Source organism: Immundisolibacter sp. (assembly GCF_014359565.1).
GTDB lineage: Bacteria > Pseudomonadota > Gammaproteobacteria > Immundisolibacterales > Immundisolibacteraceae > Immundisolibacter.
Window position 1 is genome coordinate 114,048 of record NZ_JACIZD010000001.1, and the last position, 111,733, is coordinate 225,780.

The 111,733-nt window shown below is 68.8% G+C and carries 110 protein-coding genes, 1 tRNA gene, 1 other RNA gene and 1 pseudogene (2 of these 113 only partly in view); 48 read left to right on the forward strand and 65 right to left on the reverse strand.

All coding sequences use genetic code 11. The features are described 5' to 3' along the window. The 3 genes in view from H5U26_RS00520 to thiD are tightly spaced (at most 39 nt apart) and all read right to left on the reverse strand, a layout consistent with a single transcriptional unit that may run on beyond the window. Positions 1-6,431, reverse strand: partial view of a glucoamylase family protein gene (locus H5U26_RS00520; protein ID WP_366055856.1) — the 5' portion only. The gene continues 2,410 nt to the left of window position 1, outside the view; 6,431 of the gene's 8,841 nt are visible here — the first part of the coding sequence; it begins with the start codon at positions 6,429-6,431; its stop codon lies beyond the left edge, outside the window. A gap of 8 nt (positions 6,432-6,439) precedes the next feature. Continuing rightward, complete coding sequence (locus H5U26_RS00525; protein WP_290615638.1) at positions 6,440-6,613, reverse strand: hypothetical protein; 174 nt, start codon at positions 6,611-6,613, stop codon at positions 6,440-6,442. 39 nt (positions 6,614-6,652) lie between these two features. After that, positions 6,653-7,462: a bifunctional hydroxymethylpyrimidine kinase/phosphomethylpyrimidine kinase gene (gene thiD, locus H5U26_RS00530; RefSeq protein WP_290615639.1), complete on the reverse strand. Its 810-nt coding sequence runs from the start codon at positions 7,460-7,462 to the stop codon at positions 6,653-6,655. A gap of 109 nt (positions 7,463-7,571) precedes the next feature. Here thiD and H5U26_RS00535 point away from each other — a divergent pair, with 109 nt between their 5' ends. Further along, complete coding sequence (locus tag H5U26_RS00535; protein WP_290615640.1) at positions 7,572-7,964, forward strand: Rid family hydrolase; 393 nt, start codon at positions 7,572-7,574, stop codon at positions 7,962-7,964. Positions 7,965-8,199: 235 nt separating this feature from the next. Here the strand turns inward: H5U26_RS00535 and H5U26_RS00540 are convergent, their stop codons facing one another. From H5U26_RS00540 to purM, 3 genes are read right to left on the reverse strand one after another with little or no spacing between them, the layout of a single operon-like run. After that, complete coding sequence (locus tag H5U26_RS00540) at positions 8,200-8,925, reverse strand: DUF3108 domain-containing protein (protein WP_290615641.1); 726 nt, start codon at positions 8,923-8,925, stop codon at positions 8,200-8,202. Next, positions 8,918-9,586: a phosphoribosylglycinamide formyltransferase gene (purN, locus tag H5U26_RS00545; RefSeq protein WP_290615642.1), complete on the reverse strand. Its 669-nt coding sequence runs from the start codon at positions 9,584-9,586 to the stop codon at positions 8,918-8,920. The genes H5U26_RS00540 and purN overlap by 8 nt, the downstream gene beginning before the upstream one ends. Continuing rightward, positions 9,583-10,635 (reverse strand): phosphoribosylformylglycinamidine cyclo-ligase, encoded by a 1,053-nt coding sequence (gene purM, locus H5U26_RS00550; protein ID WP_366055869.1) that lies wholly within the window; start codon positions 10,633-10,635, stop codon positions 9,583-9,585. Before purM ends, purN begins: the two co-directional genes overlap by 4 nt. A gap of 80 nt (positions 10,636-10,715) precedes the next feature. Between purM and H5U26_RS00555 the strand changes: the two genes are divergently transcribed. From H5U26_RS00555 to mutY, 4 genes are read left to right on the forward strand one after another with little or no spacing between them, the layout of a single operon-like run. After that, positions 10,716-11,735 (forward strand): DUF2066 domain-containing protein, encoded by a 1,020-nt coding sequence (locus H5U26_RS00555; RefSeq protein WP_290615644.1) that lies wholly within the window; start codon positions 10,716-10,718, stop codon positions 11,733-11,735. Beyond that, on the forward strand, positions 11,732-12,799 hold the full coding sequence (locus tag H5U26_RS00560) for an AI-2E family transporter (RefSeq protein ID WP_290615645.1): 1,068 nt from the start codon (positions 11,732-11,734) through the stop codon (positions 12,797-12,799). Before H5U26_RS00555 ends, H5U26_RS00560 begins: the two co-directional genes overlap by 4 nt. Further along, positions 12,793-13,545, forward strand: coding sequence for a DnaA regulatory inactivator Hda (gene hda / locus H5U26_RS00565; protein ID WP_290615646.1), 753 nt, complete (start codon positions 12,793-12,795; stop codon positions 13,543-13,545). Before H5U26_RS00560 ends, hda begins: the two co-directional genes overlap by 7 nt. Beyond that, the gene (gene mutY / locus H5U26_RS00570; RefSeq protein WP_290615647.1) at positions 13,542-14,669 is read left to right on the forward strand and encodes an A/G-specific adenine glycosylase; all 1,128 of its coding nucleotides are present in this window, start codon (positions 13,542-13,544) and stop codon (positions 14,667-14,669) included. Before hda ends, mutY begins: the two co-directional genes overlap by 4 nt. A 93-nt stretch (positions 14,670-14,762) precedes the next feature. Here the strand turns inward: mutY and H5U26_RS00575 are convergent, their stop codons facing one another. From H5U26_RS00575 to ompR, 3 genes are read right to left on the reverse strand one after another with little or no spacing between them, the layout of a single operon-like run. Then, positions 14,763-15,647, reverse strand: a complete 885-nt coding sequence (locus H5U26_RS00575) for an alpha/beta hydrolase (protein ID WP_290615648.1) — start codon at positions 15,645-15,647, stop codon at positions 14,763-14,765. A 34-nt stretch (positions 15,648-15,681) separates the two neighbouring features. Then, positions 15,682-16,947, reverse strand: coding sequence for an ATP-binding protein (locus H5U26_RS00580; protein ID WP_290615649.1), 1,266 nt, complete (start codon positions 16,945-16,947; stop codon positions 15,682-15,684). Continuing rightward, positions 16,944-17,669, reverse strand: coding sequence for a two-component system response regulator OmpR (gene ompR / locus H5U26_RS00585; protein ID WP_290615650.1), 726 nt, complete (start codon positions 17,667-17,669; stop codon positions 16,944-16,946). Before ompR ends, H5U26_RS00580 begins: the two co-directional genes overlap by 4 nt. A gap of 188 nt (positions 17,670-17,857) precedes the next feature. Between ompR and H5U26_RS00590 the strand changes: the two genes are divergently transcribed. The 5 genes from H5U26_RS00590 (at position 17,858) to thiO (ending at position 21,367) form a co-directional block, all read left to right on the forward strand. Continuing rightward, a complete protein-coding gene (locus tag H5U26_RS00590; protein WP_290615651.1) occupies positions 17,858-18,397 on the forward strand; it encodes a hypothetical protein in 540 nt (179 codons plus the stop codon). Between the two features lie 68 nt (positions 18,398-18,465). After that, positions 18,466-18,906 carry a hypothetical protein gene (locus H5U26_RS00595; protein WP_290615652.1) on the forward strand — a complete coding sequence of 147 codons (441 nt, stop codon included), beginning with the start codon at positions 18,466-18,468 and terminating at the stop codon, positions 18,904-18,906. A gap of 17 nt (positions 18,907-18,923) precedes the next feature. Then, entirely contained in the window at positions 18,924-19,799 is an 876-nt protein-coding gene (locus H5U26_RS00600) for a sterol desaturase family protein (protein WP_290615653.1), read from the forward strand. A gap of 205 nt (positions 19,800-20,004) precedes the next feature. Next, entirely contained in the window at positions 20,005-20,274 is a 270-nt protein-coding gene (locus tag H5U26_RS00605; protein WP_290615654.1) for an oxidative damage protection protein, read from the forward strand. A 1-nt stretch (position 20,275) separates the two neighbouring features. Further along, positions 20,276-21,367, forward strand: a complete 1,092-nt coding sequence (gene thiO, locus H5U26_RS00610) for a glycine oxidase ThiO (RefSeq protein WP_290615655.1) — start codon at positions 20,276-20,278, stop codon at positions 21,365-21,367. 57 nt (positions 21,368-21,424) lie between these two features. On the opposite strand, the gene ppk1 is transcribed toward thiO, so the two are convergent. The 6 genes from ppk1 to H5U26_RS00640 all read right to left on the reverse strand — a co-directional run bounded on the left by ppk1 (position 21,425) and on the right by H5U26_RS00640 (position 28,936). After that, positions 21,425-23,491, reverse strand: coding sequence for a polyphosphate kinase 1 (gene ppk1, locus H5U26_RS00615; protein ID WP_290615656.1), 2,067 nt, complete (start codon positions 23,489-23,491; stop codon positions 21,425-21,427). A 135-nt stretch (positions 23,492-23,626) separates the two neighbouring features. Continuing rightward, a complete protein-coding gene (locus tag H5U26_RS00620; protein WP_290615657.1) occupies positions 23,627-25,138 on the reverse strand; it encodes a trehalose-6-phosphate synthase in 1,512 nt (503 codons plus the stop codon). Then, entirely contained in the window at positions 25,131-26,249 is a 1,119-nt protein-coding gene (locus tag H5U26_RS00625; protein WP_290615658.1) for a mechanosensitive ion channel family protein, read from the reverse strand. Before H5U26_RS00625 ends, H5U26_RS00620 begins: the two co-directional genes overlap by 8 nt. Continuing rightward, the gene (gene otsB / locus H5U26_RS00630; protein ID WP_290615659.1) at positions 26,246-27,040 is read right to left on the reverse strand and encodes a trehalose-phosphatase; all 795 of its coding nucleotides are present in this window, start codon (positions 27,038-27,040) and stop codon (positions 26,246-26,248) included. The genes H5U26_RS00625 and otsB overlap by 4 nt, the downstream gene beginning before the upstream one ends. Continuing rightward, positions 27,033-28,274 carry a glycosyltransferase gene (locus H5U26_RS00635; RefSeq protein ID WP_290615660.1) on the reverse strand — a complete coding sequence of 414 codons (1,242 nt, stop codon included), beginning with the start codon at positions 28,272-28,274 and terminating at the stop codon, positions 27,033-27,035. Before H5U26_RS00635 ends, otsB begins: the two co-directional genes overlap by 8 nt. Next, positions 28,271-28,936: a DUF5752 family protein gene (locus H5U26_RS00640; protein WP_290615661.1), complete on the reverse strand. Its 666-nt coding sequence runs from the start codon at positions 28,934-28,936 to the stop codon at positions 28,271-28,273. Before H5U26_RS00640 ends, H5U26_RS00635 begins: the two co-directional genes overlap by 4 nt. Positions 28,937-29,095: 159 nt before the next feature. Here H5U26_RS00640 and H5U26_RS00645 point away from each other — a divergent pair, with 159 nt between their 5' ends. Then, entirely contained in the window at positions 29,096-30,994 is a 1,899-nt protein-coding gene (locus H5U26_RS00645; RefSeq protein ID WP_290615662.1) for a potassium transporter Kup, read from the forward strand. 53 nt (positions 30,995-31,047) lie between these two features. Next, positions 31,048-31,449, forward strand: coding sequence for a peptide-methionine (R)-S-oxide reductase MsrB (gene msrB / locus H5U26_RS00650; protein WP_290615663.1), 402 nt, complete (start codon positions 31,048-31,050; stop codon positions 31,447-31,449). A 578-nt stretch (positions 31,450-32,027) separates the two neighbouring features. On the opposite strand, the gene H5U26_RS00655 is transcribed toward msrB, so the two are convergent. From H5U26_RS00655 to H5U26_RS00760, 22 genes are all read right to left on the reverse strand, one after another. After that, complete coding sequence (locus H5U26_RS00655; RefSeq protein ID WP_290615664.1) at positions 32,028-32,549, reverse strand: hypothetical protein; 522 nt, start codon at positions 32,547-32,549, stop codon at positions 32,028-32,030. Positions 32,550-32,861: 312 nt separating this feature from the next. Then, on the reverse strand, positions 32,862-33,188 hold the full coding sequence (locus H5U26_RS00660) for a hypothetical protein (RefSeq protein WP_290615665.1): 327 nt from the start codon (positions 33,186-33,188) through the stop codon (positions 32,862-32,864). Between the two features lie 114 nt (positions 33,189-33,302). Continuing rightward, complete coding sequence (locus tag H5U26_RS00665) at positions 33,303-33,572, reverse strand: hypothetical protein (protein WP_290615666.1); 270 nt, start codon at positions 33,570-33,572, stop codon at positions 33,303-33,305. Between the two features lies 1 nt (position 33,573). After that, the gene (locus tag H5U26_RS00670; protein ID WP_290615667.1) at positions 33,574-33,918 is read right to left on the reverse strand and encodes a hypothetical protein; all 345 of its coding nucleotides are present in this window, start codon (positions 33,916-33,918) and stop codon (positions 33,574-33,576) included. Positions 33,919-33,920: 2 nt separating this feature from the next. Further along, the gene (locus H5U26_RS00675; RefSeq protein WP_290615668.1) at positions 33,921-34,169 is read right to left on the reverse strand and encodes a hypothetical protein; all 249 of its coding nucleotides are present in this window, start codon (positions 34,167-34,169) and stop codon (positions 33,921-33,923) included. After that, positions 34,166-36,289 (reverse strand): lytic transglycosylase domain-containing protein, encoded by a 2,124-nt coding sequence (locus H5U26_RS00680; protein ID WP_290615669.1) that lies wholly within the window; start codon positions 36,287-36,289, stop codon positions 34,166-34,168. Before H5U26_RS00680 ends, H5U26_RS00675 begins: the two co-directional genes overlap by 4 nt. Positions 36,290-36,315: 26 nt before the next feature. Beyond that, complete coding sequence (locus tag H5U26_RS00685; protein WP_290615670.1) at positions 36,316-37,767, reverse strand: hypothetical protein; 1,452 nt, start codon at positions 37,765-37,767, stop codon at positions 36,316-36,318. Next, positions 37,764-37,976 (reverse strand): hypothetical protein, encoded by a 213-nt coding sequence (locus tag H5U26_RS00690; RefSeq protein WP_290615671.1) that lies wholly within the window; start codon positions 37,974-37,976, stop codon positions 37,764-37,766. The genes H5U26_RS00685 and H5U26_RS00690 overlap by 4 nt, the downstream gene beginning before the upstream one ends. Further along, entirely contained in the window at positions 37,973-38,779 is an 807-nt protein-coding gene (locus tag H5U26_RS00695; protein WP_290615672.1) for a hypothetical protein, read from the reverse strand. The genes H5U26_RS00690 and H5U26_RS00695 overlap by 4 nt, the downstream gene beginning before the upstream one ends. Continuing rightward, positions 38,776-39,096, reverse strand: a complete 321-nt coding sequence (locus H5U26_RS00700; protein WP_290615673.1) for a hypothetical protein — start codon at positions 39,094-39,096, stop codon at positions 38,776-38,778. The genes H5U26_RS00695 and H5U26_RS00700 overlap by 4 nt, the downstream gene beginning before the upstream one ends. Before the next feature lie 350 nt (positions 39,097-39,446). Continuing rightward, positions 39,447-40,034, reverse strand: a complete 588-nt coding sequence (locus H5U26_RS00705; protein WP_290615674.1) for a hypothetical protein — start codon at positions 40,032-40,034, stop codon at positions 39,447-39,449. Then, positions 40,031-40,399 (reverse strand): hypothetical protein, encoded by a 369-nt coding sequence (locus tag H5U26_RS00710; RefSeq protein ID WP_290615675.1) that lies wholly within the window; start codon positions 40,397-40,399, stop codon positions 40,031-40,033. Before H5U26_RS00710 ends, H5U26_RS00705 begins: the two co-directional genes overlap by 4 nt. Further along, complete coding sequence (locus tag H5U26_RS00715; RefSeq protein WP_290615676.1) at positions 40,396-40,977, reverse strand: hypothetical protein; 582 nt, start codon at positions 40,975-40,977, stop codon at positions 40,396-40,398. Before H5U26_RS00715 ends, H5U26_RS00710 begins: the two co-directional genes overlap by 4 nt. A 49-nt stretch (positions 40,978-41,026) precedes the next feature. Continuing rightward, positions 41,027-42,523 (reverse strand): DEAD/DEAH box helicase, encoded by a 1,497-nt coding sequence (locus tag H5U26_RS00720; protein ID WP_290615677.1) that lies wholly within the window; start codon positions 42,521-42,523, stop codon positions 41,027-41,029. Beyond that, positions 42,520-43,626 (reverse strand): hypothetical protein, encoded by a 1,107-nt coding sequence (locus H5U26_RS00725; protein WP_290615678.1) that lies wholly within the window; start codon positions 43,624-43,626, stop codon positions 42,520-42,522. Before H5U26_RS00725 ends, H5U26_RS00720 begins: the two co-directional genes overlap by 4 nt. A gap of 196 nt (positions 43,627-43,822) precedes the next feature. Beyond that, positions 43,823-44,431 (reverse strand): hypothetical protein, encoded by a 609-nt coding sequence (locus H5U26_RS00730; RefSeq protein WP_290615679.1) that lies wholly within the window; start codon positions 44,429-44,431, stop codon positions 43,823-43,825. Next, positions 44,428-44,652, reverse strand: coding sequence for a hypothetical protein (locus tag H5U26_RS00735; RefSeq protein ID WP_290615680.1), 225 nt, complete (start codon positions 44,650-44,652; stop codon positions 44,428-44,430). Before H5U26_RS00735 ends, H5U26_RS00730 begins: the two co-directional genes overlap by 4 nt. Next, entirely contained in the window at positions 44,652-45,716 is a 1,065-nt protein-coding gene (locus tag H5U26_RS00740) for a ParB/RepB/Spo0J family partition protein (protein ID WP_290615681.1), read from the reverse strand. Before H5U26_RS00740 ends, H5U26_RS00735 begins: the two co-directional genes overlap by 1 nt. A 211-nt stretch (positions 45,717-45,927) precedes the next feature. Further along, positions 45,928-46,176, reverse strand: coding sequence for a hypothetical protein (locus H5U26_RS00745; protein ID WP_290615682.1), 249 nt, complete (start codon positions 46,174-46,176; stop codon positions 45,928-45,930). Between the two features lie 108 nt (positions 46,177-46,284). Then, entirely contained in the window at positions 46,285-47,175 is an 891-nt protein-coding gene (locus tag H5U26_RS00750; RefSeq protein ID WP_290615683.1) for a hypothetical protein, read from the reverse strand. A 97-nt stretch (positions 47,176-47,272) separates the two neighbouring features. Continuing rightward, positions 47,273-47,932, reverse strand: a complete 660-nt coding sequence (locus H5U26_RS00755) for a hypothetical protein (RefSeq protein ID WP_290615684.1) — start codon at positions 47,930-47,932, stop codon at positions 47,273-47,275. A gap of 103 nt (positions 47,933-48,035) precedes the next feature. Continuing rightward, positions 48,036-49,247, reverse strand: coding sequence for an integrase arm-type DNA-binding domain-containing protein (locus H5U26_RS00760; protein ID WP_290615685.1), 1,212 nt, complete (start codon positions 49,245-49,247; stop codon positions 48,036-48,038). Positions 49,248-49,466: 219 nt separating this feature from the next. Here H5U26_RS00760 and H5U26_RS00765 point away from each other — a divergent pair, with 219 nt between their 5' ends. Then, entirely contained in the window at positions 49,467-49,964 is a 498-nt protein-coding gene (locus tag H5U26_RS00765) for a hypothetical protein (protein WP_290615686.1), read from the forward strand. Between the two features lie 64 nt (positions 49,965-50,028). Here the strand turns inward: H5U26_RS00765 and H5U26_RS00770 are convergent. The 6 genes from H5U26_RS00770 to hcaB form a co-directional block, all read right to left on the reverse strand. Continuing rightward, positions 50,029-50,105, reverse strand: a tRNA-Ile gene (locus H5U26_RS00770). 62 nt (positions 50,106-50,167) lie between these two features. Continuing rightward, positions 50,168-52,027 (reverse strand): RNA polymerase sigma factor RpoD, encoded by a 1,860-nt coding sequence (rpoD, locus tag H5U26_RS00775; RefSeq protein WP_290615687.1) that lies wholly within the window; start codon positions 52,025-52,027, stop codon positions 50,168-50,170. Positions 52,028-52,078: 51 nt separating this feature from the next. Continuing rightward, a complete protein-coding gene (gene dnaG / locus H5U26_RS00780; protein ID WP_290615688.1) occupies positions 52,079-53,815 on the reverse strand; it encodes a DNA primase in 1,737 nt (578 codons plus the stop codon). A gap of 85 nt (positions 53,816-53,900) precedes the next feature. Next, positions 53,901-54,377 (reverse strand): aromatic-ring-hydroxylating dioxygenase subunit beta, encoded by a 477-nt coding sequence (locus H5U26_RS00785; protein ID WP_290615689.1) that lies wholly within the window; start codon positions 54,375-54,377, stop codon positions 53,901-53,903. Between the two features lie 3 nt (positions 54,378-54,380). Continuing rightward, positions 54,381-55,568 (reverse strand): aromatic ring-hydroxylating dioxygenase subunit alpha, encoded by a 1,188-nt coding sequence (locus tag H5U26_RS00790; RefSeq protein ID WP_290615690.1) that lies wholly within the window; start codon positions 55,566-55,568, stop codon positions 54,381-54,383. Between the two features lie 80 nt (positions 55,569-55,648). Beyond that, the gene (gene hcaB / locus H5U26_RS00795) at positions 55,649-56,464 is read right to left on the reverse strand and encodes a 3-(cis-5,6-dihydroxycyclohexa-1,3-dien-1-yl)propanoate dehydrogenase (protein ID WP_290615691.1); all 816 of its coding nucleotides are present in this window, start codon (positions 56,462-56,464) and stop codon (positions 55,649-55,651) included. 205 nt (positions 56,465-56,669) lie between these two features. Here hcaB and H5U26_RS00800 point away from each other — a divergent pair, with 205 nt between their 5' ends. The 4 genes from H5U26_RS00800 to H5U26_RS00815 are packed head-to-tail and all read left to right on the forward strand — an operon-like array spanning position 56,670 to position 60,371. After that, on the forward strand, positions 56,670-57,995 hold the full coding sequence (locus H5U26_RS00800) for an aromatic ring-hydroxylating dioxygenase subunit alpha (RefSeq protein WP_290615692.1): 1,326 nt from the start codon (positions 56,670-56,672) through the stop codon (positions 57,993-57,995). Between the two features lie 45 nt (positions 57,996-58,040). Then, on the forward strand, positions 58,041-58,529 hold the full coding sequence (locus tag H5U26_RS00805) for an aromatic-ring-hydroxylating dioxygenase subunit beta (RefSeq protein WP_290615693.1): 489 nt from the start codon (positions 58,041-58,043) through the stop codon (positions 58,527-58,529). A 29-nt stretch (positions 58,530-58,558) separates the two neighbouring features. Next, on the forward strand, positions 58,559-59,452 hold the full coding sequence (locus H5U26_RS00810; protein ID WP_290615694.1) for an ABC transporter substrate-binding protein: 894 nt from the start codon (positions 58,559-58,561) through the stop codon (positions 59,450-59,452). Positions 59,453-59,480: 28 nt separating this feature from the next. Continuing rightward, positions 59,481-60,371: an NAD(P)-dependent oxidoreductase gene (locus tag H5U26_RS00815; RefSeq protein WP_290615695.1), complete on the forward strand. Its 891-nt coding sequence runs from the start codon at positions 59,481-59,483 to the stop codon at positions 60,369-60,371. A 42-nt stretch (positions 60,372-60,413) separates the two neighbouring features. Here H5U26_RS00815 and rfaE2 read toward each other — a convergent pair whose 3' ends face one another. The 4 genes from rfaE2 to H5U26_RS00835 are packed head-to-tail and all read right to left on the reverse strand — an operon-like array spanning position 60,414 to position 63,447. Then, positions 60,414-60,914 carry a D-glycero-beta-D-manno-heptose 1-phosphate adenylyltransferase gene (gene rfaE2 / locus H5U26_RS00820; RefSeq protein WP_290615696.1) on the reverse strand — a complete coding sequence of 167 codons (501 nt, stop codon included), beginning with the start codon at positions 60,912-60,914 and terminating at the stop codon, positions 60,414-60,416. After that, positions 60,911-61,492 carry a phosphoheptose isomerase gene (locus H5U26_RS00825; RefSeq protein WP_290615697.1) on the reverse strand — a complete coding sequence of 194 codons (582 nt, stop codon included), beginning with the start codon at positions 61,490-61,492 and terminating at the stop codon, positions 60,911-60,913. The genes rfaE2 and H5U26_RS00825 overlap by 4 nt, the downstream gene beginning before the upstream one ends. An 18-nt stretch (positions 61,493-61,510) precedes the next feature. Continuing rightward, the gene (locus H5U26_RS00830; protein WP_290615698.1) at positions 61,511-61,885 is read right to left on the reverse strand and encodes a YraN family protein; all 375 of its coding nucleotides are present in this window, start codon (positions 61,883-61,885) and stop codon (positions 61,511-61,513) included. After that, positions 61,882-63,447: a penicillin-binding protein activator gene (locus tag H5U26_RS00835; protein WP_290615699.1), complete on the reverse strand. Its 1,566-nt coding sequence runs from the start codon at positions 63,445-63,447 to the stop codon at positions 61,882-61,884. Before H5U26_RS00835 ends, H5U26_RS00830 begins: the two co-directional genes overlap by 4 nt. A gap of 32 nt (positions 63,448-63,479) precedes the next feature. Between H5U26_RS00835 and rsmI the strand changes: the two are divergent. After that, positions 63,480-64,307: pseudogene (gene rsmI / locus H5U26_RS14870) on the forward strand (16S rRNA (cytidine(1402)-2'-O)-methyltransferase); the annotation flags it as partial. A 43-nt stretch (positions 64,308-64,350) separates the two neighbouring features. After that, positions 64,351-64,729, forward strand: an RNA gene (gene rnpB, locus H5U26_RS00845) — RNase P RNA component class A. A 20-nt stretch (positions 64,730-64,749) separates the two neighbouring features. On the opposite strand, the gene H5U26_RS00850 is transcribed toward rnpB, so the two are convergent. Then, positions 64,750-65,889, reverse strand: coding sequence for a PilT/PilU family type 4a pilus ATPase (locus H5U26_RS00850; RefSeq protein WP_290615701.1), 1,140 nt, complete (start codon positions 65,887-65,889; stop codon positions 64,750-64,752). Between the two features lie 214 nt (positions 65,890-66,103). Here H5U26_RS00850 and mraZ point away from each other — a divergent pair, with 214 nt between their 5' ends. The 17 genes from mraZ to lpxC all read left to right on the forward strand — a co-directional run bounded on the left by mraZ (position 66,104) and on the right by lpxC (position 84,715). Beyond that, positions 66,104-66,562, forward strand: coding sequence for a division/cell wall cluster transcriptional repressor MraZ (gene mraZ / locus H5U26_RS00855; protein ID WP_290615702.1), 459 nt, complete (start codon positions 66,104-66,106; stop codon positions 66,560-66,562). Continuing rightward, positions 66,562-67,500, forward strand: coding sequence for a 16S rRNA (cytosine(1402)-N(4))-methyltransferase RsmH (gene rsmH / locus H5U26_RS00860; protein ID WP_290615703.1), 939 nt, complete (start codon positions 66,562-66,564; stop codon positions 67,498-67,500). Before mraZ ends, rsmH begins: the two co-directional genes overlap by 1 nt. After that, entirely contained in the window at positions 67,493-67,768 is a 276-nt protein-coding gene (gene ftsL, locus H5U26_RS00865) for a cell division protein FtsL (protein WP_290615704.1), read from the forward strand. The genes rsmH and ftsL overlap by 8 nt, the downstream gene beginning before the upstream one ends. After that, positions 67,765-69,498: a penicillin-binding protein 2 gene (locus tag H5U26_RS00870; protein WP_290615705.1), complete on the forward strand. Its 1,734-nt coding sequence runs from the start codon at positions 67,765-67,767 to the stop codon at positions 69,496-69,498. The genes ftsL and H5U26_RS00870 overlap by 4 nt, the downstream gene beginning before the upstream one ends. Continuing rightward, positions 69,498-70,985 (forward strand): UDP-N-acetylmuramoyl-L-alanyl-D-glutamate--2,6-diaminopimelate ligase, encoded by a 1,488-nt coding sequence (locus tag H5U26_RS00875; protein ID WP_290615706.1) that lies wholly within the window; start codon positions 69,498-69,500, stop codon positions 70,983-70,985. The genes H5U26_RS00870 and H5U26_RS00875 overlap by 1 nt, the downstream gene beginning before the upstream one ends. Continuing rightward, a complete protein-coding gene (gene murF, locus H5U26_RS00880) occupies positions 70,985-72,334 on the forward strand; it encodes a UDP-N-acetylmuramoyl-tripeptide--D-alanyl-D-alanine ligase (protein ID WP_290615707.1) in 1,350 nt (449 codons plus the stop codon). The genes H5U26_RS00875 and murF overlap by 1 nt, the downstream gene beginning before the upstream one ends. Further along, the gene (mraY, locus tag H5U26_RS00885; protein ID WP_290615708.1) at positions 72,334-73,416 is read left to right on the forward strand and encodes a phospho-N-acetylmuramoyl-pentapeptide-transferase; all 1,083 of its coding nucleotides are present in this window, start codon (positions 72,334-72,336) and stop codon (positions 73,414-73,416) included. The genes murF and mraY overlap by 1 nt, the downstream gene beginning before the upstream one ends. 4 nt (positions 73,417-73,420) lie before the next feature. Continuing rightward, a complete protein-coding gene (gene murD / locus H5U26_RS00890; RefSeq protein WP_290615709.1) occupies positions 73,421-74,809 on the forward strand; it encodes a UDP-N-acetylmuramoyl-L-alanine--D-glutamate ligase in 1,389 nt (462 codons plus the stop codon). Further along, positions 74,802-76,010 carry a putative lipid II flippase FtsW gene (ftsW, locus tag H5U26_RS00895; protein ID WP_290615710.1) on the forward strand — a complete coding sequence of 403 codons (1,209 nt, stop codon included), beginning with the start codon at positions 74,802-74,804 and terminating at the stop codon, positions 76,008-76,010. The genes murD and ftsW overlap by 8 nt, the downstream gene beginning before the upstream one ends. Beyond that, entirely contained in the window at positions 76,010-77,080 is a 1,071-nt protein-coding gene (gene murG / locus H5U26_RS00900) for an undecaprenyldiphospho-muramoylpentapeptide beta-N-acetylglucosaminyltransferase (RefSeq protein WP_290615711.1), read from the forward strand. The genes ftsW and murG overlap by 1 nt, the downstream gene beginning before the upstream one ends. Then, the gene (gene murC, locus H5U26_RS00905; RefSeq protein WP_290615713.1) at positions 77,073-78,470 is read left to right on the forward strand and encodes a UDP-N-acetylmuramate--L-alanine ligase; all 1,398 of its coding nucleotides are present in this window, start codon (positions 77,073-77,075) and stop codon (positions 78,468-78,470) included. Before murG ends, murC begins: the two co-directional genes overlap by 8 nt. Further along, positions 78,467-79,360 carry a UDP-N-acetylmuramate dehydrogenase gene (murB, locus tag H5U26_RS00910; protein ID WP_290615715.1) on the forward strand — a complete coding sequence of 298 codons (894 nt, stop codon included), beginning with the start codon at positions 78,467-78,469 and terminating at the stop codon, positions 79,358-79,360. Before murC ends, murB begins: the two co-directional genes overlap by 4 nt. Then, entirely contained in the window at positions 79,360-80,331 is a 972-nt protein-coding gene (locus tag H5U26_RS00915) for a D-alanine--D-alanine ligase (RefSeq protein ID WP_290615717.1), read from the forward strand. The genes murB and H5U26_RS00915 overlap by 1 nt, the downstream gene beginning before the upstream one ends. Then, a complete protein-coding gene (locus H5U26_RS00920) occupies positions 80,324-81,205 on the forward strand; it encodes a cell division protein FtsQ/DivIB (RefSeq protein WP_290615719.1) in 882 nt (293 codons plus the stop codon). The genes H5U26_RS00915 and H5U26_RS00920 overlap by 8 nt, the downstream gene beginning before the upstream one ends. After that, positions 81,202-82,437, forward strand: a complete 1,236-nt coding sequence (gene ftsA, locus H5U26_RS00925) for a cell division protein FtsA (RefSeq protein WP_290615721.1) — start codon at positions 81,202-81,204, stop codon at positions 82,435-82,437. The genes H5U26_RS00920 and ftsA overlap by 4 nt, the downstream gene beginning before the upstream one ends. Positions 82,438-82,553: 116 nt before the next feature. Next, positions 82,554-83,711, forward strand: coding sequence for a cell division protein FtsZ (gene ftsZ / locus H5U26_RS00930; protein ID WP_290615723.1), 1,158 nt, complete (start codon positions 82,554-82,556; stop codon positions 83,709-83,711). 92 nt (positions 83,712-83,803) lie between these two features. Next, positions 83,804-84,715, forward strand: coding sequence for a UDP-3-O-acyl-N-acetylglucosamine deacetylase (lpxC, locus tag H5U26_RS00935; protein ID WP_290615725.1), 912 nt, complete (start codon positions 83,804-83,806; stop codon positions 84,713-84,715). Positions 84,716-84,758: 43 nt separating this feature from the next. Here the strand turns inward: lpxC and H5U26_RS00940 are convergent, their stop codons facing one another. Further along, the gene (locus tag H5U26_RS00940) at positions 84,759-85,436 is read right to left on the reverse strand and encodes a DsbA family protein (protein WP_290615727.1); all 678 of its coding nucleotides are present in this window, start codon (positions 85,434-85,436) and stop codon (positions 84,759-84,761) included. A gap of 155 nt (positions 85,437-85,591) precedes the next feature. Between H5U26_RS00940 and infA the strand changes: the two genes are divergently transcribed. Next, positions 85,592-85,810 carry a translation initiation factor IF-1 gene (gene infA / locus H5U26_RS00945; RefSeq protein ID WP_068804272.1) on the forward strand — a complete coding sequence of 73 codons (219 nt, stop codon included), beginning with the start codon at positions 85,592-85,594 and terminating at the stop codon, positions 85,808-85,810. Between the two features lie 90 nt (positions 85,811-85,900). On the opposite strand, the gene clpA is transcribed toward infA, so the two are convergent. Further along, entirely contained in the window at positions 85,901-88,183 is a 2,283-nt protein-coding gene (gene clpA / locus H5U26_RS00950; protein ID WP_290615730.1) for an ATP-dependent Clp protease ATP-binding subunit ClpA, read from the reverse strand. Between the two features lies 1 nt (position 88,184). Beyond that, positions 88,185-88,505: an ATP-dependent Clp protease adapter ClpS gene (gene clpS / locus H5U26_RS00955; RefSeq protein WP_323759353.1), complete on the reverse strand. Its 321-nt coding sequence runs from the start codon at positions 88,503-88,505 to the stop codon at positions 88,185-88,187. Between the two features lie 258 nt (positions 88,506-88,763). Between clpS and H5U26_RS00960 the strand changes: the two genes are divergently transcribed. Continuing rightward, positions 88,764-89,927 (forward strand): aspartate aminotransferase family protein, encoded by a 1,164-nt coding sequence (locus H5U26_RS00960; RefSeq protein ID WP_290615732.1) that lies wholly within the window; start codon positions 88,764-88,766, stop codon positions 89,925-89,927. An 11-nt stretch (positions 89,928-89,938) separates the two neighbouring features. Next, on the forward strand, positions 89,939-90,841 hold the full coding sequence (gene argF / locus H5U26_RS00965) for an ornithine carbamoyltransferase (RefSeq protein WP_290615734.1): 903 nt from the start codon (positions 89,939-89,941) through the stop codon (positions 90,839-90,841). A gap of 99 nt (positions 90,842-90,940) precedes the next feature. Here the strand turns inward: argF and moaC are convergent, their stop codons facing one another. Both moaC and H5U26_RS00975 read right to left on the reverse strand, forming a co-directional pair. Continuing rightward, positions 90,941-91,432 (reverse strand): cyclic pyranopterin monophosphate synthase MoaC, encoded by a 492-nt coding sequence (gene moaC / locus H5U26_RS00970; protein ID WP_290615736.1) that lies wholly within the window; start codon positions 91,430-91,432, stop codon positions 90,941-90,943. Then, positions 91,425-91,934 carry a molybdopterin-binding protein gene (locus H5U26_RS00975; protein ID WP_290615738.1) on the reverse strand — a complete coding sequence of 170 codons (510 nt, stop codon included), beginning with the start codon at positions 91,932-91,934 and terminating at the stop codon, positions 91,425-91,427. Before H5U26_RS00975 ends, moaC begins: the two co-directional genes overlap by 8 nt. Before the next feature lie 66 nt (positions 91,935-92,000). Between H5U26_RS00975 and H5U26_RS00980 the strand changes: the two genes are divergently transcribed. Next, entirely contained in the window at positions 92,001-92,234 is a 234-nt protein-coding gene (locus tag H5U26_RS00980) for a MoaD/ThiS family protein (protein WP_068804285.1), read from the forward strand. 1 nt (position 92,235) lies between these two features. Further along, positions 92,236-92,676, forward strand: a complete 441-nt coding sequence (locus tag H5U26_RS00985; RefSeq protein WP_290615740.1) for a molybdenum cofactor biosynthesis protein MoaE — start codon at positions 92,236-92,238, stop codon at positions 92,674-92,676. Positions 92,677-92,690: 14 nt separating this feature from the next. Here H5U26_RS00985 and ppa read toward each other — a convergent pair whose 3' ends face one another. The 3 genes from ppa to H5U26_RS01000 all read right to left on the reverse strand — a co-directional run bounded on the left by ppa (position 92,691) and on the right by H5U26_RS01000 (position 96,773). Then, positions 92,691-93,239 (reverse strand): inorganic diphosphatase, encoded by a 549-nt coding sequence (gene ppa / locus H5U26_RS00990; protein WP_290615742.1) that lies wholly within the window; start codon positions 93,237-93,239, stop codon positions 92,691-92,693. A 150-nt stretch (positions 93,240-93,389) separates the two neighbouring features. Continuing rightward, positions 93,390-95,423 (reverse strand): sodium-translocating pyrophosphatase, encoded by a 2,034-nt coding sequence (locus H5U26_RS00995; protein ID WP_290615744.1) that lies wholly within the window; start codon positions 95,421-95,423, stop codon positions 93,390-93,392. Between the two features lie 99 nt (positions 95,424-95,522). After that, positions 95,523-96,773, reverse strand: a complete 1,251-nt coding sequence (locus H5U26_RS01000; protein ID WP_290615746.1) for a 6-phosphofructokinase — start codon at positions 96,771-96,773, stop codon at positions 95,523-95,525. A 160-nt stretch (positions 96,774-96,933) separates the two neighbouring features. Between H5U26_RS01000 and H5U26_RS01005 the strand changes: the two genes are divergently transcribed. The 3 genes from H5U26_RS01005 to aroE are packed head-to-tail and all read left to right on the forward strand — an operon-like array spanning position 96,934 to position 99,404. After that, a complete protein-coding gene (locus H5U26_RS01005) occupies positions 96,934-97,584 on the forward strand; it encodes an adenylate kinase (protein ID WP_290615748.1) in 651 nt (216 codons plus the stop codon). A 7-nt stretch (positions 97,585-97,591) separates the two neighbouring features. Beyond that, entirely contained in the window at positions 97,592-98,590 is a 999-nt protein-coding gene (gene hemB, locus H5U26_RS01010) for a porphobilinogen synthase (RefSeq protein ID WP_290615750.1), read from the forward strand. 1 nt (position 98,591) lies between these two features. After that, positions 98,592-99,404: a shikimate dehydrogenase gene (gene aroE, locus H5U26_RS01015; protein WP_290615752.1), complete on the forward strand. Its 813-nt coding sequence runs from the start codon at positions 98,592-98,594 to the stop codon at positions 99,402-99,404. 71 nt (positions 99,405-99,475) lie between these two features. On the opposite strand, the gene raiA is transcribed toward aroE, so the two are convergent. Beyond that, positions 99,476-99,823 carry a ribosome-associated translation inhibitor RaiA gene (raiA, locus tag H5U26_RS01020; protein ID WP_068804300.1) on the reverse strand — a complete coding sequence of 116 codons (348 nt, stop codon included), beginning with the start codon at positions 99,821-99,823 and terminating at the stop codon, positions 99,476-99,478. Positions 99,824-99,997: 174 nt separating this feature from the next. Between raiA and H5U26_RS01025 the strand changes: the two genes are divergently transcribed. From H5U26_RS01025 to H5U26_RS01040, 4 genes are read left to right on the forward strand one after another with little or no spacing between them, the layout of a single operon-like run. Next, entirely contained in the window at positions 99,998-100,666 is a 669-nt protein-coding gene (locus tag H5U26_RS01025; protein WP_290615755.1) for a CoA pyrophosphatase, read from the forward strand. Continuing rightward, positions 100,653-101,636 carry a helical backbone metal receptor gene (locus tag H5U26_RS01030; protein ID WP_290615757.1) on the forward strand — a complete coding sequence of 328 codons (984 nt, stop codon included), beginning with the start codon at positions 100,653-100,655 and terminating at the stop codon, positions 101,634-101,636. The genes H5U26_RS01025 and H5U26_RS01030 overlap by 14 nt, the downstream gene beginning before the upstream one ends. 1 nt (position 101,637) lies before the next feature. Further along, complete coding sequence (gene gor / locus H5U26_RS01035; RefSeq protein WP_290615759.1) at positions 101,638-102,987, forward strand: glutathione-disulfide reductase; 1,350 nt, start codon at positions 101,638-101,640, stop codon at positions 102,985-102,987. Positions 102,988-102,989: 2 nt separating this feature from the next. After that, positions 102,990-103,520, forward strand: a complete 531-nt coding sequence (locus H5U26_RS01040) for a gamma carbonic anhydrase family protein (protein ID WP_290615761.1) — start codon at positions 102,990-102,992, stop codon at positions 103,518-103,520. Between the two features lie 210 nt (positions 103,521-103,730). Here the strand turns inward: H5U26_RS01040 and phoU are convergent, their stop codons facing one another. From phoU to phoB, 8 genes are all read right to left on the reverse strand, one after another. Further along, a complete protein-coding gene (phoU, locus tag H5U26_RS01045; RefSeq protein WP_290615763.1) occupies positions 103,731-104,474 on the reverse strand; it encodes a phosphate signaling complex protein PhoU in 744 nt (247 codons plus the stop codon). Between the two features lie 15 nt (positions 104,475-104,489). After that, positions 104,490-105,302, reverse strand: a complete 813-nt coding sequence (gene pstB, locus H5U26_RS01050; protein ID WP_290615765.1) for a phosphate ABC transporter ATP-binding protein PstB — start codon at positions 105,300-105,302, stop codon at positions 104,490-104,492. 11 nt (positions 105,303-105,313) lie between these two features. Continuing rightward, positions 105,314-106,237, reverse strand: coding sequence for a phosphate ABC transporter permease PstA (pstA, locus tag H5U26_RS01055; RefSeq protein ID WP_366055870.1), 924 nt, complete (start codon positions 106,235-106,237; stop codon positions 105,314-105,316). Continuing rightward, positions 106,234-107,160 carry a phosphate ABC transporter permease subunit PstC gene (gene pstC, locus H5U26_RS01060; protein ID WP_290615769.1) on the reverse strand — a complete coding sequence of 309 codons (927 nt, stop codon included), beginning with the start codon at positions 107,158-107,160 and terminating at the stop codon, positions 106,234-106,236. Before pstC ends, pstA begins: the two co-directional genes overlap by 4 nt. Positions 107,161-107,321: 161 nt before the next feature. After that, the gene (locus tag H5U26_RS01065; protein WP_290615771.1) at positions 107,322-108,338 is read right to left on the reverse strand and encodes a PstS family phosphate ABC transporter substrate-binding protein; all 1,017 of its coding nucleotides are present in this window, start codon (positions 108,336-108,338) and stop codon (positions 107,322-107,324) included. An 87-nt stretch (positions 108,339-108,425) separates the two neighbouring features. Beyond that, the gene (locus H5U26_RS01070; protein WP_290615773.1) at positions 108,426-109,697 is read right to left on the reverse strand and encodes a putative porin; all 1,272 of its coding nucleotides are present in this window, start codon (positions 109,695-109,697) and stop codon (positions 108,426-108,428) included. Positions 109,698-109,837: 140 nt separating this feature from the next. After that, entirely contained in the window at positions 109,838-111,166 is a 1,329-nt protein-coding gene (phoR, locus tag H5U26_RS01075; RefSeq protein ID WP_290615775.1) for a phosphate regulon sensor histidine kinase PhoR, read from the reverse strand. A gap of 4 nt (positions 111,167-111,170) precedes the next feature. Further along, positions 111,171-111,733, reverse strand: partial view of a phosphate regulon transcriptional regulator PhoB gene (gene phoB / locus H5U26_RS01080; protein ID WP_290615777.1) — the 3' portion only. The gene runs 127 nt beyond the window's last position; 563 of the gene's 690 nt are visible here — the last part of the coding sequence; the start codon falls outside the window, past its right edge; its stop codon occupies positions 111,171-111,173.

Below are 111,733 nucleotides of genomic sequence, written 5' to 3' on the forward strand. Positions count from 1 at the left end.
TCGCGCCCGTCGGGCGTGAAGCCGCCGAGGCCATTGGCCAGGATCAGATCGCGCCGGGTGAGCGCGGGGTCGATGGGGGCGCCGGTTTCCGGCCGTGGCGCCCGGCTGGGCACCAGGCGCGGCGGTCGCGGCTCCACCGGCCCGCGCCGGCCGAGCTGTTCGGCCAGGCTGCCGCGGTCGTCGGCGATCACCGCGCGCGCCACCGCCTGGAACAGGATGCGATCCTCGGCGGAGATCTGTTCCGCCGAGCGCACGAAGATGCCGCCCGGCCGGTCGATCACGCTGGCCTCGGTGCCAGACGCGATCAAGCCCATGATCTGGTCGTGCAATTGCTGCCGGTAACCGGCGTGATCCTCGTTCCAGATCACCAGGTCCACCGCCAGCCCCTTCTGGCGCCAATAGGCATGGGCCTGCACCAGTTGCCGCACCAACTCCATATTGGCCGCATCGCCGATCTGCAGCAGCACGATCGGCAGATCGCCGGATATGGCATAGCCCCACAGCCCGGACTGGCCGCGGCGATTGCGGATCAGCACCGCGGGGTCGGCGCGCAGGACGTCGTCGGCGTAGATGACGGCGCTCGCCAGGCGCGCATACAGCTGCGCATCGGCTTCGCTGGCATTGAGCTGGCGCAGCACCACTTGGCTGTGGGTCCAGCTGAGCTCGAACACGCGGTCGGCCAGATACCGGTCCTGGTATTTGTCCACCAGGCCGAGCGCCCAGTCGCGGCTTTCGGCAACACCGGACACGATGTCCACGGTCACCGACTGTTCCGGCTCCAGGCTCACCACGCGGCGGATGGCGACGATCGGGTCCAGCACCGAACCGGCGCTGCCGGACAGCGCGCCGGACTCGCTCATTGCCAGCGGCGCGGCCGGGCTGCGCGTGCGGCCGATGAAGCGCAGGCGGTCGGTTTCGAAAGACGGGGCGCTCGCCTGCTCGCCGCGCACCACCATCAGGTGCAACATCCAGGGCGGCCGTTCGTCGTGGGCGCGGGGCCGGCGCGTGCACAGGATGGCGCGCCGCTCGGGCAGCAGCTCGGTCTGTACGAACAGGTTGCTGAACGCCGGGTGCAGGGCGTCGGCAGCCGCCGGCGCGATCACCACCTCGGCGTAGCTGGTCAGCTCGATCTGCCGACTCTGGCGCGAGCGGTTGGTGATGCGCACCCGGCGCAGCTCGATATCGTCCTCGGGCGAGACCACGATGTCGGTATGGGTCTCGATCTGCCCGCGCTCCGCGCCGCTGCCGACGGCGTCGCGACGGCGAAACTCGGCGCGGCCCTCGGAGAAAATCGCCTCGAAGCGCTGCGCGCGCTTGCCGGTCGGCTGATGGGTGGTCGACCAGAACGCCCCACTGGCGAGATCGCGCAGGTAACAGAAGCTGCCCCAGTTGTCGCAGGTGCCATCCTCGCGCCAGCGGGTGACGGCCAGGTCCTGCCAGCGGCTGTAGCCACCGCCAGCGTTGCTGACCATGACGTGGTAGCGGCCGTTCGAGAGCAGCTGCACCTGTGGCAGCGGCGTGTCGGCGGTGCCAAACACGCGTATCGGTACCTCCGCAGTGACTGCGGTGGAGCGCACCTCGGACAGCTGCGCCGTGTGCGGAAACAGCGCCGTGGCCTGCGGAACCCGCTCCTGGAGCAGCAGCAACACCGCCCGGAACATCGGTTCCGACACGAAGCGCCGCTGCATCGGCCGCTCGAGCAGCAGGTAGGCCAGTGCCAGCAGGCTCATGCCCTGGTGATGGGCCATGAACGAGCGCACGAGTGTGCTCGACTGCCCGCGCCGCTGGCGGGCCGGCGTGTAGTCGATGGCCTCGAAGAAGCCGAACCGGCCCAGCGTCCCTTCGGCGGCCAGGCGCTGCAGATTCACGCAGGCCGCCTCGGGCGCCACCATCAGCGCCATCACCGAGGCATAGGGCGCGATCACCAGATCCTCGGCCAGGCCGCGCTTGAGTCCCAGGCCCGGCACGCCAAAGGCGCGGTACTGGTAATTGAGCTGGGCGTCGACCGTGTTGTAGCCGGATTCCGACATGCCCCAGGCCACGCCGCGCTGCTTGCCGTACTCGATCTGTCTGGCCACCGCCGCCTGGCAGGTCTGGTCGAGCAGCGAGTTCTCGTAGCTCGGCATCACCAGCAGTGGCATCAGGTACTCGAACATCGAGCCGCTCCAGGACAGCAGCGTCGGTGCGCCGGTGGTGCCCGTGAGCAGGCGTCCCAGGGCGAACCAGCTGTCCTGCGGCAACTGGCCCTGGGCGATGGCGACGAAACTGGACAGGCGCGCTTCGGACGCCAGCAGATCGTAGTAGCCCGAATCCAGCCGGCGCTCATCGACGTCGTAGCCGATGGTCAGCAGGTTGCGCGCCTTGTCGAACAGGAAGTCGTAGTCGAGATGCGCGAATTCGCCGGCCTGCGCTGCCAGGGCTTCGAGGGTGGCGATACGCTCGCGGGCGCGCTCGCTGCCTTGCCTGACGCAGCCGAGCGCCGCCGTGAGCGCCTCGCGCTGCGCAGCCTCGGGCGCAGCGGCGATGCGCGCCGCGAGGCGCCCATCCAGGGTGGCGAGTTCGCGCAGGGTCGGGATGGCGGTGAGGTCCGGGCACGGCTCATCCGCCGCCCCGGCCACAGCGGGCGCCGTCGCCGCTGGCAGTTCCGGCAGCGCCAGCCAGGGCGCAAGGAACATCAGATCGTCCTGCGCCGCCCGGCACTGCCCGGCCAGCGCTTCGGCCCAGATGCGCGCTTCATCGTCGGGCGCAGCCTCGCCACTGCCGGCGCTGGCGAGCGCAGCAGCGCGGGTTGCCAGGCCTTCGAGACTGGACCGCAGCGCCGCCAGGGATCCCGGCGGGGCGGCGCAGAGGGAGTCCAGTTCCCTGCGTAACCCAGCCAGCTGCCGGGCGGCGGCAGCCGTTGCGTCCGCGACGATCTCCAGCGTGTCGCGCAGGCCCTCGAACAGCCGCGCCGGCAGGAGCCGGTCATCGGCCAGCGCCAGCAGGCCCGGGCGCAGGGTCAGCAAATGACCGGCGAGGTTGCCGCTGTCGACGGACGAGACGTACCTTGGGTGCAGCGGCTGCAAGGTCCGCATGTCGTACCAGTTATAAAAATGTCCCCGGTACCGCTCGAGGCCATCCAGCGTGCGCAGGGTATTGCCGGTGCGCAGGATCAGTTGTCCGGCCGTGAGGTAGCCGAAGTCGTAGGCGGACAGGTTCGCCAGCAGGGCGAGGCCGATGTTGGTCGGCGAGGTGCGGTGCGCGACCGGATCGGCGCGGTTGTCCTGCACGTTGTCGGGCGGCAGCCAGTGGTCCTCCGGGCCGACGAAGGTGTCGAAGAAGGCCCAGGTCCGCCGCGCCAGCGCGCGCAGAAAGCGGGTTTGATCCGCTGTCAGGGCCGCCTCGCGGCGCACCCGCGGGCGGCTGATCCACCAGGCGATGGCCGGTGATGCCAGCCACAGCAGCAGGATCGGCGTTGCCGCGATCGATGCCGCCGGGCGGGTGGCCAGCAGCAGGCCGGCACTGGCCAGCGCGATGGCGGGGGCGACCCACATGGCGCGCACGCTGGCGGCCAGATCGCTGCCACCGGACCGCGCCAGTTGGCGATCGACCTCGCTGGACGGGTTCCATTCCAGCAGCCGTCGGTGCGTGACCAGCATCCGCCACAGCGTGCGGGCGATGGCGTCCAGGCTGAACACCGCCTCATACGGCAGGCAGGCGAGCTCGAACGCCACCTGCGCCAGGCGCCGCGCCGCCGACCGCCCAACGGCGGCCAGATGTTGCCGCCACAGAACCTCGTCCGGCTTGCGGAATAGATCGAGCAGCGTGGCGCACAGCGTCGGCAGCGCCAGGATGGCGATCACCGCCAGGCTCCAGAAGCCCGGCGACCCCAGCGCCCAGCCCGGCAACAGCAGCAGCGTCAGGGCCGCCGGAACCAGGCTGCGGCGCAGGTTGTCCTGCAGCTTCCACTGCGACAGCGCCGACAGCGGATTGCGCTCCCGTGGCGCGCCGGGCGGGCCGGGCACGCGTCGGCGCAACCAGCCCGCCAGTTGCCAATCGCCGCGAATCCAGCGCCGGCGGCGGCTCACGTCCAGGCTGTAGCGGGCCGGATAATCCTCGTAGAGCTGCACGTCGCTGAGCAGCCCTGAGCGCGCGTAACAGCCCTCCAGCAGGTCATGACTCAGGATCCGGTCGTCCGGAAAGCGCCCGCCCAAGGCCTGCTCGAAGGCGTCGACGTCGTAGATGCCCTTGCCTATGAACGAGCCCTCCCCGAACAGGTCCTGGTAGACATCCGAGACGGCGCGCGTGTAGGGATCGATGCCCGCCTCGCCACTGAACAGCTGCGCATAGCGCGAGCGATTCGCCCCCGGCAGGCTGGCGGCCACGCGCGGTTGCAGGATGCCGTAACCGGCCATCACCCGGCGTTTTGCCGCGTCGTAGCGGGGGCGGTTCAGCGGATGCGCCATGGCGCCGACCAATTGCCGCGCCGCATCGCGCGGCAATTGGGTATCCGTGTCCAAGGTGATCACGTACTGCACGGCGCCCAACTCGGCCGTGTCCCCGGCCACCAGTACAAAGGCGTCGCCGGCGCTGCCCCAGCTGGCGCCGCGCAGCAATGCGTTCAGGTCCGCGAGCTTGCCGCGCTTGCGCTCATAGCCCATCCAGCAGCCTTCCCGCGGATTCCAGCGTCGCGGACGGTGGAACAGGAAGAACTGGTCGCCGCACGGCTGATCGCCGCCTCGCGCGTATTTCTGGTTCAGCGCCGCAATCCGCTGCTCGGCCAGTTGCAGCAGCGCTTGGTCCTCGGGAAGTGTTTCCTGCGGCGCGTCCGCAAAATCGGTCAGCAGGCCGAAGTGCAGGTGTTGGTCGCGATTGGCCAGAAACCGCACTTCCAGTGCTTCGACCAGCTCCTCGATGCCGGCGGTGCTGGTGAGCAGGGTCGGCACCACCACCAGCGTGCGCACCTGCGGCGGGATGCCTTCGGAGAAGTCCATGCGGGGCAGTGGCTGCGGCGTCACCAGCAGGCTGGAGCACCAGTTCACCAGCGCCCCGGCCAACTGACTGGCCGCCAGCACCGCCAGCACGCCCAGCGCCGCCCCTGCCCAGCGGGGTATTTCGGCAATCGGCATGCCCATCAGCAGCACAGCCGTGACGAGCGCCGTGAGCAGGACGATCCCGCCCAGATAAACCGGCAGCGGCGCGCGGCCGAGCGCCCGGCACGCCGCCAGCGGCGAGCGGCGCACCTGCACCGCGCGCTCGAGCTGTGGCCGGCCCGCGTCGATCAGGTAGTAACCGACGTGCGAGGCGCGGGCATCGGCGCCGGCTGGCGTCTTTACCGCCGCGGTGCGCGCCAGCTCGATGGCTTGGCGCGCCACCTCGCCCTCGTCCATGGCGCTCTTTTTTGCCATCGCCTCGACGGCGTGGCGGTAGCGGTCGCGGGTAGCAAAATCCATGCTGCGGTAGACATCGGCCGGATCGTGGCGCAGCGTCTGATCGATGACGCTCAGGTTCTCGACGAAATCGCGCCATTCCAACGCACCCAGCACCCGCAGACTGCCGATGCTGTTGCTGATGGACACCTGGTCGGCGGCCTGTTGCTGGTTCTCCGACTGCACCAGCTGGGCGATGGTCAGGCCCGCTTCCGCCAGGCGCTGTTCGATCCAGCTCAGCGGCAGGGCCAGGGCCGGACCGCGTCCCTGCAGGCGGCGTGCGAGCTCGGCGACGAAGGTGCCGACCATCGGCGGATCCGAGCGCGCCATGTCGGCCACCACCAGGATCAGGCTCTTGGGATCCTGCTCGGCGGCCTGCGTCATGCGGTCCGCCCAGACATCGGCCAGGTCGCGCTCGGCCCAGCCGGCGCCGATCCGCACCGCGATGCGGCGCAGGTTCTCGATCACGGCCAGCCGCAACATGATCGGGATCGCCCACAACTCGCCGATGCGCAGCGCGGTGACGGTCTGGTAGGCGGCTACGAAGCGGCTGAGGCTTTGCGCGTCCACCCGGCCGTCGCCGTGGGCGATCGTTTCCAGGGCGATGTCGTAGACCCGCGGATGTCCCGCCGCCGAGGCCTGAGCGAGGTGCGGCAGCTCGCGTATGTAACCTTTGGGCAGGTGCCTCCGCGCGGTACGGATCTGTTCTTCGACCAGATGGAAGTTGTCGAGCAGCCATTCCCCGGCCGGTGTGATCTGGCGCCCTTGCGAGACCGCCGCGGTCAGCAGATTGCACACCCCGACCAGCGCCGTCTCGTTTTCCGCCAGACGATCGAGCAGCCGGTCCGCTGCGCGCCCCGCCCCCAGCCGATGCGAGCGCGCCAGCACCAGGCCGTGCTCGGCCATCTGATCGGCGCTGAACAACTCCGATCGCAAGGGCGGTTCGAGGCTCGCCAACGGCCGGGGCCAGCCATTGCGGCCCGGCTCGGTCCCGGTACGCCGCGAATGACCGGTGAAGTTCATGCCAGTGTTCAATGCCGGGAAAGCCTTTGCTGAAGTGCGATCTGCACGACGCCTATCGCATCGGGCACGCAGGCCATCCATTCAGTGATCGCCCGCAGGGCGCCCAGCTTGCCCTCTTTTGCCACCGCGCACCGTGCCGCAGCGAACCTACGTTTGCCCGGCGCCGCGAAATTGCGCGGCATAGGGAAAAAACCACAGCCGGCAACGCCGGGCCCGCGGAGTCAGACCTGCCAGGCGTGAAAGTGTTGCACCGGGCCGTGACCGTGGCCGACATCGAGGGAATCCGCGGCGGCAATGGCGGCGGTCAGATAGGCCTTGGCGTCGGCCACCGCCTGCGGCATCGCCAGGCCGTGGGCGAGTCCGGCCGCGATGGCCGCCGACAGCGTGCAGCCGGTGCCGTGTGTATTCGCGGTGGGGATGCGCCGCCCGGGGAATTGGACGAACTCCCGGCCGTCGTAGAGCAGGTCGGTGCAGTCCTCGCCGGGCAGGTGACCGCCCTTTAGCAGCACCCAGGCCGGGCCGAGTGCGCGCAGCGCGCGCGCTGCCTCGCGCATGGCCGGCAAATCCGCGGGCGGCGGGGCGTCCAGCAGGGCGCCGGCCTCCGGCAGGTTCGGCGTGATGATGGTCGCCAGCGGCAGCAGTTCGCGACGCAGTCGCTCCACGGCCGAGTCGGCCAGCAGGGCGGCGCCGCTCTTGGCCACCATCACCGGGTCCAGCACGATCAGCGGCGGCCGCCAGCGGCGCAGGCAGTCGGCCACCGCGGCCACTACGTCGGCGGCGCCCAGCATGCCAAGCTTGACCGCATCGACGCGGATGTCCTCGAACACGGCGTCGATCTGCGCCGCGATGAAGGCGGGCGGCAGCGGTTGGATGGCACTCACGCCGCGGGTGTTCTGCGCTGTCAGGCCGCTGAGCGCCGCCATGCCGTACACGCCCAGCGCGGCGAAGGTTTTGAGGTCAGCCTGAATGCCGGCGCCGCCGGACGGGTCGGAACCGGCGATGCTCAGCACGTTGGGGATGGCGCACGGCATGGGGCAGGACTGGCGGGCTTACGAAGGTGGTCGCAGTATAGGACCCGCCTTTTCAGACCGGCATGGCGCCTGCGCGCCGGCACTGCACAATGACCCGAGGAGAACCACCATGAACAACCGCACCGTTCCCGCGCCGCCGCACTTTGCGGACAAGTTCGGCTACTCGCAGGCGCGCCGCGTCGGTGATTTCATCGCCGTGTCCGGCACGCCAGGGCGGGATGCCAGCGGCGCCGTGGTCGGCGAGGGCGATGCCTACGCGCAGGCGCGCCAGGCGCTCGAGAACGTCAAGCGCAGCGTGGAGACGCTCGGCGGGCGGCTCGACCAGGTGGTGCGCACGCGGATTTACCTGACCGACATGAGCCACATCTGGGACATCGGGCGGGCGCATCTGGAGTTTTTCGGCGGCATCGACCCGGCCACCTCGCTGGTGAAAGTGACCGGTTTTTTCGACCCGAAGATTCTGGTCGAGGTGGACTGCGACGCGGTGGTTGTCGCCGGCTGAGGGGGTCGGGTCGTGGACCAGTTCCTCACCCAACTGCCAGGTGGTGCGGCCCACGATGGCCTGATTCGGGCAGCGGCTCATCCAGGCCCGGCCGCATTACCCGTGCGGATAAAGCGATTGCACCGCACGTGTTGCAGGATGCGGGCCTGCCCACCCGGCAGGGCCAGCGGCGCCAGCACCCAGACGCAGTGCGGTCATGGATTTTTCCTCGCGGGCGTTGTGACTTGCGGGTCGGTCAGGGCACGCTGCTTTCGCCGCCGCGATAGCTTTTCAGCAGCAGCGTACCCTGCGAGCGGCCGCGCTTGTGGCGGTCGATGCGCACCGGAAAGTAGTCCAGCTGCGGCGCACACCACAGGGTGACGGTGTACTTGCCGCCGGTCTGCGTGCGCTGCACCTTGATGGTCTTGAAAGTCCCGGCGGGGGTGGAAACCTCCTCCTCGCCCTGGGTTTCGAGCCGGTACTCGCGAATCTCGCCATCCGATCCGTACAGCACCGGCAGCACCAGGCTGGTGCCACCCTTGGCCAGCGTGCGGCGCAGCGCCTCGACGTAGGTCAGTTCGTCCAGGGTGCCGGGCAGCAGCGTGGCCGGCGGGCGGTCGCCCTGGCGCTCGCTGGTCTGTTTGGCTTTCCAGTCGAACAGGAATTCGTAATCGCGCTGCTTGCGCCCGCCGCTGCGGATGTGCACGTAGCGCTGCGGTTGCCAGCCGCCGCTGCCGACGGTGCCCTCGCTTTCGTCGTGAAAGGTCTCCTGCGTGAACAGGGCCACCACGCCGCCAGGGGCGACGTCCAGCGTCAGCCGGTAGCGACCATCGGCAGCCTTGTAGCTCTGCACCGCCTCGCCGCCCTCGATGCTGCCCTGGGTCACCGCATAGGTTGCCTGCCATTGGGCCGGCGGGTCGGCACGCACCGTCGCCGCAGCAAGCAGGGCCAGCACCGTGGCAAACAGACGTCCTTTATTCATCGAGTCCTCCCGTGGCGGTGAACTGGACCGGCGCTGCCAGCGGCAGGCCGTCGAGTCGCACCGTGTCCTCACCCAGCACCAACCGCCCCGCGGCATACCACCCTATGACCCGCGGATAGAGCCGGTGTTCGGCCGGCAGCACGCGCGCCGCCAAGGTGTCCGGCGTGTCGCCGGCCTGCACCGGCACGCGGATCTGCGCGATCAGCGGCCCGCCATCCACGGCGGCGGTGACGAAATGCACGCTCGCGCCGTGCTCGGTGGCGCCCGCCGCCAGCGCCCGCGCGTGCGTGTCCAGTCCCGCAAAGGCCGGCAGCAGCGAGGGATGGATATTGATCAGCCGGCCGCGGTAGCGGTGCACGAAATCGGCCGTCAGCACGCGCATGAAGCCGGCCAGCACCACGAGCTCGGCTTGTGCGGCGTCGAGCGCGCTGCCCAGCGCCTGCTCGAAGGCCGGGCGGTCCGGGTACTGGCGATGGTCGATCACTGCGGTCGGGACTGCGGCGGCAGCGGCGATGTCCAGCCCGGCGGCGCCGGGCCGGTTGCTGATCACCAGTACCACCTGCGCCGCCAGACGGCCGGCGCCGATGGCCTCCAGGATGGCCTTCAGGTTGCTGCCGCGGCCGGAGATCAGCACCGCCAGGCGCAGCGGGCGCGCGGTCACGGTTCCAGCACGACGCCCGGGCCGTCGCCGCGCGGCACGATCTCGCCGACCAGGCAGGCGCTCTCGCCGGCTTCCTGCAGCAGGGCGATGGCCTCGTCGGCGCGCGCGGCCGGCAACACCACGATCAGCCCCAGGCCGCAGTTGAAGGTGCGCCACATTTCCGCAGCGGCGATGCCGCCGTTGCGCTGCAGCCAGTCGAAGATGGCCGGCCGCTGCCAGTTGCGCGTGTCCAGCCGCGCCGCCAGGCCGTCCGGCAGGATGCGCGGGATGTTCTCCGGCAGGCCGCCGCCGGTGATGTGGGCAATGCCGACCACCGGCAACGCCGCCAGCAGCTCGAGCACCGGCTTGACGTAAATGCGCGTCGGGGCGAGCAGGGTGGCGCCCAGCGTGCTGTCGCCAAACGGCGCCGCCAGGTCCGCGCCGACGGTCTCGACGACCTTGCGCGCCAGCGAATAGCCGTTCGAGTGCAGGCCGCTGGAGGCCAAACCGATGACGGCATCGCCCGCCCGGATGGCCTGGCCGTCCAGGATGCGCGCTTTCTCGACCACGCCGACGCAGAAACCGGCCAGGTCGTAATCGCCGGCCGGGTACATGCCGGGCATCTCGGCCGTCTCGCCGCCGGCCAGCACAGCGCCGGCCAGCTCGCAGCCGTGGGCGATGCCCGCGATGACGCCGGCGGCGGTGTCCACGTCCAGCTTGCCGGTGGCGAAATAGTCCAGGAAAAACAGCGGCTCGGCGCCCTGCACCAACACGTCGTTGGCGCACATGGCGACCAGGTCGATACCGACCGTGTCGTGCACGCCAAGATCGATGGCCAGGCGCAGCTTGGTGCCCACGCCGTCGGTGCCGGCCACCAGCACCGGCTCGCGAAAGCGCTTGGGCAGCTCCAGCAGCGCGCCGAAGCCGCCGATGCCGGCCAGCAGCTCCGGCCGGCGGGTGCGCGCGGCCAACGGGCGGATGCGGTCGATGAGCGCATTGCCGGCGTCGATGTCGACACCGGCGTCGCGGTAACTGAGGCCGGAGGTGGGGCTGACGGGCGCGTCGCCCATGACGTTGAGACTCACGGTGGGGCACGGATCGGGGCACAATGGTAGCCGTTCCCCCCGCTTACCGCCTAGCCGCGCCCACCATGCGCCTGCCCCTGCCGCTCGTTTGCGTCGTCCTTGCGCTGGGTCTTTGCCGGCCCGCGGCGGCGCTCGATCTGTACCAGGCCAGCGCCCCGCTGGCAGACGCAGGTGATGCAGCCCGCAGCAGCGCCGTGACCACCGCCTTCGGACGCGTGCTGGGGCAGGTCGCCGGCCGTCCGGCGGCGGCAGCGCTGGCCCAGCAGCCGGCCGGACGCGCGGCCGCGCAGCGGGCGCTGCTGGGCTTCGGCAGCAAAACCGGCCGTGACGGCGAGCCGCTGATCGAGGCCCGCTTCGATCAGCGCGCGGTGCGCGAATTCCTGGCCGCCCAGCACGTCGCCACCTTGCCGGACCAGCGCCCGACCCTGCTGCTGTGGCTGCTGGCCGGCACCGATGCAGGACCGACCTGGGTCGGCGCCGACGAGCCGCTGGAGCTGGCATCCATGCTGGCGCAAGCCGCCGCCGACCGCGGCCTGCCGTTACTGCTGCCGGTGCTGGATCTGGGCGAGCGGGCCGACCTGCCGACCAGCGCCGACCCCTCGGACCCGGCCAGCCTGGCCGCGCTGAGCACGGCCGCCGCCCGCTACCGGCCGGACGGCGTGCTGTATGGCCGGCTGGATGGCAGTGGCGAGCGCTGGCGGGCCGATCTGCGCCTGGCGCTGCCCGGCAAGGACGATGCCGTGTGGTCCGCGACCGGCACGAGTCAGCGGGCGGCCGTGGATGCGGCGCTCGACCGGCTTGCCCTGCAGCTTGCGCCGGCCGCTGCGACGCCCGATGGGCCGCTTGCGGCGGTGCAGATCGCCATCGATGGCATCGATGGCATAGCCGCCTACGGACGCGTCTGGGAATACCTGGGCCAGGTGCCGGGCCTGCGCGGCCTGCGTCCGCTGGCGCTGGGCAACGGCCGGGCGATGTTCCGCTTCGAGCTTGCCGGCGGCCAGGCCGCGCTGGCCGGCCGTGTGGAGCCGGGCGCACCGTTCACGCGCATGGCCGGCGAGGCCCCCACTTACCGGTATCAGCCATGACCCCTCTGCTGCAACGCCGCCTGCTGATCGGTGCCGTCGCCGCTGGCGCACTGGTTTTGTTGTATCTGCTGGGACCGGTACTGGCGCCGTTTTTCGGTGCCGCCCTGCTGGCTTACATCGCCGACCCGCTGGTGGAGCGCCTGCAGCGCCTGCTGCCCCGCGGCTGGGCCACCGCGCTGGTATTTGCCGTCCTGAGTCTGGCGGGACTGCTGGCGCTGCTGTTCGCCATTCCGGCACTGCAACGCCAGCTGGTAAGCCTGCTGGAGCAACTGCCGCGCTTTCTGGACTGGCTGGAGCAGACCCTGATGCCGTGGTTGCAGGCTCACCTACGCCTGCCGCCCGACGTGCTGTCGATGGCCTCCGCCCGTGCCTGGCTGCAGGACCACTGGGCGCAGGCCGGCACCTACGCCGCGCAGGGCCTGGGGCAACTGCTCACTTCGGGGCTGGGGCTGATCGGCATTCTGGTCAACTTGGTGGTGGTGCCGGTGGTGACCTTCTACCTGTTGCGTGACTGGCCGCAGCTGCTGGCACGCGTCGATGCCCTGTTGCCGCACCGCTGGCGGCCGGCAGTGCGCGAATTCGCCACCGATGCCGACCGCGTGCTCAGCGGCTTCCTGCACGGCCAACTGCTGGTGATGCTGGCGCAGGGAACCTTCTATGCGGTGGCGCTGTCGGTGGTGGGTCTGAATCAGGCGCTGCTGATCGGCTTTGCGGCCGGTCTGGTCACCTTCGTGCCCTACCTGGGCGGCGTGATCGGCCTCACCCTGGCGCTGATCGCCGGCCTGGTGCAGTTCCAGGACCTGCCGCATCTGCTGGCGATCGGCGGCGTGTTTGCCGCCGGCCAGATGCTGGAAAGCCTGCTGCTGACGCCGCTGCTGGTCGGCGATCGACTCGGCATGCACCCGGTGGCGGTGATTTTCGCGGTCATGGCCGGCGGCCAGCTGTTCGGCTTCTTCGGCGTGCTGCTGGCGCTGCCGGTCAGCGCCGTGCTGGTGGTGCTGCTGCGCCGGGCGCTGACCCGCTACCAGGACAGCGCCTGGTACGCGCAGGAACCGCCGTGCTGAGTGGCCAGCAGCCGCTGGCGCTTAGCCTGCGCGCCGACCAGACCTTTGGCAGCTTCATCAGTCCGCCGGGCACCGCCGCCACGCGCGCGGTCCAACTGGCGCAGTCGCTGGCCAGCGGGCACGAACGCACGCCGCTGTATCTGTGGGGCCCGGCCGGCTGCGGCAAGACGCATCTGCTGACGGCAGCGCTGGCGGCCGCCGCGACACATGGCCTGCGCTCGGCCTACCTGCCGCTGCGCGAGCTCGGCGCCGCCGGCGTGGTCGAGGCGGTAAGCGCCTTCGAGCAGTTCGCGCTGGTGTGCGTGGATGATCTTGACGCCATCGCCGGGGACGAGCCGGCCGAGCTGGCGCTGTTTCATCTGTACGACCGGCTGCGTGCCAACGGCGGGCGCATCATCGTCACCGGCAACGCCACGCCCACGGGCCTTGGCCTGTGCCGCCCGGAACTGAAAAGCCGCCTCGGCTGGGGCGTGAGCTGCCGGCTTGAGACCCTGGCTGATCCGGACAAGCGCGCGTTGCTGCTGCGCCGCGCCGCCGACCAGGGCCTGAGCCTGGGCGAGCCGGTGGCCGACTACCTGCTGCGCCACCACAGCCGCGACCTGCACGACCTGCTGGCCACGCTGGATCGGCTGGATCGGGCCACCCTGGCGGCGCAGCGACATCCGACGCTGCCGTTCGTGCGCCAGCTGCTGGAGTCGGTCGATGCCGAACAGGCAAGCGCCGCCACCCCCGCCGATTCGGCGTGAGCGATCTTCCCGAGTTCGCCACCCGCCTGCTGGCCTGGCACGCCCGCGCCGGGCGTCATGACCTGCCCTGGCAGCGCCCGCGCACGCCATACCGCGTGTGGCTGTCCGAGATCATGCTGCAGCAGACGCAGGTGGCGACCGTGATCCCGTACTTCGAACGCTTCACGGCGCGCTTCGCGACCCTGCCGGAGCTGGCCGCCGCGCCGCTGGACGAGGTGCTGCACCTGTGGACCGGCCTTGGCTATTACGCCCGGGCCAGAAACCTGCACCGGGCCGCGCAGCAGGTGTGCGAAAAACACGGCAGCGAGCTGCCCACCGACCTGGAAGCCTTGTCGGCGCTGCCCGGCATCGGCCGCTCCACCGCCGCCGCCATCCTGGCGCAGGCCCACGGCCAGCGCCAGCCGATCCTGGACGGCAACGTCAAGCGCGTGCTGTGCCGCCACCGGGCGGTGCCCGGCTGGCCCGGCGAGGCAGCGGTCCAGAAACAGTTATGGCGGATCGCCGATGCGCTGACACCAGCCGGCCAGGCGGCCGACTACACGCAGGCCATCATGGACCTGGGGGCGCTGGTGTGCACCCGCGCCCGGCCGCGCTGCGCGGACTGCCCGGTCAGCGCCGACTGCCTGGCGCGCGCTGCCGGCGCGGTGGCCGACTACCCGCAGCCGCGCCCGCGCCGCGCCCTGCCGCAGCGCCACACCAGCCTGCTGCTGCTGCGCCGGGGTGATGGCAGCGTGCTGCTGGAGCGCCGGCCGCCGGCCGGCATCTGGGGCGGCCTGTGGTCGCTGCCGCAGTATGAGGGCGAGCCGGACGCGCTGCCCGACTGGTGCCGGCAGCGTTACGGCCTGCTGCCCGGCGCGCTGCAGGCCGGTGACGGTTTCGTTCACACCTTCAGCCATTTTCGCCTGCACATCACGCCGCTCGAATGCCAGGTGGCGCCCGCCGACGCCGTCTTGGATGCCCCGGACCGGCTTTGGTACAACCCGATCAACCCCCCGCGTCTTGGCCTGGCGGCGCCGGTGCGCCGTTTGCTGGGAAAGCTGCGAATCGGCCCGCAGGTTACGCGGGACGCGGATGTGCCGCCGACTCAGGGCCTGGAAGGCATCGAGTCGTACCCGAAGCCGTGACGCCTCCCGCCCGCTGCGGCGTGGTCCAGGCCGCTCCCGAACTCGCGGTGGAACGGCCACGGCCCCCGCCTTTGCGCGCGACCGCTTGACGCGTCAGCGCAACAGGCCGTCGATGTACGCGGCGACCTGCGCGGTGTAGGGCGACGGCTTGCCGAGGTCGCGATTGACCTCGGCATGACTCAGGTTCTCAGGCAGGACCTGCATCGGCACGCCCAGCGCGGCGGCCCGGTCCTGCAGCGCCGATGCCTGCGGGCAGGAATCCGGACGGCGCATGGAACAGACGATCAGCATCGGCAGGGCCTCGCCGGTGAGCCGGTGGTAGGGCGAGGCCGCCGTCCAGAACGCCCGGTCGTTGCCGAAGGCATCGCGGTAGAGCTTCGGCAGGCGCGGCTTTTCCATCATTTCCGGCACGTTCATCGCCGCGCTGTCCAGCGACACCGCGCCGCGCGGACGCAGCGCGCCGGCCTGCGTCCACAGCGCCGGCGAGGCGCCGACCAGCGCCACCAGATGCGCGCCGGCCGAGTGTCCCATCAGCACCACGCGTGCCGGATCGGCGCCCCAGCGCGGCGCGCGGCGCTGCACCGCGGCCAGCGCAGCGGCAACGTCACGCGCCTGCTCCAACGGATCGGCGTCCGGCAGCAGGCGATAGTTGGTCGCCACGAACACCCAGCCCCTGGACAGCCAGTACGCCGCCTTGGCGCCGGCCAGGCCGGGATTGTCCTTGTCGCCGATGCGCCAGGCGCCGCCGTGCACCATCAGCAGGATCGGCGCCTCGTGCGCCGCGGCCGGCAGGTAGACGTCGAAGCGTTGCTTGGCATGCGGGCCGTAGGCGATGTCGCGTTCGATGCGTGCGCCTTCGGGCAGGGCCGCGGCCTCGCGGCGCTGCCCCAGCAGCCGTGCGTGCGCGGGGGCCGCGGCAATGACGCTGGCGGCGATGAGCGCGGCGATCAGAAGCGCGGTGTGGGCAGTCCGGTTCATATCCGTTCCTCAGGATGCGTCCTGCGCAAGCGCTTCAGTCGGCGCCACGGCGCAGCCTCAGCACCGCACGCAGGCCGTGGGGCGCGTTCGGCAGCAACCGCAGTTCACCGCCGTGCTGCCGCGCGACGCGTTCGACGATGGCCAGCCCCAGGCCGGTGCCGCCGTGCTCGCCATGCACGAAAGGCTGGCGCGCGCGTCCGGCGAGCGGCGGCGGCAGGCCGGGTCCCTGGTCCGCGACTTCGATGCACCATTCCTCGCCCTGGCGATGCAGCCGCAGCGAATAGGGCGGCGCACCGTGGCGCTGGGCGTTGATCAGCAGGTTCTCCAGCGCGCGCAGCAAGGCCATGGGCTTGCCGATCATCGGCGCATGGCGGGGTGTGTCCAGTTGCCAGGGCTGTTGCGAGGCGCTGGCCGCGTTACGGCACAGCACGACCAGGTCCAGCGGTTCGCTGGCCTCGTCGCGGCCATCGCGCGCGTAGGCGATGAACTGCGACAGGATCGCGTCGATCTCGGCGATGTCGCGATGCATGCCGGCACGCAATTGCGGATCGGCGTCCGGCAGCAGTTCCGCGGCGTATTGCAGGCGCGTCAGCGGCGTGCGCAGGTCGTGGGAAATGCCGGCGAGCATCAACGTGCGCTCCTGCGCCGCCTCGCGCACCTCACGGCTGGATTCGGCCAGCGCACGCGCCAGTTCCCGCACTTCGCGCGGTCCGTCGAACGCGCCAAGTGCGGGCGACTCACCGCGGACCAGTGCCGGCGCCGATTGCGCCAGCCGCCGCAGCGGCACCACCAGGCGACGAGCGTAGTACCCGGCCGCGACCCAGACCAGCGCCGCGCCGGCCACCAGCATCAGTACCGAAAAGCGCAGCGCGCGGTTGCCGCGACGATCGAACGCGAACGAAACCCACAGGGCCGGCTGCGTATCCAGCTTCAGCCAGACCACGTTGGCGCGGCCGATCCGGCCCAGCCGCAGCTCCCGGCCCGAATCGGAGCGCTGCCGCGCCTGCGCGATCAGCTCGCGCATGAAGGGCGCACCGCGCACCGGCCGCGGCGGCGGTGGCGCGTCGCTGACTTGCAGCCCGGCCCCGCGCAGATGCGCGGCGGCGGCGGCGCGGGACTGGCTGCGCGCCAGTTCCTCGGCGACCTCGGCGAAGCCGTCCATCGCTCGCAACAGCTGCTCGGCGGCCGGGCGCGTGGCCAGTTCGCGACCGAGCGCCACGGCCAGCACGGCGGCGCCCAGCAGCACCAGGGCGATCACCAGGGCGAGCTGGCCGAACACGCTGCGCGGCAGCAGGCTCATGCGCTTTGTTCCGGCGGCACGTACACATAACCGACGCCCCAGACCGTCTGGATGATGCGCGGCTGGCGCACGTCTTCCTCCAGCAGGCGACGCAGGCGCGCGACGGTCACGTCCATGCTGCGTTCGAACGCCTCGTGTTCGCGGCCGCGCGCCAGACTCATCAGCCGGTCGCGGCTCAGCGGCTGTCGCGGATGCCGCAGCAGGACCGCCAGCACCGCGAATTCGCCCGAAGTCAGCTTCAGCGGCCGGCCGTCGCGGCTCAGCTCGCGCCGGCCGAGGTCGAGACGGAACTGCCCGAAGCGGATTTCGCCGCCTTCGGCCCGCGGCGCGCCGGGCACCGGGCGGGCACGGCGCAGCACCGAGCGGATGCGCGCCAACAGCTCGCGCGGATTGACCGGCTTGGGCAGGTAGTCGTCGGCGCCGATCTCCAGGCCGACGATGCGGTCGATCTCATCGCCCTTGGCGGTCAGCATCACGATCGGCGTGGCGTCGTCCTGGCCGCGCAGGCGGCGGCAGATCTCCAGGCCGTCCTCGCCGGGCAGCATCAGGTCCAGCACGATCAGGTCGTAATGGCCGCGGTCCAGCGCCTGGCGCATCTGCGCGCCGTCGCCCACGCCCTTGACCCGGAAGCCCTGCGTTTCGAGGTAGCGCACCAGCAACTCGCGCAAACGCGCGTCGTCGTCGACCAGCAGCAGGTGCGGCGGAGGCGGGGATTCGTGCATGGCCTCACTATCGCGGCACGCCGACGCACCGTGCAAACGCCGCGGGAGTGGAATTTGTAAGCGGATGTTTCCACACACCGGCCGCGAAACATCCGCTGTCGATCGCGACACATCCGCGGCGCGGCGCGGCGCTAGCTTTGACGGCACCGCGATGCATGACGCCTCGCGCCGACCCGAAGGAGACCATCATGAACAAGACTCCCCTGCTGCTTGCACTGCTGACGCTGACCGGCGCCCTGGCCGCAACGGTCCCCGACGCATCCGCGCAGGGCCGCGTGCGCGGCCGCGCCGTCGCCCATAGCGCCGACGGCGGCCGCGCTGCCGTGACCGGCGCCGCCGCCCGCGGCGAACACGGTGCCCATGCCCGCGGCCGCAAGATCATCAGCGACGGCCAGGGCAACGTGGCCGGCCGCAGCGGCGGCTATGTGCAGGGCGCCGACGGTGGCAGCGCCGGGCGCCAGGGCAGCTTCTACCGAAACGCCGACGGCAGCGCCGGGCGCCAGGGCAGTGCCTTCGTCGAAGGCCCCAACGGCGGGAGCGCATCGACGTCCGGCAGCGTCGCCCGCGATGCCGACGGCAGTGTCAACGCCAGCCGCAGCACTACCGCCACAGGCGCCAGCGGCAACACCTACAACGGCTCGACCACGGTCAACGACGGCCAGATCAGCCACACCGGCACCTGTACCAACGCCGCCGGCGAAACCATCGCCTGCCGCGGCGGCAACTGATCCGGCGAGCCGTTTCGGCAGCGCGCGCCGCGCCTTTGCCCCCCCTTTCGACCACAACGGAGCTCCCCATGCGCATTGCAGCTACATCCGCCCTGGCTCTCGCCCTGGCCGCGGCCGGCACCGCGGCCGGCGCGCAACCGTCGAACGCACCCACCGCCCAGCAGCAGCAGGCGCTGCAGGCGCGGTGGCAGGCCGCCGACGCCGACCACGATGGTTTCATCGACCGCACCGAGGCGCAGGCACTGCCACCGATCGCCAAACGCTTCGACGAACTCGACGCCAACGGCGACGGCAAATTGACGGCGGAAGAAACGCGCAAGTCGGCGCAGGACCGTCTGCGCGCCGCCGACGCCAACCAGGACGGCTTCATCGACCGCGCCGAGGCCGAGGCCAGCCTGCCGCGCGTCGCCAAGGCCTTCGACCGGCTGGATGGGAATGCGGACGGAAAGCTCTCGGTCGAGGAAGTGCAGCAGGTCGCGTCGCGCTTCGGCGGCCGGCTCCGGCGCTGATCCCGGGGCCGACGACGATGCAGGCGCTACTCGCCGAGCGCCCGTGGCTGCTGGCGCTGCCGGTCCTGCTGCCGCTGCTGGCGGCAGCCGAGGGCTATTGGCGCATGCGCAGCGGCCTCGGCTACGACTGGAAGGCGTGGTGGGCCTCGCTTGGCGACGTGTTCGGGCGCGCACTGCTCAACCGCACGATCGGCGGCGGAATGGTCGGTCTGCTGCTGCTGGGCGTGGCTGGGCTGCGCGTCGCCGACATCGCCATGGACCGCTGGTGGCACTGGGCCCTGCTGTTGGTCGGCCAGGAGTTCTGCTACTACTGGATGCATCGCGCCGACCACCGCATCCGCTGGTTCTGGCTGAACCATGCCGTGCATCACTCGTCCGAGCAATACGCGCTGTCCTCGGCCTACCGCTTGGGCTGGAGCGGCAAGATCACCGCCGCCGCGGTGTTCCTCGCGCCGCTGGTGTGGCTGGGATTCCCGGTCACGGCGGTGCTCGGCGCACTCGCGCTGAATCTGCTGTATCAATTCTGGCTGCACACCGAGCTGATCGGGACCTTGCCGCGCTGGGTCGAATACCTGTTCAACACTCCCGCGCACCACCGCGTGCACCATGCCAGCAACCCCGAGTACCTGGACTGCAACTACGGCGGCGTACTGATCGTATTCGACCGCATGTTCGGCACCTTTCGCGAGGCGCACTCCGCGGTCAGGATCCGCTACGGCCTGGTCGAGCCGGTGCGCAGCTACAACCCGGTCAGGATCGCGCTGCACGCGTGGGTGAGACTGTTCCGCGACCTGCGCGGTGCCGCTGGCTGGCACGAGCGCGCCCGGATCCTGTACGGTCCGCCGGGAGGATCGGCCAGCCAGCCGGCCTGCAGCCGATCGCCTCCGCCGTGATCGGCAGCGTAGAGCTGGCCGGCACCTTGGCGACGACGCGCGGCGCCGAGATTTTGCGTAGCTCAGGCATGGCGCCGAAACGCTCGCCTGCGCGCTGCTTGGTCGGCGGCAAACGCGCAGCTGCGTGAGAGAATGATCGAGAAGTCCGGGATGGACTTATTCGGGTCTTTATTTGCCTGCCTGACGCCTGTCTGTGGAGCTTCCCATGCGTACCGTTCACTGCGTGATCCTTGGCCGCGAGGCCGAGGGTCTGGACCGCCCGCCCTATCCCGGCCCGCTGGGCCAGCGCATCTTCGAGCAGGTGTCGCGCGAGGCCTGGCAGACCTGGCTGGCGCACCAGACCATGCTGATCAACGAGAACCGCCTGTCCCTGATCGACCCCGAGGCGCGCAAGTTCCTGCAGCAGGAAATGGAGAAATTCCTGTTCGGCGACGGCGCCGCCAAGCCCGAAGGCTACGTACCCCCCGCCGACTGACGTGGCCCATGTAACCGTCGTCGGCGGCGGTGTCATCGGCCTGCTGGCGGGGCGCGACCTGCGCGCGGCGGGCCTCGAGGTGACCGTGCTCGACCGCGGCGAGGTCGGCCGCGAGGCGTCCTGGGCCGGCAGCGGCATCCTGTCGCCGCTGCACCCATGGCGCCAGCCGGATGCCGTGCAGCCGCTGAGCCTGTGGAGCCAGCGCGTCTATCCGGACCTGGCCGCCGCGCTGGCGGACGAATCCGGCATCGATCCCGAACTGCTGCCAAGCGGCCTGCTGTTGCCGGACTGCACCGATGCAGCCGCGGCCCAGGCGTGGGCCAGCCGCTGGCAGGTGCCGCTCGAATCCCTCGACGCCGCTGCGCTGCGCCGGGCCGAACCGGCGCTCGTGCCGCACACCGCCGGCCTGTTGCTGCCGCAGGTGGCGCAAATCCGCAACCCGCGCCTGCTGCGCGCCCTGCGCGTGGCCCTGCAGCGGGCCGGCGTGGCCTTCGAGGAACACTGCGAGGTGCTCGGCTTCGCACAGCGCGAGGACCGCATCGCGGCGCTCGACACCCGCCACGGCCGCCGGCCGGTCGATGTGCTGCTGGTCACCAGCGGCGCCTGGAGCGGCGAGCTGCTGCGCGCCTGCGGCCTGGCGCTGCCGATCGCGCCGGTGCGCGGCCAGATCCTGGCCCTGCAGACCCCGCCCGGCCTGGTCCGCCACGTGGTCCTGGCCGAGGATCACTACCTGGTGCCGCGCCGCGACGGCTTGGTGCTGGCCGGCAGCACGGTCGAGCACGTCGGCTTCGACAAAACCCTCGCGCCGAGCTCCGCCGCCGCCCTGCGCGCCGCCGCCGCCCGGCTGGTGTCGGCGCTGGCCGACGCGCCACAGGTGGCGCACTGGGCGGGCCTGCGCCCCGGCAGCCCGGACGGCACGCCCTACATCGGCCGCCACCCGCAGTTCGAAAACGTGTACGTGAGCGCCGGCCACTACCGCAGTGGCTTGACCCTGGCGCCGGCTTCGGCGGCGCTGATCAGCGCCCTGATCACAGGCCAACAGCCGCCGCTGGATGGCGCGGCGTATCGGTTGGAGCGGGCAGGTACGGCTTGATTCCGGGCGCCGCGAGCGCGGCATCGGGGCGTGGCGTGATCCGCTTGCCGCGCAGGCTCAATCCGCCAGCCGCTGCAGCAAGGCCTGCTGCGCCGACACCGGTGGCGCGTCGCCGGCCTCCAAGCGCCGGTAGCTGCCGTCGGTTTGCAACTCCCAGGCCTGCGCGGTGTCGGCCAGGTACAGCGCCAGTTCGTCGATCACGCGCTGGCGCATGGTCGGGTCACTGATCGGGAAACAGACCTCGACACGACGGAAGAAATTGCGCTCGGCCCAGTCGGCGCTGCCGCAGTAGACCTCCGGCGCGCCGTCGTTGTGGAAGTAGAAGACCCGCGTGTGTTCCAGGAAGCGGCCGACGATCGAGCGCACGCGGATGCGCTCGGACACGCCGGGCACGCCGGGGCGCACGGCGCACATGCCGCGCACCAGCAATTCGATCTCCACGCCGACCTGCGCGGCGGCGTACAGCGCCTGGATGATGCGCGGCTCGACCAGCGCATTGAGCTTGATCACCAGCCGCGCCGAGCGGCCGGCGGCGGCGTGCTGCGCCTCGCGCTCGATCTTGGCCAGCATGGCCTCGTGCAGGGTGAAAGGCGACTCGAGCAGACGCTCCAGCGCACCCACGGACCCCAGGCTGGTCAGCTGCAGGAACACCCGCACGATGTCGCCGGTGATGGCCTTGTCGCAGGTGAACAGACCGTAGTCGGTATACAGGCGGGCGGTGCGCAGGTGGTAGTTGCCGGTGCCAAGGTGCGCGTAGTGACGCAGGCCGCGGCCCTCGCGGCGCACCACCAGACTCATCTTGGCGTGCGTCTTGTAGCCGACCACGCCGTACACCACGTGCGCGCCGGCTTCCTGCAGGCGGTTGGCCAGCGCGATGTTGGCCTCCTCGTCGAAGCGCGCACGCAGCTCGACCACCACCGTCACTTCCTTGCCGGCGCGCGCCGCCGCCACCAGCGCATCGACGATGACGGACGCCTCGCCGGTGCGGTACAGGGTCTGCTTGATGGCCAGCACGTCCGGGTCGCTGGCCGCCTGCTGCACGAATTCGACCACCGGCAGGAACGATTCGAACGGGTGGTGCAGCAGCACGTCGCCCTTGGCGATGGCGGCGAAGATGTTGCCGCCACGACCCAGCGGCACCGGCAGGCCGGGCGTGAACGGCGCAAAGCGCAGGTCCGGGCGATCCGGCAGGTCGCACACCGCCAGCAGGCGGTTCAGGTTAACCGGACCGTTGACGCGGAACAGGTCGATCGGCTCCAGGCCGACCTGCGCCAGCAGGTAGTCGGTCATGGTCTGCGGGCAGGTGTCGGCCACTTCCAGGCGCACCGCATCGCCGTAGCGGCGGGATTGCAGCTCGCCCTCCACGGCGCGCAGCAGATCGTCCACTTCTTCCTCGTCCACGAACAGGTCGCTGTTGCGGGTGACGCGGAACTGATAGCAGCCCTTGACCTGCATGCCCGGAAACAACTGGCCGACGTGGGCATGGATCACCGACGACAGGAACACGAACTGGTGCTGGCCCGGCTCATCGTGCGGCAGCGGGATGATGCGCGGCAGCGAGCGGGGCGCCTGCACCACGGCATTGCCGCTGCGCCGACCGAACGCATCCGTGCCGGACAGCGCGACGATGAAATTGAGGCTCTTGTTGAGCACCTTGGGGAACGGATGGGCCGGATCCAGCCCGAGCGGGCTCAGCATCGGCGCCAGTTCGTGCTCGAAGAACTCCTGCACCCAGGTTGCCTGCGCGGGCGTCCACTCGCCGCGGGCGACGAAGCGGATGCCCTGCTCGGCCAGCGCCGGCAGCAGCGTGTCGTTCAGGATCCGGTACTGGATGTCGACCTGCTCGTGCACGCGGGCGCCGATGGCCGCCAGCAGCTCGCTCGGGCCGAGCTGGTCCGGCCCGGCCTGCGTGGAGCCGAGTGCCTGCAGTTCCTGCAGGCGGGCCACGCGAATCTCGAAAAACTCGTCCAGGTTGGTGCTGAAGATGCACAAAAAGCGCAGCCGCTCGAGCAACGGCAGGCGGGCATCGAGCGCTTGCGCCAGCACGCGGCCATTGAACTCCAGCAGGCTCAGTTCGCGATTGATGTACAAATCCGGACGCTTCAGATCGATGTCGTCGGTCATGGCCACTGTTGCAGTTGAGTTGGCAAAATCGCTGACGCTACCACTATCAGGCTACAGAACAGTTACCGACCGACCGGCGGCAGTCCATGCGGGCTGTAGTCGGCCCGGCGCCCGGACCATTGCAGGAAAGCCGGCTCAGGCCAGCTCGGTATCCCAGTAGGCCTGCTCGGCCTCGGCGCTGGGCCGGTAGTCGTCGGGCAGGGGAAAGGCGTCCAGATCACCGGCGATGGCGGCTTCCAGAAAACCGTTGACCCAGCGGAACACGTCCTGTCGGCTCACCGCGCGTCGCAGCAGCCGCATTCGCCGGCGCCGTTCGGCCGCGGCCATCGAGCAGGCCTGGTGGATGGCGTCGGCGGTGCCTTCCAGATCGTACGGGTTCACCAGCAGCGCCCCGTGCTGCAGTTGCGCCACCGCGCCGGCGAACTCGGACAGGATCAGCACGCCGTCGCTGTCCACCGAGCAGGCGCAGAACTCCTTGGCCACCAGGTTCATGCCGTCCTTGAGCGGGGTCACCAGCGCGATGTGCGCGGCCCGGTAATAGGCCACCAGATCCAGGCGGTCGAGCGCCCGGTAGACGTAGTGGATCGGCACCCAGCCGCCGGGGCGGGTGAACTCGCCGTTGATCTCGCCGACCAGTTGTTCGATGCGCGTCTTCAGGTCGCGGTACTGCGGGATGTCGTCCCGGCTGGGCACCACCACCTGGATCAGCGTGACGCGTTCCTGCAGTTCGGGATGGCGGCGCAGGGCGGTGCGAAAGGCCTCCAGGCGCTGCGGGATGCCCTTGGTGTAGTCCAGCCGGTCCACGCCCAGGATCAGCTCGCGGTTGGGCAGCTCGGCGCGCAGGGCATCGGCGGCCTCGATCACCGCCGGCGAGCGCGCCTGGCGCTGGAAGGCGGCCGCATCGATGCCGATCGGAAAGGCCCCGATGCGCACCTGGCGCCCATCCGGCAGGCGTGCCCGACTGCCACGGTGCGTGAGGCGCAGCTCGGGCAGCAGCGCGCGCACGCACTGGGTGAAGTTGCGCTGATCGTGCAGGGTCTGGAAACCGATCAGGTCGTACTCCAGCAGCGCCCGCAGCAGCGTGAAACGCCACGGCAGCTTCAGGTAGATGTCCAGCGGCGGGAACGGAATGTGCAGGAAAAAGCCCAGCGGCGCGGCCAGTCCGCCGCGCCGCAGCTCGGCTCCCAGCAGCAGCAGCTGGTAGTCGTGCACCCACACGAAATCGTCCGGCCGGGCCTCGGCCAGGACCGCCTGGGCGTAGTTGTGGTTGACCGCGCAGTAGCTGCGCCAGTAGGCCGGATCGAAGTTGCACAGCGACTGCAGGTCGTGGAACAACGGCCACAGCACCTGGTTCGAGAAGCCGAAATAGAAGCCGGCCTGATCCTCGGCACTCAGTGCCACCGGCGCCAGGCGGTAGCCGGCCTTGCCGGCGGCACTGGCCAGGGCCGCCTCGAGGTCGCCCTCGTGATCGACCAGGCCGGGCCAGCCGATCCACACCCCGCCGCGGTCGCGCAGCACCGGCAGCAGCGCCGTTACCAGCCCGCCGCTGCCGGGCCGGCTGATCAGGCTCCCATCCGCCGCCGGCGTGATGACGAACGGCAGCCGGTTCGAGACGATCACCAGCCTTCGCGGCCGCGACTCAGCCACCGGCCGGCTCCGCGGCTGCGGTGGGCAGGGTTTCGACATGTATGGTGCGAGTCGGGAAAGCGAACTCGACGCCCGCCGCCGCGAACCGATTGACCAGCTCCAGGTTGATGGCCTGCTGGATGTCCATATAGCGGTTGTAGTCAGGGTCCAGCACGAAGTAAACGACCTCGAAATCCAGCGACGAGGCACCAAAACCCTTGAAATGGGCCCGATCGAAGCGCGTGCCGACTTGCCCGGTGATGATCTCGCGCACCATCTGCGGTATGGCGGCCAGTTGCTCGGGCGGCGTCCGGTACAGCACGCCGAAGCCGAACAGCACGCGCCGCTCGTACAGGCGCTTGTAGTTGTGAATGCGGCTTTTGAGCAAGTCCGCATTGGCGAACACCACCTGCTCGCCCGACAGGCTACGCACGCGGGTGGTCTTCAGGCCCACGTGCTCCACCGTGCCGGCGATATCGTCCACGACGATGAAATCGCCAATCACGAACGGCTTGTCGAGCGCGATGGAGAGTGACGCGAACAGGTCGCCCAAGATGTTCTGCACCGCCAGGGCCACCGCCACGCCGCCGATGCCCAGGCTGGCCACCAGGGTGGTGACGTTGAAGCCCAGGTTGTCCAGGATCATCAACAGCGCCACCGACCACAAAGCGATGCGGCCCACGAAGCCGAGCATGCCAACGGTGGTGGCAGCGGCGACATCGGTGGTGCGCGCCCGGTCCAGGCGCCGCTGCAGCCACACATCGAGCGCGCACTGTGCCCACAAGGCAACCTGCAGCAGCAGGGCCACAGCCGTGATGCTGGCCAGCGCGGCGTCGATCTTCGGCGACAGGCTTACCGCCCGCGCGCCGACGAACAGGGCCACCAGCCACATCACGCTGCGCCGCGTGCCGCCGACGATCTGCGCCGCGTACTGGCTCAGCCGCGCACCGTCGTGCCCCGCCCGGGCCTGCAGGCGTCGTCCGATCTGCCGCTTCAGCAGCGGCAGCACCATGGCCACGACGAGCATCAGGCCGAGCGCCACCAGCCAGGCGCCCAGCGGGTTGCCAAGCACAGGTACCTGCAGCCATTGCGCCCAACCGGTCCCGGCCCAGTCGATTCCGCCGAAACTCATCGAGCCGCCTCCCGGATGTCCGCCCAGCGACCCAGAAACTCCCGCAGCCCCTCCGGCGGGCGCAGCCACACATCGGCCGCCGTGGTGCGCCACTTGGGTCGCACCAGCACGCGCAGTCCGCGCCCCTGCAGGGCGCGGAAGGCATCCTCGTCGGTGTGGTCGTCGCCCAGGTAGGCCACGCAGCCGGCTTGTCCGGCATCCTGTTCCGCCAGCACCTGATCGACCACCTGCCCCTTGTCGCAGCCGGCGGCGCGCAGTTCGATGCCGCCATCGAATTCATGCCACAGCAGTTCGCCCGCCTGCGCCAGAACGGCGAAACGCGCTTCCAGATCGCGCCGCAGGGAGCGCTGGTGCCCCGGCGCGAGCCCGCGCCAGTGAAAGGCCAGCGAGCCGGGCTTGCGCTCGACCCGCCCGCCGAGCGCGCACACCGTCGCCGCCCAGCCATCGGCCTCGGCCAGTGCCTGCACGGCCGCCTCGGACAGGGGCACCAGGCTGTCCCGACCATCCGGCAGGCGCCGCTCGCGGCCGTGGCAGCCCCACATTTCGGGTTCGAAATCGAGCGTCAGCAATGGCCGCAGGTCCTGCAGCCAGCGCCCGGAGACGATCACCAGCCGGTCATTTGGCAGGCGGCCGATGCGATTGAGCAGCGGCTCCACGCCCGGGTAGGGGCGCGCCTGTGCCGGGTCGATATGAAACGGGGCCAGCGTGCCGTCGTAATCGAGCAGCAGGACCGCCCGCGGGGCGGCGGCCAAGGCGGACCAGAAATCTTCCAGAAAAATCGAATCAGGCAAGCGCAATACGTTCTTCTCCCGGGTGCAGCAGGCCGGTCATGAGGGTGAGGTAGTCGCGCAGCTGGCGCGTGATCAGAAAGTTCTGGCGCACGAACTCGCGCGCCTTGATACCCATTTGCTCGCGCAATTCCTGGTTCTGGTGCAGGTAGCGCACGCGCAGTGCAGCGCCCTCCGGCGTGCTCACCAGAAAACCGGTGTGATGGTTCACCACCTGCAGGCGAATGCCGCCGGTGTCGCCGCCGATCACCGGCTTACCCTTCCACATCGCTTCGGTGACCGTCAACCCGAAGCCTTCGCGCAGCGACTTCTGCAGCACGAAATGCGCCGCCCGTTGCAGGGCGTTGATGGTGGTGTGGGCGTCGGACGGCAACAGCAAAACCTTCAGGTCGTCGTCACCCTCGGCGGCGCGCCTGACCTCGGCCAGCACTGCCTCGCCCTCGGGATCGTCATCAGCGCCGCCGCCGGCCAGCACCAGTTGCAGACCCGGCATGAAGGTTTTGGCCAGGCGGTACGCGGCGATCACGCCCAGCGGATCCTTGAAGCGGTCGAAGCGCGACACCTGCAGCATCAGCGGCCGGTCCGGATCGATGTCGAAACGCTGGCAGGTTTCCAGCACCTGCCAGGCCGGCAGTTCGCAGTTTTTCTCGGCCAGCGGGTCGATGCTCGGCGGGATCAGGTAGACCGGGTGCGGCAGGCGCTGCGCGAAGTCGGCCAGCGAGAACACACTCGCGTCGTAGTCGGCCACGAAACCGCGCAGGTAGCGCCACACGCCGCGCTGCGGGTGGCTGGCGTCGATGTGGCAGCGCCAGACCCACTTGCCCTGGCGATCCGTGACGTGCCGGATCAGCGCCGCCGGCTGCGGGTCGTGAATGAACACCACATCCGCCTCGCGCAGCACCGGACCGAGCGTCTCGGCGGTACGGGCGTTGGCGTCCTCGTAGGCCTGGATCAATACGTCCGACAGCGGCGCCGGCTGGCCCTGCAAGGCGTTGTGCATGGCCTTGGTGCACTGGTAGAACGGCCCGTCGCCGGTGATCGTCTCCCAGCGCGAGTCCAGCTCCAGCGCCTGCATCAGCGGCACCAGCTTGTGCAGGATTTCTGCCACGCCGCCGCCGGCGCGGGTCGAGTTCACGTGCACCACCTTCATGCCGCGCAGCGGCGCGGCCAGCTGGATCAGGTGCTGCACGGCATCCGCGCCGGCCACCTCGGCATAGGCTTCCAGCAGCGCGTTCATGCCGGCACCCCCGCGAAGTGGGCGCCGAACGCGGCGGCGTACTGGTCGCGCAGCTGCGGCAGCGACACGAAGTAGGGATCGATCTGCGCCAGGCGCTGGATCAGGCCCTCGTATCCGTCGTCGAGGTCAACCAGCCAGGCGTGGAAATCGTCCTGCCCTGCCGGCGCGCGCCGGCGCGCGTCGATGGCGTGGTAGAAGACGCTGCCCGGCGACAGCTGCGGCAGCAGTTCCACCAGCTCGCGCGGCTCCTGGACCCGTCTTCCGGTATCGAACACCACCAGCTGCCCGCGCAGGAAATGAAACTGCCGGTCGCGGGGCGCCCAGGCCGGGGCTTCGATTTCGTCCAGGCGCTGCTCGACCACCTCCAGCACCTCCTGACGCAGCGCCTCGGCATCGGCGAAGTCGGCCGGATCGATCACCGCCAGGCGCTCGGCCAGCGGCAGGTCGTGCAGGGCGTGGCGCACCCACACGGCAAAGTCGTTGTTGAACTCCGGATCGTCGAAGCGGGCGCGCAGCAGGCCGCCCCAGAAGTGGTGATAGACGCTGTCGGCGGGCGCTGCCAGCAACCCCTCGCGCAGCCCCGGCAGGCTTTGCGCGCGCACCCCGGTGGCCAGCGACACCAGGGCACAGTCCTTGATTGCAAAATCTTGGTGGTTCGGCATGGATGACGTCCCCTGAGCTCGGCGCCGACCTCAGGCATCCGCCCATGCTGATCGGCCTCGGTCGGTCAGACCCGCATCCGGCGCCGGAAGTTCATGCTGGCCCGCAGGGCAAGCCGCCGGTACCCTGCCGCCTGCAACCGTCCAGGAGCCCTGTCCCGAATGTCCACCGCCAGCATCGAATCGCCCGTCCCGGCCGGCCACCGCAGTCCACTGCCCCTGCTGGCGCTGGGGGCGCTGGGCGTGGTGTTCGGCGACATCGGCACCAGCCCGCTGTATGCGCTCAAGGAATGTTTCAGCGGCGCCCATGGCGCACCACTGACGCCGGCCAACCTGATGGGCGTGCTGTCACTGCTGTTCTGGGCGCTGGCGCTGGTGGTGTCCACCAAGTACGTGGCCTTCGTGATGCGGGCCGACAACGGTGGCGAGGGCGGCATCCTGGCGCTGCTGGCGCTGGTGCAGCGACTGACGGCCGACCGCCCGCGGCTCAGCTACGCGCTGGCGATCCTGGGCGTGTTCGGGGCCACGCTGTTCTATGGCGACGCGATCATCACGCCGGCCATCTCTGTGCTGTCGGCGGTGGAGGGCGTGGGCGTGCTGGCGCCGGCCCTGTCGCACTACGTGGTGCCGGTGACGGTGGGCGTGCTGACGGGGCTATTTCTCATCCAGCGCCACGGCACGGCCCGCGTCGGGGCGCTGTTCGGCCCGCTGACGCTGGTGTGGTTCCTGACGCTGGGCACGCTGGGCGCGACCGGCGTGGCGTCCAACCCGGCCGTGCTGGCGGCGCTCAATCCGCTGTACGGCATCGCCTTTTTGTATCAGCAGCCCGGGCTGGCCTTCGTGGTGCTGGGCGCGGTGGTGCTGGCGGTGACCGGCACCGAGGCGCTGTATGCCGACATGGGCCACTTCGGGGCCGGGCCGATCCGCCTGGGCTGGTTCGCGGTGGTGTGGCCGGCGCTGACGCTGAACTACTACGGCCAGGGCGCGCTGCTGCTGGCCGACCCGGCGGCAGTGCAAAATCCGTTCTACCTGCTGGCGCCGGACGGGCTGCGGCCGGCCCTGGTGCTGCTCGCCACGGCGGCCACGATCATCGCCTCGCAGGCGGTGATCTCGGGCGCCTTCTCGCTGACCCAGCAGGCGATTCGCCTGGGCTATCTGCCGCGCCTTCGCATCCGCCACACCTCGGCCAGCGAGCGCGGCCAGATCTATATCCCGATCATCAACTGGATGTTGCTGGTCGGCGTGCTGCTGCTGGTGCTCGGATTCCGCTCCTCGTCGGGTCTGGCGGCGGCCTACGGCATCGCCGTGACCGGCGCCATGCTGGTCGACAGCCTGCTGATCGCGGTGGTGATGGTGCTCGGCTGGCGCTGGCCGGTGCCGGTCGCCGGCGCGCTGCTGGCCGGGTTCCTGGTCATCGATCTTGGCTTCCTGGGTGCCAACGCGGTCAAGGTGGTCTCCGGCGGCTGGCTGCCGCTGAGCATCGCGCTGGCGCTGTTCGTGGGCCTGACCACCTGGCGGCGTGGGCGGCAGATACTGGCGGCCCGCCTGCAGGCCGAAACGCTCGGCATGGACGAGTTCCTGCGCACGCTGCAGCCGGAGGTGACGCGCGTGCCCGGCACGGCCGTTTTCATGACCGGCAACCTGGCGTGGGTGCCCAGCGCCCTGCTGCAGAACCTGGTCCATAACAAGGTACTGCACGAGCGCGTGGTGCTGGTGCACATGCGCACCGCCGATGTGCCGTGGGTACACGCGGCCGGGCGCGTGCAGGTTCGGGATCGCGGGCGCGGGTTCTGGGAGGTGCGGGTGAATTACGGCTTCATGCAGCGGCCGGACATTCCGCGCGCCCTTGCGCTGTGCGCGTTACACGGACTCGCGTTCGATTTGGACGACACCACGTTCTTCCTGGGCCGCGAGACGATCATCCCCACCCTGCGGCCGGGCATGGCGCTGTGGCGGGAATATCTGTTTGCCTGGATGATGCGCAACGCCGGCCCGGCGGCGGAGTTCTTTCGCCTGCCCTCGGCGCGTGTGGTGGAACTGGGCAGCCAGATCGATATCTAGCGTGTGCGCGGTGTAGATTCATCAACGACCACTCCCCGCACGAGGTAATCCCGATGAGCGACCAATTGCCCGAAACCGAAGACCAATGGCGTCAGCGCCTGAGTCCGGAGCAGTACCGCGTGTGCCGGCAGAAAGGCACCGAGCCGGCCTTCACCGGCGCCTACTGGGACGAGAAAACACCCGGCGTGTACCGCTGCGCCGGTTGCGGCGCGGTGCTGTTCGACTCGGCCACCAAGTACGACTCCGGCAGCGGCTGGCCGAGCTTCTGGCAGCCTGCCGACCCGGCCGCCGTGGCCACCGAAACCGACACCAGCCACGGCATGCGGCGGGTCGAAGTGCACTGCGCGCGCTGCGGCTCGCACCTGGGCCACGTGTTCCCGGACGGGCCGCGCCCGACCGGCGAGCGCTACTGCATCAACTCGCTGTCGCTGACCCTGGAACCGCGCGGCGAGTAGGCCGCCGTGGCGGAGGTCTACGTCAGCAACCACACAAGCGCCTGAAACCCGCATGGTTGCGCAGTCTTCGAGAAAAGATACCGCGCAGTTACCGTCAAAGTTACCGTCAGGCGCGCTCGCTGCATGTCGGTCGCCACGCCCGCCGACGGTGGCCGGCAGCAGCACCACCCTTGCGCCCGATCGCGACAGCGGCGACACTGGCGGCGTTCTGTCCCGTGACCCATGCGGTGAACACCGAGGGATCGAAAGACCCCGGGGCGTATTACCCCCAACGTCGGCGAGTACGGGCCAAGGCCGGGCACTCTTCGGGGTGTCCGGCCTTTCCTATGTGCGGCGCGAGCGGGCCATGGCCTGGTCGATCGCCTGACCTACCCGGCGCCAGTCGTCTCCCATGCGCTTCGCGTCATCCTTCGGGCTTCGCACGACCGCGCGGCCGGCCGGCCAGATAGTCAAGACCGATGCCGCCCACCGAACTGCGGCTCGAATGCTGATCTGCGTCTTGGTGGACGGCATCGGGAAGTCCGAAGGTAATGCGCCAGTTCCCGCCGAGTTCCCGGCAGGACAGGCAGGTGTTGGTGTCAGCGCCCGATGTGGCTCGCCAGCCCGGGCCGGCTGTTGAGCGCCTCAAGGCGGGCCGCGATGCGGGCAGCGCAGGAAGGTGACTCGGCCATGATCTCGGCCATCACGGCGCGGTAGAAGTCGCGGATGCGCCGCTCCTCCAGCAGCGTGTTCGAAATCGCAGCCGCGGTTTTCAGGATGTTCGCCTGCACGTTCACGGCCTGCAGCGCCGTCTTCGATACGCGAATCTTGCCGTTCTGGTCGCGCGCGCCGTCGATGATCTCGGTCGCGATTTTCAGGCCCTCGGCCAGCACGGCGTTCGCGTCAATTACGCCAGCACGGCATAAGTCAGACACGCCGGGCGGCCGGGTCAGCTTCTGCCCCACGGCGGCCTCCACCCCGATGTCGTCGATGGCGTCCTGCGCGGCCTGCGGATCGATGTCGGCCGGGATCGGCTCGGCGCGGTCCACCAGTGTCTCGGCGCGGACCGCCTTCACCATGCGCCAGAAGGTCCGCTCGTTCACCTGCGGGAAGCGCTGCATCACCGAACGCCAGTCGGCGGCGCCCTCGTCGGCAAGGTGCTTGGCAATTGCGGCACGGCATGCGGCCTTCGTCGTCTTTCCAATGGCCATGCGGGTCTGCGGCTCGTTTGTCGGTGGATGTCAGTCGGGTTTGTCAGTGCATTGTACAGCGCGAATGTACAGTTCCCGGCCCGGGCGCCGTGGTGCTGGTGGTCCTGGCGAACACGTCCCCAGCGGCGAATTTTTCGGGCTGGCTGTTTTTCGGTGGGGCAAGTGGGGCAAGTGGGGTAACGCAGCACTGGCGCGGCTTTCCGCCTGCCCCACTGCAAAAACTCAAGTGGGGCAAGTGGGGCAGGCCACCGTGGTGCTGGTGGTGAGGGCGGGCGCCTGCCCTGCCGCCTTGGCGCGCGTGTCGCGGGTTTGCGGCGCTGGCTTCGGTATCGTGGCCCGCGGCGCTGGCTGCTTGGGCTCGCGTTCGTAGGCTGGCGAAGGAAAGCGTGCCTGAGGCTGCCCGGCGCCATCTTCGAGTTCGTCGTCCCGTTCAGGAACAAATTCCTGAACGGTGGCGTTTTGCTTGAGCGTTGCCGTCCGCCGTTCCCTCGCCGCCTCCCTCACCGCGGCATAGGCGTCGGTCAGCTGGTTGCGGCGGGCATCGGCCATCGCTGGAACTGGCGCGGTGCTGGTGCCGGCCTGGCGGGCGTGCCCGGTGCTTGTCCGGTGCTTGGCTCAACGTCGGCTCAACGTCGGCTCAACGTCGGCCGTTGATCGGCCCGCTCAGCCCCGCGACAACAAGTCCAACACGTAGACCCGCTCGATCATCGGCCGCAGGTCTTCCGCCAGTCGTGGATGCCGGATGCCGATGGCGTCCACAGCGGACCGGGCCCGGCCGATGTCAGGGACGCAAGGCGCCTCACCGGCGTGCGCGAACGCCTTCATCACGTCCTGGGCGACCGCGGCATCTTCGAGGCCTACGCGGGCCGCCACCGCCTGCCGGGCGCGCGCCAGCAGGGCGGATACGGTGGCTGGGTCGTCTGACCAGTGCATGTCAGTCGCCGCTCACAACAATCAAGCGCCACGTCTTGTCCGCGTCCAGGCCGGTGCTGCTGGCCGCGATGGCTTCGAAGAAACCCTCGATGACCTGCGCTGCCGGCGACGTCAGAACGATGTCGGCCACCTTCGCGAACTGACCGGCGCCCGGCACCCTGGCGCGGACCGTGAGCGTGCCTGCCGCGGGTGTGGCCGGCGCCCCGGTGGCGCTCGATACGCATTCGGCCTGCATCTGGTGGCGCGCGTAGTGGCCGCCGTGGAATGGGCGCTGCACCGCTGCCGAGACCGATCCGCCGGCCTGGGTGCCGGACAGGATCGTGGTGGATGTTGGGTCGCCGTACATGCTCAGTCCTCCATTTCGCGAACAAGGGCGATCATGTGGTCGAGCAAGCCAGCGATCTCGCGGCACGCCGCAGGGTCGTCCGGGAATACCGACCGCGCCAGATCCTCGATGTCCGCGGCGCACTCGAAGCGGCCCGAGAACGCGGCCGGTATGAATGCCCGCGCGAATGTAAAAACGCCTTCCGGATCAGCGTCTTGCAACACCATCGCCAGCGCTGCCGTGGTGAAGTCGAGCGCGGTGGCGGCGCTCAAGGCACGGCCACCGTGGTGACGCCGTTCGACTTCGGCGTCGTCAACGGCATTTCGTGCGCGGTCCGCCCTGTCGTCTTTCCGGTCGGGTCCTTGACCACGACCTGCAGGTGCAAGTCGTGCATGATCTTCTGCGGGTAGGCCAGCGACTCCGGCCCGATGTTGCTGGGCTTGCCGGCGTAGTACTTGTCCACGTTGCCAGGGCCTGAGTGGTAGGCCAGCAGCGCCTTGTAAAGGTCGCCGTTGTAGCGCTCAAACATCTGCTTGAAGTACTTCGCGCCGCCCATCACGTTCTGATCGACGTTGAACGGATCGCGGACCCCCATATCGCGCGCGGTGCCCGGCAGCAGCTGCATCACGCCTTGGGCGCCCGCCTTGGACACTGCATTTGGGTTGCCGCCGCTCTCGGCCTGGATGATGCGATACAGCAGCTGCGCGTTGACGCCTGTCCCCTCGTTAGCCTGCTTGACGGCGTTCGGGAGCATCCATGCCTTCGACATCTTGCGCTTGGCGTCCTCGGCCTTGGTGATCTCGACCTGCTTCGCCGCGCTGGCCTTCGCGAACTCCTCGTCCGTCATGTTGTCGCTGGGCGCCGCGAGGTGCTTCTTGTACGTGTCGCCGGCAGCGAACACCACGGCATCGCGCACGCCGTTCAGGACCTTCAGCAGCGGCTGGCCTTCCTTCGTCAGCGCGTCGTGGATGGCCGTCATCTTGGTCAGCGTGTCGGCGCCCTGGTTGCCGCCGTACTTGTTGATGATGGCGTCGATGCCGGCCTGGGTCGGCTTCGTGCCATTGATCTTGGCGTCCATGAACAGCTTGTCGAGTTCGGCGTAGGCGTTGCGCGGAAGGCCGGTCGCGTTGTGCATCGCATCGGCCCGCTGTGCCGGGTTGGCGTAGTCCTGGCGGGCCTGCTTGAGGACCTTCTCAAGGTTCGTTTCGCCGTCCTCGTTGACGAAGAAGGCACCCTTCTCGGCCCGCAGCTTGTACTCGTAAGGGTCCTTGCCGTTCAGCGCGCGGTACATGAAGAACTCGCCGGCCTCACCGCCGCCTGGGTTGGCGATGCCGCTGGACATCTGGCCCAGAATGTTTGATCCATACTCACCGCGCAGGGCCGGGTTCTTGCTGGCGTTCATGCGGCTGATGGCGTCGAGCATGTAGGGCACCTGACCGCCGGCACTGACGCCGCTGCGGACCAGTGAGTCGGTCAGCTGGTCCACGGCCTGCAACACCTTTTCGGGCGCGGCCTGCATACCGCCTTCCTTGACGCCGGTGGCGATCAGCGAGGCGAACCGCCGCTCGCCGGTGCCGTCGAACAGTCCCTTGAAGCGGGACCTGCCCATGAAGGCGACGCCTTCTGCCGGGTCCATGCCGAGACCACGGGCCATGCCGATGCCGGCGCGGGTGCCGCGCAGCATGATGTTCGTGTCCGCCTCGGCCGCCATGCTGGAAAACGACCTTCCGAGCTTGATGCTCTCCTCGAAGGTCACGCCAAGGCCGTTTCCCAGCGATCGCGTTTTCTCGCGCAGTTCGTCGAACGCACCGGCCGTGGACTGCAGCCGGCGCCACAGCGGGTCTAGCGTGATCGCTTCCTGCTGGGCCTGCTCGACGCCTTTCTTGGCCATGCCGGCGATGGTGCCCAAACCGGCCATGCCCAGCGTGAATTTCAGGATGCCGCCGAGTCCGCCAGGGATGCCAAGGCCCGGGATGCTCGGGATGCCGCCGCCGCCACCACCGCCACCGCCGCCACCACCACCACCGGGCGGAAGGCCGGCACCGGCCGACGTGTTGCGCAGCAGCCGGCGGGCCAGTTCCTCGCGCTGCCGCTGCGCCCCGCTGGTGGTGGTGTGCCACTTCGACACGTCCAGGTCCCACGGCGCCACGCCGGACTGGCCGGTCTGCTTGACGTGCGTGCGCAGGGACTGCGACGACCGCAGCAGCATCTCGTACTCGGCGTTCACCGCCTTCATGTCGTCGGCCAGCCTTGCCAGCGACGGCTGGGAGAAGTCGATCTTCGAGAACTCTCGGCCCTGCTGTCCTGCTTCCTTCAGCGCAGTGCGGAACCGCTGCAGCACCTGGAATGCCTGGCCGCCGTCGGCGTCGATGCGGACTTTTACGTCGGACATGTGTTTCTGCCTCAGTTGTTGGCGGCTCAGCCGTACGCGCCGGCTCTGCCTTCGGTGGCGTAGGGACTGGCCGGCATCTTCGAGCGCTCGATGAGGCCGGTGCCGCGGATGCCTTGCACGCTCGTGGTGAAGCCCTGGAATGGTCGGAACTCGTGGGACACGGCCTGTGCGTAAAACTCGAACCGGAAACCGCCGCGGTTCACGCGGATGTAGTTGCCGGCCCGGATACCCTCGTCGCCGCGCAAGGTCATCGACACGTCTTCGAACGCCACGTTGTCGCGGTTGATCGCCTTGAGCGCGTCGCGCCGGACCTTGGCCCAGCCGGCTATCGACTCGGCAAACGCGGTGGCCTCGGAGGCTGGCAGACCCACGCCGCGGCCACCGCCCGTGTGGGCCTGCGACATCACCACATCCATGACGCGCGCGCCGTACAGCGCCCGTGCCGAGTTCGGGCCGTCCTCGATCAGATCGCCAAGCTGAAAAGCTGCGGCCTTCTGGGAGCCTTCGGTGTTCAGCGAGACTGCGGACGGGTTTGCCCAGTAGATGTTTGCCACGTTGGCATCGGATCGCGACACGTCCAGCGAAACGATGGCGTCGTCCGTCACGCCGATCGTCCCGGCCATGGCCTTGCTGGCGCCCTGATCGATCCAGTGGCCGTTGATGTCCTTGAATGGCAGCGCGCGGTAGACCAGCACCGGGCCGTCCTCGCGGTCTTCGATGAACAGCTCGTTCCAGGCCAGGTCGCAGCGCTCGACCATCCACTCCCATGCTGGCCGGTCGTAGGGATTTACGCCGAACGGGTTCACTGTGCCTTCGTTCACGGTCGCGTCCACGCCGATCAGGCGCTCGACCGATGGCGTGGCGTTCGGGTCAGCGCTGCCGATCGACCGCGCGAAGAATTCTTCGAGCCACGGGTTGATCACCGAGTGTGTGATCTCCCGCACAAAGTCGCTGGCCGGATACGACCGAAACGGCATGCCGGCGGCTTCGAGGCGCGCGAAGTTCGACAGGGCATCGCCGGTGCCGGCCGCTTCCAGCCACGTCAGTCGCACCCGGGCGAAGGCCAGCCCGTAGTCGGCGCCCTCGATCACCACCTGCCGCTGCGGCCGGCCGTTCGGGCCCATGCTCTCGCTGCGGTGGACCTGCGTGACGAAACCGCGCATGACGATGGGCAATTCGCCGGGCGTCTTGTGCGGTTCGCGGGCCATGCGGATTTCGATGGAATCCATCGGCTCGGCCATCGCGTACAGCGTGTCCTGCGTCTGCCCGTCCCGCTGATCGGTCAGCGTGATGCTGAACTGGCCCATCGGCGCGAGGATGGACTTATGCGTCGTCACGGCGCCGTTCTCGCCTAGGAAGGGCGTCAGGTCCACCGTGGTGCGCGCGCCGGTGTAGCGCTTGGACACGCCGGCCTCGTCACGGCGGATGTTTTTCATCAACGTGACTTTGACCTGCGGCGTGTACGTCCTGACGCTCACGGGCGGCCCTCCGGCTGGCCGGCCTGGTCAGGCACCTGCGGCACTGGCCACGCACGATCGATGCAGACCTTCAGGCAGATCGGATCGCCAAGCAATGCCAATTCAACGGTGCGCTGCACCAGATCGGGCAGTCGGTCGAGAACCATGCGCTGCGCCCGGCGCTGGGCCGACTTCGACATCGGCCCGGGCCGGCCCTTGATGGCGCTCATGCGACCCTCCGCGGCGCGTTGTACTCGAAAAGGTGTCGAAGGTCGTTGCCGGCTCGCCATGCCTGGACGGTGCCGGACAGGCGGTGCGGGTACAGCGCGGAGGCGATGGCCACCAGTGATGCCTCGACTGCCGAGCACATCTGCGCCAGCGCCACAGCTTCGGCCTGCGTGACGGCCTGCTGCCACATCTGCTCGGCGCCGGCGATGGCGTTGGCGGCTGCCTCGGCCTGGCGAGTCGGCCCTTCGGCATCGGCGGTGGCCTGCGCCAGCAGTTCCGATAGGCCCGAACTATCGGCAGCGATCAGGGCCAGTTCGGCACCGTCGCGGGCATCGTCGCCCTGGCCGGCCTGCCGCTTTGCCGTGATCGCGGCGCGCCGCTGCTCCAGTTCCTGCTGACGGGCCCGAAGGTGCGCAACCCGTGCCCGCGCAGCGCTTGCGGCATCGGCAGCCGCTGCGGCCCGCTGGCGTGCCTCGAGAACGGCAGCCACGATGCCTGCCGGCAGTTCGATGGACGGCACCGGGATGGCGACCATCTCGCGCAGGCGGGCCGCAACCTGCTGCGCGGCGGCCCGGGCCTCGGCGTTGGCGGTCTCGGCCACCTGGTGGCGGCGGGCGGCTTCGGCCTGCTCGGTCGCTGCGGCGGCCTGGGCCAGCATGGCGGTCAGGTCGCGCTGGGCCTGCTCCACGCGGGCGCGCTCATCGCCGGTCGGCGCTCCAGCCACGAGCGCATCGGCGAGGGCCTGCTGTGCCGCGCCCAGTCGGTTGCGGGCTGCATCGACCAGCTTGACGTTCGCGGTGCTCATGAGCGGCTCCGGATCGCCAGTGCGTCGATCAAAACATGCTGACGCGCCTCAAGCTGCGCAAGCTCGCTGCCGGTGATCCGGCCAGCCTTGAACGCCTCGAAAGCCTTGGCCATGATCTCGGCCGGGCTCGGCACGGGCGGTGCCTTCGGCGCGGCTGGCGGGACGATCTTGCCCAGCCCGCGGGCAACGTCGCCCATGGACTTCTTGAAGCTGCGGGTGCCGGCGGCGATGTCGCTCGCGTCGAGGGCCGGCGCAGGTGGCTGGTGCTGTTCGGCTCCGCGCAGTTCGCGGACAAGCTGGTCGTAGTAGGAAGGCATTCGAGTTACCTCGCGGTGGTGGAAATTTCGACAACAACAACGGGTGCGCCAGCTGGCCTGCCCGATACATTCGGTACGCATCTCAGCCGGGACTGGCCGATGCCGTCCGCACCGCAGGCGCAGATGTCGGTCACGTCGTGCCCGGTCGCGCCGCAGTCAGCGCAGCAGGCTTCGTCGCCATCGGCGGACAGCAGGACTCGGCCGTAGCAGGCTGCGCAGGCATGGCTGGTAAGCGTCCAGTGCATGGCCGTAGTATCCCGTCACGACCACCCGCCGTGCAGCGAACCTGCGGCGAACCTGCGCCGAACTCGCCCGTTGCAGCGCGCAACATGCCGGTATCTCGCATCGGCTCAGCCCGGCGTTTTCAGCAGCGCGAACACGGCCTGGCGCCGCGGCATGGCCGGGTAGGGTGCAGATGGCGCGCCTGGCGGGACACGGCCGAAGGTGGTGGTGCCGGTGGCCCGGGCGATGGTCAGCAGCGCCTCAAGGTGGGTGGACACCGCGTCCACCCGAAGCGGTCGAACGTCGCCGCCCTCGGTGATCGCGCCGACGGTCGCGCAGTACAGCGGCACGTGGTGGCTGCACGGCCCGCCCTTGCCGTTGCGGCCGGCCTCGTACTCGCGCTGGCGGTTGTAGCAGGACACGCACAGCCGGCTGCCGACCAGGCGCCGGGCGCCGCTTCTGCCACAGCGGACGCAGGACAGGACGCTGGCGGTGGCCTGCGCCGGTGCTTCCAGCGGCCGGACCTTCACGCCTGCATGGCCAGCGCCTACCGGACAGCCGCGGCAGGCCTCAAGCCGGATCTGGTCTGCCTCGGCGTTGCGCCTGGCGCGGGTCCAGGCGGCTGCGCAGGCGGCTGGTGTGAGTCGCAGGGCGCCAACGTGGCGCTGGCACTCGAACGTGACCGGGAATTCGTCGGCGTTGGTGGTGGTGCTCAAATCAGTGCCTCGTCGTCGCCGTCCAGGTCGGCCAGGTGCACGATGTCGATGGTCTGTCCGCGGTGCAGGTGCCGGCCGGCCGGTGGCGGCTGCAGGCCAAGGGCGTCCAGCACGTCCATTGAAAGCTCGATGGTGTCAACCGGGCAGTCGCCAGCCGCCAGCGTGATCCGCGTGACTGCGGCGGACACGCCAGCGCCGAACGTGTCCAGCCAGTCGAGGAACACCAGCACGGCAGCGAATCGGGCGCCTGGCGCTTCGGACAGGCGAAACCAGCGGGTGGTGCCGGCGAGGCGCAGGTCAACGTCGGCGCGGCGCTCCCAGACGAATTTCTGCTGCGGCGTCATTTTTTCGGAAAGCCAGGTCATTTCGTGCCCTCCATCGCCTTGATCGCGTGCTCGCGCGCCATCCGCTGGAATTCCGGCGTGGCGGCAACCGCCTTCGGAACCCAGCCGGCATGTCGCCCGCAGTCGCCGCATCGCATCCCGGCCGCGTGCGTCACGGTGCCGGCCTCGATACGGATGTCCGCGCTGCCGCAGTACCGGCATTCGTGGACCGGCAGTCCCACGCTGGCGGGTGGCGTGGTCGTTGGCGCCGAATCCCTGTTCACGATGTCGGCGGCAAGGCTGCTTGCGATGCCCTTCACCATGTCAAGGGTGCACCCGTCGCGCCGGACGGCGGACCCGGCGAGCCCGATGCCGTGGACGATGACTGAGACATGCAGGTTTTCGTCGTCGTCCACACTCCACGTCCAGTCATCGGCTTGCGCCGCTTTCTCGGCTTGCGCACCCACAGCGGTCGCGCGCTGTGCCCTTATCCGTTCCATCTCCTCCGAAAGAAAGCGGGTTGTCGTGTCGATGTCCGTGACCGCCCACCTGGTAAAGGCGCGCCGCTCCTCGGCCATCCACCCGTAAGCGGCGGCAACGCACAGCAGCATGGCGTTCAAGTCGCCCGGCAATCTCGTCGCATTCATTCTCGTGCCCTCGTGTTGCTGATCAAGCCCGTGGCCCGTGGCCCGCCTGGTTCTGATTGGCTTTCGCGCGCGCTTTCGCGAACCGGATTCTGTCCGCGGTCAGCCAATTACTTACGGCATCGTCCGGTGGCATCGTCGGTGTGTCTGACGGGAACGGCGGCCACGTCCCGAACTTGGCGCGGAACTTCACCTCGGCCGCGTTGGGTCTCCAGTTGGGCTTCCTCTCGGCGACGTACTTGAGCATCGCGTACCACCGCAGCTTCTCGGTCATGTCAGCCACCTCGTACCGCTTCAGGTCGCCGGGCACCGCCGTGACCTTGCTCTTCCGCTCGGGTGCGAACCCGCATTCCGGGCACTCGTGCACACCGGCTGGCTTCATGAAGAAGCACTTCGGGCACGGTGTGGGTAACGATTCCTTCTTTTCAGGCGCCTCGCCCTTCTTGCGCTCGCCACTATCCAGCGTGGTCGGCAGGTCATCGGTGACGAATCCAAGGCGGGCCGTGTTGCCGGCATGGTCGAGGATGATCGCATCGGGCTTCCCGGGTGAAGTTCGCAGCACCCGGCCCACCTGCTGGACGTGCAGCATCAGGCTCTTCGTCGGCCTGGCCGCAATCAAACAGGACGCGCTGGGTTCGTCGAAACCCTTCGAAAGAATATCGACGCTGGACACGATCTTTGTCTCGCCGGACTTGAACCGCGCCAGTACCGCGCGGCGTTCGTCTGAATCGCTGTACGCATCGACGTGTTCAGCCTTGACACCATGCGCCACGAATTCCGCAACGATGGCTTTGGAATGCGCGATGCTGACTGCGAACACGATCGTCTTTCGATCCTCGCCGCGAGTCAGCCATGTCTTGATGATATCGCCGACCAGTTTCGGCTTGTTCACCGCGTCGCCCAGTTCGGTCTGGTTGAAGTCGCCCGCCAGGGTGTGAACGCCGCGCAGATCCGGACCGGGCGGGCCGAACACCGTGAAGGGCACCAGATACCCGCCGGCAATCAATTCCGCCGTGGTGGCGCCGACCACCAGCGACTGCCAGTGCTTGCCCATGCCCTTCGCCCATGGCGTTGCCGAAAGGCCGACCATCGGGACGTTGTTCCATTTCATCAGGATGTTGTTCATGGCTGCGTACTGGGAGTGACATTCATCGACGATGACGAGCCTGGCATCCGGGAATCGCCGGCGGGCCAGCGTCTGAATGGAGGCAATCTGGACCGGCTGCCACGGCTGTACGCGCTCGTGGTCGGCCTGGATCACACCGTGCGGGATGCCGTCAAGGTCGAAACGCCGACTGGTCTGGTCGATCAGTTCGATCCGGTCGGCGATGAACAGGCATCGGCGCCCTTTCGCGACTGACCGCTTGATCATTTCCGCGGCGATCGCGGTCTTGCCGGCGCCGGTGGGCAGCTGCAACACCACCCGCTTGTGTCCGGCCACGAATTCCCTGTGCAGGGCGTCGATGGCGCTAAGCTGGTACGGGCGCAGGACCGACGCAGCGGGCTTGTGTGGCGCGTTCATAGATATTCCTCGCTGTGGGTTGATTGATCGGTCTCATCGCCTTCTGGGCGCGGCCCTGGGCCGGCAGCCGTGTTTCTGGTGAAGGTCGTGCGGCAGAACTGGTCGGCGTCGCCGAAAAGGGCCATCACGTCCGCGATGCGGCGGTGGTCGCAGTGCGCGTGCAGGCATCGGAACGAAGGCCATCCACCGGCCGCTTCCCAGACCACGGTCGCGCTTTCGGCGCCGCCTTCTGAGTGCTCGCCGGCCCATGGGCATGTCACGGCGTGTTTACCGCCGCCCATGTCCTTCAGGTACTGGCCGTGCGAGGCGAACCAGGCCACCACGTCGAGGGTCCGGTAGTCGCCACGTCCCATCGGCGCGTTCGTCGCCCTGGGCAGGCTGACCAGCTTCGGCGGCGGCGGACGCACTTCATCGGCCAGCGCCTCGATCAGATCAAGATCGACGTGCTGCCACCGTTCGGGCGTCCAGCACCGGGTCACACGCTGCGGGCGGTCCGGCGTGGCATCGCCTTTGCGGGCCGTGGTGCCGTAAAACCGAAAAATCCGGGCCGGGTTGCGGATGGATGCGTCGAAGCTGACCTCGGGCGAGCCGAACCGCAGCCGCAGCCCGCGGTAGATGGCGTCCAGCAGGGACTTCGTTTGCTGGTCGGCCGGCAGGTCAACGCGGTACTGCAGGTGCCAGCCGTTTCCGCTCAGGGCGTGCAGCGGTTCGGGCCAGCCGCGGGCCGTCAGGAAGCGGGCCAGCGCCTCGGCACGGGCCCTCGCCTCGGCCATCTCTTCGTCGGTCGAGTTCGCCTCGTCACGGACCGGATCGAAGTCGAACGGCAGGCGGGTGATCCGCTCGATGTCCTGATCCCGGGTCGTGCGGTATGCCGGACCGCCTCGGTTTGTCGCCCGCCGCTTGATCGGGCGGTTCAGCAGCGCGTAGAGGCCCTTGAACTGGCCGCAGTCGTCAGCCTCCCGCATGTCTCTCACCAGCGCCGCCGGGTCGTCGTAGATGCCGGACCATGCGTTTGCACCATCCACCGGCGTCCGCAGCAGTCCGCGGACCTCGACCTGGGCGTTGTCCTCGAATGCGGCTCGTAGCCATCGGGCGTTGCTCATTCGTCGTCCCTCGCTCGTTCAGATTCAGTCGTCGCCGCCATCCGCTGGCCCGTCCGTTTCGTCGTCATCGGCCGGGCGGAATCAGGAAGGCAGCCCGTGATGGGCGGACAAGTACGTACAGTTACTAATAAGGGAGGCCAGATTCTGACCATCTGCATTAATGACCAGTATTCCGGCCTTATGGTCAGTGGTTGCGTCATTTCAGCGCCTCGCGCAGGGCCGGAATCTGGCCATCATGTTTTTTGTGATGGTCAGAATCCGGCCCTGCAAACGGGGTGTGATGGTCAGAATCTGGCCCTGACAGGGCCAGAATCTGGCCCTGTGTTTTTTGGCTTTGGCTGGGCTGGCTGGTATTTTTCTCACTGATGCTCGATACAGCGGCCTCAGCCTCAGCGTCTGTCCTGAACCCGCGCCAGTCCATGGTTGCGGTGAACGCAATGACACCCTTGTCCGGGTGCGGCGGGCTCGGCTGGTCTGTGAACCTGTACAGCGAGCACGTCACGTCGGCGCGGCCTTTGTGGCCCCGGCGGGTCTTGGCAATAAACCCCAGCGCCTCAAGCTCGGCGAGCGCCAGGTAGATCGTCGTTTTCGACTTCCAGCCGACCCCTTTCATGCTCGACGGCGTGCATTCGATGTTGCCGTTGCCGCCCTTTCTGAGCCTGGCCCGCAGGTCGGTGTACAGCCCCCGCGCCGTATAGGACAGCGCCTTCCAGGCTGGCGATGACGTGATGTCGTGGCGTATGCGCGAGTGCGGCACGCCCTTCCACGAGTCCTCATCGGCGGCTGGGCGCCATGTCTTGCTCACGGCTGCCCCTCCACCGCACCCAGGGCGATCTCAGGTGTGAGTCGTGGCGATGCAGCCATCAACCGAACGGCGCGCCGCTGGCGGTCGCTCAGGCGGTCGGGGCGGGCTTTGCGCGCCCAGTGATGCCATGGGTTAGAATTGGGCGCGTAGGTACTTTGGTTGAATGCTTCGCCCGCGCCGCCGGCCTCCACCGGCGCGCGGGCTTCTTTTTGCCAGTGCATCAGTAGCCCTCCGTCGTGCGCCGGTAATCCTCGGCGGTGCACTGACTCGCGGGCGGTGTTGCGGTGGCTGCTGGCTTGGTACTGGCGACCGCGGTCAGTTCCCGCTCAATGCCTGCCAGCAGCCCGGCAAACACGGCCCGGTCGACGACCACCCGGCAGCCCTCAACGTCCAGCCACGGCAGCCCGTGCGGCCAGTCAGGCGGCGCGCACGCGATCGATGTGACGCTCGACAGGTCCGCGCCCAGCAGCTCGCCGGCTGGCGCTGGTGGCCTTTCGGGTGTCGCCTTTCCGCCACCGTGCTGCTGCGCGCGCTCGCGGACCTCACGCTCGGCGCGGCCCAGCGACACCTCGCCGGACGCGACTTTCGCCGCCAGACCGGGGTCTGTCTTTTTGACGCGGACGAACTTCTCCACGGTGGCCGACGACACGCCGACCGCCCTCGCCGCCTGCTCGGATGCCTTGCCAGCGTGGGCCGTGGCCCCAGATTTGGCGGGCACAATAGGTTCGCTTTTTTTTACGCTGACCTTTCCCTGCCCGCGGCCATGCTCCTTCCCAGCCTGCCGCTTACGCTCCTTCGCCTCGCGCTCGAATAACGGCAGCAACCGCTCGGCTATGCCGGCCCGCTCTCCGACCGACAGGTGTCGTCGATGTAGGTTTTGCGAAAGTGCGAATCCCAGTGGATCGTCGCCTTCGAAGTAACGAGTCGCAGGCTCGACTCCGATTAATTCGCATGCGGCGAGTCGGTTGCGGCCGTCGAGAAGGACTTCGCCGTGCCCTGGGTCTTTGTACAACCACAGCGGCTCTCGCAGGCCGTGTTCGGCAATGTCGTCCGCAAGCGCGTCAAGTTCTTCGGCGGCCAGCATCGGGAATATGTCGGCCGCTGGATGCACCCTGTACCGCGGCGGCGGCGGCTGGCCGTGGTCGGCCGGTCGCTCGCTCAGGTTGTTGATGGCGCTTTCCCAGTCATCTTCGACCGGCGGATCGACTCGGGCCGAAAGGCGGTCGAACACGGCCCGGATTCGCGGTGACTCCTGGTCATCGTCGTCTGGTGTTTCTAGGTTCATTGCGCACCTCCCGCGAGTGCAGCAGCGGCGGCGGACATGCGGTCGAGGATCTGCGCGATGCCGCGAATCAATACCTGCGACCGGCGTATCAGTGCGAGGGATTCGTCGGCGCTGATGCCGGTGGTATGATTGCCGCTCGTGCTTTCGGATTGACGTGCCCCTGCCCCCGATCCGGCTCCTTCCGGGCTGGGGGCATCTTTTGGGGCGGCCATTACGCGCCACCCGATTCGGTCTCGGTCTCCGGCTTTTCACCAGCGACCTGATCCTCAAGCCATTGACGAACGTCGCCCCAGCGCCATAGCACCGCTTTGTGCTGCCGCACGACAGGCTGAGGCGCAAGGCCGGCGCTGACTAGCTCCTTCCACTTCGTCCTGGATACCGGAACGGGACCATTGGGTCGAGTGACTTCGATCTGATGGACCAGCGCCTCGTCTGGCAGGTTTCGATAGTCGAGAGACATGTGTGTGTCCGCCTATGTGATCGGCTGCGGGATGCGGCCGGCGGACGTTATTATTCAGCACGTATTTGCGACAAAAATTCGACCTATGCGCCAGTCAACCGGCGCGGCCTACTCCTCGGACTGGCGCTGCATCCATCTTTCGAAGGCGCGTTGCTTCATCTTGGCCGGTCGCGGCGCTGATGCGAATGCCTGCTTGATCGCGGCGAACGTCTCTGCGTTCGACAGCCCGTTGGCGCGCAGCAGGCGGTAGCGCAGGTGGATCGTCCGGTCGATGGTGCTGGCGATCTTGGCCGGCGCGCCGCTGTGGCTGTCTCGGTTGGCGCGCCGCTCCAGTTCGAGCGCCCTGGCTACCGGCGGGTACTCGACCAGCCACGGGCGATCTGCGACGTGCTGTGTGATTGCCTGGCTGGAAAGTGCATCCTCAGCGGCCGCCGCGTCCTCAATGTCGCAAAGCGCCAGCAGCGCGTAGGCGTCGATGCCGGTCGCAAAGATCGGGCCTTGAAGATTCAGTGCGGCGGCGAAGCGATCCCAATTGCGCGGGCGAATGAGAAGAAGATGCTGCCGGACAGTGCTGTGCAGCCACACGCCTTCGGGGTCGGCGGTAATTCCTCGAACCTCGAACGCGGGGCGGCCGTTTATTGGCTTGCGGAATACCGTGAAGCGGTGTCTGAGTCCTCTGACCTCATCGCCCAGAAACGGACCGAACCTGAAGGCGATGTTGATGCTCTCGCATACGAATGTCAGGTTGCCGCGCGCGAGCGGCGCATCACTCGGCGGATTCTTGGGTGGGGGCGTCTTCCGGCGGGCTTTGCGCGCAACGGCGGGCGCAATGTCTCGCGGCGGTTCGCCGGCATTGGTGGCGCCGATAGGGCAGCCGAGGCATGGCCGCAGCTGGTGTAGCGGGTCTCTCTTGGTCTTCTCGGGCGCCAGTCTCCAGTCGCTTGCGCAACCGCGCGTTGAAAGTACCGCGTCCCGCGCCGTGCAGCGAAACAGTTCCATCGCGCACCCCCTTTGGTGCACCCCTCGAAAAGGCGCCGCGCCAGGCCGGCAAGGGTTTCCGGCTTTTCGGGGATCAGCCTAGGCGCGGCAATTCGGGTCAGGTCTGCTTGGCGCTGTCGTCGGCGCTTGCTGCGGCCTTCGCGGCCTTCTCGTTCATGTACTTCTGGACCTCAGGCGGCGGTGTCCGCGGCGCTGTCTCGGCTGGCTTCGGCGGGCCAGACGGCGTACCTCGGCCGGGCATTGACCGCAGCTTTGACAGCCCGGTCTGCGCATGGTCGAGTTCAGCCCGCTGCGCGGCAGACAGTTCGTCGCGAGGGATCGCAGACAGCCATGCGTGGGTCGCTTCTAGCCGGGCGCTGATTTTGTCCAGCTTCGCCGCCCGGGATGCCGGCACCACCACCCGCTCAGGGCTGGGATCGCCATCGGGCAGCATCACCACCGAGACCACCCGCTCAGGGCTGGGATCGCCATCGGGCAGCATCACCACCGAGACCACCCGCTCGGGCCTGGGCTCCCCCTCGGGCAGCACCATCGCCGACCCCAAGTAACCACAATCGCGCAGGATCGCCAGCGCCTGATCGACCGACTTGAATACGCGCAGCCCGCCGCGCTGGGTCGTCAGCTTGCGACCGACCTGCGGGTCCTTGTGGTCGATGTCCAGCCACCAGCCGCCGCCATCTGAGGGCGTGATGAACACGCGGTGGACGGCGCATGTGCGCGCCAGCATGGCCAGTTTGTCGAGTTTCAGGTCCTTCATAGGTGTGCTCCGTGGGTTATTGACACGGGCATCAGTGTAGCATCATTGCGCGGAATTGTGAAGCATCACAAGACCGCTTCTTGATGACGTACGCGACGGCAGGTCAAGCGCCACGCCGTAGCGGCACCACGTCCCCGCCGGCCTTGAGCCCGTCCAGGTAGCCCGCCCACGCCTGCATCATCTTCCGGCGCTCGGGCAGGTGCTCGGCGCGGTTGTAGGCGGCCTTGATCTTGTTGCGCTCGGCATGGGCCAGCTGGCGCTCGATGATGTCGGACGGCCATCCCTGCTCGTGCAGTACGGTGCTGGCCATCGCCCTGAACCCGTGGCCGGTCATCGTGCTGCTGTCGAACCCCATGTAGCGCAGCGCGGCACCGACGGCGTTCTCGCTCATCGGCATGCTGGCATTGCGGGCGCCCGGAAACACATACCGGCCGCGCCCGGTCAGCGGGTGCAGTTCGCGCAGGATGGCCAGCGCCTGATCGGCCAGCGGCACCACGTGCGGGGCGCGCATCTTCATCTTGGCGGCAGGGATTCGCCACTCGGCGGCGTCCAGGTCGATCTCGGCCCACTCGGCACGGCGCAGCTCGCCCGGGCGCACGAACACCAGCGGCGCGAGGCGCAGGGCGCAGGCGACCACGAAGCTGCCGTTGTAGCCGTCGATGGCCCGCAGCAGCCCTGCTATCGCACGGGGCTCGGTGATGGCGGCGTAGTGGCTTTTGCTGGCCGGCGGCAAGGCGCCGCGCAGGTCGCCGGACGGGTCACGCTCGGCGCGGCCGCTGGCCACGGCGTAGCGGAGCACCTGCCCGCAGTTCTGGTGCACCCGGTGCGCCGTCTCAAGTCGGCCGCTGGCCTCGATCCTGCGCAGCACGGCCAGCAGTTCGGGCGCTGTGATCTGGCCGACGGGTCGTGCGCCGATCCACTGGAACACGTTCAGCGACAGGCGCCGCAATATCCGGTCGGCGTGCTCCCTCGTCCAGGTCGGCGAGAACTTGGCGTACCACTCGCGCGCCACGGCCTCGAAGCTGTCCGCATCCTGCAGCGGCGCGTTCTTCGTCATCTTGCGGTGCTCGCCCGGGTCGATGCCCTGGGCCAGCAGGCGGCGGGCCTCATCGCGGCGCTGGCGGGCGTCGCCGAGCGTCACGTCGGGGTACACGCCCATGGACAGCGTTTTGCGCTTACCGTCGAAGCGGTAGTCGAGGCGCCACCACCTACCGCCGGCCGGCTGGATCAACAAGTAGAGGCCGCCACCGTCGGCCAGCTTGCGCGGCTTGTCGGCAGGCTTGGCGTTACGGATGGCCGTGTCGGTGAGTGGCATGACGGTAACTTCCGCGCGGTAGGTGAAGTTGCCGTCAAGGTTACCGACAGGCTTACCGGCTGTCAACGGCTGCAAGCGATACTAAGCGCCGGTACGGAATGGCTGAAACCTAGTGTTTATGCGGGCCTCAGTCGCCATGCGTACCCATGCGACCTTTCATGTGGGTGATACGTCAGCACCGACATCGAAACCGACGGCTTCCTGCCGGGCGACAACTCCATGCTCAGTCTGGGTTCGGCGGCCTTCCTGGCCGACGGGCGCCCGGTCGGCACCTGGACCGCCAACTTCGCGACCCTGCCCGGCGCGCACGCGAATCCCCGCACGGCGCAGTTCTGGGCCGCGCAGCCTGCCGCCTGGGCCGCCTGCCGGCAGAACCTGCGCCCGCCGCAGCAGGCCATGCCCGAATACGCCGCCTGGCTGCGTGCGCTGCCGGGCCGGCCGGTGTTCGTCGGCTACCCGGTCACCTTCGATTTCAGCTTCGTTGCCTGGTACCTGGCGCGCTTCGCCGGCGACAACCCGTTCGGCTTCTCGGCGCTGGACATCAAGAGCTTCGCCATGGCGGTGCTGGGCTGCGAATTCCGCCAGACCACGAAACGCCACATGCCGCGCGAGTGGTTCGATCCGGACCTGCCGCACACGCACGTGGCGCTGGACGACGCCCTGGAACAGGGGGCGCTGTTTCTGAATCTGCTGCGGGCGAGCAGGCTGCATCGTTGACGGCGCGCGGGCGCCGCGCGTGCCCGACGCGGCGTATGGCGGCTGCCCATTTCTCAGGGCGGGTTGGTGGGCCCTGTGGGACTCGAACCCACAACCAACGGATTATGAGTCCGCTGCTCTAACCGATTGAGCTAAAGGCCCGCTTGAGCAGGGCCGGTCCCGCGTACCGCGGGGCCGGTGAGGGCGTCAGCTTGCCAGCGGCCTCAATCCAGAAAGCTGCGCAGCTTCTCCGAACGGCTGGGGTGGCGCAACTTGCGCAGGGCCTTGGCTTCGATCTGGCGGATCCGCTCGCGCGTCACGTCGAACTGCTTGCCCACCTCTTCGAGGGTGTGGTCGTTGTTCATCTCGATGCCGAAGCGCATGCGCAGCACCTTGGCCTCGCGCGGCGTGAGCGAGGCCAGCACGTCCTGCGTGGCCTCGCGCAGGCTGTCGGCGGTGCTGATGTCGATCGGCGACAGGGTGCTGGTGTCCTGGATGAAATCGCCCAGGCTCGAGTCCTCGTCGTCGCCGATCGGCGTTTCCATCGAAATCGGCTCCTTGGCGATCTTGAGCACCTTGCGGATCTTGTCTTCGGCCATCTCCATCTTGACCGCCAGTTCTTCGGGCGTCGGTTCGCGGCCCAGCTGCTGGAACAGCTGCCGCGACACGCGGTTGAGCTTGTTGATGGTCTCGATCATGTGCACCGGGATGCGGATGGTGCGCGCCTGGTCGGCGATCGAGCGGGTGATGGCCTGGCGAATCCACCAGGTGGCATAGGTCGAGAACTTGTAGCCGCGGCGGTATTCGAACTTGTCGACCGCCTTCATCAGGCCGATGTTGCCCTCCTGGATCAGGTCCAGGAACTGCAGGCCGCGGCTGGTGTACTTCTTGGCGATCGAGATCACTAGGCGCAGATTGGCCTCGACCATTTCCTTCTTGGCCTGGTTCGAGTGCCGTTCGCCGGCCAGCATCTGGCGGTTGATTTCCTTGATGCGGGCGATTTCGAGGCCGTGCTCGCGCTCGATTTCGGCCAGCTTGCGCTGGGCGCGACGGATGTCGTCGGTGAACTGCTTCAGGCGCGTGCTGTGCTTTTTCTTGGCGCTGACCTGGGTTTCCAGCCAGCCGGAGTCGGTCTCGTGGCCGACGAATACGCGCAGGAAATCCTTGCGCGGCATCTCCGCCTTGTTGACGCACAGGTCCAGAATCACCTGCTCCTGCTGGCGGATGCGCTCCATCAGGCTGCGCAGCAGGCCGGCCAGGTCCTCGATCTGCTTGGGAATGATGCGCAGCTTCAGCATCTGGGCCTGAAGTTCTGCGCGCAGGCTGGCGATTTGCTCGACGTCGGGCTTCTTGCTCGACTCGAGCTTGGCAATCTGTTCGCGCAGACCGCGCAACAGCTCGAAATGCGCCCGCACCTGCTCCGGATCGGGGCCGATCTCGACTTCCTCGACCACCGCCGGGGTGTCGGTGTCAATCTCGGCTTCGTCCTCCACGACCTCGTCGATTTCGGCGCTGGCCGTCGCTTCTTCGACCACCTCGGCGACCGGCGGCGCTTCCGGCTCGTCCGATTCGTAGAAGCCGGCGACGAAGGAGGGCAGGCGCAGCTGTCCGGCCTGCACCTGGTCGTACAGGCCAAAGACTTCGTCCAGTGCCCGCGGCAGTTGCAGCAAGGCGGCCACAACCTGTTGCTGGCCGGCCTCGATGCGCTTGGCGATGGCGATCTCGCCTTCCCGCGTCAGCAGCTCCACGGTGCCCATTTCGCGCATGTACATGCGCACGGGGTCGGTGGTACGGCCTTCGCGCTCGACCGCGGTCATCGCCGCGGCGGCCTCTTCGACCGCCTCGTCCTCGGTCACGCTCTCGCCGCTCATGAGCAGCTCTTCCATGTCCGGCGGCGCATCCGACACGCGGATGCCCATCTCAGTGAGCATGGCAACGATGCTTTCGAGCTGCTCGGCGTCGACGATGTCTTGCGGCAGGTGGTCGTTGATCTCACCGTAGGTGAGATAACCCCGGGCGCGACCGAGCGCCAGCAGCTGCTTCAGTTCGGAATTTTCTTCGGGGTGGTCGACACCGTTATCCATGGGACACCTCGATGCGATTTGGGCGGAACCGGTGATTATAGTTCAGCAGCGTCAAGTCGGGGCGCCGCCGCGATGTTTCAAGAGCGCCAGTACCTCGGCCCGCTGCTGGGCGTCGAGCTGGCTGGGCGCCGCGCCGTGCAGCAGCTCGCCGAGTCGGCCGCGCGTCGCCTGCGGCAACAGCCGGGCGACGATCTGCTCCAGTTCCTGGGCAGCCAGGGCAGCTTCCTGCGGCACCAGTTCGCTGCCGGTCAGCACCCGCGCCAGGGCCTCGCCGTCGGGGGTGCCACGCCAATGCTCGAGTAGGCGATCGAGTCGGGGTTGCGGCAGGCCGGCAATCGCCTCCAGCAGGCGGTTCAAAAAATCCATGCCGGGCCGGCGCACGGCCGCCAGCGCCGACAGGTCGCCCAGCTGCGCCGCCAGGTGCGGGTAATGGGCCAGCAACAGGACGGCGCGTCGCACCAGCGAGGGGTGACTGCCCGAGCGAGGTGTGGGCCGCGCGCGGGCAGCCTTGGCGACCAGCGCGGGCAGGGCGCGCCCAACGTGCCGGGAAATCTCGTCGCCCAGCAGGTCCCGGTAGGTGCCGGCTGGCAGCTTGTCGAGCAGGGGCTTGGCCAGCGCCGCCAGCTTCGCCCGGCCTTCCGTGGACGTCAGGTCCACCTCGCGCAGCAGGCGATCGATCAGGTGACGCGACACCGGCACCGCCTGGCCGGCGAGCTCCAGAAACGCATCCTTGCCGATGCGCCGCACCAGCGAGTCCGGGTCTTCGCCCTCGGGCAGGAACAGCAGGCGCAGCTCGCGCCCGTCGGCCAGTTCCGGCAGGGCATTGTCGACGGCCCGCTCGGCCGCCCGTCGCCCGGCGTTGTCGCCATCGAAGCACAGCACCAGCCGCGGTGTGACCCGAAAGGCGGCCCGCAGGTGCTCGGCCGTCAGTGCGGTGCCGAGCACGGCGACGGCGTGGTCAATGCCATGCTGGGCCAGCATCACAACGTCCATGTAGCCTTCGACCACCAACAGCTGCTGCGGGTTGCGTGCCTGCCGGAGCACGTTGGGCAGGCCGTACAGTTCGCGGCCCTTGTGAAAGACGGGGGTTTCGGGCGAATTGAGGTATTTGGGCTCGCCCCGGCCGATGATGCGGCCGCCGAAGCCGATCACCCGGCCGCGACGGTCCTCGATCGGGAACATCACCCGGCCACGAAAACGGTCATGGCCGCGCCCGCCATCGTCGCCGGTCAGCAGGCCGGCCTGGCGCAGCAAATCGACTCCGTACCGCTCGCCCAGCGCGCGGCCCAGGCCATCCCACCCGTCCGGCGCGAAGCCGAGGTGAAAACGCGCCGCGGTTTTGCCATCCAGGCCGCGATTTTTCAGGTACTCGACCGCGCCGGCTGCGGCCGGGTGATGGCGCAGTTGCTTGCGGTAGAAGGCACTGGCCGCGGCCAGCACCTCGTACAGCGCCGCCAGCGAGGTCCCTGATTCGTGCGCCTGCGGGCTCTCCTCCGGCAGCGTCATGCCGGCGCGCTGGGCAAGCTCCGCGATGGCCTCGCGAAAGTCGAGCCGGTCGAGCGCCATCAGAAAGCCGATCACCGTGCCGTGCGCGCCGCAGCCGAAGCAGTGATAGAACTGCTTTTGCGGACTGACGGTGAACGACGGGGTTTTTTCTTCGTGGAACGGGCAGCGGCCGGCCAGTTCGCGGCCGCTGCGGCGCAACGGCACGCGCGCGCCGATGACCTCGGCGATGTCGGTGCGCGCCAGGACGGCGTCGATGAAGTCTTCGGGTATCCGGCCGCTCATGTCGCCCACGATAGCGCGGGCGGGCGGGCCGGGGAAGGCGGGCTCGCGGCCGTCATGGCGGCCGCGAGCTGCCAACGACCTTGAGTCAGATGGGATACACGATGTAGCGTGGCGCGACGTTGGTATCCATCACCGCGCGGCGGGACTTGAGCTTGGCGCCGCCGTTGCCGACCACGATCTGATCCACGTAGCGGCCGCAGACCAGGGTGCCGGTGTTGCCGGCCGAGTCGGTATAGAACACGGTGAAGTTGCTCACCGTCTCGTACAGGTCGCCGCCCTTGGGCGTGCAGGCGATGCGCTGCACGAAATGGCGGGTCTGGTAGTCCTCGAAGGTGCCGGCCCAGACCTTGGTCACGTAGGTGACACGGTCTTCCAGGCGCTCGTGGCAGTCGTCCATCATCAGCGCCAGCGGCAGGCCGCTTTCCTCGTTTTCTTTGGCGATGCAGATGTAGGAACCGTCACTGGCGAAGGTGTCCAGCCAGCCGGACATGTCCTTGTTGTCCAGCGCGGCGATGTAGCGGGTCTGCAGCGCGTCGATCTGCTGCAACGCTTCCTGGGTCATTGATCAGTTCTCCTCTCGTACGAAGCCCATGACGCGCCGGTAGTACTCCCACTTGGGCAGATTCCCGGCCTCGTCGTTTTGTTTGAAATCGAACCACATGCCCTGTTCCTGCTTGACGCCCTTCTGGAACACGGCGTTGCCCGGCGTGCGATTGCCCTGCTGCACGCGCAGGAATATGGACGCATCCTCCATCGACACCATGCCGCACGGCCCGAGCATGTTCGAGGACTGGCGCAGGCGGTGGCGCACCATGTCCGCGTCGTCGTCGAGGTGGGCGAAATAGGCGTAGTGCACCTCGGTCTTGAGCAGCGAGCGAGCCACCGCGAAGCGCACGTTGATCATGTCCAGGTGCTTGGTCATCACCGTCAGCGGATTCAGGCTGACGATGACCGAGCCCTTGGAGGTGTGGCTGCCCTTGAAGGCGATCAGCGACGGGTCCTTCAGGAAGCCAGGGTTGTTTGGCACCTTCAGTTCCGACTCGAAGGCGAGGTGCCCATTCTCGGTGGCGTACTGGGAGCCCTTCCCACCCTGCCAGTTCAGCATCTTGAAGGCCAGGTGCAGCAGCGGGGCGTGGTAGCCGTCGTTGTCGACGTAGGCCTTCCAGTTGCAGTCGTAGCTGACCTTCTGGTAGCCGAGCAGTTGCAGGCGTCCGTCGCCGCCCAGCAGCTGCAGCAGCGCCGGCTGCGTGCGCCCCAGCCAGGTGTCGATGTCGGGCGTGCCCTCGTGCAGGGTGGCGAAGATCAGGCCGCCGACGATGGCGCTGCGCACTTGCGCCAGGCCCGAACTTTCCATGGTGAAGCTGGGCGAGAAGTCTTCTTTGCCCGGGCAGCCGCGCAGCTCGCCGGTGCTGTCGAACAGCCAGCGGTGGTACGGGCACTCGAACTCGGTCTTGTTGCCGCGGTTGTTGGTTTCAAGCAGCGTGCCGCGGTGCGAGCAGGCGTTGTAGAACACCCGTACCTGGCCGTCCTGGCCGTGCACGATCAACAGCGGCCGCTCGCCGATATGAAAGGTCTTGAAGTCGCCGATGTTCGGGATTTCGCCGGTGTGCGCCACCGGGTGCCACTCGGGGCCGTAGAAGATGCGCTCGAGTTCGAGCCGGAACACGTCCTCGCGGTCGAAGATGTCCTTGGGTATCTCGTTGATCTTGGCCGGCCAGTGGACCGGCGCGCCAAACACGGTGGGGGCGTTCATGGCGGCACTCTCCAGTACGTGGGGGAAGCGTTACCGAATGATTGTATATGTCGACCCGCCGGGCAACTGGCGGGCGGGGTTCACAAGTCCTCGCCGCCGGCCATCTTGGTGAAACCGCGCACCCCCAGGCCGCCGTCGGTATTGATCACCACGCCGGTCATCGGCGCCGAGTTGGCACGCGAGGCGAGCAACACGTAGGGGCCGCAGTAGTCGTCGGGCGCGGGCGCGATCTGCAGGGGCGAGATGGCGCGCAGCATGTCATCGAGCCCCTCCATCTGGCTGAGCTTGACCCCGGCCGAGCCGGTGGCCGCCAGGCCGCCCAGTTCCGTCTTCATGCCGCCGGGAGCGACGCCGTTGACGCGCACCTTGGGCGCCAGTTCATAGGCCAGTTCCCGCACCAGGCCGACCACGGCATGCTTGGACGCCGTGTAGATCGGACCGCCGCCGGCTGGGTAGAAGCCGGCATTGGAGATGGTGTAGATGATGCTGCCGCGGGTCTTGAGCAGCTCCGGCAGGGCCGCCTTGGCACCCAGCAGGTAGCCTTTGACATTGACCGCGAACAGCTCGTCGAAGGCGGCCGAAATCCGCTCGGCGTCAATCTGCGGCAGGGTCTGGAAGTAGTCGAACACGCCGGCGTTGCCGATGAAGGTATCCAGCTGCCCGAAACGCGCCACGGTGTCCTGCACCACGCGCGCGTTGTCGGCGTAGGTGGTGACGTCGCCGGTGACGGCCAGCACGCGGTCGCCGAAGTCCCGCGTCAGCTGCGCCGCCTTGGCCGGATCGCGCTCCAGCACACCCACGCTGGCGCCCTCGGCGATGAAGCGCTGCACCAGCGCCCGGCCGAGGCCCGAGCCGCCGCCTGTGACGATTGCAACCGTATTGTCCAGCCAGCCCATCGGTGCCTCCTTGCGCTTGTGTTGATCGAGCCGTGGCGCCGTCCGGCGGCGCGGCGCGTGATTGTACAAGCGGCGGCCTTGCGCGATTGCGGCCATCCCTACCCATCGTTAAGATGACAGATCACCTCGCACGCCCGCCGCCCCCGAACAGGCGGGCGTGCCTACACCGATCCCAGCGGCGCAATGCCGAACCGGAGGCTCCCCCATGAAACCCTTCGAATCCATCAACCTCGATGCCTACCTCGACGAACGTCCGGCCGAGGGCGTGATCCGCGTCGACCGCTCCATCTTCACCGACCCGGCCATCTTCGAGCTGGAGATGGAACGCATCTGGGAGCGCAGCTGGCTGTACGTCTGCCACGAGAGCCAGATTCCGAATCATGGCGATTTCCTGACCACCCACCTGGGGCGCCAGCCGGTCGTTGTGATTCGAGGCGCCTCGGGCAAGGTCAACGTCTTCATCAATGCCTGTTCGCACCGTGGCTCACAGCTGGTGCACGAGGAGCGCGGCAACAAGACCGACATGACCTGCTTCTTCCACGGCTGGTGCTTCGATACCGACGGCAAGCTGATGTCGGTGACACGCGAGAAGGGCGGCGGCTATCCGGACCAGTTCCGCAAGGAGAATTTCCACCTCACCGCCGCGCCGCGGGTGGAGTCCTACCGTGGCTTCGTGTTCGCGTCCCTGAGCGACGAGGTGCCGACGCTGGCCGAGCACCTGCGCGACGCGCGGGTGATGATCGACCTGATGGCGGACCAGGGCGGCGAGCAGGGGCTGGAGGTCCTGCGCGGCCATTCGACCTACACCTATGCCGGCAACTGGAAGCTGCAGGCCGAAAACGGTGTCGATGGCTACCACGTGCACGGCCTGCACGTGAACTTCGCGCTGACCACGCAGAACCGCGAGCGCATCCGCGCCGGCGCCAACCAGATCAAGTCCATGGACGTGTCGCAGCTTGGGAGCCTCGACGCCGGCTTTTTCGACTTCGGTAATGGCCACGTGGTGCTGTGGGGCGACTGGCCGAACCGCGGCGACCGCCGGCCCAATTTCCACATGTACGACGAGTGGACGGAAAAGTTCGGCCAGGTTTACGCCGAGTGGATGATCGGCAAGCTGCGCAACACCCTGATCTATCCGAACGTGTTCCTGATGGACCAGATGTCCTCGCAGATTCGCGTGTTCCGGCCGATCGCCGTGGACAAGACCGAGGTCACCATCTACGCCATCGCACCCAAGGGCGAGTCGCCGAAAATGCGCGCCCACCGCATCCGCCAGTACGAGGATTTCTTCAACGCCTCCGGCATGGCGACACCCGACGACCTGAGCGAATTCGCCTACGCGCAGAATGCCGCACAGGGCCGCCTGGCGCGCTGGAACGACCTGACGCGCGGCGTGAAGTTCCTGACCAAGGGTGCCGACGCACGCGCCAAGGCACTGGGCGTGAATCCCGAGTACTGCGGCGGCAAGGTGGAGGACGAAGGCATTTTCCTGGCCCAGCACCGGCATTGGCTGAATGCGATGCAGAAATAATCGGCCGCCGCCACAATATCTCGCACAGTTTCAAAGGCATAGACCATGGACGACGTCGCGCGCTGCGCCGACCTGCTGTACACCGAAGCCCGCCTGATCGACCAGAAGGCCTGGGACGACTGGCTGGCCCTTTACCTGCCGGATGCCGAGTTCTGGATTCCGGCCTGGGAGTCGGAGCACAGCTACACCACCGACCCGCAAAACGAGATCTCGCTGATCTACTACGCCGACCGCAGCGGCCTGGAAGACCGCGTGTTTCGCCTGCGCACCGGCATGTCGTCGGCCTCGGTGCCGCTGCCGCGTACCAGCCATCTGGTCGGCAACGTGCAGGCCAGCAAGCAGGCCAATGGGGATTTCGAGGTTCACGCCAGTTGGCAGGTGACCTACTACAAGCACAAGGAAACGCACTTCTTTGCCGGCCAGTACGAGTACACGCTGCGCCCGCAGGATGACGGCAGTCTGCGCATCGCGCGCAAGAAAATCATCGTCATCAACGACCTGATCCCGCAGGTGCTGGACTTCTACCACGTCTGACGACGGCCGCCCGGTCGCCGGAGTTCGCCATGGATACCGTCAACTGGGGCACGCCGCCGGTCGGCCTGTTCAACTTCCCGATCGAGCTGTGGCAGACGAGCGGCCGGTTTGCGCCGCTTGGCCTGGATCTGAAACTCTCCAGCCACCTCACCGGCGAGGAATACGCCGCCCGTATCCGCGCCGGCGCCTACGACATGGGCCAGATCGGCACGCCGGTGTTCCTGCCGGCCGCCGTTGGCTCGCGCGAGTACGCCGTCGTCAGCGTGGGGTTTTGCGACTTCGCACCCTTCTATCTGGTGGCCGCGCCGGGCGTGAACCGGCTTTCCGACTGCCGCGGCCAGAAGGTCGTCATCAACAAGCGCATGACCTGCCCGGGCAGCCTGCTGGAGTGGCATGCCCGCCAGGAAGGGCTGACGATTGACGACTTCAAGGTGGTCGAGCTGATGCAGGACAGCCGCTTCGACAACTACGGCCAGGCCTTCGCCGACGGCATCGAGCGCGGTGCCTTTCGCATCGGCATCCTGTACGAGCCCTACGTCAGCCTGGTGGAGCGCCGCTTCGGCTGGCGCGTGCTGGCCGACTATGCCGAGCTGCTGCGCCCGGCCAACTACGGCATCCTGCTGTACGCCCGCCGGCGCTGGATCGAAGACAAACCGGACCTGGTGCGGCGCGTGGTGCAGGCCTATTTTGCCGCCGCGAACTACGGCGTCGAGCACCCAGCGGCGCTGCGGCCGTTCGCCTCGCAGCTGCCGTTCGTGACCGAGGACGACATCGAGCGCGCCATGCGCCGCGACGGCCCGCACTGGCTGCGCGAGCCCAGCCTCGACTGGGCGTTCCTGGAGCGGGTGGAGCAGGAACTGAAAACGCAGCGGCGCGTGCCGGCCGACTACGCCATCCGCGACTATGTCGCCGCCACGTATTGACCGCTTGTCGACACCGTCGGAGCACCCCATGCAGCTTGGATTCGTGGGCGTCGGCACCATGGGCGTACCCATCGTCGGTCACCTGGTAGCCGCCGGGCACACGGTCAAGGCCTTCGACCTGTCGGCCGACGCGCTGGCCAAGGCACAGGCGGCCGGCGCGCAGGCGGCAGGCTCGGTCGGCGAGGCCGCCGCCGGGGCACAGGCCGTGTTCGTCGCCGTCTCCAACCAGGACGTGCTGGGTGAAGTGCTGCGACAGCCAGGTGGCATATTCGAGTGCGGCGCGCCAGGGGCGATCGTGGTCGATCTTGGCACCACCGCGCCGCCGCGTTGCCGCGCCTTCGCCGCCGAGGCCCGCGCGCGGGGCATGGATTACGTGGACGCCCCACTGAGCGGCTCCACGCCCTGGGCACAGGCCGGCACGCTGGCCGTCATGGTCGGCGCCGAGCAGGCCGCCTGGGGCACCGTGCTGCCGCTGCTGCAGACCTTCGGCGGCAGCATTTTTCATCTGGGTCCGGTCGGCAGCGGGCAGACCGCCAAGCTGTGCCACCAGCTCGCCTTCATGGGCACGCTGCTGGGCCTGAGCGAAGCGGTGGTGCTGGGCGAGCGCTGCGGCATCGACGGCGTCAAGCTGATGGACGTGCTGGGCGCCTGCGTGTCGCCGCGCCACGTGATCGATTTCTACAAGCCCCAGCTCGCCGCCCGCCCGCTGGGCGAGGGGCCGACCGGCCTTGGCATCTTCTACAAGGATCTGCGGGCCGTGCAGGAACTGTCGCAGCAGGATGCCGGCATCACGCTGCCGCTGGGCGAGGCGCTGCTCGGCCTGTTCCAGCAGGCGATGGACGCCGGCTACAGGAATTTCGATCCGTTCGGCCTGAGCGAGCTGATCGACAAGGGCGTAATCAAACACCGCGAAGGCTGAGAGCAAGGCTTGCGCGACCGGGCCGCGCCGGTCAGCGGTCGGCTATTTCGCGTCCTGCTCGCGGATGCGACGCAGCAGATCGCTGGTCGAGCGTGTGTGACGGAAGCGGATCGAGTGCACCTGCCCGGCGTAGCTGCGCACGAAGTCGGCGCCGACGATGGACTCGACCGGCCAGTCGCCGCCCTTGACCAGATGATCCGGACGCACGGCGTGGATCAGCGCCAGCGGCGTGTCGTCGTCGAAGGCCACCACCAGGCTCACCGCCTCCAGCGCCGCCAGCACCGCCATGCGCTCGGCCAGCGGGTTGATGGGTCGGTCCTCGCCCTTGCCCTGGCGGCGCACCGAGGCGTCGCTGTTGACGCCCACCACCAGGCTCGCGCCCAGCGCGGCGGCGCGGTCCAGGTAATCGACATGCCCGGCGTGCAGGATGTCGAAGCAGCCGTTGGTGAACACGATCGGTCGCGGCAGGGCGGCCAGACGACCCGCCAGCTCGGCCGGGTCGGTGACCAGTTTTCTGGCGTAGCGGGGTGGGGCCTCGCTCACCGTGGCAGCTCGTCGATCAGCTCGCACAGGCAGTGCAGGATCAGGATGTGAACTTCCTGGATGCGCGCGGTGACCTGCGCCGGCACGCGTATTTCGATATCGGCCGGTCGCAACAGGGGCGCCAGCGCGCCGCCGTCCCGGCCGGTGAGTGCGACGACTCCCAGTCCGGCCTGCTGGGCGGCTTCGATCGCGCGCAGGATGCCCGGCGAGTTGCCGCTGGTGCTGATGGCCAGCAACACATCCCCCGGCCGGCCCAGCGCCTGCACCTGGCGGGCGAACACATGCTCGTAACCGTAGTCGTTGGCGACCGCGGTCACGGTGGAGCTGTCCGCGTGCAGGGCGATCGCCGGCAGGGCGGCGCGTTCGCGCTCGTAACGGCCCAGCAGCTCGGCGCTGAAATGCTGGGCATCCGCCGCGGAACCGCCGTTGCCACACACCAGCAGCTTGCCGCCGCCGCGCAGACTGGCCGCCAGCAAGCTGCCGGCGCGCGAAATGGCCGGCGCCAGCGCATCCGCGCTGGCCAGTTTCAGCTGCGCGCTTTCGTGGAAGCGCGCGGCAACGAGGGCAATCGGGTCCATGCGGCTCAGGTAGCCCGGTCAGTCGTTGGTGAAGGCATTGCGCAGCCATTCCAGGTGCCCGCCATCGACCGCGCCGGTGATGCTGACGATGTCGAAACGGCACGGCGGCGGCGTGCGCTGGTCCAGGCTCTGCAGATAGTGCTGTGCGGCCAACAGTATGCGGCGGCGTTTGGTCGGGGTGACCGACTCGGCAGCAGTCCCGAAAGCGGCGCTGCGCCGACTGCGCACTTCCACGAACACCAGCTCCTTGCCGTGACGGGCGACCAGATCGATCTCGCCACCGGCGACGCGGTAATTGCGCGTCAGAATCTGCAAACCCTGCGCCGTGAGGTGCGCGGCGGCCCGGTCTTCGGCCGCCCGGCCGCGCTGCAGATGCAGTGCGCCGGTGCTCACGGCAATCCGCCGGGCGTCAGCGGCACCGGCATGCCGCCGCTGAAACGGGCGCAGGCGAGCACGCGCCGGTGCAGGGTGCCGTCGGCTTCCAGGCCCAAGGCACCGGTCAGGCCCTCGGGCAGGGCATCGACCGTGCGCCCCAGACGAAGCTCCCGGCCCACCGCGTAGGCATCGGCGCCCAGTGCCAGCAAACGCGGCGGTTCGCGGTCCAGCTGCGGCCAAGCCTGGCGCGCCGCGGTCAGGGGCCCGCCGTCGCCGGACAGCGTCTGCCGGTTCAGCGCCCACGGGCTGTCGCAGAACACGACGTTCTGGAGGTCGGCATCGGCCGGATCCGGACTGCCACTCCATACCTGCGAGGTGGTCAGCACCGGCAGGTCGAACAGGCCCACGTAGGCCAGCTGCGGCACGATCTGGCGGGCGTCGGTCGCGCTCGCGATGACGATCAGCGCCTGCGGGCCAGGCGGTGTCGGTGCGGCCACGGACGACACGCCCGGCGCATCCGGTGCGGCCGGCACCGTGGCTGCCAGGCGCGCGCCAAACAGGCCGCGCAGGGCGGCCGCAAAATCGGTGTCGCCAGCGTCGAAGGGAACAGCACCCGACAGCCGCCCGCCCTGCGTGGTCAGGGCCGCGCTGTACAGGTCGCGCAGGCGCCTGCCCCAGGCATCGTCCACGTACAGCATGGCCACGTCACGATAGCCGGCGGCCGCCAGCCACTGCGCGCCGGCGGCGGCCTCGTCGGCCGGATCCAGCGACAGGCGGTACAGGTTGACCTGGCCGACGGCCGGTTCGGGATTGTTCAGCGCCAGGGTCGGGCGCGGCAGGGGGGATTTGGCCAGCGCCGCCACCTCCGCCTTCTGCAGCGGGCCGATGACCGCGGCCGCCCCGTCCGCCAGCGCCTGCCGATAGCTCGTGAGCACGTCGTTGCCGCTGGCGTAGAAACGCAGCTCGGGCCCGCTGCCGTCGTGCAGGCGCGCCGCGACGATGCCGGTCGTGATGGCCTGTGCCGCACTGTCGAGGCTGCCGCCGTACGGCAGCAGCACTGCAAGGAAATCACCGCCAGTCAGCGCTGGGCCGGGTGCCGCAAAGCTGCCGGGAGGCAGTCGCTGCACGAGCGCATCGCGCTCGGCGGCCAGATCGGCCGGCGGGTGGAGCTCGAGAGTCGGCGCCAGCGCCGCGGCGGCAGCGACCGGATCACCCCGTCCCAGCGCCAGGCGGGCCAGCAGGAGCTGCTTTTGCGTGATCAGCCCATCGCCCAGCGGCGCCACGTCGATCTGGCCGAGCAGCGCCTGGCTGCTGGTGGTGTCGCCGGCCGCCAGCCACGCAGCGGCGGCGCGCAGTTGATATGCTTCGCGCCCCGGCGACGGGCGGCTGGCCGCCAAGGCCTGCCAGGCCTGCGCCGCGGCACCGTAATCGCCCCGCGCCTCGGCCTCGCGGGCCGGCTGTTCAGGGTCGACCGGCACCTGCGCCGGAGTGGGCGGCGGGGTCGGCGGCGGGCTTGCGCAGCCACCGCCGAGCACCACCAGCAACGCGGCCGCCGCCAGCTTCAGAAGCGGAACGTTCAAGGGACGGGCCGACCGGCTCCCGGACACAGGCAATGGAAACCAGGACATGTGGCGGCCGATTGTACGTGGTGGCCACGCCGCTCGGAAATCTGGCCGATCTGAGCCCGCGCGCGGCGCAGACTCTGGCGGCGGTGGCCGTGATCGCCGCCGAAGACACCCGCCACAGCAGGCCGCTGCTGAATCATTACGGCATCCGCACGCCGCTGCTGGCGCTGCATGAACACAACGAGGCGGCGCAGACCGGCCGCCTGATCGAGCGCCTGCGCCAGGGCGAGGATGTCGCCCTGATCAGCGATGCCGGCACGCCGGCCATCAGCGACCCCGGCCAGCGTCTGGTGGCGGCGGCGCATGCGGCGGGCGTCAGTGTGGTGCCGCTGCCCGGACCCTGCGCCGCCGTGGCGGCGCTCAGTGCCAGCGGCCTGCCGTCGGCGCGCTTCGCCTTCGAAGGTTTTTTGCCGGCGCGCGCGGCGGCCCGGCGGGCGGCGCTGGCGGCGCTGGTGGAGGAGCCGCGCACGCTCATCTTTTATGAAGCGCCGCATCGCCTGCTGGACCTGCTGGATGACATGGCTGCCGTGTTCGGCGATCGCCCGCTGGCGCTGGCCAAGGAATTGACCAAGATCCACGAGGCGGTGATCAACGGCGATGCCGAGAGCCTGAAAGCCTGGCTGCGGGCCGAGTCCGGGCGCGAGCGGGGCGAGTTCGTGCTGGTCGTGCAGGGCGCGCCTGAGCGCCCGCAGACCACGGACGACCTCGATGCCTTGCTGGGTCGGCTGCTGGCGGTGCTGCCGCTCAAGCAGGCCGTAACGGCCGCGGTGGCCGTGAGCGATGCGCCACGTAATCGCGTGTATCGATGTGCGCTTGCCTTGCAGACGGCGCCCCCGCAGCCCACACTTGCGCCCGCGGGGAGCCGGACAGGCAATCGCGCCCACCTGGATGATCTCCCGGAGGGCGAGGAAAGTCCGGGCTCCACAGGACGGGGTGCCAGGTAACGCCTGGGGGGCGCGAGCCTACGGAAAGTGCCACAGAAAACACACCGCCGATGGCGTCGCAAGGCGCACAGGCAAGGTTGAAAAGGTGCGGTAAGAGCGCACCGCGCGGCTGGCAACAGACGTGGCAGGGTAAACCCCACCCGGAGCAAGACCAAATAGGGGGACGGCTGGCCGAAAGGTCACGACGCGTGGTCCGCGCGGTCCCCGGGTAGGTCGCTAGAGGCGGTCGGTGACGGCCGTCGCAGACGAATGATTGCCCTCGACAGAACCCGGCTTATCGGCCGGCTCCCCGCCTGAATTCTTGTCGGCCCGGTCAGAATCCCTGAAAGCGCAGCTTCAGGTCGGTCACGTTGGTCGCGTTACTCAGCGCCGTGTCCTGGCTGATGTGACCGGCCTCGGCCAGGTCGTACAGGTAATCGTCGAAGGAGATCATGCCGTGCTGGCGGCCGGTCTTGATGACCTCGATGATGTCCGACTGGCGCTGCGGGTCCTCGATCATGTCGGCGATGGTCGGCGTGACCACCATCACCTCGAAGGCCGCCACGCGGCTGCTGCCGTCGGCCCGCGGCAGCAGCCGCTGGCTGATCACGCCGCGCAGGTTGGCGGCGATGGCCTTGCGCTGGGTGTCCTGCTCCTCGGGCGGGAAATACGACACCAGGCGGCTGATGGCGTCGTAGCAGTTGGGCGCGTGCAGGGTCGACAGCACCAGATGGCCGGTTTCGCTGGCGCGCACGGCAGTGGTGATGGTCTCCGCGTCGCGCAGCTCGCCGATGAAGATCACGTCCGGATCCTGACGCAGGGCGGCGCGCATGGCGCTGCCGAAATCGGGCGTGTCGATACCCACCTCGCGCTGGTTGATGACGGCCTGCTTGTCCTTGAACAGGTACTCGATCGGGTCCTCGATGGTGACGATGTGGCGCCGGTCGCGAAGGTTGATCATCTCGATCAGCGCCGCCAGGGTAGTTGACTTGCCTGAGCCGGTGGCGCCGGTCACCAGCACCATGCCGCGCTTTAGCTGGCTGAACATCTCGATCGTCGGCGGCAGGTTCAGGTCTGCGGCGGTGGGGATCTGCATCGTGATTGTCCGCAGGGACATGGCGATGGTGCCGCGCTGGCGATAGATGTTGGCGCGCACCCGGGCGACGCCCGAGAAGCCATGCGACAGGTCCACTTGATGGCGATCGGCGAACACCGCGCTCAGGCGCTCGTCCAACAGGGCCTTCGCCAGGATGTCCATGTCCTCGCTATTGAGCATGGGCTGGTCGGCCATCGGCTCGAGCTCGCCCAGGCGCCGCCAGTAGGGTGGTGCGCCGGACTTGAAGTGCAGATCGGATACCCGCTCGGCCACTGCCAGGGTGACCAGATGACGCAAGAACGGTTCCCCGTCACGGGCCGTGAGCGGCCTGCCGGCGGCGGCATTGGACGGTTCCGGGGCGGTGAATTGATCGGACATCGTATTCGGACTCCCGTCACTGGTATGCAAGCGACGCAGTTTAGCCAAGCCGGATACAGGCTGCCGTACCGAAGGTCATAAAAAGCCGCGGGGCGATGCGCAAATTCCTGCCTTGACAGGCCGTGAGCGCAGTTCCTATAGTGGCCACTCAAGTGGGGATTAGTGGGTCATTTTGGTTGAAATGTGGGGGCTGCACCCATAACCCGAGGGGAGCATGTTTCGCGGTATCACGGCGCTCAGTCTGGACGCCAAGGGTCGGATGGCCATTCCGAGCCGTTACCGTGAGCGCCTGCAAACCGACGCACAAGGCCAACTGATCCTGACTCTGGACCACCGCGGCCAGTGCCTGCTGCTGTATCCGCTGCCGGTGTGGGAAGCGATCGAGCGCGAGCTGATCGGCGCCCCCAACCTGCTCGAGGTCGTCGACCAGCTCAAGCACACCCTGATCGGCCACGCCACCGAGTGCGAGCCGGACGGCCAGGGGCGCATCCTGCTGCCGACGATGCTGCGCGAGCTGGTCGGCATCGATCGCCAGGTGACGCTGGTAGGTCTTGGCAACAAATTCGAACTGTGGGACGAGCAGGCCTGGGATCAGCGCCGCAAGGGCTGGCTGCGGGCGGCCCAGGACGGTGCGGTGAACCTGCCGGAGCAGCTCAGCCGGCTGGCGTTTTGATGAGCCATACAGGCGCCGGTACCCACCGGCCGGTCATGCTGGACGAGGTAATGCAGGGCCTGGCAATCCAAACGAGCGGCTGCTATGTCGACGGCACCTACGGTGGCGGCGGGCATGCGCGCGCGCTGCTGGCGGCGCTGGGACCCAACGGCCGGCTGCTGGCCATCGACAAGGATCCGGCGGCCGCCGCGCGGGCGCGGGCCGAATTCGCCGGCGATGCGCGCGTCAGCATCCACCACGGCAGCTTCGCGCGCCTGGGCGAGTTCGTGGACGCGCACGGTCTGCGCGGGCAGATCGCCGGGGTGCTGCTGGACCTTGGCATGTCGTCCATCCAGCTGGACGATGCCGGACGGGGTTTCAGCTTCATGCGCCCCGGGCCGCTGGACATGCGCATGGACACCAGCCGCGAACCGACCGCCGCGCAGTGGCTGCAGGACGCCGACCAGGGGCAGATCGAACAGGTCCTGCGCGAATTGGGCGAGGAGCGCTACGCGCGCCGCATCGCCGCCGCCGTGGTGGCGCGCCGCGCGCAGGCGCCGATCACCACCACCGACGACCTGGTCAACGTGGTGCGCGGCGCCATGCCGCGGCGCGAGCAGCACAAGCACTTTGCAACGCGCACCTTCCAGGCGCTGCGCATGGTGGTCAATCACGAGCTGGACGATCTGGCCGCCGGCCTGGACCAGGCGCTGTCGGTGCTGGCGCCCGGCGGACGGCTGGTCGTGCTGAGCTTTCATTCCCTTGAAGATCGTCCGGTCAAGCAGTTCATGCGCCTGCACGCGGGCCGCTTCGAGGGTGCGCACGAGCCGCCCGTGCTGCGCCTGGTGCGGGTGCCCAAGAAGGCCGCCGCGGCCGAACTGGCGGTCAATCCGCGCGCGCGCAGCGCCATCCTGCGCGTGGCCGAGCGCCTGCCCGATCCGGTGCCCGCCCATGATTGAGCGCATTGGACATCTGCTGCTGGCGGCGCTGCTGCTGGTCTGCTTCGCGTCGGCGCTGGGCGTGGTGCACATCAAATACCGCGAACGCCGCCTGGTGACCGAGCTGAGCGAGCTGCGCGAGAGCCGTGACCGTCTCGACAGCGAGTGGAGCCGCCTGCTGCTGGAAGAGGCCACGTTGACCACGCATGCGCGGGTCGAGGGCAAGGCGCGCGACGAGCTGGGCATGGTCCTGCCGCAGCCGCAGGAAATGGCGCAGGTGCGACGATGAGCGCCGTGTTCTCGCGCCCGCGTCACTACCTGGTGCTGGCCCTGCTCCTGCTGGCCGGTGGCGCGCTGATGGTGCAGGCCGTGTACCTGCACACGCTGCGCACGCAGTTCCTGAAAGGCCAGGGTGATGCGCGCGCCCTGCGCACCGTGTCCATCAATGCCCATCGCGGCATGCTGCTGGACCGCAACGGTGAGCCGCTGGCCATCAGCGCGCCGGTCGATTCGGTATGGGTCGTGCCGGAGGATTTTCGCAAGGCGCGGCAGCGCTGGCCCGAACTGGCGCATGCGCTGGGGCTGGACCCGACGCAACTGTCGGCCACCGTGGCGGCGCGGGCCGACACCAAATTCGCCTATCTGCGCCGCGCGGTGCCGCCGGAAATGGCCGATGCCGCCCTGGCACTGAAGCTGCCCGGCGTCTATCGCCAGCGTGGCTACCGCCGTTACTACCCGCTGGCCGAAGCCGCCGGCCACGTGGTCGGCTACACCGATATCGACGACCACGGCCAGGGCGGGCTCGAAGCCGCCTATGACGGCCACCTGCGCGGTACGCCGGGCAAAGAACGCATCGTGCTCGACGCCCGGCGTCAACGCGTCGCCCTGCTCGAAACCATCGCCCCGCCGCGACCGGGCAAGGATCTGCGGCTGTCCATCGACCGGCGCATCCAGTACCTGGCCTACCGTGAGCTGAAAGCCGCCGTGCTGCGCCACAAGGCCGCCTCCGGTATGGCGGTGATGCTGGATGTGGCCAGCGGCGAGGTGCTGGCCATGGTCAACCAGCCGACCTTCAACCCGAACGATCGCGCCGACCAGGATCCGGACCGCCGCCGCAACCGGGCCGTCACCGATCCGTTCGAGCCGGGCTCCACCATCAAGCCGTTCACCGTGGCCGCCGCCCTGGCGCACCACAGCTTCGATCCGCACCGCGTGATCGACACCTCCCCCGGCTACCTGCGCGTGGCCCGGCATACCGTGCGCGATGTGCACAACTACGGCGCGCTGGACATGGCCGGCGTGATCCGCAAGTCGAGCAATGTCGGCGCGGTGCAGATCGGCCTGTCCATGACTCCGGCGCAGATGTGGGAAAGCTTCGCCCGCTTCGGTTTTGGCGTGCCCACCAGCACCGGCTTTCCGGGCGAAGCCAGCGGCCTGCTGCGCGCCGCGCAAAGCTGGCGACAGGTCGAGCAGGTGACCATGGCCTTCGGTTACGGCGTATCGGGCACGGCCCTGCAATTGGCACGTGCCTATGCCGCGCTGGCCAGCGGCGGCCTGCTGCGGCCGGTCAGTTTCCTGGCCGTTCCGGCCAGCGAGCAGCCGGCCGGTGAGCGCGCCCTGCCGGCGGATGTCGCGGCCGAGGTCAACGCCATGCTCGAAGGCGTGGTCGGGCCGGGAGGCACGGCCACCAAGGCGGCCATCGCCGGCTACCGGGTGGCCGGCAAGACCGGCACCACGCACATCGCGGCCGGCGGCAGCTACGACCGTCGCCGCTATCTGGCCACCTTCGCCGGCTTCGCGCCGGTCAGCAATCCGCGTCTGGTGCTGCTGGTCAGCCTGCGCGACCCGCAGGGCGCCTATTACGGCGGTGAAGTGGCGGCGCCGGTATTCCAGAGCGTGATGGCGGGCGCCCTGCGCATGCTCGGCGTGGCGCCGGACGCGCTACCGGCGGCGCCGCTGATCCCGCCGACGCCGGCTGCGACACCGAACCTGCTGCAGGCGGCGGAGCGCCGCCTGTGATGGTCGCTCGCAAAGCCAACCCGACGACGGTGCCACTGGCCACGCTGCTGGCCGGTTGGCTGGACGGCGAACCGAGCGCCGGCCGGGTCGGCGACCTCGCCGTCAGCGGCCTGTGCAACGACAGCCGGTTGGCACAACCGGGCGATCTGTTCCTGGCGGTGCCCGGGCGGCGCACCTCGGGCGCCCGGCACCTGGAGCAGGCCATCGCGGCCGGCGTCGCGGCGGTGCTGATCGACGCCTCCCTGCCGCTGCCGACCGGCTTGCCAGTGCCCGTGCTGGCGCTGGCGGACCTGGCCGCCCGGCAGGGCATCATCGCCGCGCGCTTTCATGGCGAGCCGTCCAAGGCGCTGGCCGTGATCGGCATCACCGGCACCAACGGCAAGACCTCGGTCAGCCATTTCCTGGCCCAGTGCCTGCCTCGCTGCGGCATCCTGGGCACCGAGGGCAACGGCTTTCCCGGTCGGCTGGAGCCGGCCAGCCACACCACACCCGACCCGCTGGCCCTGCAGTCCTGGCTGGCCCGCCTGCGCGACCAGGGCGCCCGCGCGGTGGCCATGGAAGTGTCCTCGCACGCCCTGCACCAGCAGCGCACGGCCGGCGTGCGCTTCGATACCGCCGTCTATACCAATCTGGGCCACGACCACCTGGACTATCACCGCGATCTGGACGACTACGCCGCCGCCAAGGCCGGCCTGTTCGCCAGCCCCGGCCTGCGCGCGGCGGTGCTCAACGCCGACGATCCCTACGTCGAGCACATGGCATCCGCCCTGGCGCCCGGCGTGCGCGTGCTGCGCTACGGCCTGCGCCACGGCCAGCTGCGCGGCCGTGCCGATGCCCGGCCGGGCGGGCTGCTGATCGACATCGACAGCCCGTTCGGTCAGGCGCGCTTCGCCAGCCCGCTGCTGGGCGAGTTCAACCTGTACAACCTGCTGGCGGTGCTGGGCGCCTTGCTGCTGGCGGACGTGCCGTTTGCCGAGGCCATCGAGAAACTGCAGGCGCTCACGTCCGTGCCCGGCCGCATGCAGGCCCTGCGCCGGCCCGGCGCGCCGCTGGTGGTTATCGACTACGCCCACAACCCGCCGGCGCTCGAATCGGTGCTGACGGCGCTGCGCGCGCATGTGCCGGCCGGCGGGCGCTTGTGGTGCGTGTTCGGCTGCGGCGGCGAGCGGGATGCCGCCAAGCGGCCGGTCATGGGTGAACTGGCCGTGCGCCTGGCCGATCGGGTGGTCGTCACCGACGACAACCCGCGCGGCGAGGCGCCGGCCGCCATCGCCGCCGCCATCCTGGCCGGCATGCCGCAAGGTGACGGTGTGGAGCTGATCCACGACCGCGCCTTGGCCATCACCCACGCCATCGCCAGTGCCGATGTGCGCGACGTGGTTCTGATCGCCGGCAAGGGCGCCGAGCGCTTCCAGATCGTCGGCACCGAACGCCGGCCGTTCAGCGATTTCGACTGCGCGCAGAACGCGCTCAAGGGGCGATCGTGATGTCCCTGGCACAGGCCGCCGTCATCGTCGGGGCCAGCGGTCGGCCGACCGGCGACTTCAGTGGCGTCAGCACCGACAGCCGCACGCTGCGCCCCGGCGAGCTGTTCGTGGCGCTCGAAGGTCCGCATTTCGATGGCCATGACTATCTGGCTGCGGTAGCCGCCGCCGGCGCCGCCGGGGCGCTGGTGCGCCGCGCCCACCCGGCGCTGCCGTGCCTGGAAGTGGCCGACCCGCTGACGGCGCTGGGCCAGCTGGCCGCCGCCTGGCGGGCGCGTTTCGACATCCCGGTGCTGGCGATCACCGGCAGCAGCGGCAAGACCACGGTCAAGGAACTGCTGGCCGCCGCCCTGGCCGGTCTGGGCCCGGTGCTGGCCACGCGCGGCAACCGCAACAACCACATCGGCGTGCCGCTGACGCTGCTCGAACTGCGGGACACCCACCGTGCGGCGGTGGTCGAGATGGGCATGAACCACGCCGGCGAGATCGCCCACCTGACCGACCTGACACGCCCGACGCTGGGCCTGATCAGCAACGCCGGTGCGGCGCACCTGGAAGGCCTGGGCAGCGTGGCGGCCGTGGCGCGCGCCAAGGGCGAGCTGATCGAGCGCCTGCCGCCGCAGGCGGTCGCGGTGCTCAACGCTGACGATGCGCACTGCCCGCTGTGGCGCCAGCTGGCCGGCGCTCGCCGGATCGTCAGCTTTGGGCTCGATCAGCCCGCCGAGGTGACGGCCGACTTCGAGCTCTCGGCCGACGGCACGGACATCGAGCTGCGCACGCCCGCCGGCAGCGCCCGCACCCACCTTGGCCTGCTCGGCCGGCACAACGTGCAAAACGCGCTCGCCGCCACCGCCGCCGCGCTGGCGGCCGGCGCGCGCCTGGCGGACATCGCCGCCGGCCTGCGCGCTGCCCGGCCGGTGCCGGGGCGGCTGTGCCCGCTGCCGGGGCTCTGCGGCGCGCGGCTGATCGACGACAGCTACAACGCCAATCCCTTGTCGGTGCGCGCGGCCATCGCCGTGCTGGCCGAGCTGCCCGGCGAGCGGCTGCTGGTGCTCGGCGACATGGGCGAACTGGGTGCCGACGCCGCGGCCCTGCACGCCGAGTGCGGCGCCGCCGCGCGGGCGGCCGGAATCGAGCACCTGATCACGCTGGGACCGCTGTCGGCACACGCGGCGGCGGCATTTGGCGCCGGCGCTGTCGCCTGCCGTGAACTGGCGCAGCTTGTGGACGTCGCCGGCCGCCTGCTGCGAGCGGACGTGACCGTGCTGGTCAAGGGCTCGCGCAGTGCCGGCATGGAACGTGTGGTGCAGGCGCTGGCCGCGCACGGCGCGGACGCGGGCGGGCTGCACTGATGCTGTACCACCTGTTCGATGCCCTGAGCGATCAAATCAGCGGCTTCAACGCCTTTCGCTACATCACCCTGCGCGCCATCCTGGCGGCCCTGACGGCGCTGGTCATCTCGCTGGCCGCTGGCGGGCCGGTGATCCGCTACCTGACGGCGCTGCGCCTTGGCCAGCAGGTGCGCACGGACGGGCCGCAGTCCCATCTTGGCAAGGCCGGCACGCCCACCATGGGCGGCGCGCTGATCCTGCTGGCGATCGCCGTCACCACGCTGCTGTGGGCGGACCTGCGCAGCGCCAAGGTGTGGATCGTGTTCGCGGTGGCGCTGGCCACCGGCCTGATCGGCTGGCTGGACGATTACCTCAAGGTCACGCGCCGCAACTCGAAGGGCCTGAAGTCAAGGCACAAATTCCTGGGGCAGCTGGTGGTGGGCATGGCCGCCGCACTGGCCATCTACAGCCTGGTGCGGGTGCCGGCCGAGACCGTGTACATCGTGCCGTTCATCAAGGACGCCACCTTCCATCTGGGCTGGCTGTTCGTGCCGGCGAGCCTGTTGGTGATCGTCGGCTCCAGCAACGCGGTGAACCTCACCGACGGCCTGGACGGGCTGGCCATCCTGCCCACGGTGATGGTGGCCGCGGCGCTGGGCGTGTTCGCCTACGTGGCCGGGCATCAGGTGTTCGCCCGCTATCTGGGCCTGCCGTTCGTGCCGGGCGCGGGGGAGCTGGCCATCGTCTGTGGCGCCATGGTCGGCGCGGGCCTTGGCTTTTTGTGGTTCAACGCGTACCCGGCGCAGGTCTTCATGGGCGACGTCGGCGCCCTGGCGCTGGGCGCCACGTTGGGCACGGTGGCGGTGCTGATCCGCCAGGAACTGGTGCTGTTCATCATGGGCGGCGTGTTCGTGATGGAAACCGTGTCGGTGATGCTGCAGGTGGCCTCGTTCAAGCTCACCGGCAAGCGCATCTTTGCCATGGCGCCGCTGCACCACCACTTCGAGCTCAAGGGCTGGCCGGAACCGCGCGTGATCGTGCGCTTCTGGATCATCACCTTCATCCTGGTGCTGGTGGGTCTGGCCAGCCTGAAGATTCGCTGACGGCATGCACGCAGTGGCCTCACAACTGAAAAAACGCGTCCTGGTGGTCGGGGCCGGTGCCACGGGCCTGTCCTGCGTGCGCCACCTGTTGGCGCAGGGCTGCGAGGTACGGGTGCTCGACACGCGCCAGATTCCGCCCGGCCTGGCCGACTTGCGCCAGCTTGTGCCGGTCAGTGACATCTATCTGGGCGACTGGCCGGCGGCGGCGTTTGCCGGCGTGGACCAGATCGTCGTCAGCCCCGGCATCGGACTGGACAGCCCGGCGCTGGTCGATGCCGCCGCGCGCGGCCTGCCGCTGCTGGGCGACATTGAGCTGTTCGCCCGTGCCGTCAGGCGGCCGGTGCTGGCCATTACCGGCTCGAACGGCAAATCCACCGTCACCACCCTGGTCGGGCAGATGCTGAGCGGTGCCGGACGCTCGGTGGCGATGGGCGGCAACCTGGGCACGCCGGCACTGGACCTGCTGGCCGAACCGACGCCGGATGCCTATGTGCTCGAGCTTTCGTCGTTCCAGCTGGAACGCACGGCGAGCCTGCGCCCGGCTGCCGCCTGCGTGCTGAACCTCAGTCCCGACCACATCGATCGCCACGGCAGCTTCGCCGCTTATGCCGCCGCCAAGGCGCGGGTACTGAACGGCGCCGCGGTGGCGGTGCTCAGCCGCGACGATGCGGGCGTCGCCGCACTGGCCGGCGGGCTCGGCGCTACCCAGCGGGTGGTCTGGTTCGGGCTCGGCGCGCCGACCGGCGCGAGCGATTTTGGTCTTCTCGAACACGACGGCGCGCCGTGGCTGGCGCGCGGCGACGAGGCGCTCCTGCCGGCGACGGCGCTGCGCCTGCCCGGCCGTCACAACATCGCCAATGCGCTGGCCGCGCTGGCACTGGTCGACGCGCTGGGCGTGCCGCTCGCGCAGGCGCTGCCGGCGCTTCGCGAATTTCCCGGCCTGCCGCATCGCACGCAGTGGGTCGCCGAGCATGGCAGCGTGGCCTGGTACGACGATTCCAAGGGCACCAACGTCGGCGCCACGCTGGCCGCCATCGAGGGTCTGGCGCCGACCCGGCCCACTGGCCGGCTGGTGCTGATCCTGGGCGGACAGGGCAAGGGCCAGGATTTCGCGCCGCTGCGCGGGGCGCTGGCCGCGCATGGCCGGGCGGCGGTGCTGATCGGCGAGGATGCCGCGTCGATCGCCGACGCCCTGGGCGACGCCGTGCCGATCCAGCGCGCCGCCGACATGGATGCCGCGGTGGCGGCCGCCGCCGCGCTGGCCAAGCCGGGCGATGGCGTGCTGCTGTCGCCGGCCTGCGCCAGTTTGGACATGTTCAGCGGCTACGCCGCCCGGGGCGAGGCCTTCGTGCGCGCCGTGCGGGCGCTCGCCGGGGTGATCACCGATGGGTAGCATCGACACTGCTGCCCGCGCACCGGTCCCGGCCGCCGCCGGCCTGCGCGGTCCGGCCGAGTGGGATTTCGCGCTGCTGGGCGTGGCCGCCCTGCTGGCGGCGCTGGGGCTGATCGCCGTGTATTCGGCTTCGATCACGGTCGCCGCCCGCAGCGTCGGCGACAGCGAGTACTACCTGCAGCGGCAGGCGATGTATCTGGCCCTGGGTGTGCTGGGTGGGTATTTCTTCACCCAGACGCGGCTGGTGTTGTGGCATCGCCTGGCCGGTTTTGCGGTGCTGGGCGCCACCGTGCTGCTGGTGCTGGTACTGCTGCCGGGCCTGGGCATCGAGGTCAACGGCGCCGCCCGCTGGCTGGGCGGCGGTGGTCTGCGCGTGCAACCGTCGGAACTGGCCAAGCTCGCCTTTCTGATGTTCGCCGCCGCCCGTCTGTCGGAGGCCGACACGCCCGAGTTGCTGCGCGAGCGCATGCTGGTGATCCTGGTCAGTCTTGGCATCATCGGTGCGTTGCTGCTGGCGGAGCCGGATTTCGGCAGTTTCGTGGTGCTGGCGGCGGCCACCGGCGGTTTGCTGTTCCTGTATGGCGTGCGCTGGCTGTATTTCATCGGCCTGGGCGCGACCGGCCTGGCGGCGCTGGCGGCGCTGGCGGTCGCCTCGCCCTACCGCCTGGCGCGGCTGACCAATTTCCTGCACCCCTGGGACGACCCATTCGGCGCCGGCTTTCAGCTCACGCAGGCGCTGATCGCCTTCGGGCGCGGCGGCTGGTTCGGCGTGGGTCTTGGCAACAGCGTGCAGAAGCTGTTCTACCTGCCGGAGGCGCACACCGATTTCCTGCTCGCCGTGCTGGCGGAGGAACTGGGCCTGTTCGCGGTGCTGGGCGTGATCGGCCTGTTCGGCTTTCTGGTGATACGGGCGTTCACCATCGCCCGCCGCGCGGCCGCCAACGGCGACGGTTTCGCCGCGCTGCTGGGCTACGGCCTGGGCCTGACGATCGGCTTTCAGGCCTTCGTGAACCTGGGCGTGAACATGGGTGTGCTGCCGACCAAGGGCCTGACGCTGCCGCTGATGAGCTACGGCGGCACCAGCCTGGTGGTCAGCTGCCTGCAGATCGCGCTGCTGCTGCGCATCGACCACGAGCAGCGGATGCGCCGTGGTGTCAACGGCGCGCCGGCCATGACGGCGCAGCGCCGGGGGCGGCACTGATGCAGGTGCTGATCATGGCCGGCGGCACCGGCGGGCATGTGATGCCGGCGCTGGCGGTGGCCCGCGAGCTGCGCGTGCAGGGTCACGACGTGCGCTGGCTGGGAACCGCGACGGGGCTCGAGGCGCGCGCCGTGCCGGCGGCCGGCATCGAGCTGTTCACGCTGCCGGTGGCCGGCCTGCGCGGCACCGGCGCGCGGCGCTACCTGTCGGCACCGGCGGGCCTGCTGCGGGCGCTGGCGCAGGCCATCGGGCTGCTGCGCCGGCTGCGCCCGGATGCGGTGCTGGGCCTGGGTGGGTACGCCTCCGGACCCGGTGGCGTGGCGGCCTTCTTGCTGCGCAGGCCGCTGGTGATCCACGAGCAGAACGCCCGCCCGGGCCTCACCAACCGCCTGCTGGCGCGTCTGGCGCAGCGCGTCCTGGCCGGCTTTCCGGGTGTGCGCCTGGCCGGACGGGCGGCCGAATTCACCGGCAACCCGGTGCGCGGCGAGTTGCTCGACCTGCCGCCGCCCGGGGAGCGCCTGAGCGCTGCGCCGCGCCTGCTGGTGCTCGGCGGCAGCCAGGGCGCGCAGGCCATCAATGCGGTCGTGCCGCAGGCGCTGGAGCTGCTCAAGCAAAGCGGCGTGCCGCTGCCGCAGGTGCGCCACCAGGCCGGACGGCAGCACGCCCAAGCGGTGACGGCCGATTACCGCGCGCGCGGCGTGACGGCCACGGTCGATGGCTTCATCGACGACATGGCGGCCGCCTACGGCGCGGCGGATCTGGCCATCTGCCGGGCTGGCGCGCTGACCGTGGCCGAGCTGTGCGCGGTCGGCCTGGGCGCGTTGCTGATCCCCTTCCCGCACGCGGCCGACGATCACCAGACCGCCAATGCCCGCTACCTGGCAGGCGCCGACGCCGCCGTGCTGCTGCCGCAGGCGGACCTGACGCCGCTGCGCCTGGCCGAGCTGCTCGGATCGCTGCTGGCCGATCCGGCGCGGCGCCTGGCGATGGCCGAGGCGGCGCGCCGCCTGGCGCGGCCCGACGCCGCGCGCCGCGTGGCGGCGGCCTGCCTGGAGGCCGCCCATGCGTGATCGGGTGCGGCACATCCATCTGGTCGGCATCGGTGGCTCGGGCATGAGCGGCATCGCCGAGGTGCTGCTGAACCAGGGCTACCGGGTCTCCGGTTCGGACCTTGGCCTGAGCGCCGCGGCCGAGCGCTTGCAGGCGCTCGGTGCGCAGGTGCAGCGCGGTCACGCGGCCAGTAACATCGACGGCGCCGACGTGGTGGTGGTGTCGACCGCCGTGCCACCAGACAACGTCGAGATCACCGCCGCCCGCGCCCGCGGCGTGCCGGTGGTGCCGCGCGCCACCATGCTGGCCGAGCTGATGCGCCTGAAGGACGGCATCGCCATCGCCGGCACCCACGGCAAGACCACCACCACCAGCCTGGTGGCGCACCTGCTGGCGCAGGGTGGGCTGGATCCGACCTTCATCATCGGCGGCCGGGTCAATGCGCTCGGCTCCGGGGCGCGCGTGGGCGCCGGCCGCTACCTGGTGGTCGAGGCCGACGAATCGGACGCGTCCTTTTTGCACCTGAACCCGATCCTGGCGGTGGTCACCAACATCGACCAGGACCACATGGACACCTACGGCGGCGACCCGGCGCGCCTGCGCCAGGCCTTCGTGGAGTTCCTGCAGCGCCTGCCCTTCTATGGCCTGGCCGTGCTGTGCCAGGACGATGCGGGGCTGATGGCGCTGCGCCCACAAATCGGCCGATCGGTAGTGACTTACGGCCTGAGGCCGGATGCCGACCTGCATGCCGACGCGGTCACCCAGGATGGTCTGCGCATGCACTTCACGGCCCGCGCCGCGGGTCGCGCGCCGCTGGCGGTGACGCTGAACCTGCCCGGCCTGCACAACGTGCAAAACGCCCTGGCGGCGATCGCCATTGCCCGCGAGGTGGGCGTGGACGATGCCGCCATCGCACGGGGACTGGCGAGCTTCGAGGGCATCGGCCGGCGCCTGCAGCACCTTGCCGACGGCGCGCTGGACGGCAAGCACCTCACCCTGATCGACGACTACGGCCACCACCCGCGCGAGCTGCAGGCGACGCTGGACGCCGTGCGCGGCGCCTATCCCGGCCGGCGCCTGCTGACCGTGTTCCAGCCGCACCGCTACACCCGCACGCGCGATCTGCTGGACGATTTTGCCGCCGTGCTGTCGGCCGGCACCGACGCGCTGCTGCTGTGTGAGGTCTACGCCGCCGGCGAGGCGCCGATCGCCGGTGCCGATGGCCGCGCCCTGGCGCGTGCCATCCGCGGCCGCGGGCGCATCGAGCCGGTGTTCGTGGAGCACTTGGCCGACCTGCCGCACAGCCTGGCGGCGGTGCTGCAGGACGGCGATGTGGTGCTCACGCTGGGCGCCGGCAGCATCGGTCAGGCCGCGGCGGCGCTCGCCAGCCGCATCGCGGGGGCCGCATGAACGCCGCCGCTCACGCCGACCGGCCGGCCGTGCGTCGCCACGAGCCGATGGCCCGGCACACCAGCTGGCGCGTCGGCGGGCCGGCCGACATTTATTGCGAGCCGCAGAACCTGCCCGAATTGCAGGCATTCCTGGCCGAGCTGCCGGCCGATGTGCCGCTGCTGTGGATCGGCCTTGGCAGCAATCTGCTGGTACGCGACGGCGGCTTTCGCGGCGCGGTGGTGTGCCTGGGCAAGGGCTTTGCGCAGATCGAAACGCTGCCCGATGGCGGACTGCGGGCCGGCGCCGGCCTGCCCTGCGCCAGGCTTGCCCAGCATTGCGGGCGCGCGGGCCTGGCCGGCGGCGAGTTCCTGGCCGGCATTCCCGGCACGGTCGGCGGGGCGCTGGCCATGAATGCCGGCGCTCACGGCGGCGAGACCTGGCAGCGCGTCGCTGCCGTGCAGACCATCGACCGCGCCGGCACGCTGCACCGGCGCCTGCCGGACGCCTACCGCATCGCCTACCGCAGCGTCAGCGGCCCGCCGGGCGAGGGTTTCGTGGCGGCCGAATTCGCCTTCGAGGCCGCGCCCGTCGAACGCGTGCAGGCGGCCATCCACGCCCTGCTGCGCCGCCGCGCCGCGACCCAGCCCCTGCGACTGGCCAATGCCGGATCGGTATTCCGCAACCCGCCGGGCGATTTCGCCGCCCGGCTGATCGAGGCGGCGGGCCTGAAGGGCCTGACCTGCGGCCGGGCGCAGGTGTCCGAGCTGCACGCCAATTTCATCGTCAACCTTGGCGGCGCCCGCGCGGCCGACATCGAATCCCTGATCGACACCGTGCAGGCGCGGGTCGAGGCCGCCAGCGGCGTGCGTCTGGAGCCGGAAGTGCGGCGCGTCGGAGAGGCCAGCTGATGCGCGCGCCACAGAATTACGGACGGGTGGCGGTGCTCTACGGCGGCCGTTCGGCCGAGCGCGAGGTGTCGCTCAAGAGCGGCGCGGCGGCCCTGGCCGCACTGCGGCAGGCCGGCGTGGATGCGGTCGGTATCGACGCTGCCGCGCCGGATCTGCTGGCGCAGCTGACCGCTGGCGGATTTGCGCGCGCCTTCATCGCGCTGCACGGGCGCGGCGGCGAGGACGGCACCCTGCAGGGCGCGCTCGACTGGCTGGGCCTGCCCTACACCGGCTCCGGCGTGCTCGGCTCGGCACTGGCCATGGACAAGCAACGCGCCAAGCAGGTGTGGCAGGGCTGCGGCTTGCCGACTGCGCCGTATGCCCTGGCCGGACCGGACAGCGATTGGGACGCGCTGGCGGCGCGCCTGGGCTTGCCGCTGATGGTGAAGCCCTCCCGTGAGGGCTCGAGCATCGGCATGAGCAAGGTCGAGCGCGCCGCCGACCTGCCAGCGGCCGTGGCAGCGGCGATGGCCCACGATCCGCGGGTGCTGATCGAACGGTTCATCGGCGGCGGCGAGTACACCGTCGGCATCGTCGGCAACCGCGTGCTGCCGGCCATCAAGCTCGAAACGGATCGCGCCTTCTACGACTACGAAGCCAAGTACCTGCGCGACGACACCCGCTATCTGTGCCCGTGCGGGCTGCCGGTGGCGCAGGAACGCGCCCTGCAGCAGCTGGCGCTGGACGCGTTCGCGGCGCTGGACTGTTTCGGCTGGGGCCGGGTCGACCTGCTGCTGGACGACAGCGGCGCGCCGTACCTGATGGAGGCCAACACCGTGCCGGGCCTGACCGACCACTCGCTGGTGCCGATGGCGGCGCGCGCGGTGGGAATGGATTTCGGCCAGCTGATGCTGGCGATCCTGGACACCAGCCTGCACCAGCCGCAGGCCGCGCCGCGGCTGTTGGTGGCCGGGGAACAGGCCGATGTTTAGGGCACCGCCTCCGCCGCGCCCGCTGTACCAGTCCATCGGTGCGGCCTCGCTGCCGCGTCAGGGCGCCCGGCCGCAGCGGCGCGGCGCCCGCCTGCGCCCGCCAACGCTGCGCGAACAGGCGACGGTGTGGCTGGCAACCGCGCGCCAGATCGGGCACTGGGCGTGGCGGTTGGGTCTTGCCGCATTGCTGCTGGCGGCCATGGTCGGCGGCGCCCGGGGCCTGGCGTGGATCACCGACCCGGCGCGCTTTCCGCTGACCACGGTGGAGATCACCGGCGACCTGGATCACGTCGACCGGGCGGCGCTGCAAGGGCGTCTGCTGCCGGCCGCCGCGGGCGGCTTCTTCAGCGTGGACGTGGCGGCCGTGGCCGAGGCCGCGCGGCACGAGCCGTGGGTCAAGCGCGCCCTGGTGCGCCGCGTGTGGCCGGACAAACTGGTGGTGCAGATCGTCGGCCACCGGGCCATCGCCCGCTGGGGCGACGGCGGCCTGCTCAGCGACAGCGGCGAGGTGTTTGCGGTCGCCGGACCGCTGCCGGAGGCCTTGCCCCTGCTCAGCGGCCCCGCCGGTGCGCGGCCGCAGCGGGTGTTTGCCGACTACCAGCGCTTCAGCCGCCTGCTGGAGGGCCTGCCACCGGTGCGCGAGGTGCGTCAGGAGGCCCGTGGCGCCTGGCACATCGGGCTTGCCAACGGCATGACCATCACCGCCGGCCGCAAGGACGTGGCCGGCCGCCTGAAGCGCTTCGCGGCCGTCTACCGCAGCCGCCTGGCGGGCGTTGCGCCGCCGCTCGAAAGCGTGGACTTGCGCTACAGCGACGGCTTTGCGGTGCGCTTCAAACCGCCTTCCGAACCCGACCGCAAGGTCATGGATTTATGAGCAAGAAACAGGACAAGCGGCTGATTGCCGGCATGGACATCGGCACCTCCAAGATCGTCACCCTGGTCGGCGAGGTGACGCCCGAGGGCGAGCTTGAAATCATCGGCCTTGGCACGCACCCCTCGCGCGGGCTCAAGAAAGGCGTGGTGGTGAACATCGAATCGACGGTCGCTTCCATGCAGCGGGCGGTCGAGGAAGCCGAGCTGATGGCCGGCTGCCAGATTCATTCGGTCTATGCCGGCATCGCCGGCAGCCACATCCGCAGCATCAACTCGAACGGCATCGTTGCCATCCGCGACCGCGAAGTCACGCAGGCCGACGTCGACCGGGTGCTGGACGCCGCCAAGGCGGTGGCCATCCCGATGGACCAGCGCATCGTGCACGTGCTGCCGCAGGAGTTCGTGATCGACGAGCAGGAGGGCATCCGCCAGCCGGTGGGCATGTCCGGCGTGCGCCTGGAGGCGCGCGTGCACATCGTCACCGCCGCCGTCAGCGCCATGCAGAACATCGTCAAGTGCGTGCGCCGCTGCGGCCTGGAAGTGGACGAGCTGGTGCTCGAGCAGGTCGCCTCCAGCCATTCGGTGCTCACCGACGACGAGATGGAACTGGGCGTGTGCCTGGTCGACATCGGCGGCGGCACCACCGACATCGCGGTGTTCATCGGCGGCTCGATCGCACACACGGCGGTGATCCCGATCGCCGGCGATCAGGTCACCAACGACATCGCCGTGGCGCTGCGCACGCCGACCCAGTTCGCCGAGGAAATCAAGGTCAAGTACGCCTGCGCGCTGCGCCAGCTGGCCGGCGCCGACGACACCATCGAGGTGCCCAGCGTCGGCGACCGGGCGCCGCGGCGCCTGTCCCGGCAAACGCTGGCCGAGGTGGTCGAGCCGCGCTACGAGGAGCTGCTGCGCCTGGTGCAGGCCGAGCTGCGGCGCAGCGGCTTTCAGGATCTGATCGCCGCCGGCGTGGTGCTGACCGGCGGCAGTTCCAAGATGGAAGGCGTGGTCGACCTGGCAGAGGAAATCTTTCACACGCCGGTGCGGCTGGGTCTGCCGCACCGGGTCAGCGGGCTGGTGGACGTGGTGCGCAACCCGATCCACGCCACCGGCGTCGGACTGCTGCTGTACGCGCTCGAACAGCGCGCCACGCAGGAGCCGTCGCGGCGCAGCTTGAGCAGTTTCAACGGCATTTGGGCGAAGGTCAAAACCTGGTTTCAGGGGGGCGTATGACGATTCTGGGCGACAGAGGCAAGGGCAAAGGCAGGGGCGAGGCACGCGACACGATTCTTGGCCGGGGACCGGGCGGTTCTCGCGGTAAGCTACTGGACACCGGGGGCAGCACGAACATGTTTGAACTTATGGAACCAACCGAACAGAACGCCGTCATCAAGGTCATCGGCGTCGGTGGCGGCGGCGGCAACGCCATCGAACACATGCTGGCGCAGCAGATCGATGGCGTGGATTTCATCGTCGCCAACACCGACGCGCAGGTGCTGGGGCGCACGTCTGCACGGACCGTGCTGCAGCTGGGCACCGGCCTGACCAAGGGCCTTGGCGCCGGCGCCAACCCGGCTATCGGCGCGCAGGCGGCGATGGAAGACAAGGAACGCATCGCCGACGCGCTCGACGGCGCCGACATGGTGTTCATCACCGCCGGCATGGGTGGCGGCACCGGCACCGGCGCGGCGCCGATCATCGCGCAGATCGCGCGTGAGCTGGGCATCCTGACGGTGGCGGTGGTGACCAAACCGTTCGGCTTCGAGGGCCGCAAGCGCCTCGACATCGCCAACGAGGGCATCGCGGCGCTGGGCAAGCACGTCGACTCGCTGATCATCATCCCGAACGACAAGCTGATCACCGAACTGGACCGCAACTTCCGCCTGACCGAGGCCTTCAAGGCCGCCAATCAGGTGCTGCAGGGCGCCGTGCAGGGCATTGCCGAGCTGATCACCCGGCCGGGCCTGATCAACGTCGACTTCGCCGACGTGCGCACCGTGATGTCCGAGATGGGCATGGCCATGATGGGCTCGTCCAGCGCCAGCGGCGATGGCCGGGCGCGCATCGCCGCCGAAGCGGCCATCAGCAGTCCGCTGCTGGAGGACATCAACCTGTCCGGTGCGCGCGGCATCCTGGTCAACATCACCGCCGGCCTGGACATGTCGATCGGCGAGTTCGAGGAAGTCGGCAACGTGGTGCGGGAACTGGCCTCGGCCGACGCCTGCGTGGTGATCGGCACCGTGATCGATCCGGACCTGAACGACGAGATGCGCGTCACGGTGGTCGCCACCGGCCTTGATCGCAAGCCCGCGCGCACCACCCAGGAGCGCCCGGTGGAGCGCCCGATGGAGGTGGTGCGTGCCGCCACCGGCACCGACCCGTACAAGCGCTACGAACAGCCGACCGTGATTCGCCAGGAACGCAAGCGCGATCCGGTGCAGGCGTTTCGCGACAGCGACATGGAGTATCTGGAAATCCCGGCCTTCCTGCGCCGACAGGCCGACTGACCGTGCAGCCGGGCGGTCGGCCAGCAATGTAGACTGTGTTACCGGCGCGTGACAGGCGCCGGTGTCACCCCATTCCCAGGACCGGCGACGACGTGATCAGGCAACGCACCCTCAAGAACAGCATCCGCGCCACCGGCGTTGGCCTGCATACCGGGGCGAGGGTTCAACTGGCCCTGCATCCGGCGCCGGTCGATAGCGGCATTCGTTTCCGGCGTGTCGATCTGAATCCGCCGGTCATCATTCCGGCGCGCGCCGACACAGTCGGCGACACCCGCCTGTCGACCACGCTGGAATCCGGCGGGGCGCGGGTTGGCACCGTCGAGCACCTGCTGTCGGCCTTGGCGGGGCTGGGTATCGATAACGCCCTGATCGATGTCGATGCTCCGGAAGTGCCGATCATGGATGGCTCGGCCGGACCGTTCGTGTTCCTGATCCAGTCGGCGGGCATCTGCGAGCAGGACGCCCCGAAATCCTTCCTGCGGGTGCTGCGATCCATCGAGGCACTCGACGCTGACCGCTGGGTGCGTCTGGACCCCTACGAGGGTTTTCGGGTCAGCTTCGAGATCGAGTTCAGCCATCCGGCCTTCGACGCCAAGCCGGCGCAGGCCCTGGTCGATTTTTCGTCGACGGCTTTTCTGCGCGAGATCAGCCGCGCCCGCACCTTCGGTTTCATGCATGAGATCGAGTCCCTGCGCGCACAGGGACTGGTGCAGGGCGGCAGCATGAAGAACGCCGTGGTGGTCGACGGGACGCGTATCCTGAACGAGGACGGGCTGCGGTATCGGGACGAATTCGTCAAGCACAAGGTGCTGGACGCGATCGGCGACCTGTACCTGCTCGGCTGCAGCCTGATCGGTGCCTTCTCCGGCTTCAAATCGGGTCATGCGCTCAACAACCGGCTGCTGCGCCGCCTGCTGGCCGACGCCGGCAACTATGAAATCGTTACCTTCAACTGCGCGCAGGAGTTACCGATTTCCTACATCGAGGCCGCGGCCGCCGCCTGAACTGATGCGGGCGCGGGTTCAGGCGGCCCACAGGCCCGCTGGCCTAGAACCGCCCGGTCTGCCGGGCGCGGGCCAGGTCGGCGTACCAGGCATCCAGCCGTTCGGCGGTGATGCGATACCCGAAGGTCGACCACGGCTCGCCGTGCAGTTGGGCTCGTCCATCGGCGATCAGGATCGGCACCCGCACCACCCCGTAGGCCTTGGCAAGTCCAAGGTCCATGCCGATTTCGATGTCCCGCTGGGAATCCTCGAAATCGCGCAGCCAGGCATTCACGTCCAGACCCACGTCGCGCGCACAGCGGGTCAGCACATCCGGATCGGCGACGTTGTCGCAGTCGCTCAGGTGGGCCTGCTGCGCCCGATCGAAATAATCCCAGTGACCCTGCGGGCCAGCCTGTTTTTCGGCTGCCTTGCAGCCACGTTGCGCCGGCATCGAGTACGGGTAATCGAAATCGCGGCTCATCATCAGCTCCGGCCGGATGCGGTGCTCGTGCTCGACCCGCACCGCGTCGCCCCAGTGCTGGAGCACGATTTCGTGCTTGGCCGCCTTCGGATCCGGAAACAAACGCGTGAACAAGGTGCGGTCTGTACCCAGCGGCCAGGCGCGGTGAATCACCTCCACCTGGGGATGGGCGGATACAAACGCCCGCAGCCGCTCGGATGCGTTGAAACACCAGCATGACAGGACGTCATGAAAGAACTCGAGCCGCATCGAAAGCATGGACGCCTCCCTCGGGGCCGCTGCGTGAACATGCCCGCGATAGTGGGCCCCGTGCCCCCGGCGCACAAGGGCCGAGGCGCGGGTTGCCGTCCGGTTGAGGCATTACCCCCGGCCGCATACAATCCGAGGTTTACCGAAAGGCTGTCGAGAACTGAATGGCAAAGGAAGAAGGCATTGAAATGCAGGGGACGGTGGTGGAAACCCTGCCGAACACGACCTTTCGTGTGCGACTGGAGAACGGCCACGTCGTCACCGCCCACATCTCCGGAAAAATGCGCAAGCACTACATCCGCATCCTCACCGGTGATCAGGTGACCGTGTCGCTGACACCCTACGACCTGAGCAAGGGCCGAATCACCTACCGGGCGCGCTGACCAGCGTCGGGCCGGTCTGTCACCCGCACACGCCGAACGCCTGCCGCCCAGCCCAGCAAAACGGCCGGCGCGCACCGGCGCCGAACGTCGCTAGGCTTCCTCTTCCGCAACCCGCGCCGGGCGGGCCGGCGCCGGCTCGCACTCAATTTTCAGCTCGCCGTCCACGCAGCCGACGCTCACCAGGCCGCCGTGGACCAGCTTGCCGAACAGCAACTCGTCCGCCAGAGCCCGGCGAATCTTGTCCTGTATCAGTCGCGCCATGGGACGGGCGCCCATCTTGGCGTCGTAGCCGTGCTCGGCCAGCCAGGCGCGGGCATCCTCGTCCACCTCGATGGTCACGCGGCGGCCTTCGAGCTGGCTCTCCAGTTCGACGATGAACTTGTCCACCACGCTGGAAATGGTCTCCGGGGTCAGGCCGCGGAAACGCACTACCCCATCCAGGCGATTGCGGAACTCCGGCGTGAACAGACGGTTGATGGCTTCCATGTCGTCGCTGCTGTGGTCCTGCTTGGTGAAGCCGACCGAGGCACGCGCGGTCATTTCGGCGCCGGCATTGGTGGTCATGATGATCACCACGTTACGGAAATCCGCCTTGCGGCCGTTGTTGTCGGTCAGCGCGCCATGATCCATGACCTGCAGCAGCAGGTTGAACACGTCCGGGTGAGCCTTTTCGATCTCGTCCAGCAGCAGCACGGCATGCGGATGCTTGTTGATGGCTTCGGTCAGCAGGCCGCCCTGGTCGAAACCGACGTAGCCCGGCGGCGCACCGATCAGGCGCGAGACGGTATGCCGCTCCATGTACTCGGACATGTCGAAGCGGATCAGCTCGATACCTAGCGCCAGCGCCAGCTGACGGCTCAGCTCGGTCTTGCCGACGCCGGTCGGGCCGGCGAACAGGAACGAGCCGATCGGCCGCGTCTGCGGGCCAAGACCCGAGCGTGCCATCTTGATGGCGGCAGTCAGGGTGTCGATGGCCTCGTCCTGGCCGAACACGGTCATCTTCAGATTCCGGTCCAGCGTGCGCAACTTCTCCATGTCGGTGCTGGAAACCTGCTTGGGCGGAATGCGGGCGATGCGCGCCACCACCTGCTCGACGTCGCCAACGCCGATGACCTTCTTGCGCTTGCTCGGCGGCAGCACCCGCTGCGCCGCGCCGGCCTCATCGATGACGTCGATGGCCTTGTCCGGCAGGAAGCGCTCGTTGATGTAACGCGCCGACAATTCGGCCGCTGCCGACAGCGCGGCGTTGGTGTAGCGCACGTTGTGATGCTGTTCGTACTGCGTGCGCAGGCCGCGCAGGATCTGCACCGTCTCGGGCACGCTCGGCTCGCCGACGTCGATTTTCTGAAAGCGCCTGGACAGCGCCCGGTCCTTCTCGAAGATGCCGCGGTATTCCTGATAGGTGGTGGAACCGATGCACTTGAGCTCGCCCGACGCCAGCACCGGCTTGATCAGGTTGGATGCATCCATCACGCCACCGGAGGCCGCGCCGGCACCGATGATGGTGTGGATCTCGTCGATGAACAGGATCGATCCGGGGTCTTTCGACAGATCCTTGAGCACGGTTTTCAGGCGCTTCTCGAAATCGCCGCGGTACTTGGTGCCGGCCAGCAGGGCGCCCATGTCCAGGGAATACACGGTGCACTCGGCGAGCGCATCCGGCACCTCATGGTCCACGATGCGCTTGGCCAGACCCTCGGCCAGCGCGGTCTTGCCGACGCCCGCCTCACCCACGAACAGCGGGTTGTTCTTGCGCCGCCGGCACAGGATCTTCATGGTCCGTTCGATCTCGTCGGCACGGCCGATCAGCGGGTCGATGCGGCCCTGACGCGCCTGCTCGTTCAGGTTGACCGCGAACTTGTCCAGCGCCGACTTGGCGCCCCCATCGCCCTGCGCTTCGTCTTCCGGGCTGGCAGGGGACTCGTTTTCTTCGCCTTCGTTCACTTTGGATATGCCGTGTGCAATGTAATTGACCACGTCCAGCCGGCTGATGCCCTGCTTGCCCAGCAGGAACACGGCATGCGACTCCTTTTCGCTGAAAATCGCCACCAGCACGTTGGCGCCGGTGACTTCGCGCTTGCCCGAGGCCTGCACGTGGAACATCGAGCGCTGCAGCACGCGCTGGAAACCGATGGTCGGCTGCACGTCGCGTTCGTCGCCTTCCGGCAGCAGCGGCGTGTTCTTGTCGATGAAGGCGCCAAGTTCCCGGCGCAGGCGTTCGATGTCGGCGCCGCAGGCGCGCAGCACCGACGCCGCCGAGGGGCTGTCGAGCAGCATTTGCAGCAAATGCTCGACGGTCATGAATTCCTGCCGCTTCTCGCGCGCCTGGCGGAAGGCCTGGTTCAGGGTGAATTCGAGTTCGTGACTGAGCATGTCAGGCTACTTCCATATCGCATTGCAGGGGATGTTCGTTCTCGCGTGAGTACTGCACAACCTGTGCCACCTTGGTCTCCGCAATCTCGCGTGTATAGACACCGCAGACGCCCTTGCCGCGGGTGTGTACGTGCAGCATCACCTGCGTGGCGCGCTCGCGGTCCAGGCCGAAGAAGCGCTCCAGCACGTGCACCACAAACTCCATCGGCGTGTAATCGTCATTGAGCAACACCACCTTATACAGCGGTGGCTGGGCCACTTTGGGCTTGGCTTCGCGGACGTCCAGTGCGCCGTCGTTGCCGCGTCGTTCCCCGTTACTCATTCGCAATCACTGCCACGTTTTGCAGCGGATGGCGCCGCTACGCTGGTATCGCCCCGGCTGCGCCGCCGGCACGGCGGCACGTTTCGAAAATGGGCTTCGATGCAATGCTGAAGTCGCGCCCGCCCCTTGTCAACACAGCGTTTGGAAGCCTTTGTCAAGCAAAATATGGTGCTAGACTTTTGGTTTATCAAGGCAGCCGCTTCGTCGGCTGTTTTTGCTTTTCGGGGTAGAGAAATGTCTGGCCAGGATGCGGCCCTGATGGCCACCTATGCGCGCCAGCCGGTAGCGTTCGCGCGCGGCGCCGGCGTGTGGTTGTGGGACACCCACGGCGAACGCTATCTGGACGCTCTGTCCGGCATTGCGGTGTGCGGGCTCGGTCACGCCCATCCGGAAGTGGCGCGGGCCATCGCCGAGCAGGCCGCCACTTTGGTGCATACCTCAAACCTCTACCAGGTGCCGCTTCAGGCACGACTGGCCGAGCGCCTGACTGCGCTGGCCGGAATGCAGCAGGCATTCTTCTGCAATTCCGGCGCCGAGGCCAACGAGGCGGCGATCAAGATCGCCCGCAAATATGGCCACGGGCGCGGCATTGCCGTGCCGACCATCGTGGTGGCCGACGGCAGTTTCCACGGCCGCACCCTGGCCACGCTCAGCGCCACCGGCAACCGCAAGGTGCAGGCCGGCTTCGAGCCGCTGGTGCAGGGTTTCACGCGGGTGCCGTACGACGACCTGGACGCACTGCGCCGAGTGGCCGAGCACCAGCGCGAGGTGGTGGCGGTGCTGCTCGAGCCAGTGCAGGGCGAAGGCGGCATCCGTCTACCGTCGGCCGACTATCTGGCCGGCGTGCGCGCCCTGTGCGATCAGCACGACTGGCTGCTGATGCTGGACGAAATCCAGACCGGCATGGCGCGCAGCGGCCGCTGGTTTGCCTTTCAGCACACCGGCATCAGGCCGGATGTGATGACGCTGGCCAAGAGCCTGGGCAACGGTGTGCCGATCGGTGCCTGCCTGGCCGGCGGCAAGGCCACCGACGTGCTGCAAGCGGGCAATCACGGCAGCACCTTTGGCGGCAACCCGCTGGCCTGCCGGGCGGCGCTGACCACGCTCGAGATCACCGAGCGCGAGGGGCTGGCGCGGCGCGCCGAGCAGCTGGGGGCGTATTTGCTTCAGGCGCTGCGCCAGCGGCTGGCCGCCTGCCGGGGGGTGGTCGAGGTGCGTGGCCTGGGGCTGCTGATCGGCATCGAGCTGGACCGGCCGTGCGCCACCCTGGTGCAACGGGCGATTGAAAAACGCCTGCTGATCAACGTCACCGCCGAACGGGTGGTGCGCCTGCTGCCGCCGCTGGTGATGAGCGACAACGAGGCCGAGCTGCTGCTGGACACCCTGTGCCCGCTGATCGCCGATTTCTGCGCTGGAGATTGAGAAGCTTCGCCATGGCCGCACGGCATTTCCTGACCCTGACCGACCTGACGCCGGCCGAGCTGGCCAGGTTGATGACGCGCGCCGCCGAGCTGAAGGCCGCCCACCGCCGCGGCGAGCGCGCCACGCCCTACGCCGGCAAGGTGCTGGCCATGCTGTTCGAGAAGTCCTCGACCCGCACCCGGGCCTCGTTCGAGGCCGCCTGGACGCACCTTGGCGGACACACCATGTTCCTGTCGCCGCGCGACATCCAGCTCGGTCGCGGCGAGACGGTCGAGGACTCGGCCCGCGTGCTCTCGCGCATGGTGGACGTGCTGGTGGTGCGTACCTTCAGCCATGAGCGCCTGGAGCTGTTCGCCGCACACTCGGCGGTACCGGTGATCAACGCCCTGACCGACCGTTTCCACCCCTGCCAGCTGCTGGCCGACATCCTGACCTGGATCGAACGCCACGGCGACATCCGCGGGCGCACGGCGGCCTTCGTGGGCGATGGCAACAACGTCTGCCATTCGTGGATGGAAGCGGCGCGGCTGTTTGGCTTTCGCCTGCGCGTGGCAACGCCCGACGGCTACCGGCCAGACCCCGAGCTGCAGGCCCCCTACGCCGACTGCGTGCAGGTGCTGGATGACCCGGCCGCCGCCGTGGCCGGTGCCGACGCCGTCATCACCGACGTGTGGGCCAGCATGGGCCAGGAAGACGAGGCCGCCGCGCGCGTACAGGCGTTTTCGGGTTTCCAGGTGAATGCGGCGTTGATGGCGCAGGCGGCGCCGGGGGCGATCTTCATGCACTGCCTGCCGGCACACCGCGGCGAGGAGGTCAGCGCCGACGTGATCGACGGCCCGCAAAGCGTGGTCTGGGACGAGGCGGAAAACCGCCTGCACGCGCAAAAGGCGTTGCTGGAACTGCTGCTGGGTTGAGGACCCGCTGAAGTATTCAGCGGGTCCCGCAGCGCAGGGACGCGCTGCTGAGAAATCCTGGAGGGATTTATTTAGCGCTTCCTTGAGACGCCCGCCGCCCTATTCGTCCGCCGCATCCACCCGGCGCCAGACCCCGGACTTGCCGCCGCGCTTCTCGAGCAGGCCGATGTCGGTCAGGGTCATGCCCCGATCGACCGCCTTGCACATGTCGTAGATCGTCAGCAGCGCGATCTGCACCGCCGTGAGGGCTTCCATCTCGACGCCCGTCTGCCCGCCGGTGCGTACCCGTGCGCGGCAGACCACTGAGGGCGGCGCATCCTGCAGCTCGAAGTCGATGCTGACGGCGGTCAGCGGCAGCGGATGGCACAGCGGGATCAGCTCGGCGGTGCGCTTGGCGGCCATGATGCCGGCGACGCGGGCAATACCCAGCACGTCGCCTTTCTTGTGATCGCCGGCCCGAATCCGCGCCAGCGTGTCCGCCTGCATCAGGATGCGCCCGCCGGCCACCGCCTCGCGCTGGGTGACCGGCTTGTCGCCGACGTCGACCATGTGCGCCTCGCCACGCCGATTGAAGTGCGTGAGCTCACTCATCGGCGAGCAAGCCTGCCAGGCTGCAGGGGCGCGTGGTGGTGTCCAGCTGCGGGATGACCAGCCGCTGCATGGCCAGCCGGCTGCCGTTTGCCGAACCCGGCAGCAGGAACAGCAGCTTGCCCGCGGCCAGCCCAGCGCAGGCGCGCGACAGCATGCCGGAGCTGCCGACATCTTCCAGCGACAGCACCTGGAACAGCACTGCGAAGCCAGGAATGTCGTGCTCGATCAGCGGCGCCGCCGCTTCGGGCATGCAATCGCCGATCCCGGTGCCGCCGTTTGAAATCACCACGTCGGTGGCCGGGTCGGCCAGCCAAGCGCGCAGGAATTCGCGCATGACCGGGGCGTCGCCGTGGCGGATGGCCGATGCCGCTACGCGGTGGCCGGCCGCGATCAGCTGCGCGCGGATCAGGTCGCCGGTGCTGTCATCGGCGCCAGTGCGGCGGTTGGAGTAGGTGAGGACCGCCACGCGCAGGCTGCGCGGGGTATCGCTGGCTTTGCTCATGACAGGACGAACGCGATCGGTGAGCGGGTCGCTATTATGGTGTGCCCTGCCCCGGACGTTTCGACCATGACCATCCAAGTGCGCTTTTTTGCCAGTCTGCGCGAGGCGCTCGGCCGCGATGGCGCCGACATCGCCCTGCCGGCCGGCGCCCGGATTGCGGACGTATGGTGCGCGGTGACGGGCACCCAGGCCTTGCCGGCCGGCATCCTGTGCGCGGTCAATCACGATTACGCCGCCCCGGATGCGGCGGTGCGCGACGGCGATGAAGTGGCCTTTTTCCCGCCGGTCACCGGAGGCTGAGGTGAGCGTCGAGCTGGTCGCAGGAGTGTTCGATCCGTGGGCGCGCCTGGCCGCCCGGCAGGCGGCCCGCACCGCCGCAGACAGCGGCGCCTGCGCGGTGTTCGTCGGCACCATGCGCGATTTCAACGCCGGCGACAGCGTGCGCGCCATGACGCTCGAACACTACCCGGGTATGACCGAGCGGGCGCTGGCCGGCATCGCCGACGAAGCACGCGCCCGTTGGTCGGTGAACGAGCTGCTGATCGTGCATCGCGTGGGGCCGATCGAGCCTGGCGATGCCATCGTGCTGACCGCCGCCTGGTCGGCGCACCGCGAGGCGGCATTCGCCGCCTGTCGCTACCTGATCGAGGAGCTCAAGCACCGGGCGCCATTCTGGAAAAAGGAAGCCCTGGCCGACGGCAGCAGTCGCTGGGTGGCGCGCAATACCCCGGCCGCGGGCTGACGCGCTCGAGCGAATCAGCTTCGAGCGTCGCCGGGGGCGTTCTGGTAACGCTGCAAGGCCTCGATGATGAGGGCCTTTGCCGCCGCCGCGTCGTCCCAGCCGTCCAGCTTCACCCACTTGCCTTTCTCCAAGTCCTTGTAGTGCTCGAAGAAATGGCCGATGCGCTCCAGCCAGTGCGGCGAAACCTGGGCGATGTCGTGAATGTGCGCGTAGCCGGCAAACACCTTGTCGTCGGGCACCGCCAGAATCTTCTCGTCCCCGCCGGCCTCGTCGGTCATGCGCAGCACGCCCACCGGCCGGCAGCGGATCACGGAGCCGGGAATCAGCGTCAGCGGCAGGATCACCAGCACGTCGGCCGGATCCCCATCGCCGCACACGGTGTGCGGGATGTAGCCGTAGTTGCACGGGTAGCGCATGGGCGTGGACAGGATGCGGTCGACGAAGATCGCACCGGATGTCTTGTCGACCTCGTACTTGACCGGCTCGGAATCCTTGGGGATTTCGATGATGACGTTGATGTTGTGCGGCAAATTGCCGCCGGCAGGGACCAGATCCAGGCCCATTGCGTGCTCCTTGCAAGTAGCGGGGAAGTGTCGAAGGGATGCAAGGATACTGGCGCGACGGCTACGATGCCGCGTCTGGCTGCCTGAAATGAAAACGCCCTCGCCCCCAATGGAGGGGCCAGGGCGCGTCAAGACACCCTGGCTGTTGGCCTACAGCAACGGCACCAGCAGCAGGGCCACGATGTTGATGATCTTGATCAGCGGGTTAATGGCCGGACCGGCGGTGTCCTTGTAGGGATCGCCCACGGTGTCGCCGGTGACGGCCGCCTTGTGGGTTTCCGAACCCTTGCCGCCGTAGTGGCCTTCCTCGACGTACTTCTTGGCGTTGTCCCAGGCGCCGCCGCCGGTGCACATCGAGATGGCCACGAAAAGACCGGTCACGATGGTGCCGATCAGCAGACCGCCCAGGGCCTTCACGCCGGCACCGGGTCCCATCAGATAGTTCATGCCAAAGCCGACCAGCACCGGTACCAGGATCGGCAGCAGTGACGGCACGATCATTTCCTTGATGGCGGCCTTGGTCAGCATGTCCACCGCCCTTGAGTAATCCGGCTTGCCGGTGCCCTCCATGATGCCGGGGATTTCCTTGAACTGGCGGCGCACTTCCACCACCACCGAACCGGCCGCGCGGCCGACCGCTTCCATCGCCATGGCGCCGAACAGGTACGGCACCAGGCCGCCGATGAACAGGCCGATGATCACCGCCGGATCCGACAGGCTGAACGCCTGCAGCTTGCCGATCGCCTCAAGGTTGGCCGTGTAGTCGGCAAACAGCACCAGCGCCGCCAGACCGGCCGAGCCGATGGCGTAGCCCTTGGTCACCGCCTTGGTGGTGTTGCCGACAGCATCCAGCGCGTCGGTGATGGTGCGCACGTTGCCGGGCAGGCCGGCCATCTCGGCGATGCCGCCGCCGTTGTCGGTGATAGGGCCGTAGGCATCGAGCGCCACGATCATGCCGGTCATCGACAGCATGGCGGTGGCGGCAATGGCGATGCCATACAGGCCGCCCAGCTGGTACGAGGCGCCGATGGCCGCGCACACGGCCAGCACCGGCAAGGCCGTGGAGCGCATCGACACCGCAAGACCCGCAATCACGTTGGTGCCGTGACCGGTCTGCGAGGCCGCGGCAATGCCGCGCACCGGCCCGTATTCGGTCGCCGTGTAGTACTCGGTGATGACCACCATGGCGGCGGTCAGCGCCAGACCGATCAGGGAGCAGTAGTAAAGACTCATCGCCTGCTCGCCCAGCAGCGCGGTGGAGATCGGATAAAACGCCGCGGCGGCGAGCACACCGGACACGGCCACGCCCCGGTACAGCGCGTTCATGATCTTGCCGCCGTCGCTGACCTTGACGAAGAAGGTTCCGGCGACCGAGGCGACGATGGAAACGGCGCCCAGCAGCAGCGGGTACAGGACGGCGTTCACGCCCAGCGCCTGCATGGTCAGGCCCGCCAGCAGCATGGTGGCCACCAGTGTCACGGCGTAGGTCTCGAACAGATCCGCCGCCATGCCGGCGCAGTCGCCGACGTTGTCACCGACGTTGTCGGCAATCACCGCCGGGTTGCGCGGATCATCCTCGGGGATGCCGGCCTCGACCTTGCCCACCAGGTCGGCGCCCACGTCCGCGCCCTTGGTGAAGATGCCGCCGCCCAGACGGGCGAAAATCGAGATCAGCGAGCCGCCGAAGGCCAGGCCCACCAGCGAATGCAGCGCGTGGTCCGCGTCCGTGACCTGCAGCATGGCCAGGTAGTAGCCGGCCACACCCAGCAGGCCCAGGCCGACCACCAGCATGCCGGTGATGGCGCCGCCGCGAAACGCCACCTGCAGCGCCGGATTGAGGCCGATGCTGGCGGCATGCGCCGTGCGCACATTGGCGCGCACCGATACGTTCATGCCGATGTAGCCGGTCAGCCCGGACAGCACCGCACCGACCGCGAAACCGCCCGCCGTCGGCCAGTTCAGGGCCAGGCCCAGTACCGCGAACAGCACCACGCCGACCACCGCAATGGTCGTGTACTGGCGGTTCAGGTAGGCCTGCGCGCCGGCCTGGATGGCGGCGGCGATCTCCTGCATGCGCGCATTGCCGGCCGGTTGCGCGATGATCCAGCGCACGGCCAGCAGGCCGTAGACGATGGCCACTGCGCCCGCCGCGATAGCGAGCCACAGAGCAAGGTCGATGGTCATGAAATCTCCCCTTGAAGTTCTGCGGTCAATCAGCCGCCCCAAAGCACATCCGACCACACCGAACACGACGTGATCGATCGTACGTTAATGGGCGCGGAATTATAGCTTGAAGTCCGTGGCGAGCCGGCGCACGACCGGCGCATTGGCAAGCCGCACATACTGGGGCAAGCCGTCGGCGTAGGGCGGATACGCCTCGCCCACGATCAGCGGTGCCAGATAACGACGGCAGGCATCGGTGATGCCAAATCCGTCGTCGCCGATGAACTCGGCCGGCAGCAGGCGTTCCTGATTGGCGAGCGCCGCCAGCGACGCGCTGGCGATATCCCAGCGGTAGGGTTGATCGGCCAGGCGTCGGATCACCGGCGCCACCCCACTGTCACCGGCGAGCGCCATTTCAACCGCGGCGCGGCCGATGGCGTAGGCCTGTTCGATGTCCACGGCGCTGGCCAGATGGCGGGCCGAGCGCTGCAGATAGTCGGCCACCGCCCAGTGCGTCTTGAAGCCGAGCTGTTGCGTGACCAGCTGCGCCACGGCCGGCCCGGCGCCGCCAAGCTGATGATGGCCGAAGGCATCCACGGTGCCGGCCTCGGCCAGAAAATGGCCATCGGCATCCCGCACACCTTCCGAGGCCACCACGGAGCAGTAGCCATGGCGGGCCACGGTATCCCTGACGCGTGCCAGAAAACGCCCGGCATCGAAGGCGACTTCCGGAAACAGGATCGCCTGCGGCCCGTCTTCGCCGGCCAGGCCGCCGGCGGCGGCGATCCAGCCGGCGTGACGCCCCATGACCTCGAGCACGAACACCTGCGTCGAGGTGGTCGCCATGGCGGCCAGATCGCGCGTCGCCTCGCGGATCGACACCGCCACGTATTTGGCAACCGAGCCGAAGCCCGGGCAGCAGTCGGTGACCGGCAGGTCGTTGTCCACTGTTTTGGGAATGCCGATGACCTTGAGCGGGTAGCCGTGCGCCTGGCTGTAGCGCCACAGCTTGAGTGCCGTATCCATGGAATCGCCGCCGCCGTTGTAGAAGAAATAGCCGATATCGTGGGCGTCGAAAACCTCCAGCAGGCGCCGGTAATGGCGATCGTCCTGGGCCGGATCGGGCAGCTTGTAGCGGCAGGATCCGAACGCTCCGCCGGGGGTGTGACGCAGCGCGGCAATGTTCGCCGCCGGCTCCAGGGAGGTGTCGATAAGGTCCTCGGTGAGCGCCCCGACGATGCCGTGGCGGGCGGCATACAGGGCGCCGATGGCCCCGCTGTGCGCCCGCACCGTCTCCACGACGGCGGCGGCAGTGACGTTGATGGCGGCGGTGACCCCACCGGACTGCGCGTACAAGGCGTTTTTGCTCATCGTTTGATCCTCGGTGCAACGGACATCGTCATTCTGCCCGGCGCCCGTCAAAACGGTTTGACGGCATACCGGCGATCGCTTAGGTTTGCCGCCGGTCGGGCGGCGATCCGCCCCTGCCCGCTGCCCCCACATCACACCAATCGTCAAGGATTTTCAACACATGCGAGTCGTCATGCTCGGCGCCCCCGGGTCCGGCAAGGGCACACAGGCCAAGCGACTGGTCCAGGCCTATGGCGCCCCGCAACTGTCCACCGGCGACCTGCTGCGCGCCGCGGTCAAGGCCGCCAGCCCGATCGGCCTGAAGGCCAAGGCCGCCATGGAAGCCGGCAAGCTGGTGTCGGACGACATCGTGCTGGGCCTGATCGAGGAGGCGCTGGACGGCCCGCACGCACTGCACGACTTCATCCTGGATGGCTTTCCGCGCAACCTGGCGCAGGCCGAGGCGCTCGGCGCGCTGCTCGACAGGCTGGGCCTGCCGCTGCAGGCGGCCATCCTGATCGATGTCAGCGCCGAGGAACTGAAACGGCGCATCGCCGGCCGGCGTACCTGCCGCAACTGCGGCGCCATCTACAACGTCTACACCGCCCCGTCGGCGACCGAGGGCGTGTGCGATCTGTGCGACGGCGAAACCTACCAGCGCAGCGACGACAACGAGACCACGGTCGCGCAGCGCCTGGCCACCTACGAAGCCGAAACGGCGCCCTTGATCGGCTATTACCGCGACCGCGGCCTGCTGCACAGCGTGCCCGGCGAGCAGCCGGTGGATGCCATCTTCGCGGCGCTGCGCGCCATCGTCGACAGCCTTGCCTGATCCGCACGTGAGCGAACGCAATTACCCCGCAACCCGGCTGCGCCGCCTGCGCCGGCATGGCTTTCTGCGCGAACTGGTGCGCGAGACGCGCCTGGCGCCGGCCGATCTCATCTACCCGGTGTTCGTGCTGGACGGCAGCGGGCGGCGCGAGCCGGTCGCGTCCATGCCGGGCGTCGAGCGGCGCAGCATCGACCTGCTGGTCGAGCACGCACGCGCGGCGGCCGATCTGGGAATTCCGGCGCTGGCACTGTTTCCGGTCATCGATCCGGCCCGCAAGTCCGCGGACGCAGCCGAGGCCTGGAACCCGGACGGGCTGGTGCCGCGCGCCGTGCAGGCGCTCAAGTCCGCCCTGCCACAGCTTGGCGTGATCACCGACGTGGCGCTCGATCCGTACACCTCGCACGGCCAGGATGGCCTGATCGACGGCGAGGGTTACGTGCAAAACGACCTCACCGTCGCGGCGCTGGTGCGCCAGGCGGTATGTCAGGCCCGCGCCGGGGCCGACGTGGTGGCCCCATCCGACATGATGGACGGGCGCATCGGCGCCATCCGCAAGGCGCTCGAGCGCGAGGGGCTGGTCAACACCGCCATCCTCGCCTACTCGGCCAAGTACGCGTCGGCCTTCTACGGGCCGTTTCGGGACGCCGTCGGTTCGGCGGCCAATCTGGGCGGCGCCGGCAAGCACGGCTACCAGATGGACTGCGGCAACGGCGACGAGGCCCTGCACGAGGTGGCGCAGGACCTGGCCGAAGGCGCCGACATGGTGATGATCAAGCCCGGCCTGCCGTACCTGGACATCGTGCGGCGGGTGAAGGAGCGTTTCGGCGTGCCGACCTTCGTCTATCAGGTCAGCGGCGAGTACGCCATGCTCAAGGCCGCTGCGCAGAACGGCTGGCTGGACGAGCGCGCGGTGGTGCTGGAGACACTGCTGGCCTGCCGGCGCGCCGGCGCCGACGGCATCCTGAGCTACTTCGCCCTCGACGCCGCCGGCTACCTGCAGGGCTGACATGGACCGCTACGCCGTGTTCGGCCACCCGGTCGGCCACAGCAAATCGCCGCAGATTCACGCCGCGTTTGCCGCCCAGACCGGGCAGAGCCTCAGCTACGAGGCGATCGATGCGCCGCCCAATGGCTTCGCCGCGGCGCTGCGGGGCTTCGTCGACCAGGGCGGGCGCGGCTGCAATGTGACGGTGCCGTTCAAGGACGAGGCCTATCGCCTGGCGGACCGCTGCGATGCGCTGGCCCGGCAGGCGCAGGCCGCCAACACGCTGCGGGTCGAGCCGGGCGGCCGGCTGGCCGGCTTCAACACCGACGGCGTCGGCCTGCTGCGCGACCTGACGCAGAACCTCGGTCTCGCGCTCGCCGGCCAGCGCGTGCTGCTGGTCGGTGCCGGCGGTGCTGCGGCCGGCATCGTCGGCCCGCTGCTGGCCGCAGGCATTGCCGAACTGGTGATCGTGAACCGCACGCCGCAGCGGGCCGGCGACCTTGCACGACGCTTCGCCGCCCACGGACCGGTCCGCGCCTCGGCCCTGCAGGCGCCCGGCAGCGGTTTCGATCTGGTCCTGAACGCCACCGCCGCCGGTCTTGACGGCCGGGCACCCGATTTGCCTGTGGCCGTGTTCAGCCCGGAAACGGTCGCCTACGACCTTGTTTACGGCCCCGCCGCCGGGCCGTTTCTGGCGCTCGCCCGGCAGGCCGGGGCAGGTGCCTGCCACGACGGCCTCGGTATGCTGGTTGAGCAGGCGGCGGAAGCCTTCTGGCTGTGGCGGGGTGTGCGCCCCGCCACAGCGCCAGTCATCGCCGCCTTGCGCGGCGTCTGAGGAACCTCCCAAACTGGTTTTAGTTGGCCTGGTTGCTCGGCGCACCCGCCAAAAGCGGTAGACGCCCGCCCTCAGCCTTCGGCCACCGCAGCACCGTTGGGGCCGTGGTGATCCTGCGTGCGGTCCATATGCTCGCGCAGCTGCCGCGCGGCGGCGTCGAAAGCGTCGCGCAGCGCGACATACAGGTCCTCGTTGGGCTCGCGCTTGACCACCAGTTCCGCGCCCGGCACGGTCAGGTCGATGTGCACGTTGTACAGCACGCCCTTGTGGTGGTGCTTGTGCGGGCATTCGATCACCACCCGGCAGGCCATGATCCGGTCACTGAACTGGTCGAGTTTCTCGGCCTTCTTGCGCACGGCCGTTTCGATGGCCTCGGTCAGCTCGATATCGCGGGCGGTGATCTGAAGCGGTAAACGCATGGAGTTCTCCTTGGAAATGACTTCGACAGGGCGGCGCCGCGGTTTCCCCATCCACAAGGCACGCGCCGGTTTTCAATCTACGCCCTGCCCACGACATCGGCAAACGCATCGCCGCCGCGTTGACAGGGCACCCCGTAGCAGGGGTAAGGTGCCTCTTTTTCTTGCATTCTGGCCATGATCAGCCTCAGTTCACTGTCCCCACCGTCGCTGCGGGAACGGCTGCTCGCCGCCTTGAGCGGCCCGCTGCCGGGGCGCAGCGGTCAGGCACGCATGGCACCGGCACCCTACCTCGGCAGCATGGATGAGCGCTGGCTGGCCATCCCGCAGGATCACCGCGAGGCCGCCGTGCTGCTGCTGCTGTACCCGGGTGCGGGCGGCCACCCGGCGCTGGCGTTGATCCGCCGCCCTGACTATGACGGCCCGCACAGCGGCCAGGTAGCCCTGCCGGGCGGCCGGCGCGAGGGCGACGAGGCGCTGGCGCACACGGCGCTGCGCGAAACCCAGGAGGAACTGGGCGTCGACCCGGCCGCGCTGGATCTGCTCGGCGCGCTCTCGCCCCTGTATGTGCGGGCCAGCAACCATCTGGTCTATCCGTTCGTGGCCAGCGCGGCGACGCGGCCTGATTTCGTGCCCTGCGCGCGCGAGGTGGCGGCCGTCATCGAGACCCCGCTCGAGCGGCTGCTGAACCCACGTTACCGCGGCTTCGAGGTGGTGCGCTTCGAGTCGCTGGGCCGCGTGCGCGTGCCGTATTTCGCGCTGCCGGGCACGCGCATCTGGGGCGCCACCGGCATGATCCTTGGGGAATTTCTGACCATGCTGGAGCAGACGGATGACGCCGCCTGAGGTCGCCAGCGCCTGCATCAATGCCTGTCAGGTGGCGGCCGATGCCTGCAGCGGCTGCGGCCGGCGCCTGGACGACATCGCCGCCTGGTCGGGCGCCGGCAGTGGCGAGCGGATCGGCATCCTCCTGCAGGCCGCGCGCCGGCTGGCCGATGGCGCGCCACGGCCCTGGCCGCGGCGCGTACGCGACGGAATCGGCAACGAACTGCTGCTGGCCGGCCCGCCGCAGCGCATCGTCTCGCTGGTGCCCTCGCAGACCGAGTTGCTGTTCGATCTGGGCGCCGGCGAGCGGGTGGTCGGGGTAACGAAGTTCTGCGTGCGCCCGGATGCGGCGCGCGCGGGCCGACGCCGCGTCGGCGGCACCAAGACTCCCGACATCGCGCGCATCCGGGCGCTGGCCCCGGACCTGGTGCTGGCCAACCGAGAGGAGAATCGCGCCCAGGACGTGGCCGCCATTGCCACCTTCGCGCCGGTGTACGTGACCGAGGCCAACAGCGTGGCGCAGGCGCTGGCCATGACCCGCGCGGTGGGCTTTGCACTTGGCGCCGAAGCCGCGGCGGCGCGCCTCGCAGCCGACATCGAAGCGGCTTTCGGTGAGCTGCCGCGGCTGGACGGCCTGCGCTGCGCGTACCTGATCTGGCGCCGGCCGTGGATGGTTGCCGGTGGCGGCAGCTTCATCGACGATGTGTTGCGGCGCCTGGGTCTTGCCAACGTGTTCGCGGATCGCCCGCGGTACCCGGAAGTGACGGCCGCGGACCTGGCCGCCGCCGCGCCGGACGTGGTGCTGCTGTCGTCGGAGCCGTATCCGTTCAAGCCGGCGCATGCGCAGGAACTGGCGGACGTGTTGCCGCAGGCGCGCATGCTGCCGGTCGACGGCGAGATGTTCTGCTGGCCGGGCAGTCGCCTGCTGGCGGCGGCCGGGTATTTTCGTGAACTGTTGCCGCGCCTTGCCGGCAGTGCAGGGGTGCAATGACATGGTGAGCGAAAGCTTCGACTATCTGGTGATCGGTGGCGGCAGCGGCGGCATCGCCTCCGCACGGCGGGCCGCGCAGTACAGCGCACGTGTGGCGGTGGTGGAAGCGGCCCGCCTGGGCGGCACCTGCGTCAACGTCGGCTGCGTGCCCAAGAAGGTCATGTGGAACGCCGCCGGCATTGCCGAGACGCTGCACCTGGCGGCCGACTACGGATTTGCGGTGGACGGCTTGCGCCTGGACTGGCCGCGGCTGGTGCAGGCCCGTAACGCCTACGTGGCGCGGCTCAACGGCATCTACAAGGACCTGCTCGACGGCTCCAAGGTCACGCTGCTGCGCGGCCACGCCCGCTTTGCCGGCCCGGACGCCGTCACCGTGGACGACTCCACCTACAGCGCCCGGCACATCCTGATCGCCGCCGGCGGCCGGCCGATGGTGCCGGACCTGCCAGGCGCCGGGCTTGGCATCGACAGTGACGGCTTTTTCGCGCTCACCGAGCAGCCGCGTCGGGTGGTGGTGATCGGCGCCGGCTACATCGCCGTGGAACTGGCCAGCGTGCTGCGGGCGCTGGGCAGCGAGGTGGCGCTCGCCATCCGCGGCCAGACGGTGCTGCGCAGCTTCGACACGCTGGTCCAGGAAGCCGTCACCGGACACCTGGAAGCCGCCGACGTCGCCGTGCAGCGGGGTTTCGTGCCGGCCGGCATCGAACGCCGCGATGATGGGCTGGCCGTGCTGGCGGCCGACGGACGGTCGCTGGCCGGCTACGACTGCGTGCTGTGGGCAGTCGGCCGTGCGCCGTGCAGCGACGCGCTGGCCCTGGAACGCACCGGCGTGCAGGTGGACGCGGACGGCCACATCCCGGTCGATGCCTTCCAGGACACCAACGTGCCCGGCATCCACGCCGTGGGCGACATCACCGGCCGGGCACCGCTGACGCCGGTGGCCATCGCCGCCGGGCGGCGGCTGGCCGATCGCCTGTTCGGCGGCCAGGCCGAGCGCCGGCTCGATTACGACAACATCCCGTCGGTGGTGTTCGGCCACCCGCCGGTCGGCAGTGTTGGGCTGACGGAAGCCCAGGCCCGCGCCGCGCACGGCGATGCGGTGCGCATCTATACCACGCGCTTCACCGACATGTACTACGCGCTGGGCAGCCACCGGCCGCAGACGGTCGCCAAGCTGGTGTGCGTGGGTTCCGACGAGCGGGTGGTCGGCGTGCACGTGGTCGGGCGCGGTGCGGACGAGATGACGCAGGGCTTTGCCGTCGCAGTCAAGATGGGTGCTCGCAAGCGCGATCTGGACGACACCGTGGCCATTCACCCGACCGCCAGCGAAGAGCTGGTCCTGATGAGGTAAGCATGAACCTGCGCAGTTTCGGCGGACATACGCCGCGCCTTGGCGCGCGCGCCTGGGTGGACCCGGCGGCACTGGCGATCGGCAACGTGGAGCTGGACGACGACGTGTCCGTGTGGCCGTTTTCGGTCCTGCGCGGGGACGTGAACCGCATCCGCATCGGCGCGCGCACCAACATTCAGGACGGCTCGGTGCTGCACGTGAACCAGCCGACGCCGGGCAAGCCGGCCGGCGATCCGCTGACCGTCGGCGCCGATGTGACCATCGGCCACAAGGTGATTCTGCACGGCTGCACCATCGAGGACCGCTGCCTGGTCGGCATGGGCTCGCTGGTGATGGACGGCGCGCTGCTGCGCAGCGGCGTGCTGCTGGCGGCAGGCTCCCTGGTGTCGCCCGGCAAGGAGCTGTACGGCGGCTGGCTGTGGGCCGGCCGGCCAGCCAAGCCGGTGCGCGAGCTGCGGCCCGAGGAGCTGGAGTTTTTTGTCCACTCGGCGGCGCACTACGCCGAGCTCAAGGACGCCTATCGGGCTGGCTGACGCGCGGTTTCGGCGGGAGCGGCCTCAGCGGCGAATCCTGAAGCTGCGTGTGGGAGGCCCGCCCTCGGGCCGAATGCACGATTCCGGAATTCGCGGCGAGGGCGCGGCTCCCACAAGGGCGCGTGTACCAACCCCAATAAGTCGCCGGCACGTGCGCGGGGCCGTGGAATCTCTCCCACAACCGGCCTGCCGACTGTCGTCGGTGGCGGTTCAGGCCGTCGGTGGCTGCTCTGACACGGTGCCCTGCACCTGGCGCTCGCGCTCCTCGATGCTGACGTGGCGCACGTCCTTGCCCTGCACCAGGTAGATCACGTACTCGGCGATGTTCTTGGAGTGATCGCCGATGCGTTCCAGGGCGCGTGCCGCCCAGATCAGGTTCAGTGCCCAGGTGATGGTGCGCGGGTCTTCCATCATGTAGGTCATGAGTTGGCGCAGGATGGCCTCGTATTCCTTGTCGACCGCCAGATCCTCGCGCTCGACTTCCAGCGCCGCGGCCACGTCCATGCGGGCGAAGGCGTCCAGCGCCTTGTTCAGCAGCCGGCGCGCCAGATCGCCCATGTGACGCATGGTCGGCCGCGAGCGACCGGGCTCGACATTGGCCAGTTCCAGCACCGTGCGCGCCACCCGCTCGGCCTGATCGCCGATGCGCTCCAGGTCGGTCACGGTCTTGATGACGGCAAAGATCAGCCGCAGGTCACCCGCGGCCGGCTGGCGGCGCGCCAGAATGCGGCTGCATTCCTCGTCCAGGTTCAGTTCGAGCGCGTTCACCTGCAGGTCGCCGCCGACCACCGAGGCGGCCAGCTGCGTGTCGCCCTCTTCCAGCGCGGTGATGGCGTCGGCGATCTGCCGCTCGACCACGCCGCCCATGTGCAGCACGTGGCTGCGCAGGTTCTCCAGGTCCTGGTTGTACTGCTGCGAGATGTGGTGGCCGATGTCGTCCTTGCCCAGTGTCATGGCAGTGTCCCCGCGTCAGCCGTAACGGCCGGTGATGTAGTCTTCCGTCCGCTTTGACTTCGGATTGGTGAAGATCAGGTTGGTGTCGCCGAACTCCACCAGCTCGCCCAGATACATGAAGGCCGTGTAGTCTGACACGCGCGCCGCCTGCTGCATGTTATGCGTCACGATCAGGATCGTGACCTTGTCCTTGAGGCGGTGGATCAGCTCCTCGATGTTGGCCGTGGCGATCGGGTCCAGCGCCGAGGTCGGCTCGTCGAACAGCATCAGTTCCGGCTCGGTGGCCAGCGCGCGGGCAATGCACAGGCGCTGCTGCTGGCCGCCGGACAGGTTGAAGGCCATGTCGTCCAGCCGGTCGCTGACCTCTTCCCACAGCGAGGCATCGCGCAGGGCCATTTCCACTTTTTCTGCCATGACGCGCTGGCTGCGCTCGCCCCGCACGCGCAGGCCATAGGCCACGTTCTCGAAAATGGATTTGGGGAACGGATTGGGCTTCTGGAACACCATGCCGATGCGCATGCGCACCTCGATCGGGTCCACCGACCGGTCCAGGACGTTGACCCCATCCGGCTGGAACACGATCTGCCCGCGGTAGCGGCTGCCGTCGTACAGGTCGTGCATGCGGTTGAAGCAGCGCAGGAAAGTCGACTTGCCGCAGCCGGAGGGGCCGATCAGGGCCGTCACGCGGTTGGCGGCCACCGGCATGCTGACGCGCTTGAGCGCCTGCAGTTCGCCGTAGAAGAAATCCAGTTCGCGCGCCTCGGCTTTCAACGGCGGCATCGCTGTGTCCGTCGCCTGCTTGGCGGTCATGCCGGCCGACATATCCATGCCGTTTTCCCTCACCATTTGATTCGTTTGCGGTAGCGCACGCGCAGCCAGATGGCGGCGGCGTTCATCACGAGCGTCATCACCACCAGTATCACGCCGGCGGCGGCGGCGTTTTCCTGGAACGCCGCCTGCGGGCGCGACAGCCAGTTGAACATCTGTATCGGCATCACCGTGAACGGCGAGCGCAGCCATTCGAAGGACAGGAACGGGAACTCGCCGCTCACGGGCGCCGGCGGCAGGAAGGCGATGAAGGTGAGGGCGCCGATGGTGATGACCGGTGCCGTCTCGCCGATGGCCCGCGCCAGGCCGATGATCACGCCGGTCAGGATACCGCCCGTCGAGTACGGCACCACGTGGTCGCGCACCGTCTGCCAGCGCGTGGCACCCAGCGCGTAGGCACCCTCGCGGATGATGCCCGGGATGGCGCGAATCGCCTCGCGGGTCGACACGATGATCACCGGCAGGATCAGCAGCGCCAGCGTCAAGCCGGCCGACAGGATGCTCTGCCCGAAACCGAGCCCGTACACGAACAGGCTAAGCGCCAGCAGGCCGTAGACGATCGACGGCACGCCGGCCAGATTGGTGACATTGACCTCGATGATCTCGGTCACCCAGTTGCGCCCGGCGTACTCCTCCAGATACACGCCGGCGGCGATACCCAGCGGAATCGCCGCCAGGGCCGTGACCAGCATGACCAGGCTGGAGCCCACAATCGCGCTCAGAATGCCGGCCTGCTCTGCCCGTCGCGATGGAAAGTGGCTGAAGAACTGCCAGTTCAGCCGGCCAGCACCGTCCTGGATCAATCCGACCAGCAGCAGCGCCAGCGTCAGCACGCCGACCATCATGCACAGCAGGCCGGCAATGACGAACACCTTGTCCCATTGCTTGCCGCGCGCCACCAGGCGGCGCACGGCCTGCGCGTCGTATGCCATCAGTAGGCCTCCCGGAAACGCTTGCGCACCACGTGCCCGAGCACGTTGAAGAACAGGGTCAGCAGCACCAGCACCAGGCCGACGGCGAAGATGCTCTGGTATTCGAGGCTGCCATGTGGCAGGTCGCCCAGCGCCACCTGCACGATGAAGGCCGTGATGGTGGCACCCGACTCGCGCGGGTCGAAGGTGAAATTCGGCTGCTGGCCGGCGGCGACTGCCACCACCATGGTTTCGCCCACCGCCCGCGAAATGCCCAGGATATAGGCCGCCACCACGCCGGAAGTCGCCGCCGGCATCACCACCTTCAGCGCGGTCTGCAGACGCGTGGCGCCCATAGCGTAGGAACCCTCGCGCATGTGCATGGGCACCGCGCGCATGGCGTCCTCGGCCACCGAACTGACGTAGGGGATGATCATGATGCCCATCACCAGACCCGGCCCCAGCATGTTGAAACCAGGCAGGTCGGGCATGAACCACTGCAGGGCCGGTGTCACCATCAGCAGCGCGAAGTAGCCGAATACCACGGTGGGAATGCCGGCCAGCAGTTCCAGTACCGGCTTGACCGTTTCGCGCACGCGGTGACTGGCAAATTCACTCAGATAAATCGCCGTCACGGTCCCGATCGGCACCGCCAGCAGCAGCGCCACGCCGGTGGTGGTCAGCGTACCCGCCAGCAGTGGCGCAACGCCAAAGTGCTTGTCGGTGAACATGATGGTCCACTGCGTGTCGGTCAGGAAATCCTTCAGCGGCACATGCTGGAAGAAGGCCTGCGACTCGTAGAGCAGGATGCCGACGATGGCTACCGTCACCGCCACTGCCGAGAATGCTGCCAGGAACAGGACCGACTCGATTATCCGTTCGCCCCAATGACGCAGTGCATTGTGGGCGAAACGGCCGGAACGGCTGTTGGTGGGCGCGGTGTTCACACTGGCTGACCGGAGAAGATATGACGGATTTTCGGGGTGGCGAACTTTAACTCAAGCACCTGCGGCTAACCCGTCTGCGCCGGCGGCTCGATCTTGCCACCGGAAACAGTGCGGGCGGGAGGCGCATGGATGCCCCCCGCCCGCCGCCGGCAGTGCTCAGCTCAGAGCTTGCCTTCGCGCTTGAGCAGGTCTTCCACCTTCAGGCCGACCTCGGACGCACCGCCGAAGCCGGTACCCAGCTTGCCGCTGCGGAAGTTCTCCAGCGCCAGCTCATACGCCGCCGCCGGCAGGTCGACATAACCGACTTCCTTGGCCAGTTCGGCGGCGTTCTTGAGGTAAAACTCGACGAACTCACGCACTTCCGGCCGCGCCTTTGACTTTTCCTTCACGTAGATGAAGATCGGCCGGGACAGCGGCACATAGGCGCCGTTATTGACCGTTTCCAGCGACGGGACAACTGCCGGGGCACTGGCATTGGCCTTGATCGGCACCGCCTTGAGCTTGTCCTTGTTCTCTTCATAGTAGGCAAGCCCGAAGTAGCCCAGCGCGCCCTTGTCGCGGGACACGAACTGCACGATCACGTTGTCGTCCTCGGAGGCCTGGTAGTCGCCACGGGACGACTTGGCCTTGGCCATGACCGCTTCGGTGAAGTAGTCGAAGGTGCCGGAGTCGGCGCCCGGACCGGCCAGCTTGAGCGGCACGTCTGGGAAGCTGTCGCGAATCTGCTTCCAGCTGGTGACCTTGCCCTGGGCGGCCGGCTCCCACATTTTCTTCAGTTCTTCCACCGTCAGGTAGTCGACGAAATCGTTGTTCTTGCTGACCACAACCGTGAGCGCGTCATAGGCCACCGGCAACTCGTAGTACTTCACGCCGGCCTGGGCGCACAGAATCATCTCCTCCTTGAGAATCGGCCGCGAGGCATCCGAGATGTCGGTCTCGCCGCGGCAGAAGCGCTTGAAGCCGCCACCGGTGCCGGAAATGCCGACCGTCACCTTGGTGCCGCCGGACGCCTTCTGGAATTCTTCTGCTACCGCCTCGGTGATCGGATACACGGTGCTGGAACCGTCGATTTCGATCAGCCCGGCGGCATGCGCAGCGCCGGCCGACCAGCCACCCAGCGCGGCCAGCAGGCCGGCGGCGCGCAGGGTCGCCTTCACGGAATCAGGAAAATATTTCATCGTGCGTACTCCTTGAGTTGAGCATCGGAAAATGCGGCGGCCTCCCAGCATGGGCGGCCGCCATTACCGGCGCGTGACGAACGGCGATCAGAACTTGGCCTCTACGTCCACCTGCAGGGTGTTGACGCTGGCGTCGTCGGTGAAGCGGCTGGCGACGTCGGACTCGGCCATGAAATAGGTGGTGCCAATCGAGAAATTCTTGCCCAGGTCGTATTTGAGCTTGAGCTTGTGGCCACGCGAGCCGACGTAGCCGGCGGCGAAGTCCGAATCGGTGAACGCCCCGACCACGCCGTTGCGCTGCACGTCGCGGTAGTTGTAGTCGACGCCGACGTCGAACAGGCGCGTCATCACACCGACCAGCCAGGCCTGGTCCTGATCTTCGTCGATGCCGCGGGCCGCGCCGTTCTTCACGTACTGGCCATACACCGACAGCGGCAGCGGCAGGCCGATCACGTCCAACTGCCCGAAGGCCTCGTACAGGCGGAACTCGTCGGTGGTGTTGCCGTTCACGCGCAGCGCGGTGCTGTCTTCATCGTTGTCGTAGGCATAGACGCTGCCGCCAAGGGTGACCTTGAAGCTGTCACCCGGGAAAAGGCGCGTGCCGACCTGGCCGGCGTACAGGCGCAGGTCGTGCTCGAACTGCACGCCCTCGCCGTCGATGTTGTCCTGCAGCACGTAGTAGCCGGCGCTGCCAAACACCTCCGTGCCGCCGAACAGGCGCTTGTAGGTGACGGCGCCACCCTCGGGGTTGATGTCGCCGTCCCAGATGACGTCGCCCATGCTCACCCACGGCTGCTTCATCTTGCCGCCCAACACCTTCAGGCCCGGCACCTGCAGCGGGTGATAGTCGATGTAGGCCAGATCCAGCCACAGATCCTTCTTGTTGAAGTAATCGTTCATATCCTGGTTGGTGGAGCGGGCGTCCTTGCCGCCGCCGGAGGCGATCTGGATGCCGGCCTCGACCTCGGGATTGACCTGCGTGAAGGCGCCGAGGCGGGCGCGGATGCGCTGGCGGTCCCTGTCACGGCCGTTGTCGGGCTCGTCCTCGATGTGGATGTTCTCGTAGCGCACGCGCACGTCGCCCTTGAGCTGGGTGTTCATGGCCCAGGCGAGCTTCTGCTGCAGCGCGGTCATCTCTTCCGACTTGACCTGCTTGCTGGCGGTGCGCTCGGCGGCTTTCGTCTCGCGCGCCAGATCGGCGGACAGTTCGGCGTGCTGGGCTGCGGTGATCGAGCCGTTGGCCAGCAGCATGTCGAGCAGCTTGGCATCGACCGCCGCATGGGCCGGGACGACGGCGGCGAGCAACAGGCCGCCGCACAGGCGTGCGGTGCGGGCAGTGGCAAGACGCGTGTGACGCATGTTCGAAATCTCCCTGTGCGAGGCGGGCGGCGCACTCGCCACCCTGCGGAAGCCGGCCCGTCAGGGGTCCGGCCGAGACGACCGGCACGCTGCCGGCTCGAGAAGCCGCGCAAGTGTCACAGTGATCTATGACAAACAAGTTACAGATGGGGTGCGTTCGTTACAGCGGGGCCGGTGGCCACGCGCCGGCTCAGCGCAGGCGCAAACACGCAGCTGAAGGTGCTGCCCTGACCCACCTGGCTGCGGATGCGCAGTTCGGCCTCGTGCCGTGCCAGGGCATGCTTGACGATGGCCAGACCCAGGCCGGTGCCGCCCTTGGCCCGTGAGCGGCTGGCGTCGACCCGGTAGAAGCGCTCCGACAAACGCGGCAGGTGCTCGGCGGCGATGCCCTCGCCGTTGTCCTGCACCTCCAGCACCGGTCGGTCGTCCTGCAGCCGCCAGCGAATGGTGATCGTGCTACCGTCGGGCGTGTGCTGCACGGCGTTGCCGACCAGGTTGGAGAAGGCGCTGCGCAGCTCGGATTCGTTGCCGCGCAGCCACAGGCCCGGGTCGGCGTCGATGTCTATCCGGTGCCGTCGGCTGCCGCTGAGCGCGATCGCCTCGCTGCGGATCAGCTGCAGCAGGTTCGGAACGTTGACGTCGCTGTCCGCGCTGTGGCCGCCGTCACCTTCCAGCTGCGCCAGCATCAGCATGTCGTCGATGATGCGCTGCATGCGCAGCGTCTGCTGGGTCATCAGGTCGAACGGGCGGCGCCAGCGTTCGGGCACTGCCGCACCGTCCCGCGCCAGCGTCTCCAGGAAGCCATAAACCACCGTCAGGGGGGTGCGCAGCTCGTGCGAGGCGTTGGCGACGAAGTCCCGCCGGACTTGTTCCAGTCGCCGCACCTGCGTGACGTCGCGCACCACCAGCAGCCGGCGGCCCTGGCCGAAGCTGACGATCTGGGCGTGCAGCATGAGGTCGTCGCCCTGCGGCGCCGGGAACTCCATGCCGGCCGCGCGCTCGCCCTCGCCGCTGAAATACCGTGCAAAGGCCGGGTGGCGCACGACATTGGTGATGCGCTGGCCAAGGTCGCGCGGCGTGCGCAGGCCCAGCAGGCGCTGCGCGGCCTCGTTGCACCAGTCGATGCGGCCATCCTCGCCCAGCAACACGGCCGCATCGGGCAGGGCGGCGCTGGACTCCTCGAAGCGCTGCACGATCTGCGCAAGACGGCGCTGGGCGGCCGTCGCTTCGCGCCGTGACCGGTGCAGGCGCTCGAACAGCTCGCCCCACAGGCCCACCGACTCGGGCGTGTCCGCATCGCTGCCCAGACGGGCCATCAGGCGCAGGATGTTGCGAATGTGCCAGGCGATGTAGATCAAAAGACCCAGGCCGGCACCGGTGCCGGCATCGCCCGCCATCCAGCCCAGCAGCGCACCACCGGCCAGCAGCCCGCCGCCGAGGGCGGTCTCGGCCACCGCGCCGCGAATCACCGGCTCAGTCTTTGGCGGACAGCCGGTAGCCGGCTCCGCGCACGGTCTGGATCAGCCGGTCCTTGCCGGCCGGCAACAGTGCCTCGCGCAGGCGCCGTACGTGCACGTCCACGGTGCGTTCCTCGATATACACATTGCGACCCCACACCTGGTCGATGAGCTGGCCGCGACTGTATACCCGGTCCGGGTGGCCCATCAGGAACTGCAGCAGGCGAAACTCGGTCGGGCCGACTTTCAGTTCACCGTCACCGTGCAGCACGCGGTGACCCACCGGGTCCAGCCGCAGTCCGTCCACGGCCAGCTCCTCGCCGGCCGCATGCGGTGCGGCGCGGCGCAGCACGGCCTTGATGCGCGCGGCCAGTTCGCGCGGCGAGAAGGGTTTGGTGATGTAGTCGTCGGCCCCGGCATCCAGGCCGGTGACCACGTCGGCTTCCTGCGTGCGGGCAGTCAGCATGATGACCGGGATGTCTCGGGTAGCGGCGTCGCGCTTGAGCTCGCGCGCGAACTCGATGCCGCTCTGGCCGGGCAGCATCCAGTCCAGCACCACCAGGTCGGGATTGCTGTCCG

Bases quoted from the DNA above. Each gene is read 5' to 3' on its own strand.
- H5U26_RS00525 (WP_290615638.1), bottom strand. From the start codon at position 6,613: ATGCCGCGCAATTTCGCGGCGCCGGGCAAACGTAGGTTCGCTGCGGCA.
- thiD (WP_290615639.1), bottom strand. From the start codon at position 7,462: ATGCCGTGCGCCATCCCCAACGTGCTGAGCATCGCCGGTTCCGACCCG.
- H5U26_RS00535 (WP_290615640.1), top strand. From the start codon at position 7,572: ATGAACAACCGCACCGTTCCCGCGCCGCCGCACTTTGCGGACAAGTTC.
- H5U26_RS00540 (WP_290615641.1), bottom strand. From the start codon at position 8,925: ATGAATAAAGGACGTCTGTTTGCCACGGTGCTGGCCCTGCTTGCTGCG.
- purM (WP_366055869.1), bottom strand. From the start codon at position 10,635: ATGGGCGACGCGCCCGTCAGCCCCACCTCCGGCCTCAGTTACCGCGAC.
- H5U26_RS00555 (WP_290615644.1), top strand. From the start codon at position 10,716: ATGCGCCTGCCCCTGCCGCTCGTTTGCGTCGTCCTTGCGCTGGGTCTT.
- H5U26_RS00560 (WP_290615645.1), top strand. From the start codon at position 11,732: ATGACCCCTCTGCTGCAACGCCGCCTGCTGATCGGTGCCGTCGCCGCT.
- H5U26_RS00575 (WP_290615648.1), bottom strand. From the start codon at position 15,647: ATGAACCGGACTGCCCACACCGCGCTTCTGATCGCCGCGCTCATCGCC.
- H5U26_RS00580 (WP_290615649.1), bottom strand. From the start codon at position 16,947: ATGAGCCTGCTGCCGCGCAGCGTGTTCGGCCAGCTCGCCCTGGTGATC.
- ompR (WP_290615650.1), bottom strand. From the start codon at position 17,669: ATGCACGAATCCCCGCCTCCGCCGCACCTGCTGCTGGTCGACGACGAC.
- H5U26_RS00590 (WP_290615651.1), top strand. From the start codon at position 17,858: ATGAACAAGACTCCCCTGCTGCTTGCACTGCTGACGCTGACCGGCGCC.
- H5U26_RS00595 (WP_290615652.1), top strand. From the start codon at position 18,466: ATGCGCATTGCAGCTACATCCGCCCTGGCTCTCGCCCTGGCCGCGGCC.
- H5U26_RS00600 (WP_290615653.1), top strand. From the start codon at position 18,924: ATGCAGGCGCTACTCGCCGAGCGCCCGTGGCTGCTGGCGCTGCCGGTC.
- H5U26_RS00605 (WP_290615654.1), top strand. From the start codon at position 20,005: ATGCGTACCGTTCACTGCGTGATCCTTGGCCGCGAGGCCGAGGGTCTG.
- ppk1 (WP_290615656.1), bottom strand. From the start codon at position 23,491: ATGACCGACGACATCGATCTGAAGCGTCCGGATTTGTACATCAATCGC.
- H5U26_RS00625 (WP_290615658.1), bottom strand. From the start codon at position 26,249: ATGAGTTTCGGCGGAATCGACTGGGCCGGGACCGGTTGGGCGCAATGG.
- H5U26_RS00635 (WP_290615660.1), bottom strand. From the start codon at position 28,274: ATGAACGCGCTGCTGGAAGCCTATGCCGAGGTGGCCGGCGCGGATGCC.
- H5U26_RS00640 (WP_290615661.1), bottom strand. From the start codon at position 28,936: ATGCCGAACCACCAAGATTTTGCAATCAAGGACTGTGCCCTGGTGTCG.
- H5U26_RS00645 (WP_290615662.1), top strand. From the start codon at position 29,096: ATGTCCACCGCCAGCATCGAATCGCCCGTCCCGGCCGGCCACCGCAGT.
- msrB (WP_290615663.1), top strand. From the start codon at position 31,048: ATGAGCGACCAATTGCCCGAAACCGAAGACCAATGGCGTCAGCGCCTG.
- H5U26_RS00655 (WP_290615664.1), bottom strand. From the start codon at position 32,549: ATGCAGCGCTTCCCGCAGGTGAACGAGCGGACCTTCTGGCGCATGGTG.
- H5U26_RS00660 (WP_290615665.1), bottom strand. From the start codon at position 33,188: ATGGCCGATGCCCGCCGCAACCAGCTGACCGACGCCTATGCCGCGGTG.
- H5U26_RS00665 (WP_290615666.1), bottom strand. From the start codon at position 33,572: ATGCACTGGTCAGACGACCCAGCCACCGTATCCGCCCTGCTGGCGCGC.
- H5U26_RS00670 (WP_290615667.1), bottom strand. From the start codon at position 33,918: ATGTACGGCGACCCAACATCCACCACGATCCTGTCCGGCACCCAGGCC.
- H5U26_RS00680 (WP_290615669.1), bottom strand. From the start codon at position 36,289: ATGTCCGACGTAAAAGTCCGCATCGACGCCGACGGCGGCCAGGCATTC.
- H5U26_RS00690 (WP_290615671.1), bottom strand. From the start codon at position 37,976: ATGAGCGCCATCAAGGGCCGGCCCGGGCCGATGTCGAAGTCGGCCCAG.
- H5U26_RS00695 (WP_290615672.1), bottom strand. From the start codon at position 38,779: ATGAGCACCGCGAACGTCAAGCTGGTCGATGCAGCCCGCAACCGACTG.
- H5U26_RS00700 (WP_290615673.1), bottom strand. From the start codon at position 39,096: ATGCCTTCCTACTACGACCAGCTTGTCCGCGAACTGCGCGGAGCCGAA.
- H5U26_RS00710 (WP_290615675.1), bottom strand. From the start codon at position 40,399: ATGACCTGGCTTTCCGAAAAAATGACGCCGCAGCAGAAATTCGTCTGG.
- H5U26_RS00720 (WP_290615677.1), bottom strand. From the start codon at position 42,523: ATGAACGCGCCACACAAGCCCGCTGCGTCGGTCCTGCGCCCGTACCAG.
- H5U26_RS00725 (WP_290615678.1), bottom strand. From the start codon at position 43,626: ATGAGCAACGCCCGATGGCTACGAGCCGCATTCGAGGACAACGCCCAG.
- H5U26_RS00735 (WP_290615680.1), bottom strand. From the start codon at position 44,652: ATGCACTGGCAAAAAGAAGCCCGCGCGCCGGTGGAGGCCGGCGGCGCG.
- H5U26_RS00740 (WP_290615681.1), bottom strand. From the start codon at position 45,716: ATGAACCTAGAAACACCAGACGACGATGACCAGGAGTCACCGCGAATC.
- H5U26_RS00745 (WP_290615682.1), bottom strand. From the start codon at position 46,176: ATGTCTCTCGACTATCGAAACCTGCCAGACGAGGCGCTGGTCCATCAG.
- H5U26_RS00750 (WP_290615683.1), bottom strand. From the start codon at position 47,175: ATGGAACTGTTTCGCTGCACGGCGCGGGACGCGGTACTTTCAACGCGC.
- H5U26_RS00755 (WP_290615684.1), bottom strand. From the start codon at position 47,932: ATGAAGGACCTGAAACTCGACAAACTGGCCATGCTGGCGCGCACATGC.
- H5U26_RS00760 (WP_290615685.1), bottom strand. From the start codon at position 49,247: ATGCCACTCACCGACACGGCCATCCGTAACGCCAAGCCTGCCGACAAG.
- H5U26_RS00765 (WP_290615686.1), top strand. From the start codon at position 49,467: ATGCTCAGTCTGGGTTCGGCGGCCTTCCTGGCCGACGGGCGCCCGGTC.
- rpoD (WP_290615687.1), bottom strand. From the start codon at position 52,027: ATGGATAACGGTGTCGACCACCCCGAAGAAAATTCCGAACTGAAGCAG.
- dnaG (WP_290615688.1), bottom strand. From the start codon at position 53,815: ATGAGCGGCCGGATACCCGAAGACTTCATCGACGCCGTCCTGGCGCGC.
- H5U26_RS00785 (WP_290615689.1), bottom strand. From the start codon at position 54,377: ATGACCCAGGAAGCGTTGCAGCAGATCGACGCGCTGCAGACCCGCTAC.
- H5U26_RS00790 (WP_290615690.1), bottom strand. From the start codon at position 55,568: ATGAACGCCCCCACCGTGTTTGGCGCGCCGGTCCACTGGCCGGCCAAG.
- hcaB (WP_290615691.1), bottom strand. From the start codon at position 56,464: ATGGGCTGGCTGGACAATACGGTTGCAATCGTCACAGGCGGCGGCTCG.
- H5U26_RS00800 (WP_290615692.1), top strand. From the start codon at position 56,670: ATGAAACCCTTCGAATCCATCAACCTCGATGCCTACCTCGACGAACGT.
- H5U26_RS00805 (WP_290615693.1), top strand. From the start codon at position 58,041: ATGGACGACGTCGCGCGCTGCGCCGACCTGCTGTACACCGAAGCCCGC.
- H5U26_RS00810 (WP_290615694.1), top strand. From the start codon at position 58,559: ATGGATACCGTCAACTGGGGCACGCCGCCGGTCGGCCTGTTCAACTTC.
- H5U26_RS00815 (WP_290615695.1), top strand. From the start codon at position 59,481: ATGCAGCTTGGATTCGTGGGCGTCGGCACCATGGGCGTACCCATCGTC.
- H5U26_RS00825 (WP_290615697.1), bottom strand. From the start codon at position 61,492: ATGGACCCGATTGCCCTCGTTGCCGCGCGCTTCCACGAAAGCGCGCAG.
- H5U26_RS00850 (WP_290615701.1), bottom strand. From the start codon at position 65,889: ATGTCCGATCAATTCACCGCCCCGGAACCGTCCAATGCCGCCGCCGGC.
- mraZ (WP_290615702.1), top strand. From the start codon at position 66,104: ATGTTTCGCGGTATCACGGCGCTCAGTCTGGACGCCAAGGGTCGGATG.
- rsmH (WP_290615703.1), top strand. From the start codon at position 66,562: ATGAGCCATACAGGCGCCGGTACCCACCGGCCGGTCATGCTGGACGAG.
- ftsL (WP_290615704.1), top strand. From the start codon at position 67,493: ATGATTGAGCGCATTGGACATCTGCTGCTGGCGGCGCTGCTGCTGGTC.
- H5U26_RS00870 (WP_290615705.1), top strand. From the start codon at position 67,765: ATGAGCGCCGTGTTCTCGCGCCCGCGTCACTACCTGGTGCTGGCCCTG.
- H5U26_RS00875 (WP_290615706.1), top strand. From the start codon at position 69,498: ATGGTCGCTCGCAAAGCCAACCCGACGACGGTGCCACTGGCCACGCTG.
- murF (WP_290615707.1), top strand. From the start codon at position 70,985: ATGTCCCTGGCACAGGCCGCCGTCATCGTCGGGGCCAGCGGTCGGCCG.
- mraY (WP_290615708.1), top strand. From the start codon at position 72,334: ATGCTGTACCACCTGTTCGATGCCCTGAGCGATCAAATCAGCGGCTTC.
- murD (WP_290615709.1), top strand. From the start codon at position 73,421: ATGCACGCAGTGGCCTCACAACTGAAAAAACGCGTCCTGGTGGTCGGG.
- ftsW (WP_290615710.1), top strand. From the start codon at position 74,802: ATGGGTAGCATCGACACTGCTGCCCGCGCACCGGTCCCGGCCGCCGCC.
- murG (WP_290615711.1), top strand. From the start codon at position 76,010: ATGCAGGTGCTGATCATGGCCGGCGGCACCGGCGGGCATGTGATGCCG.
- murC (WP_290615713.1), top strand. From the start codon at position 77,073: ATGCGTGATCGGGTGCGGCACATCCATCTGGTCGGCATCGGTGGCTCG.
- murB (WP_290615715.1), top strand. From the start codon at position 78,467: ATGAACGCCGCCGCTCACGCCGACCGGCCGGCCGTGCGTCGCCACGAG.
- H5U26_RS00915 (WP_290615717.1), top strand. From the start codon at position 79,360: ATGCGCGCGCCACAGAATTACGGACGGGTGGCGGTGCTCTACGGCGGC.
- H5U26_RS00920 (WP_290615719.1), top strand. From the start codon at position 80,324: ATGTTTAGGGCACCGCCTCCGCCGCGCCCGCTGTACCAGTCCATCGGT.
- ftsA (WP_290615721.1), top strand. From the start codon at position 81,202: ATGAGCAAGAAACAGGACAAGCGGCTGATTGCCGGCATGGACATCGGC.
- ftsZ (WP_290615723.1), top strand. From the start codon at position 82,554: ATGTTTGAACTTATGGAACCAACCGAACAGAACGCCGTCATCAAGGTC.
- H5U26_RS00940 (WP_290615727.1), bottom strand. From the start codon at position 85,436: ATGCTTTCGATGCGGCTCGAGTTCTTTCATGACGTCCTGTCATGCTGG.
- infA (WP_068804272.1), top strand. From the start codon at position 85,592: ATGGCAAAGGAAGAAGGCATTGAAATGCAGGGGACGGTGGTGGAAACC.
- clpA (WP_290615730.1), bottom strand. From the start codon at position 88,183: ATGCTCAGTCACGAACTCGAATTCACCCTGAACCAGGCCTTCCGCCAG.
- clpS (WP_323759353.1), bottom strand. From the start codon at position 88,505: ATGAGTAACGGGGAACGACGCGGCAACGACGGCGCACTGGACGTCCGC.
- H5U26_RS00960 (WP_290615732.1), top strand. From the start codon at position 88,764: ATGGCCACCTATGCGCGCCAGCCGGTAGCGTTCGCGCGCGGCGCCGGC.
- argF (WP_290615734.1), top strand. From the start codon at position 89,939: ATGGCCGCACGGCATTTCCTGACCCTGACCGACCTGACGCCGGCCGAG.
- moaC (WP_290615736.1), bottom strand. From the start codon at position 91,432: ATGAGTGAGCTCACGCACTTCAATCGGCGTGGCGAGGCGCACATGGTC.
- H5U26_RS00975 (WP_290615738.1), bottom strand. From the start codon at position 91,934: ATGAGCAAAGCCAGCGATACCCCGCGCAGCCTGCGCGTGGCGGTCCTC.
- H5U26_RS00980 (WP_068804285.1), top strand. From the start codon at position 92,001: ATGACCATCCAAGTGCGCTTTTTTGCCAGTCTGCGCGAGGCGCTCGGC.
- ppa (WP_290615742.1), bottom strand. From the start codon at position 93,239: ATGGGCCTGGATCTGGTCCCTGCCGGCGGCAATTTGCCGCACAACATC.
- H5U26_RS00995 (WP_290615744.1), bottom strand. From the start codon at position 95,423: ATGACCATCGACCTTGCTCTGTGGCTCGCTATCGCGGCGGGCGCAGTG.
- H5U26_RS01000 (WP_290615746.1), bottom strand. From the start codon at position 96,773: ATGAGCAAAAACGCCTTGTACGCGCAGTCCGGTGGGGTCACCGCCGCC.
- H5U26_RS01005 (WP_290615748.1), top strand. From the start codon at position 96,934: ATGCGAGTCGTCATGCTCGGCGCCCCCGGGTCCGGCAAGGGCACACAG.
- aroE (WP_290615752.1), top strand. From the start codon at position 98,592: ATGGACCGCTACGCCGTGTTCGGCCACCCGGTCGGCCACAGCAAATCG.
- raiA (WP_068804300.1), bottom strand. From the start codon at position 99,823: ATGCGTTTACCGCTTCAGATCACCGCCCGCGATATCGAGCTGACCGAG.
- H5U26_RS01025 (WP_290615755.1), top strand. From the start codon at position 99,998: ATGATCAGCCTCAGTTCACTGTCCCCACCGTCGCTGCGGGAACGGCTG.
- H5U26_RS01030 (WP_290615757.1), top strand. From the start codon at position 100,653: ATGACGCCGCCTGAGGTCGCCAGCGCCTGCATCAATGCCTGTCAGGTG.
- gor (WP_290615759.1), top strand. From the start codon at position 101,638: ATGGTGAGCGAAAGCTTCGACTATCTGGTGATCGGTGGCGGCAGCGGC.
- H5U26_RS01040 (WP_290615761.1), top strand. From the start codon at position 102,990: ATGAACCTGCGCAGTTTCGGCGGACATACGCCGCGCCTTGGCGCGCGC.
- phoU (WP_290615763.1), bottom strand. From the start codon at position 104,474: ATGACACTGGGCAAGGACGACATCGGCCACCACATCTCGCAGCAGTAC.
- pstB (WP_290615765.1), bottom strand. From the start codon at position 105,302: ATGGATATGTCGGCCGGCATGACCGCCAAGCAGGCGACGGACACAGCG.
- H5U26_RS01065 (WP_290615771.1), bottom strand. From the start codon at position 108,338: ATGAAATATTTTCCTGATTCCGTGAAGGCGACCCTGCGCGCCGCCGGC.
- H5U26_RS01070 (WP_290615773.1), bottom strand. From the start codon at position 109,697: ATGCGTCACACGCGTCTTGCCACTGCCCGCACCGCACGCCTGTGCGGC.